The organism is Streptomyces olivochromogenes (assembly GCF_001514115.1).
In the GTDB taxonomy this organism is placed as follows: domain Bacteria; phylum Actinomycetota; class Actinomycetes; order Streptomycetales; family Streptomycetaceae; genus Streptomyces; species Streptomyces olivochromogenes.
Genome location: NZ_KQ948480.1, coordinates 1 through 86,568 on the forward strand (window position 1 = coordinate 1; position 86,568 = coordinate 86,568).

Annotated in this window: 72 protein-coding genes and 13 pseudogenes; 43 read left to right on the forward strand and 42 right to left on the reverse strand. The window is 68.5% G+C overall.

Going from position 1 to position 86,568, the window contains the following annotated elements:
* Positions 1-207: 207 nt before the first annotated feature.
* On the forward strand, positions 208-1,380 hold the full coding sequence (locus tag AQJ27_RS45265) for a pectate lyase (protein ID WP_079065770.1): 1,173 nt from the start codon (positions 208-210) through the stop codon (positions 1,378-1,380).
* A 529-nt stretch (positions 1,381-1,909) separates the two neighbouring features.
* Here AQJ27_RS45265 and AQJ27_RS60345 read toward each other — a convergent pair.
* Positions 1,910-2,080: a sigma factor gene (locus AQJ27_RS60345; protein ID WP_279636231.1), complete on the reverse strand. Its 171-nt coding sequence runs from the start codon at positions 2,078-2,080 to the stop codon at positions 1,910-1,912.
* A gap of 240 nt (positions 2,081-2,320) precedes the next feature.
* On the opposite strand from AQJ27_RS60345, the gene AQJ27_RS53665 reads away from it, so the two are divergent.
* Positions 2,321-2,530 (forward strand): hypothetical protein, encoded by a 210-nt coding sequence (locus tag AQJ27_RS53665; protein WP_079065771.1) that lies wholly within the window; start codon positions 2,321-2,323, stop codon positions 2,528-2,530.
* A gap of 275 nt (positions 2,531-2,805) precedes the next feature.
* On the opposite strand, the gene AQJ27_RS45275 is transcribed toward AQJ27_RS53665, so the two are convergent.
* Positions 2,806-4,038, reverse strand: a complete 1,233-nt coding sequence (locus AQJ27_RS45275; protein WP_067383136.1) for an NADH:flavin oxidoreductase/NADH oxidase family protein — start codon at positions 4,036-4,038, stop codon at positions 2,806-2,808.
* An 89-nt stretch (positions 4,039-4,127) separates the two neighbouring features.
* Here AQJ27_RS45275 and AQJ27_RS45280 point away from each other — a divergent pair, with 89 nt between their 5' ends.
* Positions 4,128-4,751 carry a TetR/AcrR family transcriptional regulator gene (locus AQJ27_RS45280; protein WP_067383139.1) on the forward strand — a complete coding sequence of 208 codons (624 nt, stop codon included), beginning with the start codon at positions 4,128-4,130 and terminating at the stop codon, positions 4,749-4,751.
* Between the two features lie 673 nt (positions 4,752-5,424).
* Here the strand turns inward: AQJ27_RS45280 and AQJ27_RS45290 are convergent.
* Entirely contained in the window at positions 5,425-6,363 is a 939-nt protein-coding gene (locus tag AQJ27_RS45290; RefSeq protein ID WP_067383338.1) for a L,D-transpeptidase, read from the reverse strand.
* Positions 6,364-6,993: 630 nt separating this feature from the next.
* Here AQJ27_RS45290 and AQJ27_RS45295 point away from each other — a divergent pair.
* Entirely contained in the window at positions 6,994-7,794 is an 801-nt protein-coding gene (locus AQJ27_RS45295; RefSeq protein WP_079065772.1) for an aminoglycoside phosphotransferase family protein, read from the forward strand.
* Here AQJ27_RS45295 and AQJ27_RS60350 read toward each other — a convergent pair.
* From AQJ27_RS60350 to pdxR, 3 genes are all read right to left on the reverse strand, one after another.
* A complete protein-coding gene (locus AQJ27_RS60350) occupies positions 7,692-7,946 on the reverse strand; it encodes a DUF6207 family protein (protein ID WP_279636232.1) in 255 nt (84 codons plus the stop codon). The two genes, AQJ27_RS45295 and AQJ27_RS60350, sit on opposite strands and share 103 nt — an antisense overlap.
* Positions 7,947-8,035: 89 nt before the next feature.
* On the reverse strand, positions 8,036-9,103 hold the full coding sequence (locus tag AQJ27_RS45300; protein ID WP_079065773.1) for a terpene synthase family protein: 1,068 nt from the start codon (positions 9,101-9,103) through the stop codon (positions 8,036-8,038).
* Positions 9,104-9,568: 465 nt separating this feature from the next.
* Complete coding sequence (gene pdxR / locus AQJ27_RS45305) at positions 9,569-11,026, reverse strand: MocR-like pyridoxine biosynthesis transcription factor PdxR (RefSeq protein WP_235613911.1); 1,458 nt, start codon at positions 11,024-11,026, stop codon at positions 9,569-9,571.
* Between the two features lie 46 nt (positions 11,027-11,072).
* Between pdxR and AQJ27_RS45310 the strand changes: the two genes are divergently transcribed.
* Positions 11,073-12,014: an aldo/keto reductase gene (locus tag AQJ27_RS45310; protein ID WP_067383147.1), complete on the forward strand. Its 942-nt coding sequence runs from the start codon at positions 11,073-11,075 to the stop codon at positions 12,012-12,014.
* A 470-nt stretch (positions 12,015-12,484) separates the two neighbouring features.
* Positions 12,485-12,753, forward strand: a pseudogene (locus AQJ27_RS59550) (fructosamine kinase family protein); the annotation flags it as partial.
* Positions 12,754-13,062: 309 nt separating this feature from the next.
* Here AQJ27_RS59550 and AQJ27_RS45325 read toward each other — a convergent pair.
* Both AQJ27_RS45325 and AQJ27_RS45330 read right to left on the reverse strand, forming a co-directional pair.
* On the reverse strand, positions 13,063-15,234 hold the full coding sequence (locus AQJ27_RS45325) for a TerD family protein (RefSeq protein ID WP_067383156.1): 2,172 nt from the start codon (positions 15,232-15,234) through the stop codon (positions 13,063-13,065).
* A gap of 229 nt (positions 15,235-15,463) precedes the next feature.
* The gene (locus tag AQJ27_RS45330) at positions 15,464-16,324 is read right to left on the reverse strand and encodes a helix-turn-helix transcriptional regulator (RefSeq protein ID WP_067383159.1); all 861 of its coding nucleotides are present in this window, start codon (positions 16,322-16,324) and stop codon (positions 15,464-15,466) included.
* A 161-nt stretch (positions 16,325-16,485) separates the two neighbouring features.
* Here AQJ27_RS45330 and AQJ27_RS45335 point away from each other — a divergent pair, with 161 nt between their 5' ends.
* From AQJ27_RS45335 to AQJ27_RS45355, 4 genes are all read left to right on the forward strand, one after another.
* Complete coding sequence (locus AQJ27_RS45335; protein ID WP_201264487.1) at positions 16,486-17,355, forward strand: SDR family NAD(P)-dependent oxidoreductase; 870 nt, start codon at positions 16,486-16,488, stop codon at positions 17,353-17,355.
* Positions 17,352-17,744, forward strand: coding sequence for an aldo/keto reductase (locus AQJ27_RS45340; protein WP_067383162.1), 393 nt, complete (start codon positions 17,352-17,354; stop codon positions 17,742-17,744). Before AQJ27_RS45335 ends, AQJ27_RS45340 begins: the two co-directional genes overlap by 4 nt.
* Positions 17,745-17,864: 120 nt before the next feature.
* Entirely contained in the window at positions 17,865-17,987 is a 123-nt protein-coding gene (locus AQJ27_RS60355; RefSeq protein ID WP_268814637.1) for a hypothetical protein, read from the forward strand.
* Positions 17,988-18,563: 576 nt separating this feature from the next.
* On the forward strand, positions 18,564-19,247 hold the full coding sequence (locus AQJ27_RS45355) for an IS630 family transposase (RefSeq protein WP_096240492.1): 684 nt from the start codon (positions 18,564-18,566) through the stop codon (positions 19,245-19,247).
* Positions 19,248-19,256: 9 nt separating this feature from the next.
* Here the strand turns inward: AQJ27_RS45355 and AQJ27_RS45360 are convergent, their stop codons facing one another.
* Positions 19,257-20,147, reverse strand: a complete 891-nt coding sequence (locus AQJ27_RS45360; RefSeq protein WP_067383174.1) for a Rossmann-fold NAD(P)-binding domain-containing protein — start codon at positions 20,145-20,147, stop codon at positions 19,257-19,259.
* A 71-nt stretch (positions 20,148-20,218) separates the two neighbouring features.
* On the opposite strand from AQJ27_RS45360, the gene AQJ27_RS45365 reads away from it, so the two are divergent.
* Entirely contained in the window at positions 20,219-21,160 is a 942-nt protein-coding gene (locus AQJ27_RS45365) for a GlxA family transcriptional regulator (protein ID WP_067383178.1), read from the forward strand.
* A gap of 300 nt (positions 21,161-21,460) precedes the next feature.
* Positions 21,461-21,934, forward strand: a complete 474-nt coding sequence (locus tag AQJ27_RS45370; RefSeq protein ID WP_067383181.1) for a GNAT family N-acetyltransferase — start codon at positions 21,461-21,463, stop codon at positions 21,932-21,934.
* Here AQJ27_RS45370 and AQJ27_RS45375 read toward each other — a convergent pair.
* Both AQJ27_RS45375 and AQJ27_RS57635 read right to left on the reverse strand, forming a co-directional pair.
* Positions 21,840-22,888 (reverse strand): annotated as a pseudogene (locus AQJ27_RS45375) (helix-turn-helix domain-containing protein). The gene AQJ27_RS45370 and the pseudogene AQJ27_RS45375 overlap by 95 nt on opposite strands.
* A 36-nt stretch (positions 22,889-22,924) precedes the next feature.
* Positions 22,925-23,077 (reverse strand): annotated as a pseudogene (locus AQJ27_RS57635) (IS5/IS1182 family transposase); the annotation flags it as partial.
* A 352-nt stretch (positions 23,078-23,429) separates the two neighbouring features.
* Between AQJ27_RS57635 and AQJ27_RS45380 the strand changes: the two are divergent.
* Positions 23,430-24,311, forward strand: a complete 882-nt coding sequence (locus tag AQJ27_RS45380) for an alpha/beta fold hydrolase (protein WP_067383184.1) — start codon at positions 23,430-23,432, stop codon at positions 24,309-24,311.
* 85 nt (positions 24,312-24,396) lie between these two features.
* On the opposite strand, the gene AQJ27_RS56940 is transcribed toward AQJ27_RS45380, so the two are convergent.
* Positions 24,397-24,543: a hypothetical protein gene (locus tag AQJ27_RS56940; protein ID WP_159064581.1), complete on the reverse strand. Its 147-nt coding sequence runs from the start codon at positions 24,541-24,543 to the stop codon at positions 24,397-24,399.
* A 588-nt stretch (positions 24,544-25,131) separates the two neighbouring features.
* Here AQJ27_RS56940 and AQJ27_RS59555 point away from each other — a divergent pair.
* Positions 25,132-25,519, forward strand: a pseudogene (locus AQJ27_RS59555) (transposase family protein); the annotation flags it as partial.
* Positions 25,520-25,892: 373 nt separating this feature from the next.
* Here the strand turns inward: AQJ27_RS59555 and AQJ27_RS45385 are convergent.
* Complete coding sequence (locus AQJ27_RS45385; protein WP_159064582.1) at positions 25,893-26,174, reverse strand: SUKH-3 domain-containing protein; 282 nt, start codon at positions 26,172-26,174, stop codon at positions 25,893-25,895.
* A 158-nt stretch (positions 26,175-26,332) separates the two neighbouring features.
* Positions 26,333-28,573 carry an MMPL family transporter gene (locus tag AQJ27_RS45390; RefSeq protein ID WP_067383190.1) on the reverse strand — a complete coding sequence of 747 codons (2,241 nt, stop codon included), beginning with the start codon at positions 28,571-28,573 and terminating at the stop codon, positions 26,333-26,335.
* A 218-nt stretch (positions 28,574-28,791) separates the two neighbouring features.
* Between AQJ27_RS45390 and AQJ27_RS45395 the strand changes: the two genes are divergently transcribed.
* Complete coding sequence (locus tag AQJ27_RS45395) at positions 28,792-29,451, forward strand: TetR/AcrR family transcriptional regulator (protein WP_067383193.1); 660 nt, start codon at positions 28,792-28,794, stop codon at positions 29,449-29,451.
* A 378-nt stretch (positions 29,452-29,829) separates the two neighbouring features.
* On the opposite strand, the gene AQJ27_RS45400 is transcribed toward AQJ27_RS45395, so the two are convergent.
* The 5 genes from AQJ27_RS45400 to AQJ27_RS45420 form a co-directional block, all read right to left on the reverse strand.
* The gene (locus AQJ27_RS45400) at positions 29,830-30,642 is read right to left on the reverse strand and encodes an acyl carrier protein (RefSeq protein WP_067383196.1); all 813 of its coding nucleotides are present in this window, start codon (positions 30,640-30,642) and stop codon (positions 29,830-29,832) included.
* 681 nt (positions 30,643-31,323) lie between these two features.
* Positions 31,324-32,136, reverse strand: a complete 813-nt coding sequence (locus tag AQJ27_RS45405; RefSeq protein ID WP_067383199.1) for a phosphatase PAP2 family protein — start codon at positions 32,134-32,136, stop codon at positions 31,324-31,326.
* Complete coding sequence (locus AQJ27_RS45410; protein WP_067383202.1) at positions 32,137-33,090, reverse strand: YihY/virulence factor BrkB family protein; 954 nt, start codon at positions 33,088-33,090, stop codon at positions 32,137-32,139.
* On the reverse strand, positions 33,091-34,839 hold the full coding sequence (locus tag AQJ27_RS45415) for a bifunctional phosphatase PAP2/diacylglycerol kinase family protein (protein ID WP_067383205.1): 1,749 nt from the start codon (positions 34,837-34,839) through the stop codon (positions 33,091-33,093).
* Positions 34,840-36,323: 1,484 nt separating this feature from the next.
* A complete protein-coding gene (locus AQJ27_RS45420; RefSeq protein WP_067383348.1) occupies positions 36,324-36,788 on the reverse strand; it encodes an SRPBCC family protein in 465 nt (154 codons plus the stop codon).
* A gap of 46 nt (positions 36,789-36,834) precedes the next feature.
* On the opposite strand from AQJ27_RS45420, the gene AQJ27_RS45425 reads away from it, so the two are divergent.
* A complete protein-coding gene (locus AQJ27_RS45425; RefSeq protein WP_067383208.1) occupies positions 36,835-37,443 on the forward strand; it encodes a TetR/AcrR family transcriptional regulator in 609 nt (202 codons plus the stop codon).
* Between the two features lie 290 nt (positions 37,444-37,733).
* On the opposite strand, the gene AQJ27_RS45430 is transcribed toward AQJ27_RS45425, so the two are convergent.
* The 3 genes from AQJ27_RS45430 to AQJ27_RS45440 all read right to left on the reverse strand — a co-directional run bounded on the left by AQJ27_RS45430 (position 37,734) and on the right by AQJ27_RS45440 (position 40,474).
* Positions 37,734-38,186, reverse strand: a complete 453-nt coding sequence (locus AQJ27_RS45430; protein WP_067383211.1) for a nuclear transport factor 2 family protein — start codon at positions 38,184-38,186, stop codon at positions 37,734-37,736.
* A gap of 421 nt (positions 38,187-38,607) precedes the next feature.
* Entirely contained in the window at positions 38,608-39,240 is a 633-nt protein-coding gene (locus AQJ27_RS45435) for an HAD-IA family hydrolase (RefSeq protein ID WP_067383215.1), read from the reverse strand.
* A gap of 31 nt (positions 39,241-39,271) precedes the next feature.
* Entirely contained in the window at positions 39,272-40,474 is a 1,203-nt protein-coding gene (locus AQJ27_RS45440; protein ID WP_235613910.1) for an MFS transporter, read from the reverse strand.
* A gap of 89 nt (positions 40,475-40,563) precedes the next feature.
* Between AQJ27_RS45440 and AQJ27_RS45445 the strand changes: the two genes are divergently transcribed.
* A complete protein-coding gene (locus AQJ27_RS45445; RefSeq protein WP_067383221.1) occupies positions 40,564-41,325 on the forward strand; it encodes a DeoR/GlpR family DNA-binding transcription regulator in 762 nt (253 codons plus the stop codon).
* 301 nt (positions 41,326-41,626) lie between these two features.
* On the opposite strand, the gene AQJ27_RS45450 is transcribed toward AQJ27_RS45445, so the two are convergent.
* The 3 genes from AQJ27_RS45450 to AQJ27_RS45460 all read right to left on the reverse strand — a co-directional run bounded on the left by AQJ27_RS45450 (position 41,627) and on the right by AQJ27_RS45460 (position 44,902).
* Positions 41,627-42,286, reverse strand: coding sequence for an SDR family NAD(P)-dependent oxidoreductase (locus AQJ27_RS45450; protein ID WP_067383224.1), 660 nt, complete (start codon positions 42,284-42,286; stop codon positions 41,627-41,629).
* A gap of 52 nt (positions 42,287-42,338) precedes the next feature.
* A complete protein-coding gene (locus tag AQJ27_RS45455; protein WP_159064583.1) occupies positions 42,339-43,145 on the reverse strand; it encodes a hypothetical protein in 807 nt (268 codons plus the stop codon).
* 191 nt (positions 43,146-43,336) lie between these two features.
* Positions 43,337-44,902, reverse strand: coding sequence for an MFS transporter (locus AQJ27_RS45460; protein WP_235613909.1), 1,566 nt, complete (start codon positions 44,900-44,902; stop codon positions 43,337-43,339).
* Positions 44,903-44,908: 6 nt separating this feature from the next.
* Between AQJ27_RS45460 and AQJ27_RS45465 the strand changes: the two genes are divergently transcribed.
* Positions 44,909-45,829 carry a helix-turn-helix transcriptional regulator gene (locus tag AQJ27_RS45465; RefSeq protein WP_067383230.1) on the forward strand — a complete coding sequence of 307 codons (921 nt, stop codon included), beginning with the start codon at positions 44,909-44,911 and terminating at the stop codon, positions 45,827-45,829.
* A 2-nt stretch (positions 45,830-45,831) separates the two neighbouring features.
* Here AQJ27_RS45465 and AQJ27_RS59560 read toward each other — a convergent pair.
* A pseudogene (locus AQJ27_RS59560) lies at positions 45,832-46,508 on the reverse strand (transposase); the annotation flags it as partial.
* A 106-nt stretch (positions 46,509-46,614) separates the two neighbouring features.
* Between AQJ27_RS59560 and AQJ27_RS61045 the strand changes: the two are divergent.
* The 4 genes and pseudogenes from AQJ27_RS61045 to AQJ27_RS60365 all read left to right on the forward strand — a co-directional run.
* Positions 46,615-46,998, forward strand: a complete 384-nt coding sequence (locus AQJ27_RS61045; RefSeq protein WP_067383235.1) for an isochorismatase family protein — start codon at positions 46,615-46,617, stop codon at positions 46,996-46,998.
* 14 nt (positions 46,999-47,012) lie between these two features.
* A complete protein-coding gene (locus tag AQJ27_RS45475) occupies positions 47,013-48,626 on the forward strand; it encodes an MFS transporter (protein WP_067383238.1) in 1,614 nt (537 codons plus the stop codon).
* 316 nt (positions 48,627-48,942) lie between these two features.
* Positions 48,943-49,026, forward strand: a pseudogene (locus tag AQJ27_RS60360) (carboxylesterase family protein); the annotation flags it as partial.
* Positions 48,995-49,708 (forward strand): annotated as a pseudogene (locus tag AQJ27_RS60365) (carboxylesterase family protein); the annotation flags it as partial. The pseudogenes AQJ27_RS60360 and AQJ27_RS60365, both read left to right, overlap by 32 nt.
* A gap of 473 nt (positions 49,709-50,181) precedes the next feature.
* On the opposite strand, the gene AQJ27_RS45485 reads toward AQJ27_RS60365, so the two are convergent.
* Positions 50,182-51,165 carry an Lrp/AsnC family transcriptional regulator gene (locus tag AQJ27_RS45485; protein ID WP_067383245.1) on the reverse strand — a complete coding sequence of 328 codons (984 nt, stop codon included), beginning with the start codon at positions 51,163-51,165 and terminating at the stop codon, positions 50,182-50,184.
* Between the two features lie 548 nt (positions 51,166-51,713).
* On the opposite strand from AQJ27_RS45485, the gene AQJ27_RS45490 reads away from it, so the two are divergent.
* The 4 genes from AQJ27_RS45490 (at position 51,714) to AQJ27_RS45505 (ending at position 55,478) form a co-directional block, all read left to right on the forward strand.
* On the forward strand, positions 51,714-53,333 hold the full coding sequence (locus AQJ27_RS45490; protein ID WP_067383249.1) for an amidohydrolase: 1,620 nt from the start codon (positions 51,714-51,716) through the stop codon (positions 53,331-53,333).
* Between the two features lie 533 nt (positions 53,334-53,866).
* Entirely contained in the window at positions 53,867-54,118 is a 252-nt protein-coding gene (locus AQJ27_RS45495) for a YlcI/YnfO family protein (RefSeq protein ID WP_067383353.1), read from the forward strand.
* 2 nt (positions 54,119-54,120) lie between these two features.
* Complete coding sequence (locus tag AQJ27_RS45500) at positions 54,121-54,492, forward strand: toxin Doc (RefSeq protein WP_067383252.1); 372 nt, start codon at positions 54,121-54,123, stop codon at positions 54,490-54,492.
* A 341-nt stretch (positions 54,493-54,833) separates the two neighbouring features.
* The gene (locus AQJ27_RS45505) at positions 54,834-55,478 is read left to right on the forward strand and encodes a hypothetical protein (protein ID WP_159064584.1); all 645 of its coding nucleotides are present in this window, start codon (positions 54,834-54,836) and stop codon (positions 55,476-55,478) included.
* Positions 55,479-55,559: 81 nt separating this feature from the next.
* Here AQJ27_RS45505 and AQJ27_RS45510 read toward each other — a convergent pair whose 3' ends face one another.
* Positions 55,560-56,486 (reverse strand): hypothetical protein, encoded by a 927-nt coding sequence (locus AQJ27_RS45510; RefSeq protein WP_235613907.1) that lies wholly within the window; start codon positions 56,484-56,486, stop codon positions 55,560-55,562.
* 206 nt (positions 56,487-56,692) lie between these two features.
* On the opposite strand from AQJ27_RS45510, the gene AQJ27_RS45515 reads away from it, so the two are divergent.
* A complete protein-coding gene (locus tag AQJ27_RS45515; protein WP_067383359.1) occupies positions 56,693-57,649 on the forward strand; it encodes a GlxA family transcriptional regulator in 957 nt (318 codons plus the stop codon).
* Between the two features lie 111 nt (positions 57,650-57,760).
* On the forward strand, positions 57,761-58,759 hold the full coding sequence (gap, locus tag AQJ27_RS45520; RefSeq protein ID WP_067383259.1) for a type I glyceraldehyde-3-phosphate dehydrogenase: 999 nt from the start codon (positions 57,761-57,763) through the stop codon (positions 58,757-58,759).
* A 30-nt stretch (positions 58,760-58,789) separates the two neighbouring features.
* Here the strand turns inward: gap and AQJ27_RS53690 are convergent.
* Both AQJ27_RS53690 and AQJ27_RS45530 read right to left on the reverse strand, forming a co-directional pair.
* Positions 58,790-59,151: pseudogene (locus tag AQJ27_RS53690) on the reverse strand (acetyl-/propionyl-CoA carboxylase subunit alpha); the annotation flags it as partial.
* 227 nt (positions 59,152-59,378) lie between these two features.
* On the reverse strand, positions 59,379-60,584 hold the full coding sequence (locus tag AQJ27_RS45530) for an epoxide hydrolase family protein (RefSeq protein ID WP_341866159.1): 1,206 nt from the start codon (positions 60,582-60,584) through the stop codon (positions 59,379-59,381).
* A gap of 650 nt (positions 60,585-61,234) precedes the next feature.
* On the opposite strand from AQJ27_RS45530, the pseudogene AQJ27_RS45535 reads away from it, so the two are divergent.
* Positions 61,235-62,454: pseudogene (locus AQJ27_RS45535) on the forward strand (IS256 family transposase).
* Between the two features lie 637 nt (positions 62,455-63,091).
* Here AQJ27_RS45535 and AQJ27_RS45540 read toward each other — a convergent pair.
* Positions 63,092-64,303, reverse strand: coding sequence for a Cmx/CmrA family chloramphenicol efflux MFS transporter (locus AQJ27_RS45540; protein WP_067383268.1), 1,212 nt, complete (start codon positions 64,301-64,303; stop codon positions 63,092-63,094).
* 245 nt (positions 64,304-64,548) lie between these two features.
* On the opposite strand from AQJ27_RS45540, the gene AQJ27_RS45545 reads away from it, so the two are divergent.
* Positions 64,549-65,436 carry a helix-turn-helix transcriptional regulator gene (locus tag AQJ27_RS45545; protein ID WP_067383270.1) on the forward strand — a complete coding sequence of 296 codons (888 nt, stop codon included), beginning with the start codon at positions 64,549-64,551 and terminating at the stop codon, positions 65,434-65,436.
* Between the two features lie 175 nt (positions 65,437-65,611).
* Here the strand turns inward: AQJ27_RS45545 and AQJ27_RS45550 are convergent, their stop codons facing one another.
* The 6 genes from AQJ27_RS45550 to AQJ27_RS45575 all read right to left on the reverse strand — a co-directional run bounded on the left by AQJ27_RS45550 (position 65,612) and on the right by AQJ27_RS45575 (position 70,591).
* Entirely contained in the window at positions 65,612-66,598 is a 987-nt protein-coding gene (locus AQJ27_RS45550; RefSeq protein WP_067383274.1) for an SDR family NAD(P)-dependent oxidoreductase, read from the reverse strand.
* A 108-nt stretch (positions 66,599-66,706) separates the two neighbouring features.
* Positions 66,707-67,720 (reverse strand): NADP-dependent oxidoreductase, encoded by a 1,014-nt coding sequence (locus AQJ27_RS45555; protein ID WP_067383277.1) that lies wholly within the window; start codon positions 67,718-67,720, stop codon positions 66,707-66,709.
* A gap of 6 nt (positions 67,721-67,726) precedes the next feature.
* Positions 67,727-68,131, reverse strand: coding sequence for a nuclear transport factor 2 family protein (locus AQJ27_RS45560; protein ID WP_067383279.1), 405 nt, complete (start codon positions 68,129-68,131; stop codon positions 67,727-67,729).
* A 55-nt stretch (positions 68,132-68,186) separates the two neighbouring features.
* Positions 68,187-69,092: an LLM class F420-dependent oxidoreductase gene (locus AQJ27_RS45565; RefSeq protein ID WP_067383282.1), complete on the reverse strand. Its 906-nt coding sequence runs from the start codon at positions 69,090-69,092 to the stop codon at positions 68,187-68,189.
* 194 nt (positions 69,093-69,286) lie between these two features.
* Positions 69,287-69,508, reverse strand: a complete 222-nt coding sequence (locus tag AQJ27_RS56945; RefSeq protein WP_067383285.1) for a hypothetical protein — start codon at positions 69,506-69,508, stop codon at positions 69,287-69,289.
* Between the two features lie 195 nt (positions 69,509-69,703).
* Positions 69,704-70,591, reverse strand: a complete 888-nt coding sequence (locus AQJ27_RS45575) for a helix-turn-helix transcriptional regulator (RefSeq protein ID WP_067383289.1) — start codon at positions 70,589-70,591, stop codon at positions 69,704-69,706.
* 341 nt (positions 70,592-70,932) lie between these two features.
* On the opposite strand from AQJ27_RS45575, the gene AQJ27_RS45580 reads away from it, so the two are divergent.
* The 6 genes from AQJ27_RS45580 to AQJ27_RS45605 all read left to right on the forward strand — a co-directional run bounded on the left by AQJ27_RS45580 (position 70,933) and on the right by AQJ27_RS45605 (position 74,734).
* Entirely contained in the window at positions 70,933-71,841 is a 909-nt protein-coding gene (locus tag AQJ27_RS45580; RefSeq protein WP_067383292.1) for an MBL fold metallo-hydrolase, read from the forward strand.
* Between the two features lie 74 nt (positions 71,842-71,915).
* Entirely contained in the window at positions 71,916-72,524 is a 609-nt protein-coding gene (locus AQJ27_RS45585) for a TIGR03086 family metal-binding protein (RefSeq protein WP_067383294.1), read from the forward strand.
* Positions 72,503-73,117 (forward strand): hypothetical protein, encoded by a 615-nt coding sequence (locus tag AQJ27_RS59575; RefSeq protein WP_235613906.1) that lies wholly within the window; start codon positions 72,503-72,505, stop codon positions 73,115-73,117. Before AQJ27_RS45585 ends, AQJ27_RS59575 begins: the two co-directional genes overlap by 22 nt.
* Positions 73,118-73,201: 84 nt before the next feature.
* Complete coding sequence (locus tag AQJ27_RS45595; RefSeq protein ID WP_067383365.1) at positions 73,202-73,738, forward strand: hypothetical protein; 537 nt, start codon at positions 73,202-73,204, stop codon at positions 73,736-73,738.
* A gap of 247 nt (positions 73,739-73,985) precedes the next feature.
* On the forward strand, positions 73,986-74,495 hold the full coding sequence (locus AQJ27_RS45600) for a hypothetical protein (protein ID WP_067383296.1): 510 nt from the start codon (positions 73,986-73,988) through the stop codon (positions 74,493-74,495).
* Between the two features lie 50 nt (positions 74,496-74,545).
* A complete protein-coding gene (locus AQJ27_RS45605) occupies positions 74,546-74,734 on the forward strand; it encodes a hypothetical protein (RefSeq protein ID WP_067383298.1) in 189 nt (62 codons plus the stop codon).
* Here the strand turns inward: AQJ27_RS45605 and AQJ27_RS45610 are convergent.
* A pseudogene (locus tag AQJ27_RS45610) lies at positions 74,734-74,913 on the reverse strand (PHP domain-containing protein); the annotation flags it as partial. The gene AQJ27_RS45605 and the pseudogene AQJ27_RS45610 sit on opposite strands and share 1 nt — an antisense overlap.
* 190 nt (positions 74,914-75,103) lie before the next feature.
* Here AQJ27_RS45610 and murJ point away from each other — a divergent pair.
* The 4 genes and pseudogenes from murJ to AQJ27_RS53705 form a co-directional block, all read left to right on the forward strand.
* Positions 75,104-76,672 carry a murein biosynthesis integral membrane protein MurJ gene (gene murJ / locus AQJ27_RS45615; RefSeq protein WP_235613905.1) on the forward strand — a complete coding sequence of 523 codons (1,569 nt, stop codon included), beginning with the start codon at positions 75,104-75,106 and terminating at the stop codon, positions 76,670-76,672.
* Positions 76,673-77,244: 572 nt separating this feature from the next.
* Positions 77,245-77,538: pseudogene (locus AQJ27_RS61050) on the forward strand (MmyB family transcriptional regulator); the annotation flags it as partial.
* Positions 77,539-77,650: 112 nt separating this feature from the next.
* A pseudogene (locus AQJ27_RS53700) lies at positions 77,651-77,842 on the forward strand (hypothetical protein); the annotation flags it as partial.
* Between the two features lie 678 nt (positions 77,843-78,520).
* Positions 78,521-78,688 (forward strand): annotated as a pseudogene (locus AQJ27_RS53705) (IS5-like element IS4811 family transposase); the annotation flags it as partial.
* 396 nt (positions 78,689-79,084) lie between these two features.
* On the opposite strand, the gene AQJ27_RS45630 reads toward AQJ27_RS53705, so the two are convergent.
* The 3 genes from AQJ27_RS45630 to AQJ27_RS45640 are packed head-to-tail and all read right to left on the reverse strand — an operon-like array spanning position 79,085 to position 82,640.
* The gene (locus AQJ27_RS45630) at positions 79,085-81,430 is read right to left on the reverse strand and encodes an ABC transporter permease (protein WP_067383312.1); all 2,346 of its coding nucleotides are present in this window, start codon (positions 81,428-81,430) and stop codon (positions 79,085-79,087) included.
* Positions 81,427-82,119 carry an ABC transporter ATP-binding protein gene (locus AQJ27_RS45635; protein WP_067383315.1) on the reverse strand — a complete coding sequence of 231 codons (693 nt, stop codon included), beginning with the start codon at positions 82,117-82,119 and terminating at the stop codon, positions 81,427-81,429. The genes AQJ27_RS45630 and AQJ27_RS45635 overlap by 4 nt, the downstream gene beginning before the upstream one ends.
* Positions 82,116-82,640 (reverse strand): PadR family transcriptional regulator, encoded by a 525-nt coding sequence (locus tag AQJ27_RS45640; protein WP_067383318.1) that lies wholly within the window; start codon positions 82,638-82,640, stop codon positions 82,116-82,118. The genes AQJ27_RS45635 and AQJ27_RS45640 overlap by 4 nt, the downstream gene beginning before the upstream one ends.
* A 797-nt stretch (positions 82,641-83,437) precedes the next feature.
* Here AQJ27_RS45640 and AQJ27_RS45645 point away from each other — a divergent pair.
* From AQJ27_RS45645 to AQJ27_RS45655, 3 genes are all read left to right on the forward strand, one after another.
* Positions 83,438-83,770, forward strand: coding sequence for a DNA-processing protein DprA (locus AQJ27_RS45645; protein WP_067383321.1), 333 nt, complete (start codon positions 83,438-83,440; stop codon positions 83,768-83,770).
* A gap of 132 nt (positions 83,771-83,902) precedes the next feature.
* Positions 83,903-84,997 carry a hypothetical protein gene (locus AQJ27_RS45650; protein ID WP_159064585.1) on the forward strand — a complete coding sequence of 365 codons (1,095 nt, stop codon included), beginning with the start codon at positions 83,903-83,905 and terminating at the stop codon, positions 84,995-84,997.
* Positions 84,998-85,469: 472 nt separating this feature from the next.
* Positions 85,470-85,712, forward strand: a complete 243-nt coding sequence (locus AQJ27_RS45655) for a DUF5302 domain-containing protein (protein ID WP_067383327.1) — start codon at positions 85,470-85,472, stop codon at positions 85,710-85,712.
* A gap of 83 nt (positions 85,713-85,795) precedes the next feature.
* Here the strand turns inward: AQJ27_RS45655 and AQJ27_RS45660 are convergent, their stop codons facing one another.
* The gene (locus tag AQJ27_RS45660) at positions 85,796-85,990 is read right to left on the reverse strand and encodes a hypothetical protein (protein WP_067383331.1); all 195 of its coding nucleotides are present in this window, start codon (positions 85,988-85,990) and stop codon (positions 85,796-85,798) included.
* Positions 85,991-86,568: the final 578 nt, after the last annotated feature.

Below are 86,568 nucleotides of genomic sequence, written 5' to 3' on the forward strand. Positions count from 1 at the left end.
GATCTCTAGACCTGGGCCCCACCCGGACCGTGCGCGCCCGGCCAACCCATCCGGACGCACCGACGGTTGTTCGCAAGCATGAACAAGAATCACGTACCCATCTATTGACGCGTTCACAGCAAGCGCTTACGTTCCCCTTCGAGAACTTTGGAAAGCGCTTTCTCTTGCACGGCACCCCTGGTCACGGACGAACCTGGAGGCAGAACGATGCAAGTGAGACCCGTCATTGCGTGTGTAAGCCTGCTGGCCGGCGCGCTCGTCGCGCTGTCCGGCACCCCGGCCGAGGCCGCGAGCACCACCCAGTACGTGTCGCCGAGCGGTACCGACAGCGCGGCCGGCACTCAGTCCGACCCGACGACGCTCACCACGGCGATCAGCCGCATCGCGTCCGGCGGCACCATCTACCTGCGCGGCGGAACGTACGACTACTCCTCGACGATCACGATCCCGGCGGGCAACAACGGCACCTCGAGCGCGCGCACCACCCTGTCCGCCTACCCCGGCGAGACCCCCGTGCTGAACTTCTCGGCGCAGAGCGAGAGCTCGTCGAACCGCGGGCTCCAGCTGAACGCCAACTACTGGCGTCTGTACGGCATCACTGTCCAGCGCGCCGGCGACAACGGCATCTACGTCGGCGGCAGCAACAACGTCATCGAGCGGACGGTGACCGCGTACAACCGCGACACGGGACTGCAACTGGGCCGGATCTCCTCCAGCACCCCCAGCAGCCAGTGGCCGTCGAACAACCTGATCGTGAGCTCGGAGTCGCACGACAACGCCGACTCCGACGGCGAGGACGCCGACGGCTTCGCCGCGAAGCTCACTACCGGCACCGGGAACGTCTTCCGTTACGACGTCTCCCACAACAACATCGACGACGGCTGGGACCTGTACACGAAGACCGACACCGGCGCGATCGGCCCGGTGACGATCGAGTACTCCCTGTCCTACAAGAACGGGACTCTGAGCGACGGCACCGTGAACTCCAACGGCGACCGCAACGGCTACAAGCTCGGCGGCGACGACATCGCGGTCAACCACGTGGTCCAGCACGACATCGCCTACGGCAACGGTCATCACGGATTCACGTACAACAGCAACCCGGGCACGATGACGATCTCGAACAACGCGAGCGTCGACAATGCGCAACGCAATTTCTCGTTCGACGCGGGCACGTCGGTCTTCCGGACCAACACGTCGTGCCGCTTCAGCGTCAGCGGCTCCAACGACAAGACCGTCGGCGACGCGGACAGCTCGAACCAGTTCTGGACCGGCGCGAACGGCTCCCGCTGCTCCTCCTACAGCGGCACCCTGGGCTGGTCCTTCGCATCGGACGGACACCTCGCCGTGACCTTCGGCGGCAAGGTCGTGACGCCGTAACCACGACCGAGGCGGGGGCTGGGCGCTCGCGGTCCGCAGATACGCGAACGACGTGTCCAGCCCCCGCTTCAACACCCCTGCCGTTCCCGACTCAAACCCACCCTCGACACACACGTTGTGGCGTGCGGCCTCAGGCTTCGCCCATGGTCGCTCCCGGGACGTCGTACCGCGACTTGCCTTCGGTCCGGGCTCGCGCCCAGGTCGGCGGACTCCCATGCGCGGACGAATCTCGCCACGATCGCATCCTCGGAGAGTGAGTCGGAGGCGGGCGGCGGTTCTCGGCCGTCGGTCGTGGGACCTCCGGACCGAGCGGTGCGTCGATGACACCCTCAAGGAGGGCGTTGGGAATGGGCTCGAGCCAGACGACTTCACCGAGTCGGGTGGGCTCGGGCGGTTCCACATGGGGCACGTCCCACTCCTTGGCCTGGCGTCGGCCGGCAGAACATCGCGCGTTGAGGCACCGGTTGGTTGCGATCCGATACAGCCAGGTACCCAGTGAGGCGCGTCCCTCGAACTCTGCGAAGCCTTGTCAGGCGGCCAGCAGCGTGTCTTGCAGGACGTCCTCGGCGTCCTGGAACGATCCGAGCATCCGGTAACAGCGCACGTGCAGCTCCCGGCGGTACGGCTCGGTCAGCTCCCGGAACGCCTCGCCGTCCCCGGCCCGCGCCCTGGAGATCAAGTCGCCTACCGCGTCGCCCATTCTCGGATCACCCTCTTCCCGCATCCCGTCGCACTCCTGCGCCTCTTCAGCGAGGCCGGCGACACCTTCACGGGGCTCAGGGTCACTCGCCCGGTCCGGGAGGGGGCGACCGCACGTCTCGGGCCTCCGATCGAAGTCGGTCATGCCCGTTCACCCATTCGGAGTAATAGTGCGCGCGAGCCGTGCCGTGACCGGCAACTGTTGTAATCCGAATGGGGGAAGATCCCGAAGGGAGACGCCATGCGTATCCGCCGAACTCTCGGACTCGCGATCGCCACAGCAACCCTCGCCGGACTCAGCCTCACAGGCGCCGCTACCGCGCAGGTCAGCACACCTCACACCAGCGTCACCCCCGAACAGTGCCGGCAAGGCGGCGGAACGGTGAGCAGTAGACCGTACGCCGGCGAGTACTGCTCGGGCGGCACGTACAGCAACAGCCCCATAGCGTGACACGGGCGATCCGGCGGGCGCCCGCGGCCGCGTGCTGAGGGGCGCCCGTGTCCGAAACGAGGCTTGCGGACAGGAGCCCGACCGGCATGGACGACACCGACGCGAGGAGCAACCCGGCGGGGCTGTGCGGCCACAGCGCTGGCTGCCCCTGCGTCGATGTCGGTCGGCGAGCGCTTCCGTGCGGGCACTGCCCTTCACGGGGCACGCTGGTGGGACCGGAGGGCGGCGAGTCTGTTGTTCCCGACTTCGTCGGGACCGCTCCGCCAGCAGTCTGTTCAGGACGCCGACAGCCACGCGCGGTAGCGGCGCAGCGCCCGTCGCTGCTGACGCTGCTCGGTGATAAGGGCGTACGCGGGGCGGGTGTTGGGCTTGGGACGGCTTCCGCGGGCGATGCGGCGCAGCTGGTGACGGACCTGCGCCATGCTCGCGGCGGAAGCGAGGGCCTTGTCGGACCAGGTCACCGGCCGCAGCAGCCGGTCCGCCTCGCGGCCGTGGCGCCAGCGGTCGGGCAGGTCAGGGGTGACGGCGAGGGCGGTGCCCATCCCGACGAGCGCCACGCCAGTGGCGAGAACCCGTTCGGCGGTGTCGCGCCGGTTGATGCCGCCGGTGAGCATCAGCGGCAGCGGACTGGTCTTGACCAGGTCCTTCGCCAGGTCGAGGAAGTACGCCTCACGGGCCTGGGTGCGCGCATCGGCGGGGCGGCCGGACATCGCTGGGCTCTCGTAACTGCCGCCGGACAGTTCCACCAGATCGACGCCGAGCGGTTCGAGCATCGCGATCACCTGCCGAGCGTCGTCGGCGTCGAACCCGCCACGCTGGAAATCCGCGGAGTTGAGCTTCACCGCGACCGCGAAGGACGGCGAGACGGCAGCGCGCACGGCCCGGACGACGTCCAACAGCATCCGAGCCCGGTTTTCCAGGGACCCGCCCCACTGGTCGGTGCGTCGGTTGACCAGCGGGGACAGGAACTGTGAGAGCAGGTAACCATGCGCGGCATGGACCTCCACACCGTCGAACCCCGCCTTCTCGGCGCGGTGGGCCGTGACCGCGTACCGCGTCACAGTGGCCTCGATCTGCTCGGGGGTCATGGCGACAGGGCGACCGAAACGGCTGCTGTGCTTACCCAGGTCGACCCCCACCGCGGACGGGCCCCACACGACGCCGGGCATGTTTGCCTGGATCTGGCGGCCGGGGTGATTGATCTGCATCCACATCGCTCCGCCGCCGGACTTGCCGGCCTTGGCCCACTCGGTGAAGGGCTCCAGCGGCGCGGCATCGTCGAGCACGACGCCGGCGGGACCGGTCAGTGCCTCGGCGTGGACCATGACGTTGCCGGTGATCAGCAGTCCGGTGCCGCCGGTGGCCCAGCGCCGGTACAGCGACAGCAACTGTCCATCGGGCAGCTGGCCGTCGCCGGCCATGTTCTCCTCCATGGCCGCCTTCGCGACGCGGTTGCCCAATACCTGCCCGGAGCGCAGGGACAGCGGTGAGAAAAGCTCGCTGGCCATCCGGATTCTCCTCTGCATCGAATACAATGTGTGCACCGTTCACATTAGGCGGGCAATGTGTGCGGCGTAAACATGAGGGAGGGTGTTTCATGCCACAAGCGAATGACTCGTACCACCACGGCGATCTGCGCGCCGCCTGCCTGCGCGCCGCGCGGGAACTGCTGGAGGAGGACGGCAGCGCCGGACTGTCCCTGCGGGCGGTCGCACGGCGGGCGGGTGTGTCGGCGACGGCCCCGTACCGCCACTTCGCGGACCGCGACGCGCTCGTCTCCTCGGTTGCCGCCGAGGGCTACCGCGAACTCGCCGGATACCTGACCGCTGCGCATCCCGCGCCCGCGATGCCTGACGATCTCACCGCGGTCGCCGTTGCCTACGTCCGATTCGCGCTCGATCACCCGGCGATGTTCCGGGTGATGTTCGCGGAGCCCTGCGATCCGGGCAACGAAGAGCGGGTGGAGGCGACCACCGTCCTGTCGGAATACGTCCGCGGCATCGTCCGGGGCGCCTTTTCCGACGCCGATGTGGACGCGCTGTCGACCACGGTGTGGGCCCTGGTCCATGGCTTGGCCTTCCTGCATCTGGACGGCAAGCTCGACGCCTCCACCCCAGAGGTGGTCGCCGACCAGGTCCGCGCAGCCGTCCATGCGCTGTTCACCGCCTCCCCGGTGGTGTCGCAGGCGGCAACCGCACCGTCCGGGCGGGCCGGGGCGTAGCGGTCCCCGGGTGATAGCGAAAATGGCCTGTCGGGCGGGCCGGGCGGCCGGTCGCGGCGACAGGTGAGCAGATGGCGCCGGTCGTCGGTGACGTGGACATCGGGGTGCCGCAGAGCAGGGCGAGGATGCTGCCCGACCCGAGGTGGCGACGAGCGCGTCCCGGCTCCTGGGGCGGCGGTGCGCAACGATCCGGCAGAGCGACGTGGTCGTACTCGTTCCAGCGCGGGTCCTGGCCCAGCGGCTGCTTGAACCCGGTCGACTATGCGGCGATTGAATCCGGCCGCCTATGCGACGAGTTGCGCCGTTTCGCGTCGGCGCGCGAGGGTGCCCGACACGAGGTGCGGGTCGCGCGGGTCACGACGGGCCAACTCCCGGCCGACTCGTCGGCCCGGAGGCCGCGAAAGCTCGGATCGCGGGTCCGCGGACATTGTCCGGCGCCATGTCGATCACGGGGTGGCGAGTGCGCTCACCCGCCGGGAGCAGGCGTGGCCGCGCGAGGCGACGGCGCTCACACGGGAGTTCAGTGCCCTGTTCCCGCTGACCTCGGCCAGCGGCTGGACGCGTGGGGCGTGCCGGAGGGCCGGCCGTTTCCGGCCGGCCCGAGGGGCGAGTACGACGGTGGGCCTCGCGGTCAGCATCATCGACTGCTGACTGGCGCCGCCACCGCAGCGCGTCACAGCGTCGCGGTCGTCCCCTCCCCGGACGCGCTGCCCGCGAGCCACTGGTCCCAGCCCAGGTTGAAGTCGGCGTAGCCGTTGTCGGCCGGCGCCTTGGCGCGGGGCGAGCCGGTGATGGTGACGGGGTCGCCCTGCTTGACCTGGCCGTAGAACCACTTGGCGTCCGACATGGACAGGTGAACGCAGCCGTGCGAGCCGCGGGCGCTGCCGCTGCCCGGGTTGGGGTCGCCGGTCGAGTAGTGCACGTACGTGCCGGACTGGGTCAGGTGGACGTCCCAGGGCAGCGTCAGGTCATAGTAGTTGGGGCTGCCCTTTTCGCAGCTGATGCCGACGCTGCAGGAGGTCATGTGGACCTTCTCCTGCTTGTCGATGACCGCCATCGTGCCGTTCCACGTCGGATACTCGGCGCTGCCCGCATTGATCGACAGGGTGCGTACCGCCTTGCCGTTCCGGGTCACCTTCATGGTGTGGCCGGTCACCGAGACGTCCGCGCGCACGTCGTCGCCGATGTTGAAGGTGTGCGTGTAGTTGTGCACGCCGAAGCGCCCGTTGCCGTTGCTGACGCCGTTGATGTCAGCGTCGATCTTTACCTTCGTGCCGGAGGGCCAGTACGTCTTGGGTCGCCAGTCGGCGCGCTTGTCGCCCATCCAGTGCCAGGCGCCGGCCACCGGTTGGGAGGCGCTCACCTTCATGTGCTTCTCGACCGTGGCCCGTGCTTTCGCCGCCACCGGGTTCGTGAAGATCACCGAGATCGGCATGGCGACGCCGACCGTGGTGCCCGTCTGCGGGGTGATCGTCTCCAGCAGCATCGGCGGGCCCGCGGGCTTCGTCGGTGACGGAGAGGCGCTCGCACTCGGCTTTCCCGACGCCTTTGCGTCGTCCCCGCTCGCCTTGTCACTCTTGCCCCCGCCGCAGGCACTCGCGCCCACCAGCATCACACCCGTGACGAATGCGATCCCTATGCCGCCCTTGCGCCGTCCCACGATCTGCCCCGCTCTCTCGCTCCTCGGCCCTGACGGGCCCGACTCCCTTTCAGACAACGTTGGCGTGGGCCGCAGTTGCGTGCATCGCGTAAAGCATGTCTCAAGATTCGGTGCGCACCGGCGGTTCGGGGACGATGAGTGGTGCGACATCCCGCCTGCCGACTTCGCTCGATCACGGCCGTGCTGTCCGCGCAGGAACCCGTGCGTGCTCCAGTTGCGACGTGGACGGTGAAGTCGGCCCCGCGCCGCGGAGGCGACGTTGGGGACGGCGACGAGCTCAACGTCGAGGACGGCGCCCGGCAGGCCGGCGGCAGCGGCCGCGGCATTGAGGAACTGGCGGGACGGACAAGGTCGGTGCAATGCCGGCTCCCCACCTGTCGGGGCGCGGTACGCATCTCGCATCTCCAACTCTCCCCCTTCGGCTCGCCGACCCAGCCCGGCCGAAGAACAGAGCCGGCAAGCATCGGCTCCGGCAGCGTCCGAGTCACGCCCCCGGTTCGCGCCGGATACGCGCAGGCTACGGGTGACGTACGCAGACTGCCCGGAGACCGTCGAAGGGCACTCCACATCAGGAGCTGACGAATGGAAACGCCGGACCCAATTGACCGTTCCACCACGATTGACCCTTCCACCACGCCTCCGAAGGCTCAAGAAGCCGAGGAAGGCGTGGTGCTGACAGGCGGGCGCATTACCGCCGGCGTCGTCCGCGTCGGTGAGACGGTGCGCCGGCCTGCTGCTCCAGCCTCAGGCTTCGTCGCCGACCTCCTCGTTCTGCTGGAGCGTCGAGGCTTCGACGGAGCACCCCGCTACCTGAGACGGGAGGGCTCCACGGATGTCCTCAGCTACCTGTCCGGTGAGGTCCCGGCACGCTTCCGTACCTGGTCGGACCGGCAGGTCGCTGCCGCCGGATCACTTCTGCGCGCACTGCACGACGCGACCCGCAACAGCCTATTGGCAGCGAGCTCTCCTGTCGTCTGTCACCACGACTGCGGGCCGAACAACGTGGTCTTCCGCGATGGACTGCCGTACGCCTTCATCGACTTCGACACCGCGGCGCCTGGACTGCCCGTGGAAGACGTCGGCTACATGGCGTGGACGTGGTGCATCGCTTCCAAGGGCACCGCCCCGGCTGTGCCGGATCAGGCCGACCAGGTCCGGGTGCTGGTCGATGCGTACGGACTCGATGCCCACGAGCGAGGTGAGCTCGTCGACGCCATCCTGGAACGGCAGAGCCGTAATGCCCGTTTCTGGACCGAGTGGGTCCCTGGGCCCTGCGAGGTTCAGCCCGACGAGGACGTCATTGTGGCACGCATCGAGTGGAGCCGCCGAGAGCACGCATTCGTCAGTGTCCACCGTGCAACGTTCGAGCGGGCCCTGACCTGACCGGCACCAGTCACCCCGCACGACGACTGGGCGATCGCGGTGTGGACAGCGAACACCGTCGCATCGTCGATGGCAGCCACGTCGATGACGACCAGGGCGGGTTCGGAGACATACCGAGTTGGCCAGGGGCGAGCGAGGTGGCCTTGCACCACCGGTCCCCGTTGTGACGCCGTTGCCGTGCTCTGTGTCTGGAGATCCGTGCAGGCGATGCCGGCCGAGCCGGCCGACCGGCGTTCGGCAGTCAGCCGTGAGGCGTCTCGGGTCGGTCGGTGGCCGGGGCGAGGGGGTCCGGACCTGGTTCTCCCAGGATGTTCTCGAAGTAACCGGGGCCGGTGCTGGGGAGGGCCTTGAGTGCGGTGGTGTACCGCAGGGTCTCGGTCTCCCAGGCGTGGTAGCCGCCGATCCATGCGGTCATGACGTCGACGTAGGTCTCTACGGCGGTCCGCTGCGGGGCGGGGAGTGCTAGGTGGGTGCACATGGCCGGGATCTCGCCAGCGAGTTGCTGGAACCGGGTGCAGCGCCGGTGGATTTCCCGCTGGGCCGCGGTGACGGCCTCGTCGCGGGTGCGGTGCTGGGTGTGTTCGATGACGAGGACGAGATTGTCCATGTCTCCGCGTGCTTCCTCCTTTTCGAGGGAGTACACGTCGTTGCACATCAGCGTGATGTCGATGGCGATCTCCCGCATGATCCTCAGCTGCGGGCTGTGGAAGACCGCCGCCGGCAGGCTGAGACCCACCGCGCGTTCGGCCAGCGACAACGGCAGCGCCGTTCCGGCGACGCCTCTGCGTACATGGAGGTAGTGCTCCATGTCCACCGGCGTCCCCCGGCACCGGTTGACCGCTTCGTGGGCGTGGGCGGCGAAGTAGTACTCCCACTCGTGGGCGACCCGCGCCACCCACCCGGGAGCGGCACCGTCGGTGCTGCGGCGCCAGAGGTCGGCGAACGAGGCCGAGCACGGATCGCTGCCCGTGCCGGTGCCGGTGCCGGTGCCGTGGACTATGTCGATCAGGCCCTGGCACACCCGGGCGACTCGGTCGGGCGCGAGGCCCAGAGGGCCGTCGAGCTGATCGTCGAAGACGAAGAAGAACGCCATGGCATCGGTACACAGATCCAGCCCCTGCCCGGCGGCGTCGGGAAAGCCATAGGCGGCGAGCCGGGGCATGTCCCACGAGGTGTACCAGTCCACGGACCGCTCACCACCCACCAGCCCCTGCCGGCGGACCCAGTCAAGGTTGCGGCGGCGGGCGCCCTCCATGTCTGCGCTGACCCGAAGCGGGAAGGGCAGATCGAACTCGATGTCCTGTGGCATGACATCCCTCCACATGGCGGCCCGCCCTCTTCCGAACCGGTCATGGCCAGTCTGTCGGCAGAGCGGGCCGTCACCGCTGGTTACCTGTGAAATACCCGAGAGGAGGAACGGCCCCTTGGTGGTAGATCGCGCGGGCGTCCGTTGCCGATGCCGAGTTCGACGATCCGGTCCGGTTCCTGAGGACGGTTCTTCCGGCCGTGTTCCTGTTCGGCATAAATCTCTTGAAGGGCGGCGATCTTGGTGGTGGCGGTGCGCTGCAGGCACATGGCGTGCCACGCCCGCGTTCATTGGAATCAGGTTTGTCATGCGTTCTTGGCAGAGGCAGCGCACCGACAGAACGGCCGGCTCGGCCCGGTTCCCCCTGCGGAGGCGACCTTCAGCTGCGCAAAGACCTCTCTGAGGAGCGCTCGCACCGCCTCTTCTTACAGGTCCCGGGACAGCTCGATGCCGGCCATGAACCCCGCGTCAGCGATCGTCATGGCTCAGCTGTGTGGCACGAGTTGGAGGCGAGGCCGTCGGTGAACGCAACGCTTCGCGCAGGAGCGCGACGGCCGGGGGGATCTCCGTGTCGCTGATGTTGCCGTACCCGAGGACGAGCGCGGGTTCCGCCGACTGATGCGCGCGATAGTCGTCGAGGTCCGCCAGTCGTAGCCCGGCGGCGGCCGCCGCCCGGACCGCCCCGCGGGTGTCGGTGCCGTCCGGTAGGTGGAGCAGGATGTGCAGCCCGGCGGCGGTGCCGGCGACCCGACCCTCCGGCACTTGGGCGCCGAGCGTACGGACCAGCAGGTCGCGGCGGGAACGGAACCGCCGCCGAGCCGCGCGCAGGTGGGCGTCGTACCACCCGCGGTCGATGAAGGTGGCGAGCGCGAGCTGGTCCAGCACCGGTGGCGCGGGGGCGACGAGGTTCGCGGCCCGGAGTACCGGGGTCATCGCGACAGGCGCGACCAGCCAGCCCAGGCCGAGGGCCGGCGACAGCGTCTTGCTCACCGAGCCGAGGAGGAAGACCCGGCTCGGATCCATCCCCTGCATGACGGCGACCGGGTGGTGGTCGTAGCGGAACTCGGCGTCGTAGTCGTCCTCGATGACGAAACCGTCGACCTCGCGGGCCCAGCGCACCAGACGTGCCCGGCGTGCCGCGGACAGCACCGTGCCGGTGGGAAACTGGTGTGCCGCACCGACGACGACGGCCCGGGCCGGCGTACGCGCGAGGTCGTCGACCCGGAGTCCGTCGTCGTCCACGGGCACCGGGTGCACGCGTAGGCCGGCGCTCGTTGCGGCGTCCCGCAACCGTCCCCAACCCGGGTGTTCCACGGCCAGGTCGGCAATCCCTTCGGCGCGCAGCGCCCGGCACGTGCGTACCAGACCGTCGGTGACGCCCGCGCACACGGAGACGGACACGGCGTGGGCGTCCGCGCCGCGCGAGCGCCGCAGGTACTGCGCGACGGTGGTACGCAGCACCGCGTGCCCGGCGGGGTCGGGCAGGCCGAGGTCGTAGTGGACGGCCGAGCCCGTGACCGCTCGGACGGCGTCCGCCCAGCGGCGGCGGGGAAACGCCCGCAGGTCGGGCAAGCCGGGCGCGAGGTCGTATCGGATCGGTGGCCGTGCTGGTGCGCGCTGCGCGCGAGGCCGCAGTGGCGCGGTGTCCGGTGACCACGAGACACGCGTGGCGGAACCCGCCCGGGCGGAGAGGTAACCCTCCGCGATGAGCTGCCCGTACGCCTCCGTGACAACCCAACGTGAGCAGCCGAGTTCCTCGGCGAGCGCTCGGCTCGGTGGCACGGCGGCGCCCTCCGCCAGCCGGCCGTCCCGGATCGCGGTGCGCAGCGCGTGAGCCAGACGATCGTGCAGGCGCCGCCGCCCGCCATCAGCAGGACCGACATCCAGCAGCGTCGCCCACGCGAGATTGGTCTGGAAAACAGCCACGAGATTGGAGCGTACCGCCGATCCGAATCCGCCTAGCGTGAGGGACATGATGGAGAACTTGGTTCTTGGGGCCATGCTGTTCGGCACGGCTCAGGACGAACGCCGATCGTTCGAGCTCCTGGACCGTTTCGTGGATGTCGGGGGCGTCTGGATCGACACCGCCAACTGCTACGCGTTCTGGGACGACCCGACCGGCTTCGGCGGCCAGAGCGAGACGTTGCTCGGGCGTTGGCTGGCAAGCCGCCCGGGCGTCCGTGACCGCGTCCGGATCAGCACCAAGGTGGGTTGCGAGCCGACCGTGGCCGGGCGATTCCCGGAGACGGCCGAGGGCCTCTCGGCCGGGGCCGTCAAGAGCGGGATCGAGGGCAGTCTCCGACGGCTGGGAACGGACCACGTCGAGCTGTACTGGGCCCACAAGCCCGATCCGGCCACACCGCTGGAAGAGACGGTCGCCGCCTTCGACGAGCTCGTGTCCGCGGGTACGGTCGGCCGCTTCGGCTGCTCCAACTACCCGGTCTGGCAGATCGAGCGGGCACGGCAGATCGCGCGGGCCCACGGCAGTGTCGGCTTCACTGCGGTGCAGCAGCACCACACGTACCTGCAACCGCGCCCCGCGACCCGGCCCACTGTGGTGCACCGGTTCGGTGCGGTCAGCGACGAGGTGCTCCACTACCTGGAGCACCACCCGGATATGACTCTGTGGGCGTACACGCCGCTGCTGAGCGGTCGTTACACCCGCGCGGACAAGCCTTTGCCCGCAGAGTACGACCACCCCGGCACCGTCCGCCGCCTCGCGGTGCTCGACCAGATCGCCGCCGAGACCGGCACGAACCGCAACCGGGTGGTGTTGGCGTGGCTCACCGGAGGGAACCCGGCTGCCACGCCGATCGTCGGCGTCAGCACGGTCGAGCAGCTGGACGAGGCGGTCGCGGGGGTGTCACTGGAGCTGACCGCCGATCAGCGCGAACGCCTGGACTCCGCGGGGTGATCTGCGAAACGAGTTGATGCGAGGAACTGTTGTGACGGCTCTGGTAAGTGGTGAGCGTGCCCTGCGCGAGTCCCGGCTTTCGTGGACGTTTCCGCGTCCGGGGACGTTTTCGACGAACACGTTGCAGTGGGCGCACTCGATCCGCGACACGGGGGTGGCCAAGGCCCTGTGCCCGAATGACCACGCCTCGGCGATCCGGCACGGCGACATCGTGGACATCGCTGTGCCGGCCATGACCGAGCCGCGCCATGAGGCATGGCGTGTGTCTGTTCAGTGGTCCCGAGTCGGTGACGCGTCAGTGGTCCCGAGTCGGTGACGCGGCGGGAGCAGGTCGAGTGCGTCTGCGAAGCCATCGGCCGCAAGGCCGTCCTGGAGGAGACAACCGCCGAGGAGTACCGGGACGCACTCGGCCGCTGGGGCGACGCGGAGGTGGTCGACACCCTGGTCCGCATGGGGCTGCCCGACCTCGCGGGCCCGTCGAGCCGCCCGCCCGGCTGCACGGTGACCTCTGGCACGGCAAGGTCGTGTAGGGCGCCGACGACACGTCCGGCCGATCGACCCGGCCGCGCACAGCGGCCACCGCGAGACCGGCCTGGCGATGCTTGCCCTCTTCGGCCGCGCGTACCTGGATTGTGTCGGACTGCATCAGCTCTTCCGGCTGCTGGTGCACGCCGTGCACTTCGGCCGTGGTTACGCGGAACAGGTCCTGAAAACGGCTCGGGCGGCGTTCGCGTGGTGAGCGTGAACGCCGCCCGGAGCGACATTGAGGGCGAGGGAAGCGAAGGGACTCGCATTTAAGCCGCTTTCACGGCGGAGGAGAAGGAAGCCCTTTCATGGCCTTGCCGCAACCGATGCTATCAGTCGGTTCGGGGCCAAGTCGTGTGTGTTTTCCGGGGTGATGACCGTCGGCGCACACACGAAAACTGGGAGGCGCCGCGCGGGCGCCTCCCAGTCGAAGCCGGCGGCGAGGAAAGCGAAAGAACTTGTTTTCGTTAGAGGAATTGAGAAGGAAGCCCCTTCATGGCCTCGCCGTGGGCAACGCTAGCACTCAGCCCGGGATCAAGTCGCGCAGATTTTCGAGGGTGATGACTCGGGAGTCCGGGTGCAGCCCCTCGGGACGTTCGAGGCCGATGTACATCACGGGCTCGTCCGGGACCGGCCCGCCGTCCCACAGGTCCACGGCCGTGGTGTCGCCGGACATCAGGTCGATCAGGTACCGCACCGTCAGATGCTCGCGCTCCACGATGGCGCGTACCACCTTGGACACTGACACCTGGTTCTCCTCGACCCGGTTGGCCGACGAGATGCCCTTCAGATACAGGTGCAGCCACTTCGCGCGCCACCGACCGTCGTCCTCGCGCCGGAACACCAGCGGCAGCGCCACTCGACCCACCCCGCGAAGCTCCGACTTCATGCGCACCGTGCGCGGCTCGAACGGCCGGCCCTTCTGCTCACCGTCGCGCAGCATGAAACCGAAGAACGACTCCTCGACCTCCTCGAAGTTCTCGCCGGCGTAGATGTTGACCTGCGGAACGATGAATGTGCTGCGTACCCGGTCCAGGGACAGGTTGATGAATTCCGAGGCCCCGTCGGGCGCCTCGGTGACATCGCCCGAGTGCTCGCCCCCGACAGCCTTGAGGGAGGTGTAGGAGAGCCAGGAGTCGGTGCTGTAGTCGGCGTGGAGAAGCAGCGCCGAGAGGTCGTAGTCGGTCCGGTTCTCGGTCTCCTTCCAGTACACGAAGAAGCGCAGCTGTTCGCCGTCGACCGCCGAGACCGAACCTCGCGGCAGAACGCCGAGTCCGGCCGTGGTCGCCCTGCCGCTGAGCGGGAGCGCCACGTCGAGGACGTCGGGGTCGAGCAGCAGTCGGCCCGGCGCAGGGAGCCTGCGGCGCAGCTCGGCGTCGAGGGCGGCGATCAGACGATCGCGGTCGGCGGCCGGGATGGTCGGCCGGTAGTCGGGGGTCACCCAGGCGCGGCCCCGGCGGTTGACGAAGATGCGGGGTTCGCCGGCCTCCCGCTCCCGGTTGTGGAAGTGCTCGCGGACCGAGAGCACTACCCGGCCGGAAACCTCGGGGGCGACCCGTACCGCGGCGGCCACCACCGCGTCCTGCTCCTCCTGGTCGGCGGCGATACGCAGCAGGAGGTCCAAGGCGCGGAACAGCTTGCCGGGAGCGGACTTCAGCAGCTGCACCGCACCGAGGACGTCGAACTCGTCGAGCAGCTTCTCGACACGGCTGTCGAAGGACCGCGCCTCCTTCTCGCCCCGCGCTACGGCGAACACATCGTCGGCGTGCGGCCAGCGCGGGTACTCGTGCGGGTGGAGACGCTCACCGAGCCGCTTGAAGGGCTCGCGGTGCGCGTGCACATCGGCCAGCTTGGCGGGGTTCGCCGCGACCACGGCGTCGAGGCCCGCCAGCAGCGCACGGCGGGCCGGCCGCGAGAGCGCCCGAAACCGGGTCGGCTCCTGCAGCGTCACGTCGCCGCCCGACAGCGCGCAGGCCAGCCGTAGCACGTCGATGACGGTGTCCAGAAGGAGGTCCGCGCCGACAGCGAGCCGGGCCTCGTTGACGACCGCCCGGTTCTCCCGGACCGGGATCGACTCCGGCTGAGGGCCGAGCGCGCACCGCTCGGCGAGGGTCTTGAGGTCGCGCAGGTGGTCCTCGCCCAGTGGCGTCGTGCTACCCGCCAGGGCCAGGTACAGGTCTGTGAGTTCGTCGTCCAGGTCCCGCCCGAGGTGCAGCACGGTCACCCGGTCGCCCGCCGAGGCGATCAGCTCGTCCTGCGCCGCGAGCATCTCCTCGTAGGTGTGCTGGTAGCGGCCGTACGTGGGGAGGCTGAGCAGGTCCAGCACCCCGTGTGCCAGTTGCGTCAGCACGTTCTCGCGCGACTTGTCGTCGCCGAGCGCCTTCGTCACACACCGCATCCAGAACTCTTCGGTGTCCGGCACGTTCGCTGGGAAGTCGATGAAGTACGAGTTGTGCCGGGCATGGTCGCCCACCATCTCGCTCACGGTGCGCAGCGTCCGCTTGGCGGTGTGCACGACCGCGGCCTCGGACAGCACCGACAGCCGCTCCAGCAGTTCCGCCGAGAGCTTGAAGCCCACGGATGTCAGCGCCGCGTCGAACTGCCGTGCGGCGGTGGCTCCTTCCCCGGCGGAGCCCTTGGGGGTGGAAAGGCGGTGGGTGTGCCGGATGACCAGCGATTCGAGACTGTGCGCCATTGGGGGATGATCGCAGAGGTGTGCGAGTCGGCGCACAGGGGTTTTTGTACGCGCTCCGACCTCCGACGCCGTGATCACACCGGCGTCGAGGCCTGTGGCGCTGACGGTGTCACTCGTGTGCTCGCGACGGCCAAGGTGGCGGGCAAGAGCCCTCAAGTTCTTCAGGTGTGCGACACACTGGTTCGGTCGGATCCGTTCCGAGCGGGTTTCGCCGACGCCGCGGGTGGCGTCACTGGATGTCGGCGGCGAAATGATCGGTGCCCAGCACGGTGAGCAACGCGAGTTTCTCGTGGCTTTCCGTGCCCGGGGTGGCGGTGAAGATGAGCAGCGACTGGCCCTGGTCCGGCTCGAGCAGGAGTTGGCAGTAGAGGTCCAGCTGTCCGACCTGGGGGTGGACGAATCGCTTGGTTTCGCTCCACCGGAGGCCCACCTCGTGGCGCTCCCACAGCTGGGCGAACTCCTCGCTGGTGCGCAGCAGGACGTCCGCCAGGTCCGCCGCGGGAGAGCCGGGCCCGGTCCGGGTGACGGCCGCGCGCAGCAACGCGGCGTTGGTCCGGCTGTTGTCGTCGTGCTGCTCGGGGTGGTACCGCTCACGGGCGGCTGGATCCGTGAACCATCGGTACGTCGCGCTGCGGGCGTTGCCGGTGTACTGGGTCTGCTCGCCGAGCAGTGCCACCGCGGACGGCGTCTGCAGCAACGTCTCGCCCAGCGGGCCCATGACCTGCGCGGTGGTGCCGGCCAAGCCGTCCATGACCCGCATCAGCCCGGGGCTCACATGCTGAAGGCGCAGGTCACGGCGGGCGGTGCGGTAGCCGGCGAGCAGGAACAGGTGATCGCGTTCGTCCGGGGTCAGTCGCAGGCCGCGGGCGATGGCCGCGACCATCTGCTCCGACGGTTGCGGCCCGTCGCCGCGTTCCAGCCGGGCGAAGTAGTCGGCGGACATCGTGCACAGCTCCGCCACCTCCTCGCGGCGCAGCCCAGGAGCGCGTCGGCGCTGTCCGCGGCGCAACCCGACGTCCTCCGGTTGCAGCGCCGTACGGCGAGTGCGCAGGAAGGCACCCAGGGACGAGCGGTCGAACGTATGGTCCATGGTCCTCATGGTTGGCCATCCGGCGCGGCTTGGCCACGACCTGTCAGTCAGTGGTTGCACGTGTCCTTCCAGCGCCCGCGGTGCGGCGAGTTCACTGGCGATGCGATCACCGGTCGCCGAGAACCCACCACCGCGAACCACGAGCCACGGAGCCAAGTCCCATGAACAGCATGACCAGTTGGACAGCGAACGACCTCCCCGACCTGACCGGCCGTACGGTGGTGATCACCGGTGCCGGCCGTGGCCTCGGCCTGATCACGGCACGCGAATTCGCCCGTGCCGGTGCCCACGTCGTGCTGGGAGTACGTGACACCGACAAGGCTCGTCACGCCATCGCCGACCTGCCTGGCACCTTCGACATCCGCCCGCTCGACGTGTCGGACCTGACCTCGGTACGAGCCTTCGCCGACGCATGGTCCGGCGACATCGACATCCTGATCAACAACGCCGGCGTGATGGACATCCCCGCCGCCCGCACCACCGACGGCCTCGACCTCCAGACCACCACCAACTACACCGGCCCCTTCCTGCTGACCACCCTGCTGCTGGAGCACATCACCGACCGCGTTGTGCACGTCACCAGCGAACTGCACAAGCAGGGCAGGATCGACCTGCACGACCTCGACTGGCGGACGCGCAAGCACAACGGGATGCAGGCCTACCAGGCGTCGAAGCTCGCCGTCGTCCTGTTCTCGCTGGAGCTGCAGCGCCGACTGACCGCCGCCGGCAGCCCGGTGCGTTCGGTCCTCGCGAGCCCGGGCATCGCCCGCACCTCGCTGGCGGCCCACTCCCGGTCGAACGTCATCAACCGGTTCACGTTCCTCACCAACGCCCCGGAGCGCGGAGCGCTGTCGCTGCTCTACGCCGCCACCCAGGACGTCCCCGGCAACTCCTACGTCGGGCCGGACGGCATCGGTGGCTTCCGGGGCTCCCCGGCCGTCCGCCGGCAGGGCAAGGCCGGCCTCGACCCGGTCCTGGCCGGCCGACTGTGGGACGCGACCGCCGACCTCGTCGGGACGGTCGCCCGATGAGCCACCCGGAGGCGTACCCGAAGGCATACCTGGAGGCCGCCGACCACGCCGAGATCTACGTCCCGCACGGCCACCCGGAACAGACCGCCGACCTCGGCGAGATCCGGATGAACTACGCCGTGGCCGGCGATCCCGAACTCCCGGCCATGCTGCTCATCCCGACGCAGACGGAGTCCTGGTGGGGCCACGAGGCCGCCACGCGACTGCTGGCCGACCGCTACCACCGGGCAGCACACGCAGTGGCCCCTCTGGCGGCGGTGCAGACCGAGCGCTCGTTGTTCAGTCGCAACGTCGAAGGCGACGGCGTGCTCGACACGGTCCGTGAACTGGGAGTCAGCTTCGTCGCGTACGCGCCGCTCGGCCGCGGCTTCCCCACCGGGGCCGTGTGATCGGTGCACGACCTGCCGACCCACGACTTCCGTCGCACCTCGCCCCGCTTCGCCGACGCGAACCTGGAACAGAAACCGTCCCTCCTCGACCGGATCGTTGGGACGACAGACACTCTGGGCGTGACGATTGGTCGACTCGCCGTCGCCTGGGTGCTCGCCCAGGACGGTGTCACGGCTGTCCCCGGAACGAAGCGGCGCTCCTGGCTCGACCAGAACGTCTCCGCCGCCGTTGATTCGAGGTGAGTACACCGGCGGACGAGTCGGGCAGACCCGCGTCGCTCAGTGACGCCGGCCAGCCAGGTTGAGGCCGGGGAGAGCGAGGTGTGGCGGCAACCGCCAGTCCTCCGGGCGCATGCTTGATGCTCCCTGTGATGAGCGCCAACTTGAGGTGAGCTGTGGAGTGTTGAGGCAGCGGCATGTAACCGCGCGCATCGCGGCGGCCGTACAGGCATCAGCCGATCGTGCGCTCGACGTTCCAGCGGCGGTGCGGGACGACGAAGCCCTTCGTTCCTTTGACCGGGAGGCGATGCGCAGGGTGAGCTAGTGGCTTGTCACGCAGCCTTGGCCAGGTAATCGACCTCCTGGTCGTTGGGCAGCAGGCTGTCTCCAACATCTGATCTTGGAGGCGGACGGGGGACGTCGACCCGGTGTGTGCGTCCGGCCGGTCAGCATGGAGGAGGGCCAGAGGCTGCAACGGATCAGCCGGACCGCGAAAGACCCGGTGAAACTCCGCCGTGGTGCTGATGTCCGCCCAGGCCAGCACGCTCGCCGAACACCTCATCAAGCGGAAAGTGACCGAGGCCATCAGCCGGGGAGACCCTGCGCCGGATCCTGCGAGAGGGCAAGGTTTCCTGGAAGACCACCACCACGTGGAAGGCGTCCAACGACCCGGAGTTCATTGCCAAGTTGCACCGTGTCCTGATGCTGCACGACACCTGGCCCGTTGACGGACGGGTCATGTGCGTCGACGAGTTCGGACCGCTGAACCTCATGCCTCGCAAGGGCAAGGCGTGGGGGCCGGTCAAGCGTCCGCGCAGGCTGCAGGCCACCTACAACCGCTTTGGCGGCGTGATGCACATGCTCGCCCCTCTCGACCTGGCCACCGGCAAGCTTTACCACCGCATCCGGCCGGGCAAGCGGTGGCGCGAGTTCCTCGGTCTCCTCAAGGCCCTGCACGCCCGCTGGCCCAAGGAGAAGCCGTACGTGGTGCTGGACAACTTCTCCCCGCGCAAGCACACCAAGGTCCGTGCCTGGGCAGCCGACAGCGACATCCAACTGGTCTTCCTGCCGACCTATGGCTCCTGGTTGAACTGGATCGAGGCCGAGTTCGCGGCCTTGCGCTACTTCGCGCTCAACGGCACCGACCACCGCACCCATGAAGAGCGGAACGCCGCCATCGCCGCTTACGTCCGCCGGCGCAATGCCCGCGCCAACCCGAAGACGAACTTCGCACCCGCCTCACCCGTCCGTTCGTGGACCGAATACCTGGCCAAGGCCGCGTGACCAGCCGCTCTAGATGACTTCCCGGAGCACGTCGTTCGCCGGGGTGGCGCTCACGCCGAGTATCTTCTCGGTCTCGGAGTAGTCGATGACGAACGGGTGGCCGGGCTTGGTGAGTACTTCGTGCATTTCCGCCCAGAACGGCTCGGTGAACGCGAGCAGGGTCAGATCGCGTTCGGTCATCTCTTCCATTCGCGGTTCGGGTGCCCCCGCGAGTTCGGCGAGTCGCACGGCCAGTTCCCGAACCGACAGGGTCGAGGTGGGTGCGTGCCAGGCCCGGCCGTACGCCTGCTCGTTGCGACTTGCCGCGACCAGCGTGCGTGCGGTGTCGCCGATCGCCGAGTAACTGTGGGGCACGTCGAGTTCTTGCGGCACCAGGACCAGCTTCCCTTCCAGGACCTGCCGCTGCACCATGAGGCTGAACACCGAGAAGGCGCCGGCGCCGTAGAACTGGGCGGCCCTCACCTCGGTGACCTTCACCCCTGAGGCGGCGGCTTCCTCCCATACCCGCGCCCTGGTCCGCCCCTTGGGGCCGGTCGCGGCCAGGGGGAAGTCCGGCGTGATCGGCCCGCTTGCGGGCCCGTAGGCGTAGAGGTTGCCGAGCATGACGTACGCGGCGCCGGTCCGTTTCACTGCGCTCAGGAGCGACCCTGACAAGATCGGAAACTGCTCGGGCCAAAGGTGGTACGGCGGCGCGGCAGTGGTGAACAGCGTGTCGGCCCCCTCCGTCAGCTCGGTGAGCCGGTCGGTGTCGGTCGCGTCCGCTGTGACCTTGTCGATGAGTGGATGGTCGGGCCCGCCGCCGGTTCGGCTGATCATTCGCACCCGCTCGCCGTCCTCGGCCAGCAGCAGAGCGGTCTTCGACGCGGCGGCCCCGCGGCCCACGATCACATGAGATTTCATGCTGACAACGGTGCCGCTCCACGGCCTCGTAGGATACTGGCCGGAATGCCAACCCTCCGGAGGATCTGGCCATGCACCGCGTCGCCGCAGTCATCGTGCCGCCCGTGCTCAGCTTCGACGTCTCGATCCCGCTCATGGTGTTCAACAGCGTCCCGCACTATGACGTGCGCGTCTGTACGGCGCGGCCCGGCCCGGTGCCAACGGTCAGCGGCCCCGACATCGTGGTGCCGGACGGCCTGGACGCGGTCGAGGGCGCCGACACGGTCATCGCTGTCGGCAGCGGCGGCGAGCAGGCTCCCACGGAAGCCCTCGACGCCCTACGGAAAGCCGCGGCCACCGGCGCGCGGATCGCCTCCCTGTGTACGGGCGCTTTTGTACTGGCCCAAGCAGGCCTGCTCGACGGGTTACGCGCCACGACCCACTGGGGACTGGCCGGCGACCTCGCCACTCGCTTCCCGTCCATCGATGTGCAGCCCGACCTCCTCTTCGTCGAGGACGGCGGCATCTTCACCTCGGCGGGCGCAGCCGCCGCCATCGATCTGTGCCTGCATCTGGTCAGAATCGACTACGGCGCGGCGGTCGCCAACACGGCCGCGCGGCTCGCGGTCGTCCCTCCCGTACGGCCGGGCGGGCAGTCCCAGTTCATCGAGACACCGCTACCGCCGGAGCGCGGCACCTCTCTCGCGCCCACTCGCGTCTGGGCGCTCGAACACCTCGATCGCCCGCTCACCCTGGCCGACTTGGCCGGTCACGCCAAGATGAGCGTGCGCACCCTCAGCCGGCGCTTCCATGCGGAGACTGGGCTGAGCCCGCTCCAATGGTTGCTGCACCGGCGCATCGACCGGGCCAGAGAGCTGCTGGAGATGACCGAGCTGCCCATGGATCAGGTAGCCCAGAAGAGCGGTCTGGGCAGCGCGGACTCTCTCCGCAAGCACATGGTCGGCCGGGTGGGACTCACTCCCACGGCCTACCGCGCGAGCTTCAACCGAGCGCCCACTGATGCCTCCCGCTGAGGTTGGAAGCATGACCACGCTGCGGTAGGGCACCCCGTCCGCACTGCGAGGGCCACGATCTGTTGCACCGTGCGCCTTCTTGATCCGTCGACCAGAGCACTCCTACAGGGGGGCGACGTCCACGACCACCTCCGAGATCAGATCTTGAAGACCGTCTGCCGGCCGACGCGCAGCAGGTCGTCTACCCGGCCAAGGCCGCGTGACAAGCCACTCGTGCTCTGACCACATCGGTTCGCCGGGAGGACAGCGCTCTCGAAATCCGGATGCGTCAAGATCACTCATCTGCGATAGTCGCGCGTTGTGAACAGTGCTGAGCTTGTATTTCGGCGTGCGAATGACTCTGATGCGGCCGACATTGCCGAGGTGTGGCTGCGTTCATTCATCGCTGCGCTGCCGACCGTGCGCCGCGCGCACGGCGACGACGAGGTGCGGAGCTGGTTTTCCTACGTGGTCGTGCCGCAGTGCGAGACCTGGGTGGCCATCTCCGAAGGCTCCGTGATCGGGCTCCTGGTACTCGATGGAGAGGAACTCGAACAGCTCTACCTCGATCCGTCCTGGCGCGGCCGGGGTGTGGGCGACCGGTTCATGGACTTGGCCAAGCAGCAGCGGCCCGATGGACTGGGACTGTGGACGTTCCAGGTCAACGAACCAGCCCAACGGTTCTACGAGCGGCACGGCTTCATCGCGGTCGAGCACACCGACGGACTGCGCAACGAGGAACATGAGCCGGACGTCCGCTACACCTGGCAGCCTCACGAGCAGGACCCCCGCTGAGAAGATCGGTCACGCGGCCGTTGTTGGTGTTGCGCCGGCCCAGATAGGCGTGCAAGGCCCGGGTCGGGACAGTGAGGTTCGGACGGTTTGAGCTGGCGAGGGTGAACTGCCGCAGCGGCCCGAAGTGCGCCTAGACCGGGTTGGCCCAGGAGACGTCGGCCGGGTGAAACACAGCTCGCCCGGGTGCTTCTTCGCGCAGGCCCGGATCTTGGAGCCCTTGTGAGCGGAGAGGTTGTCCAGGATCACGTAGAGCGGAGCGCCGTCCGGGCGCGCTGCCCGGATCGACTTCAGCGCAGCCAGGGAGTTCACGGCGCCCTTGTGGCGGTGGTTGACACCCCACAGGGTGTCGTCGCCAACGGAGTGGCAGCTGTGGAAGTACGTCACCCCGTGGGTGCGGTGGTAGGTCGCCGGGACCCGGTCGGGGAATTGCTCCGGAATGTACTCGATCCGGTCGAGTTCGGCGTCGTGCTCGGGGTCGGTGGACTCCTTCCAGGACTTGGTCCGCTGGAAGGTGACCCCGCGCCGGGCAAGCAGGCAGCGCAGGGCCTCGCGGCCGATCCGGATCACCCGGTCGTGGACCTTGCGCAGGTAGGCGGCGAGTTTCCGTAACGACCAGCGGGTGAAGGGCTGGCCGAACTTGTCCGGGCCGGTGGTGGCCGTCGCCGCGACGAAGTCCTCGTCGTCAAGGCTCAGCAGGCGGGGACGGTCTCCCGCCCCTTGAGGGTCCAGGCAGGCCAGGCCGATCTCGTTGAACCGGTGGATCACATCGGGCACTGTGTCCTCGTCGGCCTGGACCAGTTGGGCGATTACTGGCACGCGGTTGCCGCCGGCCGAGGCCAGCAGCATCATCGCCCGCGGGTAGCGCACCGAGCTGGCGCTGCCCCGGCGCACGATCCGTTGCAGCCGCTGCCCCTCCAGATCGGTCAGCCTGCGCACTCGGACGGGCTCTGCCACCATGCCTCCACCTGCCGGACCGAATAAGCCCTTTGAGCGCTGCCGCTCCAGGGTGAAAACGCCCGCGGCGATTGACGACATTCGATTCCGGCTGCACCGGGACCCGCGGAAGATCCGCCACGGCTTCAGTCGTGCCACGCCGCACTCGACCGGCGCCCGTGCCGCGGACAACGCGCGGTTGACGGATCGACAGGGCCCTCTCTCCAGGCGGCCACAGGGTCACTTTGCACTCCGGGCGGGACGAAATCACGACCAGCTTCCTCTCTGCTGATAGCCCCTTCCTTCCACCACAGGTCAGCGGACTGCCCCGTAGGAACGGCGCCCGGCTCGCGGTGGAACTTAGTTGACCGGTCGGCTAGCTTCGATGGTGTGCGCGGATTGGCGACCGCTTCTGATCCAGTTCCTCAAGGAGATACACCGTGAGTGCGTACAGCCAGGGAGCCCTGCCAACCAGGCGGGGCATCCATGCCCAAACGCAGCTCTGTCCCCCGGGCCGTCCTCGCCGTCGGAGCCGTGTTCCCTTCAAACCCGGAGTCAAGCGATGAACGACAACAGGCATCAAGATGGCATCCACCCCTTCCCGGCCGGTATGCAGTCGCGCGAGATCGAAACCAACGGCGCCAAGATCCACGTACGCGTCGGCGGGCAGGGTCCAGCGGTCGTCATGCTCCACGGCTTCGGCACAACGGGCGACATGTGGGGTCATCTGGCGAGCGCACTCATCGAAGACCACATGGTTGTCGCGCCCGACCTGCGCGGGTTGGGCCTCTCGTCGAAGCCTGATGGCGGCTACGACAAGAAGAACCAGGCGGCGGACGTGTGGGGCGTCCTGGACGCCCTGGGTGTGCGTACGATCGAATTGGTGACGCACGACATCGGCATCATGGTCGGCTTCGCGGTTGCCGCCACCCACCCCGAGCGCGTGAGCCGATGGGTGGCGATCGACGCGCCGCTGCCCGGCATCGGACCCTGGGATCAGATCACACAGGATCCGACCATGTGGCACTTCGGCTTCGGTGGCCAGGACATGGAGCGCCTGGTCGCCGGCCGCGAGCGCATCTATCTCGACCGCTTCTGGAACGAACTTTCCGTGGACCCGAAGCGGTTTGATGAAGCGAAGCGCCAGCATTATGCGGCGCTCTATGCGCAACCCGGCGCGATGCGAGCGAGCTTTGCCCAGTTCCTGGCGTTCAGCCAGGATGCGGCCGACAACAGGATGTTCCTTGCACAGGGCAAGCTTCAGATGCCGGTCCTGGCCTTCGGTGGCGAAGCTACTTTCGGCCCTGGGATCGGCGAGGTTGTGCGGTGTGTCGCCGATAACGTCGAAGATGCGATCATCCCGGATTGCGGGCACTGGATCACGGAGGAGCAGCCGCAGGCGACGACAGACCTGGTCGTCGACTTCCTGCGCCGGGCGCGTTGAAAGGCGGTCCCTGCCTTTGAGACCGACGCCCGGTCAGGTGTGAGCTGTGGCGGCGTCGCCGTCTGGGGCGGGACGTGGTTGTGGCTCACCGCCGTCGCCTCTCCCCGGGAACCGGCACTGCCGACGTCACCATGACCACCACCGCCGGCACCAGCCCCGTCGACTCCGCCAAGGACTTCTTCACGTACGGCGCCCACTTCGCGTTGCCGACGACCGCGTCCGCAGGCAACACCTTCCGGAACCTGTTGGGTTGGGCGGCTGTGCGACGAAGGCCATTGACGGGAACGAGGAGACCAGGCGGGCCACCGACTCCGGCGTCACAGCGGCAACGCTGGACTTGACCTGGCCGGCCCCGGTGTCGTTCAGCCGGACACATTTGAGGAATGGACCATCGACGGGTAGCGGATCAGGTCGTACCGGATCCAACACTGGGACGGCTCGGCCTGGGTAACCCTCGTCAACGGCGTCCAGGTCTCGTAGGCCGAATCACCGGAGACCGCCAACAGCGAGGCACATGGGCTACGCGCCGGAAGGCACGTAGCCCAGGTATCCCTACGATGCCCGCGTACGCCACTCCTGCGGCGACAGCGGAGGGCCGCGTGCGATGGTGATGGAGCCGCTCGAGACGCCGGTGACGTCGTCCGTGCCGTTGAACACCGGGATTCGGGTGGCGCTCGCGGTATGCGCGACGCACGAGGCTCCCGTGCCGTTGGGAGAGGTGTTCGAAGTCTCAACCCACAGGCAGAGAAGCCGCGTTGGTTCCCTATTGTGTCGTACTCGACCTGCCTCACGCCCTGGTCGAGTGGGTCACCATGCTCATCGCCAAGGCGTGAAGGTGCAGTTGGTGACCGGTCCGGAAGGCTGGCTGCTGTGGATCTCGCTCGCGCTACCTGGCCGTGCGCACGACCTGACCGCGGCCCGTACCCCCGGATTCTCTGGGTCTGCGAACGCCAGGACGTCCCGGTCCTCGCCGGCCGTGCCTACATGGGAGCCGGCCCGTGGGTGACGACGCCCCTCAGACGCCCGCCAGGCCGTGACCTCACACCAACCCGGCAATTCGTCAACCGGGCGTTGTCCGCGGCACGGGACCGGTCGAGCGCGGCGACGCACGGCTGAAGGCGTGACGGATCTTTCGCAGGTCTCGGTGCAGCCCGAATCGAAGGTCTGCAATCGGCGCGGGCGTCCTCACCCTGGAGCGGCAGCACTGAAAGGGCTCAATGTGTCCCTCACATCCAACCGGCTCAGCGGACCTGAGCGCGAGCAACAACCTGGTGACACGATCCCGGTCACAGCCATGTCGGCCTTCGTCATCCCACCACGCGGCAGTCTCGCCCCCGTCGTCCTTGACCGCCAGATCCGCGATGCCCCCTGGTGGCGTCAGCACCTCGACGCTTCACAGCCGCGCGTGGCCGACCACGAACAAGTCCTTGTCGGGAACGCCTGGTTCAGGTGTGAGCACGACTACACGACCGCCAACCGCGCCGTATTCGCGAGAGCCCTACGCTGACTGCCCGCGGTTTCGTCACTAACGGGATCGAATACGCAGCGACACGCTTCACACAAGGAGAGCCAGATCCTGACTCAGCCAGCGAGGCGACGGGGCATGACTCCGAGGACCAGGTTCGCCATGGCCTCCGGCATCTGACCGAAACTGGCTACCCACGTCTCTACGAGGTAGACCTCGCCGAACTCGTCAATGCCGAGAAAGTGCCGCCCCTCGTCGAGCTCGCCGAGCGGAAAGATGTGACGCCTGATTTCCTCGCTCCACGCGATGAACCGGTCCTCCTCACCGACCAGCAGTTCGGGATCGAACTCGAACGGTGTCCGAACGACGCAACTTCCATTGATCACGGGCGCGGCCAAGCAACACACCATGTCCTCACTGAACCTCCCTGCAATGGGGTGTTCCGGAAAAGACCGGCACGCAGTGTGCGATGGCCCGGACTCACTGCTTGCGACGCTGACGAAACGTCGGGGGAGTGAGTCCGGGCCGTCGCACACTGCGGCGCGGTGCTGGGTGGTCAGGCTCCCGTCGCGTCCTTCACGTACGGCGACGTTGCTGTCGCGGGTTCTACGGCGGCCGTGAGTTCGGGGCCGCCTTCGCTGAGGCCGAACCGGTCGTGGAGCTTGCGAAGGAAGCCGGGTGCGTACCAGGCCGAGCGGCCGAGCAGGCGCATGGCGGCGGGGACGAGTACGCCGCGTACGGCGAGGGCGTCGATGAGGACGGCCAGTCCGCTGCCCAGGCCGAACATCTGCATGAAGCTGATTTTGGCGGTGCCGAAGGCGAAGAAGCTCACCGCGAGGAGGAAGGCTGCCGCGCTGACGATGCGTCCGGTGTGGCCGAGGCCGTCGACCACTGCGGTCTCGTTGTCCTTGCCCAGATCATGGAGTTCCTTGATCCGGCTGGTGACGAACACCTCGTAGTCCATCGAAAGGCCGAAGGCGATGCAGAACATCAGCACCGTCATCGACATTTCCATCGGCTGCGCCGTGAAGCCGAGCAGGGAGGAGAGGTTGCCGTCCTGGAAGATCCAGGTCATGACGCCGAGGGTGGCCGCCAGGCTGATCACGTTGAGGACCAGTGCGCGCAGCGGCTGCACGACGCTGCCGGTGAACAGGAAGAGCAGGACGAAGGTGGTGAGGGCGACCAGGGCCACGGCGATCGGGAGCCGGCCGCCGATGGAGTCCTTGGAGTCGACCAGTACGGCGTCGGTTCCGCCCACCAGGGGGTGTGTCCCGGAGGGCGGGGTGAGTGCCCTCACCTCTTTGACCAGGTTCTGGGCCGCGTCCGACTTCGGTGTCAGGGCGCTCACCAAACTGATGCGCTGCGCGTCGGGCCGACCAAGGGTGATGTTGCCGGGCGCGGTCGCCGTGTTCTGTCCCTCGGCGTAGGTTCCCGTGCTGGTCTCGACGCGTACGACGCCCTTGAGCCCGGACAGTTCGACCGCGTACGACTCCAGCGGGGCCTTGTTCACGGGCTGGTCGATGACGATGTTGACGGCCGAGTCCTCGCTGCCGTCGAAGTTCGCCCGCAGTGCTGTGGAGACCTGGCGGCTGGCGGCGTCCTTGGGCAGGACGCGTTCGTCCGGTGTGCCGAAGGTGATGCCCAGCAGCGGGCTCGCCGCCGCCAGCAGCACGGCGAGTACGGGGAGCGCGGTGAGCGCGGGCCGCCGCATCACGGAGCGGGCCAGCCGTCCCCACATCGGTGCCCGGGCGCCGGAGTGCCCAGGCTTCGCCCACGGCAGCCGCCCGCTGTTGACCCGGTGCCCCAGGACGGCCAGCAGGGCCGGCATTACGAACAGGGTGCCGAGGGCGGCGATGGCGACGACACCGACTCCGGCGAAGCCGAACGAGCGCAGGAAGTACTGCGGGAACACCAGGAGTGCCGCGAGCGCCGCCGCCACGGTCGCGGCGGAGAACGCGACGGTGCGGCCGGCCGTGTGCACCGTGCGCTGTACGGCGTCGTCCACGCTCGCCCCTGCCGCGAGCTGCTCCCGGAAGCGGCTGGTCATCAGCAAGGCGTAGTCGATGCCCAGTCCGAGGCCCAGGGCGGTGGTGAGGTTGGTCGCGGTGTCGGCGACGTCGGTCACGCTGCCGAGGAGGGAGAGCTGGGCGAACGAGCCGATGACGGCGATGACGGCGATGGCCAACGGCAGCAGGGCCGCGACCACGCTGCCGAAGACGAACAGGAGCAGCACGAGGGTGAGCGGTATGGCGATGGTCTCGGCCAGGACCAGATCGTCGACCACCTGTTTCGACAGGTCGTTGCCCACGGCGGCGCCGCCTCCGGCCTGGACCGTGAGTGCGCCCTTGTGGGTTCCGGTGTAGGCGTCGAGGATCTTCCGGGCGTTTTCCCGCTGCTGTGTCTCGTCCCCTGTCACATGAGCGAGCACCATGGCTTCGTGGCCGTCCCGGGAGCGGAGATCGGGGCTGCCCGTGTCCCAGTACGAGACGACGTTGGTGAGCTCCTCCTCTTTCCTGAGGTCGGCCACCAGGGCCTGTCCGCTCTGCCTGGCGGCGGGGGTGTCGACCCGGCCGTCGGGGGCTTGGACGAGCAGGACCAGGTTCGTCTCTCCGCCGAACTTCTTGTCGATGACCTTCGCGGCCCGGGTGGACTGGGAGGCGGGGTCGTCGAAGCCGCCCCCGCGCAGCTTTTCGAATGCGCCGGCTCCCAACACGCCCATGAGGGCCACGGCTACGGCGGCGATGACGAGGACCAGCCGGGACCGGCGAATCGCAAGTTCGGCCAAGCGTTCAAACACGTGCGTTCTCCTTTGCGTTCTTACGGTGGAAGTGGCGTGAAACAGCCGGATGTACGGCGGAGCCGGCGCAGCGACCCGCCAGGTTTCTTGGCCCCTGATGCCTCGTCAGGGTTTGCGTTACCTGCTCTCGGGTTCGTTAGAAGTTGTAACTCACCTTCGAAGGGAGTGTCAATAACCATCGTGATAACCTCTAACTTGACGGTGAGGGAGGGCAGGTCATGGACGGAGCAGAGGCGACGACGCCACGCGAGCGCTACCGCGCCCAGGTGCGTGCGGAGATCAAGGAGCGTGCGTGGGAGCAGATCGCCACGGCGGGGGCGTCCGCGCTCTCCCTCAATGCGATCGCCAAGCGAATGGGTATGAGCGGCCCCGCGTTGTACCGGTACTTCGCCAGCCGTGACGAGCTGATCACCGAGCTGGTCAGGGACGCGTACCGCAGCCTCGCCGACACCATCCGTGCGGCCCGCACCGCTGGTGCCGACCCGACCGGCCTCGCGCACGCGCTGCGCGGTTGGGCCCTGGCGGACCCCCAGCGGTACTTCCTCGTCTACGGGACCCCCGTCCCCGGCTACCACGCGCCGGACGACATCACCGCGATCGCCTCCGAGATCATGGCGTCCCTGCTCGACGCGTGCGCCGAACTGTCCGCGGACGGCCCGGCGACCCCGTTTGATGCCCACCTCGCCGACCACCGGGACTGGGCGGGTGACCACCCCGCCCCGCCCGCCACGCTGCACCGGGCCCTGACCTTCTGGACCCGTCTGCACGGCGTCCTGTCCCTGGAACTCGCAGGCCACTTCACCGGGATGGGGTTCGACCCCGCGCGGTTCTACGACGCCGAACTGGCCGACCTGCTGAGCGTGCCCGCGAAGTCCTAAAGGCGCCTTGTTCTGCCACCCACTCAGCTCTCGCCGGTGGTGCGCGTCGGCAGCGGCTGCCGCGCAGGCCCGCCAGAAGAGCGGCGGGCTCGGTGAAAGGCGGGTGCGGCGGGCTCCGTCCATGCGCAGCAACGCGTCGCCCCGCGAGGGCATGCACGCGTACAACTCCGACCGGACGTGGGACACTCCCGAGAACGCATCGCTCAGGGTGCCCTGATGTGCCGGACTCATGCCCACGGCCTTCGCGCCGTTCCTATGCCTCTGTGACCGAGCACAGGATCAGACGAAGGCCGCCTCTGTGTCAGACAGTTCGCTTCTCGGTGATCAAGTTCGAGGGGTCAATCGACTGAACCCAAGAACTTCGCCTCCTCCGGAGGGTTACGTGCGGGGGAGCGAGGTGTTGGTGATCGGGAGCGGCTGGTCCGCGCCCGCCACATAGAGGTCCGTCGGAGCCGTGCGCAGCTTGAACGTGTCGTCGTCGCGCGAAACGCGCACGGACAGCACGAAGAAGCCGTGGTCCTCGGTGGTCGTCTTCACGTGGTACTCGCTCTCCCAGTAGGTCTGGAGGAAGACCTTGGCGCCCCCGGGCTCGACCCCCTTGGGGAGGGTGACCTTGCCCAGGACGGTGAGGATGTCGCCCGCCTTCACCTTCTTCTTGTTGACCCGGTAACTGACGGAGCTGGACTTGGCGTTGGCGGCCACGGTGGTGTCCGCGAAGTAGCCGTCCTGCGGGGTGTTGAGGTCGCCGTCCTCGTCGTAGAGAGCGGTGATCTGTACGCCGTGCTGGACGTTGAGCAGGCTGCTGCCGGTCACGTGGTCGATGTCGACGTCGGGGACGGTGAACTTCCCGCTTGCGTCGGTGACCGGCTTGCCCAGGTCACGCGGCTCGTAGTAGTTGGGGTCGATCGGGTCGCCCCACGGGTTCCAGGTGGTGAATTGGACGACCTCCTGGACGGTGACGGGGATGTTGGGCGCCGGGGTGCCGTCGGCCTTGGTGACGGTGCCGGTGACGTCGACGTGGCGGTGGTCGTAGTCGGTGCTGGTCGGGTTGGTGGTCACGGTCAGCACGTAGGCGTCGCCGGGGGAGGCGTCCGAGGGCTGCGCCGAGGCGGCGGACGCGGACAGAGCACCTGCGGCGAGCAGGAGCGCGGCGGTGGCGGCAAGCCGCGTCGGCAGGGACTTCCTTGGCACAGGTCGACTCCAACTTTGGTCGGGAGTAATGGAGTTGCGCCGGGCGGCACCGGTTCCGCCGCGGCGCAGGTGTGCGACGCAGCGGGTTCGACCGGCGGGGTGGGGCGGGAGTTGTGCTCCGTGCGGCCGCTGTTACGCGGCTGTGGCGGGAGGCGGATTTGTCCGGGTTGCGGGTTCACCTGGACGTCGGCCGCAGGACGCCCCGCATTGCCCTCGGCGGGTGGGGTATGGGGATGTGGGGGGGACTAGGCCGGTTCAGCCCAGATCGCTGTCCCCTGAACGGCCTGCGTGCCCTTCTGACGGTGGCCGTGCACGACCCGCCTGCCAGGTCTAGGACATCGCCGACGCGCTCGCCCTCAACGTCGGAGCGACGAGCCAGGCCATCGACCGCCTGGAGTGCCTGGGCCTGTGTGTACAGCGCCAGGGCCAGTGCGTACGCCGCGGCGATCCGACGGGCCGACGCTCCAGCGGGGTCGAAATCACCACCGAGGAACGCCAGTTGCTCGAAGAAGCGGCCCCGGTGTACGACCACACCCTCGACACCTCCCTCGGTACGTCGCTCACGGACCCGGAGTGTGCAGGCTCTCGCACGGACGAGGTGACCCGATGGCCCCCGGTCCCTTTCCCCTGTCGAACTCCCCTTTGAAGCAGCCCGGTTCAGGAATCTCTCGGACTCGGCCGTCAGTCGCGTACGGACCCGTCGCAATGTTCCCGGCCGGAGGAGCCCGGTTCAGGGTGGGCACCGGTGAGTTCGGGCTCCAGACCCTCTCTCAATCCGGCATGTCCGCGGCCCGCGTCGGTGCGCCAGGCCTCGAAGGCCCAGGTGGTGAGGGCGACGACGGCGAGGCCCAGAAGCCAGCCGCCCACGACATCGCTGAACCAGTGCACGCCGAGCGCGATCCGGGTGAAGCCGACGCCGAGCACGGACGCGACCGCGGCGTACCAGCACAGCGCCCGCAGCGCGCGCGGCACCAGGGGCAGCAGGACCAGCAGCAGGATCGCGAACGAAGTGGTCGCGGTCATCGCATGCCCCGAAGGGAAGGAAAATCCCGGTGCGTGCGCGACCGGGTCCTCCAGGGCCGGTCTGGCCCGCTCAACCACCGTTTTGACCAGCAGCCCGACGAGTCCGCCGGCCACGGCTGTCACGGCGGACCAGGCGGCGAGTCGCCAGGCCCGGCGGTACAACAGCCACACAGTCAGCAGCGCGACGACCGTCCGCAGGGTGAACGGGTCCCACACCCGGTCGGACAGGAAACGAAGGGTGTCCGTCCACGCCGGGTGTTCGAGGGCGGTCTCGTTCAACCGCCGTGCCGCGCCCACGTCGAGACGGCGCAGCGGCTGCCAGTGCCCCTCGACCAGGACGAGCAGTAGGCCGAAAGGGACGGCGGCGAAGGCGGCGACGGCGGCCGAACCGAGCAGGTGGATGCCGAATCTCCGATCGGCTGCCCGGCGGCGATGGTCACGTAGGCGCTGGGCCATGGCGCGGACCACCATTCAGACTCCCGGGTCGGCTGTGATCGGACCGGGCCGCAGCGCCCGCGAGGCCTCCAACTGCGCGGCGAAGGACAGCCCGAGAAAGAGGGCGATGGAGGTCAGGTAGGCCCAGAGCAGCAGCGACATGAACGCGCTGAGCGGGCCGTATACCGTGTCGAATGACCCGCTGATGCCCAGGTACAGGCTTAGCAACCAGGTCAGGGCCGTCCACAGCACGAGGTACACGGCGGCGCCGAAGGCCAGCCAGGTGTAGCCGGGCTGTCGGCGCCGGGGGGAACGGCGGAAGATCGCGCTGGCCGAGAGGAGGGCGAGCAGCAGGCCGAAGGGCCAGCGCAGGATCTCGCAGACGGTCCTGGCGTCGCCGTCGAGGTGATACACCGTCACCGCCGCGGCGGCCAGGTCGCCGCCGGCCACCATCACGATGAACCCGAGGCCGAGCGGGATCCCGGCGCTGAGGGACATCACGAGCCCGCGCAGGTACTTCTGGTGGAAGGGGCGGTCCCGTTCGTTCCCGTAGATCCGGTTGGCGCCACGTTCGATCTGGCACATCGCGGTGGTGACGTTGACCAGTGAGAAGACCAGGCCGAACCAGAGGGCGATCTGGTCACCGTCGCCCGCGCTGTGGCGGCTGCGGTCCAGTGCGTCGTCGACGACGTCGGCGCTGGGCCCCTGCGCGATCCGGTGGATGGTCAGTTCGGCGAGTCTGCCGATGTTCTCCGTGTGCAGCGCGGTGGAGAGTCCGACGAAGGCGATGGCCAGCGGGATCACCGCCAACACCGTCTGGAGGGCGAGCGCGCGGGAGTGGCTGAAGCCGTCGGCGTAGCGGAACCGGACGAAGGAGTCGCGCAGCAGGGGCCAGCGGCCGTAGCGGCGCAGCGACGTCAGTGCCTCGTCGGCCGAGAGTTCGTCGCCGGTCATGGCGCGGGTCTCGGGGACCTTGGTGGCGGTTCCCATTCACTTCTCCCGGGCGGGCAGCAGGACGGTCAGCGCGCCGGGCCTGACCTCGGCGGTGAGACGTCGGCCGTGGGACACCGGGTCCCCGTCGAGTTCACGCGACTGCGGTGCGGCGAAGGTGAGTTCGGCCCGCCGGAAGGTGAGGAACTCCACCGGTACCCCCTTCGTACCGGTGCCCTCCGGGACGAGCGTGTCCACGGTCATGAGCCGCGCGTTGCGCCCGCGGCCGCGCATCAGGACGCCCAAGGCACGCATCCAGCCACCGGGGCCTCGCGGGTCGAGGATCAGCAGATCGAGCAGTCCGTCGTCGGGCCGGGCCGCCGGGAGAAGCGTGAGACCGCCCTGTACGGTGCCGACGTTGGCGACGAGCACCATCCGGGCCGTACGGTGCAGGACGGGCGCGTCGTCGAGCCGGACCGTCAGCCGCATCCGGGGTGTGCCGAGTGAGCCGATGATGGCGAGGAGGTAGGCGGGCCAGCCGACGGCGGACTTGGCGCGGTCGTCGGTGTGTTCCAGCATCGCGGCGTCGAGCCCGGCCCCGGACATCGCGGCGAAGTGGGTGGGGGCGAGGCCGTCGCCCTCGACGCGGCCGAGGTCGAGGCGGTGCGGGGTGCCGGACAGTGCGGCGTCGAGCGCGGTGGCGGGGGTGAGCGACAGGCCGAGGTTGCGGGCCAGCAGATTGCCGGTGCCGCAGGGCACCACGACGAGCGGTACTCCGCTGTCGGCCAGGGCGTCCGCGGCCGCCCTGACGGTTCCGTCGCCGCCGCAGACCACGACCAGTGTCGCTCCGTCACGGACCGCGCCGGCCGCCTGGCCGGTGCCGGGGTCGTCGGCGGTGGTCTCGATGAACGTCGGTGCGCGGTGGCCGTGTTGTTCGAGGATCCGCCGCAGTTTCTCGCGGGTCGCTTCGCCGGTCACCGTGGGGTTGAAGATCACGGCGGTGCTGCCGGGCTCGGGCTCCTCGGCCCCGGCGGTCGCGTCGGTGTGCCCGGTCCGCGGTGAGGGGACGGAGGCCACGGACCGGTCGGTGAACAGAGCACCGCCGACGATCAGCAGGGACAGGACGCCGTTGGCCATTCCGCCGAGCACGTCCGTGGGGTGGTGCATGCCCCGGTAGAGGCGGGCGATGCCGACGGCCAGCGGCATGAGAAACAGCAGCCCGGCCAGCGGCCACCGCCACGACCTGCGGACCCGGGACAGCACGAGCACCGCGAGTCCGGCATACAGCGCGGTGGCCGCGCCGGTGTGGCCGGAGGTGTAGCTGGACGTGGGCGGGGACGCGTCGAGGCGGTGCACGTCTGGGCGAGTGCGGTCCACCGACTCGGTGACGGCCAGGAACACCAGTGACTGGAGCGAGACGGCGACGGCGAGGAAGACCGCCTCGCGCCACATCGGCAGCCGGGGTATGAGCAGCAGGGCCACGCAGCTCAGCAGGGTGATGGCGATCACCGTGAGTGTGTTGCCCGCCTCTGAGCCGAGGTACGACAGGGTGGTGAGCGGGCCCGTACGGATCCGCTCGAATCCCTCGTTGACGTTGTCCTCGACCGTCAGTGGCCATACGTTCCGGGCGGGGCCCGTGATCAGGAGCCCGAAGCCCACCATCAGGGCGGCCTGGCAGATGGTCAGTACGCCGATGCGCGCTGCGGTCCTGCCGATACCGCGGGGCAGGACGGACGAGCGGCCCGGCCGGATCGCTTCGGGTCCTTCCCCAGTCGTTCCTGCGGCTCTCTCCGGCACGGCGGTCGGCATCGGGACTCCCACGGGTCGGCGCCTCGCGGCGGTCTTCGGCCGGGTGGCGTTCGCACCCGGTGCACCGCCGTGTGCCCCCGAAACGGAGGCGCAGACGCTCCGTGACGTGGGAATCTACGAATCCGCGCGCCGGACGCGCACAGAAGGTGCCGGTGGGGCGTCGGTCGACGGACCGGGACCCGACGCCGGTCCTCGTCGCCCACGGGCAGACGGGAGCCGCCGCGACCGTGGAAAGACGCCGGTCGTCGGCCGACCGGCAGGCAGTCACCGTCACTGGAGAACAACGTCGGTCGGCGGCCGGGCACCAGCCTTGTCCGGCGTACGACATCGGGCAGCGGCCGACAGGAACGCCGTCACCGTTACCGGCGAACAGCGTCGGTCAGCGGTCGGTGGAGGAACCCCGGCCGGCGTCTCCTCGCGCCGCCTCGTCCGCGCGTCTTGGCGTCTTGGCCAGTTTGCACGCCGGCGGCAACGCATCGCGTCACGTGGCGAACGATTCCCACATCGCCCGCTGCGACGGCGGCACTCGCAGTCCGAAGTCCCCCGGCGCCTAGGCTGGTTAAGCGGGTCGACCGGCGACTGCGCAGCCGCTTCGAACGGACGGTGGAATCCCTGGCGTACCACTGGCGACGCCGGGGTGGGCCGAGAGAGGCCAGCGCTCGTCGACACATCTCCGGCCTCCGGACTCGTGAGCCCGCATATTCGTGTGCCGCATGTGCCGATCCGTAGGAGCATCATCGGTCCCTTCTGCCAGCGTCCTGCCGACCGCCCTCGGCGTCGCCACCGCAATCCTGGCCGGCACCGTTCGAACCACCACCCGCCCGGCCCATCCCCATGGATGTCCGGGCGTCCAGAGCGCCCTGACCACCAGCGACTCCGGACAGGAAGTCCGTGACCTCCTCGTCGCCCGGGGGCGCTGGACGTCTGCAGTCATCCGCCGCGTCGGGAGGAAGCGGCTAGAGACCTGGCTCCGCAATCGCCGGGTTGTCCGGCCTGGCCGGGGCGCCGCGACGACCGCCCGGATATCGAGGCACGCTCCCGGGACCGTCACACCTTTCAAGCGATCACCAACCTGCCGGGTATGGGCCGCATCCGGGGTGCCGAGTTCACGGCCGCGGCCGGGGGAGACATGACGGCATTCGGCACTCCCGAAGTGCCTCGTCGGCTTCGGCTGCAGGGCGGCCGGCCCGCCCTCTGCTGTCCACCCGGCAGGAGTGCAAAGAGGCCGTGACCGAAGCGCCTTGCCGCGCCGCCTCGGACGAACAGCCCGCGGATTCCGTGCGACACCAACTGGCTCAGACACACCGACAGGTCACATAACGCCGTCGAGGACGGTCCCCGCCGGGAGGTGGTGGCCGGCGAGGGCGAGGTCTCCCCATGCGGCGGTGACATCGCACCCGAGCGGGCGCGCAGCCGGACCCCGTCGTCAGTTCACCAAGGGCCCCGGGTCCTGCGTCGGGCAGAAGAACCGACATGTGCCGACGTCAGGATCCGGCAGCGGACACATGGCGAGCCAACTCGGTGGCCAGGCGTTGCATGACCGTGCGGTTGGCGCGTCGTATCGTGGCCCGGACGACGGGTCCCAGCAGGCGGTCGGCGAGCGGGACGCGTGCCCAGGCGTACGTGAACGACACGTGACTCCCGCCAGTCCGCAGCGGTTCGATGGTGTAGGTGCCCTGGGCCTGGCGTCGGCCGGCCGCGCTGACGTTCTGTTCGACGATGCGCCGCGGCGGGTCGGCCTCGACGACCTCGATGGTGACGTCGGTCTTCACGCCGCCCAGCGCGGCTGTGACCGTGGCACACGATCCGATGCCCCGATCGGGGCCGCTGTAGCGCCATCCGGTCAGGTAGTGGTTGGTGAATCGCTCGTGGTGAGCCATGACATCGAGGAAGTCGTAGACCTGCTCGGGCGTCTGCGGTACGTCGATCGACACGGTGACAGACTTCATGTACCACACGGTACACAGGGCATGTACCAATTGGTACACTCGTGAAGTGGTGAATAAGAACGGCCTACATCCTGAGGGCGAGGCAACGCCCGGCACGGACGGGGACCGGCGAGCTCAATTGGTGAACCTGGCCGTCGACTACGTCGCGGCACACGGCATCGCGGACCTGAGCCTGCGCGGCCTGGGCGCCGCGATCGGCGTCAGTCACCGCATGCTGATCCACTATTTCGGCTCCAAGGAGCACCTGCTCGTCGAGATCGTCCGGACGTCGGAGCAGCGCCAGCGTGACCTGCTGTCCCGGCTCCGCCTGGACCCCGGTCTCTCACCCGCCGATGCTGCGCGGCTCCTCTGGCAGCAACTGACGGACCCTCGACTGGCTGGTCAGGAGCGGCTCTTCTTCGAAATCTACGGGCACGCGCTGCGGGGCCGTCCTGAGGCAGCCCCGCTCCTCGAAGGGCTCGTGAACGACTGGCTGGAGCCGCTCGTGGCCGCCGAGGTCGCCGCAGGGGCGGACCCTGCCGTGGCCCGGAACCGCGCCAGGCTGGGACTCGCCACCGTTCGCGGGCTGCTGCTCGACCTGCTTGCCACCGGTGACCGCGCCGGTGTCAACGCGGCGATGGAGGACTTCCTCCAGCTGTACTACGGCTCGAAGTGACGGAGTCGCCGATCAGGCCACGTGGCTGGGCCGGACGGCGATCACCGTTCGAACAACGGTCGCCGAGGCGGACGTACGCCTCGACCTGCATCGCAGTCTTTCTCTCCAGACACCTCCGAAGCGTCTGGAGAACCATCGAGTTTCATCTCGTACCTCCAGTCCGCGCCGGTGGGCAGTTCGAGTATGGACTGGGTGACGGAGACGGGTCGGTCCACCCGTCCGGCCTGCGGCGATGTCGGCGGTGGTGTGCGTCGCGGTTCTCTGGCCTGCTGGGGTGCCGGGTGGGCTGGTCACGCATCCTCAGCCGGGCGGGGCGGTGAGGCGGCCAGCGGCGAGGCGTCTTCGTATCGGACCTCGTAGACGCGCTCGGTGAACTTCCAGCCGTCGCCGGTGCGCTGGTAACGGTCATGGTAGATGGCGTAGTTCAGCCCTCCGCGGCCGTCGCGGCCACGCCCGACCTCTGACATATAGGCGCGGCCCGACGCGGTGTCGCCGTCGAGCCGGATCACGCCCGGGTGCGTGTTCTGCACGAGAAAGTCCACAACGTCCGGCACCCGCCTGCCCCAGGCGCGGATCGGCTCCTGCCCTTCGAGTTCAACGGGGATGTTGGGCATACGCCATACGCCGTCCGGTGTGAACAGCAGAGCGATACGGTCGTAGTCGCGCATCATCACCGCGTCGGTGAACTCAGCGCGCAGCGCCTCGATCTCGACACGATCCGCGATGGCCTGAAAGTCACTCATCGATTTCCTCCTGATCGCCTTGGACTCGGTGCACGAACGACACCGGTCCGCCCTGCGACGGAAGCCTCCACGTCGGCGCTGCGGCCGGTCCCGCCAAGCGTCCCTGGGTCTCCTGCTCGCTGGATGGTGTGTTCGTCTCAGCAGTACGACGACAGGGCCCTCCGGAATGTGACACGCCCCCGTTCGGGGCGCACCGCAATCAGGATCCGTCGGCACGAACGACAACGGATGAGAATCCGCAAGGTGTAGAATCTCGCCGCTCGTTGCCTAGGCAGCCTTCGCTGAACTGCGGTTCTTCCGCTGTCTCAAGACGGCGACACAGCCGCTCGGTCTCACGAACGCGGCACTTCCCTTTGCTCTTGGTCGGCCGGAGCCGGCGTACCGGGACAGTTGGTCCAGGAGTCAGGTGGTGAGGGATGTGTCAGCTCCACGTGAGTCCTCGAGTCGGCAACCAGGCGTCGATGACGGCTGCCAGCTCGTCGCGATCGGTGAAGACGTGTCCGTTCATACCCATGGCCTGCGCGGCGCGTACGTTCTCCTCGCGGTCGTCGACGAAGAGGAAGTCGGCCGGGGCGGCCCGCATCGCGACGACGCAGTGATGGAAGGCTGCCGGGGCCGGCTTCGCCGCTTTGATCTTCCCGGAGAAGGCAACGTGGTCCAGATGGTGCAGCCAGGGCTGCGCGGCAAGGAAGGCGTCCGCGTGGTCCGAGGGGATGTTGGACAGCAAGGCGACCTCGGCGACGTCGCGGAGGGACTGGGCGTAGGCGACCATCGGTTCGTCGATGCGTGACCAGCTGTCGATGTCGGTGAGGCGCAGTTCCTCGATGGTGTCGGCGTCGACGGACAGGGACAGCCGTCGCAGTACGGCGGTCCAGTATTCGGGCGCGGACTGCTGACCGGCGTCGTAGGGCGGGCGGCAGGCCCAGTAGGCCGTGGTGAAGGCGTCGGTGGGTGTGTGACAGCGGGCGGCCATCTTTCCGAGGGCGCCTGGGCGTTGGTGGCGAGCGACGACCCCGAAGAGGTCGAACAGCACGATGCTGCGGTCGGTGGACATCGTCGTGGTTCCTCCGGATCTCGAGGGGCGTTCAGCTGCTACTTGCTGCCATCTCGCGCGTGCGGTCGGAGCCGGTGCGCAGGATCCCGGCGGCCACGGCGGTGATCGCACACAGCAGGATCAGCAGTGCGAAGGCGTGGTTCAGGGCGACGAGGTGGGTCAGCCAGCCGATGGCGGCGGGGCCGGCGAGCATGCCGACGTAGCCGAGCCCGGCGACGCGGGAGACATTGGCCCCTGCAGCGGAGGGGTCGGCGTGCCCGGCCGCGCTGAACAACTGCGGGACACAGCCGGACAGTCCCAGACCGAACAGCGCCCACCCTGCGAACGCGGCCCATATCCACGGGGAGACGGTCACGATCGTGATGCCGACGGCAGCCGTCGCCGCGCCGTGACGCAGGATCGCCATGGATCCGAACCTGGCGACGAGGCGGTCGGCGAGCAGTCGGCCGATGGTCATGGTCGCCGCGAAGGTGCCGTACGCGAAGGCGGCGGTGCTCGCGGGTGCGCCGAGGACGTCCTTGAGGTGCAGCGCGCTCCAGTCGTTGGCGGCTCCCTCGCACAGCATGACCATGAGAGCCAGGGCGGCGAGGATCCAGATGCGCTTGCTGGTGCCGCGGTGCTCGGCGGCCGGCGCCTGCTCGGTCTCCTCCGCGGAGCCGGTGTCGGCAGTGGTGGGTGCGGTCGGCAGGAGGGCGCGTGCCGATACGAGGGCGATCGCGATACCCAGGGCTCCCATGGCGGCCATGCCTGCGGCCGGGCTGAGGCCGGCGCTCGCCGTAGCCGCTCCGACGAGCGCGGCGAGGACGCCGCCGACCGAGAACGTGGCGTGGAAGGCCGACATGACGGGGCGGCCGTACGCCTTCTCCACGTGCACGGCGTGGGCGTTCATGCTCACGTCCAGGCAGCCGTTGCAGAATCCGAAGGCCAGCAGGGCGCCTGCCAGCGTCCACGGCTCCCGGGGAAGTCCGGGCAGCACCAGGGCCGCGCTGCACAGCACGCCGGTGGCGGGGACGACGATGCGCGCCCCGAGAGAGTCAGTCAGACGCCCGGCCACCTGCATACCGATGAAGGCCCCCAGCCCCAGCAGCACCAGCAGTCCACCGAGCGTCGCGTGAGTGATGCCCACGCGCTCCTCGATGGCGGGGATGTTCACCACCCAGGTGCCCATCAGAGTGCCGCACAGGCTGAAGTAGACAAAGGTCGCCACTCGGGCGGCTCGAAGCGAATCATTCATGACAGCCACCGTAACGAACATATTGTGCGGTTGAATACTGTTGCTTCGCACACATTGAATGTTTGTTTCGTGTGGTGTTCAATCGCGGTATGAGTAACGCAGACCGGCACGGGATGATCGCGCAGGCCGTCAGAGAGACGGGAAGGATCACGGTCCAGGAACTCGCCGAACTGACCGGCGCCTCCGAGATGACCATCCGGCGCGACCTCGACGCGCTGTCCGCGCAAGGCGTCCTCGAACGCGTCCGCGGCGGTGCGCGCACCCTGCTGCTCAGGGGCGAGGAGCCGCCCTTCGCGCTGCGTGCTCACGAGGCCGTCGACGCCAAGCGCCGCATCGCCGCCGAGGTGGCCTCGCTCATCGCCGACGGCGAGACCGTCCTCCTCGACAGCGGCACCACCTGCCTGGAGATCGCCCACCTGCTGCGCCGGCGACCGGTCACTGTGATGCCCCTGTCATTGCAGGCCATCCACGTACTCAGCGAGGGCCCGGGCCCGGCCACACTGATGGTGCCCGGCGGGCAGCCTCGGGCAGCCGAGGGAGCCCTCACCGGCCCCCTCACCCTTGCGTCCCTGGCGGCACTGCGCTTCGACACTGCCGTCATGGGCTGCTGCGGTCTCAGCGCAGCCCAGGGCCTGACCGCGTACGACCTCGACGACGCGGCCGTGAAGAAGGCCGGCATCGCCTCCACACGCCGCATCATCGTTGCCGCCGACGGCAGCAAGCTCGGCCACACCGCGTACGCCTACGTCGGTCCCTCGACGCTCCTGCACACCCTCGTCACCGACACCGCGGCACCCGTCGACGAGGTCATCGCGCTCGAAGGCACTGGGATCGTCGTCAAGGCCGTCTGACAAGAAGCGCAGGAACTCCCGACCATCGCAGGCCCGCAGGCGCCTCTTCGCATTTCGTCGTCCACAGGCCGACTACCGCGTGGCGAATCCAGGCTCAGTGGGTGGCCCGGGGCGTCCCGATTCCTGTCGTCACGGCCCAAGTTGGCCACTCTCGCGAGTCCTAGGCTGCAATGGGGGTGACAGACAGGCGCAACGGGAACAGGCCGCACGGGCCGGCCACGCTTCCTCACGTGTCCAACCACTGCGGCCGTTCTCACGTCATGGCCCAGTTGTCCCCAATGTCGTAACCGGCTTCACGTAATCAGGTGTAGAGGAGTTCGGCCTGCCACTCGTCCTGCGGCTGCTGATGCAGGTTCAGGTAGGCTGCGGCCAGTTTGTCGGGAGAAAACCGCGGGTTGTCACCACCGATGGAACCACCGACCGTCACGGTGGTCACGTGCACGTCGGAGCCTTGCTGCTGCTTGTGGAGAGACTGGACGTATGCCCGCAGCGACGCCTTGCTCACCGACAGAGACGTGTACTCGGGCGAGGGGTCCAGAGCCAAACCGCCACCGGTGAACAGCAGGCTCCCTCGGCCGTCACGCAGGAGCGGGAGGACCGTCCGGGCCGCGACCACGGCTCCAGTGACATTGACCGCGAGGGTGTGTGCAAACTCCCGTGCATCCAGCTCGGTGGGCGTATCAGGGCTCATCAGGGCCGCGTTGTACACGAGCACTTCCGGTGACCCGAACTCGTCTGCGGCGCGCTTGAGCGCGGCCTCCAAGCCTTCGGGATCGGCGGCATCCACCGAGTAGGCGCGCGCTGTGCGGCCCTCAGCGTTCAGCTCAGACGCGTACTTGTCCAGGCGCGCCGCGTCACGTCCGAACAACGCCACAGGGTGGCCGTCCCTGGCGAAGGCCTCCGCAAGGGCCAGGCCGAGGCCGGGGCCGACTCCGATGATTAGCGCGGATCCCTTAGTCATGATCTCTACTCCTTCTACTGAGTGTTGATATGGGGCGCGACAGTGCGCCGACCTATGTCGCCACCAGGGCGGGCGAGCCTGGCGGAGCCTGGTCCGACGTAGCAACCAACAGCCCGGGGGATGAGCTTGTTCCGCTTTTGACGGACAGCGTCGGTGTCACGTTCAGGCCGGAAGGGCGGTCCCGAAGCCGACGGCGGTGACCGAGGCTCCTGTGAAGTCTGCGGAACACTCGTCGGCCGACGTGCCGCTCGCCGCGGGAAACGCGACCTGACGGCACGTCCGCCCGCCCCGGTGGGCCCGCAGCCGGGGTGAACAGGCCGCCCGGCAGGCGGGCCGGCCAGCCGCGGACCTTCAGCGCATACGCGCGGTGGCGGACCTTCTCCACCTCGTTCAACCGCTGCGCGTCCCGGCCCGGACAGGTCGTCAGCTCCCGTGCCGAGACGGGCTCGGTCCGGGCGAGGACCGCCGCGAAGGGCTGCTGGTGCTGCCCCGCGAGCACCTCTGGGCGCCCTCCTGCCCGCCGCACCGGAGGCCGCGGGTCGTGGCCCGCGGGCAGACCCGTCGGCACTACCGGCCCATCCGAGGCGTCGGCCGCCGCGTCCGGGCCCGGTTCGGCCGCCCGGGAACCCGCCGAAGCGGGCGGCGTCGCAAGCGCCTTCGCTTCCCGCGCCCCGGCCACGGCCTCGTCCTCCTCGGGCAGCGCCCACAACACCTCCTCCTGGCCGATCCAGGCGTAGTCCAAGCGCTCCCGGCAGACCGCCGCATGCTCCTGCGCCTCGCGCAGCCGCTCCATCCAGGCATCCAGATCTTCCCGGGCCCACGGCTCGCGATGTTCCAGCAACGCGATCACCGGCGGCATGAACCGCACCTCCACGACCGGCTTCACTGCCGAACGGCTGCTCCGCAGACCCCGCCCACACGCCACGGCACCGAGAAAGCCCCAGCTCATCGTGGTACAGATTGGTTCACCACCACGTTCTGAAGACATTCAGATCCCAGTCCTCACTGGTCGTCCGACCGACGGCCGGCACCGAATCCCGCGACCACCTGTTATTCGGCCTCCGGCGAGCGGGAGGCCGATGGCGGCATGGCACGGCTGGCGAGCGCGAGGACAGCCATGATGGCGATTTGAGCGGCACCAGCGGCGGCGAAGGCTTGAGAGACGCCGTGGTTCTCAAGGCCGAGGTAGAGCGTGCCGATCGTGGCGACGCCGAGTGCAAGGCCGCTTTGCTGGATGGTGACGAGTACCCCTCCACCGACACCGGCGTGATGGAGCGGAACGTCGGACAGCACGAGGCGGAACAGCGATCCGAACACGAGAGCTTGGCCGAACCCGACAACGGCCAGAGCAGGGGCCAGGGAGAGCAGGCTGACGTGTGGCCACTTGTCGGTCACGACGACGACCAGGCCGATCAGTCCGATCCCGTTCACCGTTGCCCCGAGAGCGACCGTCATGCGGCCACCGAACCGTCTGACGACCTTGGGCGTGAGGAGCGAGCCGATGAAGAAGGCGATGGCCATGGGGACGATGGCGAGGCCACTTTGCAGCGGGCCGGCGTGCAGTCCGTGTTGCACCGTGAGCGCGAACACGAACATGAGTGCGCCGTAGCCGAGCATGAACAGGAGCTGTAGGAGCAGTCCTCGATGCATCGACCGGGTTTTCAGGAGGGATGGCGGCAGCAACGGGACTCCACCGCTGCGCTCGAAGCGACGCTCGAAGACGATGGTGATGAACGCGAGGATGGGTGCGCATGCGAGGAGGATCCAGGTCCATGCCGGCCACCCGACGGTTTGGCCTTCGGCGAGGGGCACGAGCAGAGCGACGAGCGTGGCGGCGAAGAGCAGAGTTCCACGGGTGTCGATGGTCGCGGGGTGCTTGGAGCGTGTCGGGGGCACGAATCGTGGGACGGCGATGAGCGTGGCGAGACCGATGGGGACGTTGACCCAGAAGATCGGTCGCCATGTGGTGCCGGCGATGTTGATGGTGACCAGGAGCCCGCCGGCGAGTTGGCCGACCGCGATGGCCAGCCCGGCGGCTGCACCGTAGAGGCTCTGAGCGCGGTGCAGTTCGGACCCTTGGAGTGTGGCATGGAAGGTGGCAAGGACCTGGGGGACGATGAGTGCCGCGCAGGCGCCTTGCAAGAGACGGGCGCCGAGTAGGAACCACACGTCCGGCGCCGTCCCGCAGGCCAGTGAGGCGGTCGTGAAGCCGGCGAGGCCGATCGCGAAGACGCGGCGTCGGCCGACTATGTCGCCGAGACGGCCACCGACGACGAGCAGCGCCGCGTAGACAGTGCCGTACCCGGCCACGATCAGCTCGAGGGCTCCGGAGGATGCGTGGAGCGACTGGTCGATCGTGGGGAGGGCGACGTTGACGATGAAGTAGTCGGCCTGCGGCATGAACACGCCGATGAGCAGAACCATGATCCCGACAGGACCCAGGTTGCGGGCGCCGTGGTCGCTGGTCAGGCGGCTCTTCAGGCGGTGGTTCTTGGTGGCCTGGGGGTCGATGCGGCGGTGGACGACGGTGCGCATGGCGTCGACGATAGGTAGGAGGGAACCTAGTAGCCAGCAACCATTTATACTGGTAGTACCCCTACCAGCCTGGAAGGACAAGCAAGGATGGCGACAGCGATATCGTCTGCCGGCCCCGAGGATCCTGGCAGCTTGCGGCGCGCAGAACTGGCCGAGTTCCTTCGGAGCCGACGAGAGCGCCTCACGCCCCAGCAAGCCGGAGTGATCTACACCGGCCGTCGCCGCACGCCGGGCCTGCGCCGGGAAGAAGTCGCGCAACTGGGCGGGATGAGTACGACCTGGTACACGTGGCTCGAGCAGGGGCGCGACATCAAGGTTTCCGATCAGGTACTCGATTCGCTGTCACGGACATTGCAACTCGACCATGACGAGCGAAGTCACCTGTTCGCTCTGGCCGGCGCCCCGGATCCCACCACGACAACAGAGTGCGACGCCGTCACGCCGCAGATGCGAGCAGTGCTGGCCAAGCTGGATCCGTACCCCGCCTGTGTGCAAGGCGGCAAATACGACCTGCTCGCGTACAACACTGCGCTCCGCTTGCTGCTCACCGACCTGGACGATGTACCCAGAGACCAGCGCAACTGCGTGTGGTTGACATTCACCCACCCGGCTTGGCGGGAGAGCATCGTCAACTGGGAAGCCACCGCCGCGCGCATGGTCGCCAACCTACGAGTCGCCATGGCCGACCACGTCGGTGACCCCCTGTGGCGGAACCTCGTGTCCCGGCTTCGGGCAGTGTCCCCGGAGTTCGCCGAACTATGGGACCGTCACACGGTTGCGCAGGTCGAGGACTCCGGAGTTCGGACGATTCGCAACGCCATCGTCGGTGAGCTCCACTTCGAGGTGTCCAACACCTGGCTGGCACCACGGTCGGGCCACCGCCTACAGGTCTTTACCCCGGCCGATTCTGAGACCGAACGACGTCTCGCCACCTTGGTCAGCCGGCCCCCACTTTCGGCCCGCGCCGTGAGCTTGCCGTCTAACCTCGGCGTGAGAAGAGTCGAGTGAGTGACTCTGTGGGTCGGCAGTCTGTTCGGTTCGGCCGGCCTTTCCCAAGCCGCCGGAGGTCGGTGGTCGGTGGGCGGGCGAGCCGGAGCTGGGCATAGGCGGCGATTACCAACCACGTCCACGGGTCGGCCGCTTCCGAGTCGCGGAGCCGGGTCCTGGTCCAGCTGAGTGTCTGGCTGGACAGGCGAAACGTGTGCTCGATGTCGAAGCGTCGGAGGAAGGACTGCCAGCAGCGGTCGACATGCGCTTCGGGCGCGCCGGTGCCCGACCACCACAGCCATACCGGCTTGTTGACCCGGCCGCTGGGCGACTTCTCCACGACCAGTCGGATGACGGTGCCCTCGATGGTGGGCAGCGGGCCGTCGTGGTCAGGCCATGCGGCCCGACGGGTCAGGCGCGGGTGTAGCCGGTCCGACGCCTGAGCGGTTGCCCTTCCCATGGAGTCGCGTGTCCGAGGCCGTCACCGTCTGCTCGGTGCCCCAGGTTGCCGGGTGGCCGAAGACGAACTCGCCACCGTGCTGGGCGGCCGGCCACCCTTGAGGTCGTGGACCCGCTGCGGTGTCGGCCGCCGCATCACGCGGTCCGAACGGGGGCGCCAGACTATCTCGACAGGCAGCCCCGTCGGCGAGTGGGCGATGCGCGGAGCGTCGTATCCCGCGTCCAGCGGGACCAGGTCCTCCACGCAACAGGAGCAGCAGGGCCGAGAAGAGCCCCCCGATCGCACCCCAGCGCCAGTCGAAGGACGAGACGACGCCGGACACGATCCAGGGGATGAAGCCGCGCAGATGACCCTTTGTTCGTTCGAGACCTCTTCTGGCCCCTTGACCCCGGAGATCACGCGCACTTTGCCGGACACCGAGATCATTGACCGTTTGCACATCAACGCATGGCGGAACGGGACCCTTCGGGCTGCCGTCGAGGCCATCGGCCGACGCCCCCTGCTCATGGCCGGCCTGTGGACCGAGGTCCGCCTTACCTTCCCCGCGCTGTCGGCGACCCAAGCCGGGTACGAGGTGTTCGCCGTCGTCGACGCCTCCGCCGGGTCGAGCACCGCGGCCCACGAGGCCGCGATCGTACGACGCTGTCATGGACATCGTCCGCGACCCCATGGGCGCTTGGGGACAGGGCGCCAATCGTGTGAGTGCGGGATTCAGCAACAAGGAGCGTGAGTGAGAGGTGTTGGATGGGAGTCGTGAGCGCGAACCGGCAACGCACCCGTGTCAGCGAGGGGCCCCTGGGCGACCCGACCTACCGCATGCTCTGGGCCGCCCAGTTGGGCTCGGCCGTCGGCGGCTGGATGCAGTCGGTGGGGGCACAGTGGATGCTGGTGCACCGTCCGGGCGCGGCCACCTGGGTGTCGCTCGTGCAGGCGGCGAGCCTGCTGCCGGTGATGTTCGTGTCGCTCCCCGCGGGCGTGCTCGCCGATGTCATGGACCGGCGACGGCTGCTCATCGGTGTCCAGAGCGCGATGACGGTGCTCGCGGCGCTGCTGACCGTGCTGACCGCCACCGGACGGACTACCCCCGCCGTGCTCATCGCGTTCACCTTCCTGCTCGGCTGCGGGCAGGCCGTCGGCAACCCCGCCTGGCAGGCGATCCAGCCCGAACTGGTGCCCAGGGAGCAGATCCCGGCAGCCGCCGCCCTGGGGAGCCTCAGCGTCAACGTGGCTCGCGCGGTGGGCCCGGCCCTCGCCGGCCTGCTGCTCACGGTCACCTCCACCTGGGTGCTGTTCGGCATCAACGCGGTCTCGTTCACCGCCGTGATTCTTGCGCTGCTGCGCTGGCGTCGGACCGAGGAGAGAAACACGGCGCCCGAGGCGGTCCTCGCCGCCCTGCACGCCGGCGGCCGCTACGTGCGCCACGCCCCGGGCGTACGCCGGATCCTGTGGCGGGCCGCTCTGTTCGTCGTGCCCGCCAGCGCCCTGTGGGCCCTGCTGCCCGTGATCGCCAGTGAGCACCTGCACCAGGGCTCCGGCGGTTACGGTCTGCTGCTGGCGGCACTCGGGGCAGGCGCGGTCGGCGGAGCGCTGGGAATGGGGCGGTTGCGCAAGGCGCTGACGGCTAATCAACTCCTGCTGTTCTCAGGCCTGCTCTACGGCGCTGGCGCCCTGATCACCGCACTCTCCGCGAGCCTGCCCGTCGTCGCCGCGGTGTCGGTCGTGACCGGGGCGGGCTGGCTGGTCACCCTGTCGACACTCAACACCTCCATGCAACTGACCCTTCCCGCCTGGGTCCGGGCCCGCGCCCTCGCGGCCTACCTGATCGTCTTCCTTGGCGGCCAGGGCCTCGGCTCGCTGCTCTGGGGCCTGGTCGCGCGCCCGCTGGGCACCCAGGGAACGCTGGTGCTGGCCGCCTCTCTGCTGGTGGTGGGTACGGCGAGCCTCCCGCTGTTCCCGCTGCTGCCCGGCACCGGCACGCTCGACCGGACCGTCTCGGCCCACTGGCCGGAGCCGGCCCTGGTCTTCGACGCGGTCGGCGACACGGGACCCGTCCTGGTGGAAATCGCCTACGAGGTGACCCCGGAGGATCTGCCCGAGTTCCTGGAGGCGGCCCAGCGGCTGTCCCGCTCCCGCCTCCGCACCGGTGCGACCCGATGGCGTCTCTACCAGGACGCGTCGGACCCGGCGAAGCTGTACGAGGTCTTCGAAGTGCCCACCTGGGACGAGCATCTCAGGCAGCATCACGAGCGCACCACCGGCTTCGACCAGCAGCTCCTGGACCGGGTGCGGGCCCTGTCGCGCACCGAGCCCCGGTCGCGCCATCTGCTTCCGGCCCGCTCGGCGGCGGCTCGCGGCTGACTCCGGCCGGGACGCCGGGGTCGACAGCGATCTCCTGTCAGAGCTCCCGTCACCGGTACTGCCAGGAGAGACCACACCATGGACCCACACCATCCCAGCGCACTGTCCCACTTCCGGCAGTCTCAAAGATCATTTGGCATTGATCGGTCAATCGACTTCTCCATTCTGGCTCATTTGCGCCATTCGAAATACAACGAGAAGAACGCCGACGAAAACAGCCGACGCAGCAGGAGAGGCGAAGACGACGACGGACTTCACAGGCCATGTCGTGGCCACGGACCGGGGCAAGGTCCGAGACTCGGCGACGGAATCGGTGGTGGCCTTTCAAGGCATTCCCTACGCCGCCTCGCCGGTGGACATGTTCCGCTTTGCGGCGCCGCACAAGCACCCGGGGTGGACGGGAATACGCGAAGCGGTGGACGCGGGACCGGCCGGACCGCAGGGCCCGTCACGGCTGGAACGCGTCATGGGGCCTCGTACGCCCGACTGGAACGAAGATCCACGGAGGCGGTTTCACCAGTGGCTCGGGCGGATGGGACTGGTACGACGGTGCCCGCCTCGCGGAAGCGGGCGACGTGGTGGTGGCGACCGCCAACTACCGGGTAGGGCCGCTGGGTTACCTCTATCTCCCGCAGATCGGCGCCGACAATCTCGGCGCCCAGGATCAGGCCGCCGTCCTGCGCTGGGTGCGCGACAACATCGTTTCCTTCGGAGGAGACCCTCGGGCCATGGCGGCCGGTGGGCAGTCGGCCCTGTCACTGGCGTTCGATCCGGCTACCGGGGGGCTTGTCAGGAGGGTGCTCCTGCAGAGCGGCCCTTGGGGCCTCCCGCCGCAGAATCCCGAGCAGGCCGCCGAGGAACACCAGCGCCTGCTGGACGTCCCCAGTACCGCAGATCCCGGGCAGGCCCTCTGCGCTCTCCCCGTCGGGCGACTCCTGTCCGCCTACGGCGAGTTGGCAGCTCGTCTCGCGCGCCCGGGCAACGCCGCCCCTCCAATGTACCCGGTTCTCGGCGGCGTCGGCATACCCCAAGCCTGGCAACAGGCGATGGCGAACGGGGCCTTGGAGGGCAAGGACCTTCTGATCGGCACCACCCGGGACGAGATGACCACCTTCTTCGCTTTCGAGCCACGCATCCAGTCGCTCACGCGAGAAAGCGCACTGCAACTCCTCGCCGGCCAGTTCGGCCCCAGCGCACAGGACGTCTTCCAGCGCCACGCGAACGCACTTCCGCACGTTCGACAACTACCCAGACAGCCCGATGTTGGGGACCCCCTCGGACACCGAGCGGGCACGGGGGCGGTCCTTCGCCACGGCTGTCGCCGCATTCGTCGCCACCGGCTCCGCGAGCGACTGGCTTCCGTACGCGCCTGCGGCCACCGCAAGAATCCGACACTTCGGCTGAAGGTAACCCTCGCCGACCGGTTCACGGACTGGAACGAGTGGCTGCGCCCGCTTCCCCTCACCCTGGGAGTGCTGTTGCTCCTAGTCTTCATCGTGATGCCAGACGCCGGGTCCGTAGCCCCTGGCCGATCCGCGTGGAGTGGAAAGCGGCATCACAACGACAGTGCAGTGGGACGCACCAGGCCTGTGCGTTTGACGCCAGTGAGAATGGGCGTCACCTCAATGTCGGAGATATGTGGCAAGGCCCCCACCGTGGCGGTCAGGAACGCATAGAGCGCGCTCAGATCGGCGGCGGCCACCGCGACCAACAGACTGCTGGCGCCCGTTGTGGCGGCGGTGAAGCGCACCTGCGGATGCCGGCTGAGGATCTGCCCGGTCTCCTGCAACGCCCCTGGTATCGCCTTGATCCACAGCAGTGCCTCGGCATGCACCCCCAGCAGAGCGAGATCGACTTCGGTGGCCAGCCGGACGGCATGCGCCTCCACCAGGGCGTCCATACGGCGACGCACGGTCCGCGCAGTCTTGCCGGTGCGGGCGGCAAGCTCCTCGTAAGTCATCCGGGAGTCCTCGATCAGCGCATCGACAAGTACGTCATCTCCCGGCAGCGGAGAGAGGGGCTCGGGGGAGGCATCGAAGCCGGGCCACAGCTGCGCGGACTCCTCCTGAGTCAGCAGTCCAGCGCTCCAGGCAAACCCCGCGGGGAACACTCTCAGCAGTTCGTACGACGTCCAGGACTGCACGGCCGCGGTCGCAGGCAGGTCGCGCAGCACAAGCTCGTTGCGGGCATCGCGTCCGTTCAGGAAGAGCACGACGCAGATCTCGTCCCCGCCGCCCAGAATGTCGACCCAGACGGTGTCGCGGCGCCGAGCGAGGGTGGCGGCGATGGCGGTGATCCGATGGGGGCGGCAGCGGATGCGCAACACCATGGGGATGAGGTGGGGATAGAGGGCGGGGTTGCGCACCGCCGTCGCCCGGAGGGTCTGGTCGTGGAACAGCGGTGCGGCGCGGCGCACGACCGTGCGCTCCGAAACACCCAGCACGTCGGCGACATGCCGCCAGGAGGCGCGGGGAGATGCCAGCAGCACGGCCGTGATCCGCCGATCCACAGCATCAAGATCCTGGCGTACTTTCGGCACCCCAACCCCTCAGTGATCTTCTTCCTCTGGAGACGAGCGTATCCGGGGACCGCGATCATCGGCGCCGCGCTACCTGCGCCAGCCCCGACGGATCGTGGCTCGACTCGGTGCATCGGACCTCGCGTCATCGCCCTGGAAAACACCCACCGCGGAACGCCGTCCTCGGTGTGCGCGGTGTCGATGCCGAGGGGATGGCCGTGCGGCGTGCGACGGCGCCGTGCGGCGTACGACGGTGCGCTCGGACAGGCCCAGGCGGCGTGACCACCTAGCGCCAGGAGGCGCGCGGCGAGGTGTGAAGAGCAGCTGGCAGCCGCGATCCCCGACGGTTCGTCTCGTCGAGTGATTGGCGCATGATCAGTCTGATGAGCCGCAGTCGTGGCGTAGTTTCTGCGTTCACGGCTCGAAAATGTATGTGAATCGGCTGAGAGTCCGTAGAACGGTCTTGTCGGCGGACGTGGTGGACGATCTTCGGCCGGGCGCGGACCCGGCCCCCCCTGCGGCCCCTGACGCGCCCTCAATGACGACTTTCAGATGGTGGGGAGAAGACCATGACTGATCACGGAGCCGATCTGGTGATCCGGGCCGACGCGGTGCACACACTGGTGCCCGGCCAGGCTCCGCAGCGGGCGCTGGCCGTGCGGGGCGACCGCATCGCGGCCTTGTCCTCCGACCGGAACGGACTCGACCACTGGGTGACCGCCCGCACCACGGTCCACGACCTGCCCGGTGCCACGGTGCTGCCGGCGTTCGACGACACCCACACCCACCTGATCTACGCCGCGCTCGGCGCGTACGACGTTCCCGTGCACAAGGCGCGCACGATCCCCGAGTTCCTGGACCTGATCCGGCAGCGGGCCGAGCTGACCCCCGAGGGGGAGTGGATCCGCACCACCACGAACTGGCAGGAACTCAACCTGGCCGAGCGCCGCATGCCCACCGCGGCCGAACTCGACCGGGCCACCGACCGGCACCCGGTCCTGGTCAAGCGCGGCGGCCACAACGACGTCGTCAACACCTACGCGCTGCGGCTGGCTGGCATCACCGAGGACACCCCCGCACCGCCCGGCGGTGTGATCGGCCGCGACGCGGACGGCAGGCTCGACGGTCGGCTGATCGACAACGCCCTGGGCCTGGTGGAGCGCCTGGTTCCGGCGCCGGACCGGTCCCAGCGGATCGACGGGTTGCGCCTGGCCACCAGCCAGTACGCCGCCACCGGCATCGGCAGCGTGCGCGACTGCGCGGTCACCCTCGAGGACTACAAGGTGCTCCTCGCCGCCCGCGAGTCGGGGGCGCTGAGCACCCGGGTGCGGGCCCTGATCTCCGCGCTCGGCCTGACCAGCGCGGCCCAGGTGGAGGACCTGCTCGACGCCATGGAGGACTGGCGCTACGGCTCCGACCCGTGGCTTCGGGTATGGGGAGTGAAGTTCGGGCTCGACGGCGGGCTGGAGGCCGGGGCCACCGAAGAGCCGTACGCCTGCGACCACTCCTTCTCCGGCACGCTGACCTGGGAGCCCGACGCCCTGGTCGAGGCGGTCGAGGCCGTGGTCCGCCGCGGCTGGCGCGTCGGCACGCACGCCTACGGCGATCGCGCGGTCCGCATCCTCCTGGACGTCTATGAACGCGTCCTGGCACGTAACCCAGGCCTGGCCGCCGGCACCCTGGTGATGGAGCACGGCGGCCTGGCCGGCCCCGAACAGCGCGCCCGGGCCGTCGACCTGGGTATCCCCGTGACCATCCAGCAGCCGCTGCTCCACGACACCGCTGAGGTGGAGGAGGGCTTCTGGGGCCCGGAACGCGTCGCCCGGCTTTTCCCGGCCCGCGGCTGGATCGACCTCGGCGCCCAGGTCAGCGCCGGATCCGACTTCCCCGTCGGCCAGTTCGGCGCCATGCGCTCCGTCTGGGGCATGACCACCCGGCAGACCGTCATCGGCGTCAAGGGCCCCGAGCACGCCATCACCTACCAGGAAGCCCTCGCCCTGCACACCACCAACGCCGCCCGCCTGTGCGGCGAGGAGAGCCTGCGCGGCACTCTCACCCCGGGCCGCTTCGCCGACCTCACCGTCTGGGACCAGGACCCCGCCCACTGCCCCAGCGGCGCCCTGCGCGATCTCAACCCCACCCACACCATCGTCGGCGGCCTCCTCGTCACACCCGCCGATGCCCGCTAGGAGACCGCGCCGCAGAGTGAAGAAACGCGCGACTCGCCCGGCACGCAGCAACCACAGCGACCGGGCGAGTCGCGCGGACAGGTGCGCACATGGAGCACGAACCTCGCCTGACTCAACCCGTGGCCGTACGACTGGTGGGACGCGCCGTGCCTGGAAAGCGGCCACCCATACCGTCGAGGCGGACAACGGCGATCGGTACTCGGTGTGGACGGCCACGCGATGACCGCCCGCCTCCAGATCGCCGCCGGGCAAGTTCTGCCCGGCATCCCGGCCTGACCTGCCCACTGGACCCGGCTCGCCGTCCGCCCCTTGGTCCCCGGGCGCTGGGTCCGTCGCTCCCCGCTCTCCCAGGTGGACCGCGCCGCGCACGGAGCTGGGTCCAACTGGGTCCGAGGACCTGTGACACCGATCAGTTGTGTCATCGGTGTCATCTGTGGCATCGGCGCCACGGCCCGAGGTGGGAAGGTGCCTCGTCCGGGTTCGGATTCGTCGTACCCATCCCCGCGCTGTACGCCTTGCTGTACGGTCGGAACATGTCGAAGTCAGTGACGATCCGGGTCCCCGAAGAACTCCACGCGCAGTTGCAGGAGCGGGCGGAAGCCGAGGGCACCACGGTCACCGCGCTCATCACCGAGGCCGCGCACAACGCGGTCCGCGATCCCCGCCTGGACAGCGCCGCCGACGTCTTCCGCGCGTTCGTCGCCGACAACGCGGCCGCGTTCGACGCGGCGTTTCCCGACGACGCTCCCGCCCGGCTGGACGCCTCTGGACGGGCTGCTGCCTGACCATGGAGCTCCACATCGACATCCGCTGGCTGCTGGAACGTCAGTCGGAAGTGCTGCCCAAGCACCCCTCGGTCCACGACTTCTCCAACCTCGTGGCCGCCGTCGCGCGCCACCGGGTCAACACCCCCCAGGTCGGCGTCGCCGTCGACAACGCCTGGCGAGCGGCGGCCCTGATGCACGCGATCATCCGACTGCGCCCCCTCCCGGCCCGCAATGCCTTGTACGGTGCCGCGATCGTCACGGCGTACATGGGCGCCGCGGGCGAGGCTGTCGACCCGCCGTACGGTGCGCTGATTGACCTCGCCCGCGACATCGACGCCGGCCGCGCCGACGGGTACGACGCGGCCGACCGCATCCGCTCCTGGCGCATCTGAGCTCACCCCATATGAGGCGCCTGGTGCAGCGCGGTGTCCTGCAGGGTGCGGTTTTGGGCGTCGGAGAGTGATGACACTCGGGGCTGTCGGCCAGTCGGCCAGTCGGCCAGTCGGCCAGTCGGCCAGTCGGTCAGTCGACGCAAGGGCGCTGCATGGGAGCCGCATGAGCAAAGGGCGGTCATCCTCTCGGGGGTGACCGCCCTTTGTGTTGTTCGGGTGTCCTTTCGAGTGATCACGCCGTTTCCCTGGCGGGGCCGATCGGTGCCGGCCTTCGGGTGTGCCACGTTGAGGTTGAGCCCAGCCCAGCCCAGCCGGACCGACGGGAGCAGAGGACCGACGCCATGACGTCTGCGATCACCCGAAGCCTTGCCGTGACAGCGATGATCGCCGCGCTGGCCGCGACAACGGGGTGCAAGGACGAGGACGGGCAGCCGACACCTCAGCCGACGGGGACCACCGCGACCGGGTCGGTACAGAGCACTGCGTCCGACGGCGACCCCGAGCTGGGCAGAGTCGACGTCGGCGACGGCTCGGACGAAGGACGTACAGTGCCGGCGATGCATGTCCCGACCGCGAACGTGGGCGAGCCGGCCGGCGGCAGGGTGGACTTCGTCAACACCGGCCATGTGCCGACGACGTTGCAGCAGTTCGACGCCGCCACCGATAGCGGTGAGACCTCGATCACCGCGAACGGCTGCGAGAACGTCGAGCTGCAGCCCGGCGAGAATTGCCAGGTCGCGCTCTCGCACACCGCTGAGGAGCCGGGACGGTTCAGCGTGACTCTGACGGCCGTGACCTCCCAAGGAGGGACGCTCACCGTGACTCTCTCCGGGGAGGCGGTGGGAGCGTCCAAGACGACGACGGCCACGACCGAGGAGCCGACCAGCGAGCCCCCATCGCCCACTGCCACCGGCACGGAGTCGACGCCGACTCCCGACGTCACGGACACACCGACACCGACACCGACCGGGAGCGGAGTCTCCTGACGCGTCGGGCGCTTCGCCGGGGCAGGCCGGTGACGCACGGCCTGGTCGACACCCCGAGCCCTTGGCTCAGCTCCACAGCCTCTAGCTCAGCTCCACCCGCACGGTGTCGTCGTCGGGGAGGACCACGACCTTGGTGCTGTTGTAGTCCGCGGTCTTGGAGACCAGGTAGTAGCGGCTCGGCGACTTCGCGATCAGCCGGAAGCCGCTGTACTGGTAGCGGTACGGACCGGCTCTGTCGCCCAGGTCCTTGTATCTGATGTCCCGCGCGTGGTGCTGGAGGATCACACGTGAGTGGACCACTACGTGCTGACTCTTCCGGTAGTGGTCCTGAGCGGCCGCGACGGCGTTGCTCACGCCCGCCATCGACGCGTAGCGGGCCATGGTGAAGAAGAGTGTCATCGTCAGTAGCCCGAGGAGCAGGGCTCCCCCCGACTGCCATAGCCGGTCCCCGGTGCGGCCGGGCCGGTCGTGTGTCCCTCCGTCGTGGGTGAGGCGCAGTTGTACGGCGAAGAAGGCCAAGGTTGCGCCCAGTGCCACCAGCATCGCAGGCACGAACTGGGCGGCCCAGCCGCCCGGAAGCGTAGGGAGAATCTTCTCCCAGAAGAAGACCGGGAAGCCCAGCAGCAACAGGGCAAGGCCCGAGCCCAGCAGCCAGAGGATCACCTTGCTGCGACGGGCCGCATGCCGTGGCCCGCTGAGCGACTGTCCCACCCAGCCGAGCACCAGTAACACGATGAGCCCACACACGAGCAGGAACCACAGCGGCAGGAAGATGGCGTCAGGGCTCTTGGCCAGCATGGCTTGCACGGAGAACTGCAGATCTTCGGGGATCACCCCGAGTGCGGTGTAGTACGCGCGCTGGTAGACGTTGCCAAAGTAGTACAGCAGCCCGATGGCCACAGTCCCGGGCGCCGCGATGTATGCAGCCTTGTCCAGAAACGCGGACTTCGGCGGCCGTGGGGGAGGCTCGGTTGCAGACCTGGGCGGCGGCTCCTCGGGCGCGGGCATGGCACCAGTCTGTTCGTCGGTTGCCCCGCCCGCACGTGAGGCGAGTCCGGTCGAATGACCATGCGCGTAAGCCGTGCCGTTGCAGGCAGCGCGTTCGTTCGGCATGGCCTATCGGGTATGACGGACCCTGTCTTCACAGGCAGGGGAGCGAAGCTGCCTATGCCCTGATCGTGATCGGGGCCCGCACCCCTGCGTACCCTGTCTCCGTGTCAGCCTCTCGCCTGCGTCGCGTCGCCGTTCTTGTGCTGGAGGGTGCGAAGCCGCTCGATGTCGGAATCCCCGCGCAGGTGTTCACCACGCGCGCGAGCATGCCGTACGAGGTGCGGCTGTGCGGCGCGGCACCTGGTCTCGTGACCGGTGGCGACGGCCTCTCGTACCACGTCGCCCATGGCCTTGACGCACTTGCATGGGCCGACATCGTGTTCATCCCCGGCTATCGGTTCCCGGACCGTGACGATCCGCCTCAAGCCGTCGTCGACGCGCTGATCGCTGCCCACGACCGGGGCGCGCGGCTCGCCGCCATCTCGACGGGCGCCTTCGCGCTTGCCGCGACGGGCCTGCTCGACGGCAGGCGTGCCACGACGCACTGGCACTACTCACGGGCGCTGGTGGCGAAGCATCCGCTCGTCGAGGTCGACGAGAACGTTCTGTTCGTCGACGAGGGCAGCGTGCTGACGTCGGCCGGCGCCGCCTCGGGCATCGACCTGTGCCTGCACATTCTGCGCGGAGACCTCGGGGTGGCCGCGTCGAACCACGCGGCCCGGCGATTGGTCGCGGCCCCCTACCGAAGTGGCGGTCAGGCGCAGTATGTGCCGCGCAGCGTGCCGGAGCCACTCGGTGAGCGGTTCGCCCAAACTCGCGAGTGGGCGCTGCACCGGCTCGACGAGCCCCTCACCCTCGAGGTGCTGGCGCAGCAGGCAGCGGTCTCGCCGCGCACGTTCTCGCGGCGCTTCGTGGCGGAGACCGGGTACACGCCGATGCAGTGGGTCATGCGAGCCCGCATCGACATGGCCCGCGAGCTGCTCGAGCGTTCGCAGCGCAGCGTCGAGCGGATCGCCGCAGATGTCGGTCTCGGCACCGGTGCGAATCTGCGGCTGCACTTCCATCGCATCCTCGGCACCACGCCGAGCGAGTACCGGCGCACCTTCGCCCAGGGCGAGTAGTCCCGTCACCGGCGCACCTGGCGCGATCCTTTTGAACCATGGCGATCCCGCCACTGTCACCGGTGGGGTGCCGCGAGCGAGCCTTGGTGGCGAACCGAAGGGACAGCACTTATGACTCGCATCGCCATCAACGGATTCGGCCGCATCGGACGCAACGTGCTGCGCGCACTGCTCGAACGCGACAGCACCCTCGAGGTCGCCGCCGTCAACGACCTCACGGAGCCCGCCGCCCTCGCGCGACTGCTCGCCTACGACACTACGGCCGGCCGGCTCGGTCGCCCGGTGACCGTCGACGGGGACGCCCTCGTCGTCGACGGCCGTCGCATCAAGGTGCTCGCCGAGCGTGAACCGGCGCAGCTGCCGTGGGCCGAACTCGGTGTCGACATCGTCCTCGAAGCGACCGGCCGTTTCACGTCGGCCGAGGCTGCCCGCGCCCACCTCGCTGCGGGCGCGAAGAAGGTGCTGGTCAGTGCGCCGTCGGACGGCGCTGATGTCACGCTGGCGTTCGGGGTCAACAGCGACACGTACGACCCGACCCTGCACACGATCGTCTCGAACGCCTCGTGCACGACCAACGCGCTCGCACCGCTGGCCGCGGTACTCGACGAGCTCGCCGGCATTGAGCACGGCTTCATGACGACGGTGCACGCCTACACGCAGGAGCAGAACCTGCTGGATGGTCCGCACCGCGACGCCCGTCGCGCCCGAGCTGCCGCCGTCAACATCGTGCCGACCACGACGGGCGCCGCCAAGGCGATCGGCCTCGTGCTGCCGAACCTGGCAGGCAAGCTGTCGGGCGACTCGATCCGTGTGCCGGTTCCGGTGGGCTCGATTGTCGAGCTCAACACGACCGTCACTCGTGACGTGACGCGCGACGACGTGCTGGCCGCGTACCGCACCGCGGCGGATGGGCCGCTCGCCGGCATCCTCGAGTACTCGGACTTCCCGCTCGTGTCCTCCGACATCACGGGCAATCCGGCCTCGTCGATCTTCGACTCGGCCCTCACCAGGGTTGATGGCCGGCACGTGAAGGTGGTCGCCTGGTACGACAACGAGTGGGGCTTCTCGAACCGCGTGATCGACACACTCGAGCTCCTCGCCACCCGCTGACCCGAGGGTGTCGGGCCACTGAGGGACTGGGCCCTCCTCGACCGCGACCTTGACGATCGTGCCCTGCATGGGCGAGGCGAGGGTGTCCCCGGAGGCGACCGGGCCGGACTTCTTGGCCGCGCGGCGCTTCGGCTTGGCGCCGGCCGCGAGGCCGGTGCGGGCCAGGGACATGCCCAGCGAGGACGGCAGCGAGACCTCGAGGCGCTTGCCGCCGACCTCGACGACAACCGTCTCGCGGCCCGGCTCCTCGTCGGTGTCCGTGTCCGCGGGGGCCGTGAACGCGGGGATCTCGTGACGAACTCGGTCTCGATCCAGCGGGTGTGGACCGTGAACGGGTCGGCGGAACCGGTCAGTTCGGGGGCGAAGTCCGGGTCCTGGACCACCGCGCGATGGCAGCCCGCCGCACGCAAGCCCACTACGGCTTGATGCAGCCACTGCGCCTCGAGGAGGCGCTCGGGCCCCTTTGCCGTGGGTGCGCGGCCGGGTCCGGCGTCTCGGCGGGGCCGCGCGGTCGAGGGGGTTCCGCGTCGGGCGCCGACAGCGAGGCCGATCGGCTGACCGTCTTCGAGCCGCTCAGCGATCGTCGACCGCTCGTCGAAAGGCGACTTCTGCCGAAGGTCTACTTTCCTGCTCTTCGCTGGGAGTTGCGCAGTGACGAGAATGCGGCCCGGAGTTCGTCTGTGAAGATGCCCGGGACCTCCCAGGCCGCGAAGTGGCCGCCGCTACGGGCCTTGTGGTAGTAGAAGAGGTCGTGGTAGGCGCGTGACGCCCAGCTGCGCGGGGCCTGGTAGATCTCGCCGGGGAACACCGTGATGGCGGCCGGGATGGACACGGACACGGCGTTGAAGTTGTTGGCGTTGTTCTCCCAGTAAAGACGCGACGAGGAGACCGCGGTGTTCGTCACCCAGTACAGGGTGATGTCGTTGAGCATCTCGTCCTTGGTGAGTACGCGCTCGGGGTGGCCGCCGCTGTAGGTCCAGGCCGCGAACTTGTCGTACATCCAGGCGGCCAGTCCGGCGGGCGAGTCCGTCAGTCCGTATCCCTCGGTCTGTGGACGGGTGACCATCATGGCCGAGTAACCGGATCCAGTCTTGTAGAAGGCGGCCAGCTGGTTGTAGGCGGCCTTCTCGTCGGGGCTGAGACCGGCGGGTACGGGGTCACCGCAGGCGAGCTTCTTCGCGATGTCGGGCGGCACGGTGGCCGGGAAGTTGACGTGGATTCCGAGCAGCCCGGGGGGTTTCTGTACGGCCATCTTGTCCGAAATCACAGCACCCCAGTCCCCGCCCTGGGAAACGTAGTGCTTGTACCCCAGACGCTCCATCAGCACGGCCCAGGCGCGAGCGATGCGGTCAGGGTTCCACCCGGTGGCCGTCGGCCGTTCCGAGAAGCCATAGCCCGGCATCGACGGTATGACGAGGTGAAAGGCGTCCTCGGCGCGGCTCCCGTGGGCCGTGGGGTTGCTGAGTGGCCCGATGACCTTCAAGAACTCCAGAATGGAGCCGGGCCAGCCATGGGTCAAGATGATCGGCAAGGCATCCGCGTGGCGGGAGCGGACGTGGATGAACTGTATGTCGAGTCCGTCGATCTCTGTTATGTACATCGGCAGAGAGTTGAGTGTCTCCTCGATGTTCCGCCAGTTGTACTTCGTTCCCCAGTAGTGGGTGAGTTCCTTCATCGTGGCCAGCTGGACACCCTGGGACTGATCGCGGACGGTTTCCCGATCGGGCCATCGTGTCGCCTTGATGCGTCGACGTAGATCAGTCAGATCCTGCTCCGGAATATGCACGCGGAACGGGCGGATGCTTTGCCTCTCACTTGCCGACATCGGATTTCCGGATTCCCCCCAGGCTCGCAGACCGAAATCACCCGTCGCCGCCACGGTCGCAACGGCCGCCGATGTGGAGATGAACTTTCGACGGGAATACGAACGGAGAAAATCGGGCATGACGGATCTCCCTGAATTCATGCGTCCGAAGTCGCGGAGTGTGCAGAAGGAGCGCTTCCTCGGTGAGACTTCCACTCGCCGGCGCGGACATGAATCGTGCGCACACCGAGGCTGCACCGCAGGTGTACCGAATCGGGCGTGGAGTCGCATGGCACCCAGGCGCTCATGCCACGCGACAGGCCTATTACTGTCCGTAACGCTAACCTTTCGCCCTGTGAGCATGCAACTCGAACGAGTGACGCCGACGAGGCACCCGCGTACCTGGGATATTGGATGCCACGTAGGGGCATGGCTCCGTCGGTCACGGCAGGCTCGGCACCGAGGCAGTCGAACGGGTGCACGCAGGTGGCTGCCCCGCTGGAGGCGGGTTTCAGGGGTTATTGCAGCACGCAGGGGTTATTGCAGCACAAATGATTCACTCGCTATGTCCAGGAGTTCAAGGGCTGTCCCGCTACTCTGCCCTGGCAGCACGCGGGGTTGAGTCCTGCTTGCATTGGCCGATACCGGATGCGGCTTCCTGACCTGACAGTGTGCCCCTGCACGCCCTCGCGGAAGACAACCTGGCCGCGGCGAGTCCGGATCTGCTGCGCGCGATGGTGAAGACGTGCGCCGACGCGCTCATGTCCGCGGAGGCAGATGCCCTCTGCAACGCCGAATACGGGCAGGTCAGCGACGAACGCGTCAACCACCGCAACGGCTACCGCCCGCGCGAGTGGGACACCCGCGCCGACACCGTCGAACTGGCCATCCCCAAGCCGCGCCAGGGCAGTTGCTTCCCGCACTGGCTGCTCGAACGCCGACGCCGGGCCGAACAGGCCCTCATCCCGGTGCTCGCCACCGCCTACCTGCTCGGCGTGAGCACGCGCCGGGTCGACAAGCCCGCCGCCTCTCCCGGCGTGACGCAGCTGTCGAAGTCCCAGGTCAGCGCGATGGCCCGGCACATGGACGAGCAGGTCACAGCCTTCCGCAACCGGCCCCTGGACCAAGGTCCTTACGCGTTCGTCCGGGTCGATGCGCTGACCCAGAAGATCCGCGAGGGCGGCCGGATCATCAACGTCCACGCCCTGATCGCGGTCGGCGTGAACACCGACGGGCACCGCGAGATCCTCGGCATCGACGTCGCCACCGCGAAGGACGGCGCCAGCCGGCTCGCCTTCCTGCGCTCCCTGATCGCCCGTGGCCCGAGCGGTGTCCAGCTGGTCATCTCCGACGCCCACGCCGGCCTCGTCGACGCCGTCGGCGCATTGCTGCCCGGCGCCTCCTGGCAGCAATGCCGCACCCACTACGCCCGCAACCTGCTCAGCCAGGTTCCAAAATCCGCCCAGCCCCGGGCGGCCGCACTGCTGCGACCATCTTCGAACAGCCCGACACCGACGCCGTCCAGGCCCAGATGCGACACGTCCTGGACACCCTGGAAGCCAAATTCCCCAAAGCCGCAGCCCACTTGGACGCCGCCCAGCACTACCTGCCGGCGTTCACCGCCTTCCCTCGCGAGACCTGGCGGCAGATCTGGTCGAACAATCCGCAGGAACGGCTGAACAAGGAGATCCGACCTCGCACCGACGCGGTCGGCATCTTCCCCGACCGCACCGCCGTCATCCGGCTGGTCGGCGCGGTGCTGGCCGAGCAGAACGACGAGTGGACCAAGGGCCGCCGCTACATGGGACTCGACCTGCTAGCCAAGGCCCGCCTCCACCCGATCGAGTCACAAACCGACGAGACCGCCCTGCCCACCGAACTCACCGCGTAGCCTGAAAATGAGATCACCCAGTAGCCGTCGATACACCTCTCCTGCGGACGTGGCCCTCGGCTGACGTCCGTTGAACGGCATGTCGGACGATGCGGCCGCTCTCGGGGGTCTTGTGTAGTTGTTCTTCGTGGACCGGCGCCGGGTATGGAAGGTGGGTTCGGTCGCAGGTTTCCTCTGTCTCGTGAGACATCTAAAGGTCTGGAGAACCCGGGTTCACCAGACGCCTCAAACTGTCTCGCCACCGCGTCGGGAACAGAGCTTCGATGCCGGGCTCCTCAAGACAGAGAGATCCGACGCAGGCACTTCGTGACATACAGCCCACAGCCCACCTCCAGCAGCCGAGGGAGTTCACATCCCGTCAGGGCTTGTTCACCCAGCCGCGGCCGTAGCCGCCCAGGGACGCCGCGGCCAGCCCGCTTGCCCCTCCCGAAAGGGAGACATGGGCGTCAACTCACATACCGCCCCTCACGAGTTGGCAATCCGTTCAACCGGCCGGACCCGGAACGGCTCGGTAACCTTCTCCGCCGCTCAGGGACTCGTACCGGATCTCGTCGAGTGTGCGTCGCCGGCCTCGACTGGATGTGGCGATCTCCGCAACCGATGCCCGCGCCGGGACGATTGGTTTCGGTTGCAGTTGTCAGGTGGCAGCGGGAGCGTGCTCCAGCTCGGAGACGGTTGTGGGCTCCTCGGTTCCCGCTTCGTGGCGTCGGGTGAGGTGGCGGTCCAGCAGAACGCTGCCCATGTGGGCGACCCCGAAGGCCGCGCCGATCCAGGCCGTACCCGCCAGCCCCAGTCCCGTGTTGATCACGAGGCCGGATGCCACGGGGGCGACGGCGATGCCGACGTTGAAGGCGGCGATGTTCACGGCGCCGCCGAGCGTCCTGGTCTCTCCGAGAATGGAGAAGACTCTGGCGTTGACTGCGGGCGTGACTCCGAAGTTGGCGGCGCCCAGGAGCACCACCAGCGCGACCGTGACCCAGGCGACATGTGCGGTCACTGCGAGTGCTGTCGCGGCGACGATGAAAGCGGCCATGCCCACCAGCAGGAGTGTGAAGGGGGCGCGGTCGGCCACGCGTCCTCCGATGGTCAGGCCGATGAACGCGCCGACGCCGTAGAGTCCGAGCACGAGGGGTACCAGGCCCGTGCTGAGGCCGGTGACGTCCTCCAACAGGGCTCCGAGATAGGAGAAGATCGCGAATTGGGCGGCCACGGTCAGTGCGGTGGTGGCGTAGGCGACCCAGAGCCGTGGCTGCATCAGCGAGCGCAGTTCCGTGGCCAGACGCGGCTGTGCCCTTGTCGTGTCCCGGCCGCCGGGCAGGGCGATGAGCAGTGCGATCGTGGACACAGCGGTCATCGCGGCTACGGCCCAGAAGGCGGCCTCCCAGCCGGCGTGCTGTGCGAGCAGGGTGCCGCCCGGGACACCGATGATCGTGGCCACGCTCAGTCCCGAGACGACCACTCCCATGGCCCGGCCCTGCTTGTCGGCGTCCACCAGCGAGATGGCCGCGACCGAGGCCATGGCCCAGAATCCGGCATACGCCATGGCCGACAGCACCCGCATGACCAGCAGGAATCCGAAGTGCGGGACGAGGGCGGCGCCGACGTGAGCGGCGATGAAGACGAGCTGGAAGCCGACCAGCGCGGCACGGCGCGGCATCTTCAGGGTGACCAGGCTCATCAGCGGTGCTCCGACGAGCATGCCGATGGCGAAGGCGGACACCAGCATTCCGGCGGAGGTGAGGGGGATGTCGAGGTCCTGGGCGATGGAGGGCATCACGCCGGAGAGCATGAATTCCGAGGTGCCCTGGGCGAAGATGCCCAGCCCAAGGACGTAGATCACAAAGGGCATGATTCATCTGCTTCGTGTGAGGAACGAGGGGTAACCGGGTGCTGCGCTCGGCCGTGCGCGGCCCTTTCTCAGAAAGGGCCCGTTGCCGGCGAGGGCCACCTGTGGAGGCGGCGTTGCCTCCCGGTTCGCGTCCAGCATCCCGCCCGGGACACGCGTGCGGACGCCTCGCGCGCGCCCTGCTGAACCTAGGTCTGGCTGGTCCACTCACCGGCCCGTCATGCCGCTGTAGTGGTATCACTGGATGCATGGATCAAAGCGACGAGCTCGGTGACTTCCTGCGCTCGCGGCGGGCCCGTCTGCGTCCCGAGGACGCGGGGGCGGCTTTCAGCGGCGGTGCGCGCCGGGTCCCGGGACTGCGCCGTGAAGAGGTCGCGCACCTGGCCGGGGTGAGCACGGACTACTACGCCCGTCTCGAACAGGGCCGCCACCCCCACGTCTCGGAGACGGTGCTGGAGGCGGTCGCCCGCGCCCTGCGCCTGGACGACACCGAACGCGGCTACCTCTTCGAACTCGCCCGACCCAAGTCCCCCAGCCCGGAACGGCGCCGTCCGGCCCCGCTACCGCGCGTGCGTCCGGCGATCCACCAGATGCTGGACGTCCTCAACGATGTCTCGCCGGCCCTGGTCCTCAACCACCGCAGCGACGTCCTGGCAGTCAACCATCTTGCCAAGGCGCTGATCACGGACTTCGACGCACTGCCGCACCGCGACCGCAACTTCGCCCGATTCGTACTGCTCCAGCCCGCCGCCCGTGACCTCTATCAGGACTGGGACCGGGTCGCGGAGGCGTTCGTCGCCAGTCTTCGTCTGGCTGCCGGACGCCATCCCGACGACCGCCTGCTGAACGAATTCGTCGAGGAACTGTCCACCAAGGTTCCCGAGTTCGACACCTGGTGGGCCGGCCACCGCGTGGACCAGTGCGCCCACGGCACCCGGCGCCTGGTTCACCCCGTGGTCGGCGAACTCACCCTCTCCTACGAGATTCTGGCCCTGCCCGCCGACCCTGACCTGAGTATCTGCCTCTACACCGCGGAACCCGGTTCGGCCTCTGCGGAGACGCTCAGCATGCTCGCCAGCTGGAGTGCCCCGACGGGCCTACGAGGGCGCAGCTCCTCCGAGGCACCCTCAAGTTGACTCCCCAAGGTCGTCCGTAATTTCCGCTTCCCTGTGACCTGCGGCAGCCGTCCTGCCGCTGCCGCGATGTGCTTTGCCCTCGTCTGCGCGGTCCCGGACGATGGCCGGCTCCTCTGCGGACTCCCAGGACTGCGCACGGAGTTAGGTGTTCTCTACATCGCGGCGAGGATTCTGCTCATGCGCCTGTTGCGGCGAGTGACAGTTCCCACAGGCGCTTGGCGGCGTCCGGGTCGAGCGCGTACGGGGCTACGCCGCCGGGGGCGGATCCCACGGCCTCGGCGGACAGCTTCTCCGCTTCGTTGTTGTCCTCGAAGTAGCGGCCACCGATGCCCTCCAGCTGGGGGGAGGCCGCGACGAGCACGCTGGTCGCGGCGCCTTGGGCGATGGTCTTGAACCGGAACGGTGCGCCCTGGATCGAGCCGAATTCTCCGGCAGCCTCGGCGGCGCGCAGCTGTGCGGCCTGGTCCGGATCCATGTAGCGCGACAGGTTCGTCGACATGATCACGCCGGGGTGGACGGCGTTGGCGGTGATCCCGTCGCTGGCCCAGCGGTTGCTCGCTTCGACCGCGAAGAGAACGTTGGCGGTCTTGGACTGCCCGTAGGCGAGCCACGGGTCGTAGGCGCGGTTGTCGAAATTGATGTCGTCGAACTCCACGGGCGAGGCGTGGTGGCCGCGGGAGCTCAGCGACACGATCCGCGCGTTGCCGGCGGCCGCGAGCGCGTCGTGCAGGCCGAGCGCGAGCGCGAAGTGGCCGAGATGGTTGGACGCGAACTGCAGCTCCCAGCCGTCCGGTGTGCGCTCGAGCGTGGGCAGCGCCATCACGCCGGCGTTGTTGACGAGGATGTGCAGGGGCCCGGCCCAGGCGTTCGTGAAGGCGGCGATCGACGCCTGGTCGGCGAGGTCGAGCCGGCCGACATGGACGGCGTCGTTTCCGGTGGCTTTGCGGATGTCGGTCGCGGTGCGCTCGCCGGCGTCCGTGTTGCGGACCGCGAGGGTGACCGAGGCACCGGCGTCCGCGAGGGCGCGGGCGGTCTCGGCGCCGAGACCCGAGGCGGCGCCGGTGACGACCGCGTGCTTGCCGGAAAGGTCGATGCCCTCGATGACCTCGGCGGCCGTCGACTCTTCTCCGAAGGGGGTGTGGATGCGCTGGGTGGTTGTCATGACCTCAAGTCCTAGTTACTGGTCGGTTGTTCTGCCCTCACCTGAACAGGTGCGGGAGGCGGTCCCGGCACACCTGGTGCAGGTGCGCCGGAAGACAGAGGGGTGGGCTCACGCCTGGTGCTCGAGTTCGAGGACGAGCTTGCCGGTGTTCTCGCCGGTGAACAGGCGCCTGAGCGTGGCCGGGAACGTCTCGATGTCGCCGTGCGCCGTGTCCTCGACGCTCGTCAGCTGACCGTCGGCGAGCCAGTGCGACATCTGCGCCATGGCCTCGGGATACCGGTCGGCGAAGGCGGGAGCGGCGACGCCTGCCATGGAGGCGCTCCGGTACAGCAGGGTCAGGTAGTTGCTCGGTCCCACAACCGCATCGGCTTTGTCGTACTGGGAGATCGCGCCGCTGATGACGACTCGCGCGCCGCGGGCGAGGCGGGTGAGTGCCTGGTTGAGGATGTCTCCGCCGACGTTGTCGAAGAACACGTCGACGTATCGGGGGGTGCGGTCGCGCAGCTGGTCGGGAAAGTCGTCCCGCTTGTAGTCGGTGGCGGCACTGAACCCGAGCCGGTCGACGAGCATGCGCGTCTTCTCGGGGCCGCCCGCGATCCCGATCACGTGCGCGCCCTTGATCCTCGCGATCTGACCGGCGGCGCTTCCCACGGCCCCGGCTGCTCCCGATACGAGCACCACGTCGCCCGCGGCGAGCCGGCCGACGTCGAGGAGCCCGAAGTAGGCGGTCATGCCGGTCATGCCCAGGACGCCGAGATACGCCGCGAGCGACCGGCCCTCCTCGGGGTGGACCTGGTAGACCCCGGTTCCGTCCGACAGCGCGAACTCCTGGACGCCGAACGTGCCGTGGACGAAGTCGCCCTCCGCGAAGCCGGGGTGGCGGGAGTCCATGACCTGTCCGATCGTGATCGCCCGCATGACCGCTCCGACGTCCACCGGAGTGACGTGCTCTGCTTTCATCCAGCCGCGCATGGCAGGGTCGATCGACAAGTGTGTGATCTTGACCAGGAACTCGCCGTCGCCGGGCGCGGGAATAGGTGTCCGGACGAGCTCGAAGTCGGAGTCTTCGAAGGGGCCGGCCGGGCGGGCTTTGAGGCGGAACTGGCGATTGGTGCCGGTCATCTCGGCTCACCTCGCCCGGCCGTGCGGGAAGTGGTCGGCGAACATCGGGAGGCCGCTTGCGGACTCGGCGCGGGTCGCCTCGTCCTCCCAGACGTCCCAGTGTTCGGCCAGTCTGCCGTTCTCGACACGCACCACGTCGGCCACGACGGAGGCGGTCTCGCCGGTGCCTGAGAACCGGCCGTAGAACATCACGTAGTCGCCCTCGGCGACCGCGAGTTGGTTGTCGTAGCGCAGGGCGGCGGGCAGGGCGCGAACGAGGTTGAACAGACCCTCCCGCCCCGGCGGGATGTGCCGGCTGTGCTGAAGGTAGTCCTCGGACCAGAACTCCTCCGCGGCCGCGTAGTCGCGCTTGCCGAAGAGTGTGTCGAAGGCCGTCAGAACGAGTTCTTTGTTCTGCTCAGGTGTGGACATGCCGTGCTCCAGAGGATGATTGTCATGTGTGCCTCGGGCGTCGTCACCTGTGCGGCTACGCACTCTTCGCGCTGACGTCGGCGAGGCGGCGCCACTGGGTGAGCGGCGGCGTCTCGCCTTCCTCGGCGGTGATGAGCTGCAGGGCCAGGTGGTCGGCGCCGGCGGTGTGGAACTCGGTCAGGCGGTCGCTGATCGCGTCGTCGGTTCCCCAGGTCACCAGGGAGGCGACCAAACGGTCGCTGCCGCCGCCGGTGAAGTCGTCAGCGGTGAAGCCGAGGCGTTCGAAGTTCGTGGTGTAGTTGGGCAGCCGGAGGTACAGCTCGAGGAAGTCGCGTGCGACGGCACGTGCCCGGACGGGGTCGTTTTCCAGGACCACGGTGACCACGGGAGCCAGGAGCGGTCCGTCGCCCAGGACCTCCCGGGCCTGCTTGATGTATTCGGGGGTGACCATCGCGGGGTGGGCGCCGACGGCCCGGTCGCGGGCGAGACGCAGCATCTTCGGTCCGAGCGCCGCCAGGATCCGGCGGTCGGCCGGGACGGGGGTGGCTGCGTTGTCGAGGGCGTCGAGGTAGCCGACCATCGTCGAGTAGGGCCGCTGGTAGTTCTGGGCCAGCTGGGCGTGGCTTGCGCCCAGGCCCAGGAGGAACCGGCCGGGGTGGGTTTCCTCCAGCTCGGCTCGCTGCCGGGCCACCGTGGCGGCGTCCTCGTGCCAGATGTTGAGGATGCCGGTGGCCAGGGCGATGCGTTCGGTGGACCCGGCGAGCGCGGCGGCGTGGTGCACGCTGCTGTTGCCCCCGAGCCAGATGACGCCGAAGCCGAGTTCTTCCAGCTCGGCTGCCGCGCGTCGCCGTTGCTCTTGAAGTGCCGGGTCTTCGGAGCGCAGTTCGTGGCTGAAGATTCCGAAGCGGCCCAGGGACTGCTGCGCTGACTGTCGCGGTGCGGTGCGAGGTGCGGAGTGCATCGTTTATTCCCTAACAGGATGAATGCGTTATTCGTGCTGCCGATCTGTGTGGGTGGACCTCCCCTGGCCCGGAGGGGTGTCATGCCGTTCACCGGGCCGGTCGAGCCGCCGCTGCCGCGGCTCGGCCGAGGACCTGGAATTCGGCCTCGCCTCTGGCGACCTGAATTCCTGGTCATCAGTCGGCTGTGTTTCTCTCATCCGGGCAGGTGGGGGAGTGGGTCTGGCCGGCCGAGAGACAAGGGGCGGAACAGTCGCTGATGCTGGGACCCGGACCAGGCGCTGGTGAAGGCGGCGATCAACGCCCTGCCGGAGAGATCGAGCGGGCCGACATGGACGGCGTCGTTCCCGGCCGCCTTGCGGATGCCGGTCGCGGAGTGCTCGCCGACGTCCGTGCTGCGGACCGCGAAGATGACCAAGGCGTCGGCGCTCGCGAGGGCACGGGCGGTTTCAGTGCGAGACCCGACGCGGCGCCGGTGACGACCGCCTGCTTGTCTGAGAGGTCGACGCCCTCGATGACCTCGGCGGCCGTCGACCCTTCTCCGAAGGGAGTCTGGATGAGCGTGGACGTCATGGCCTCGAGTCCTGGTCACTGATCGGCCGCCTGTTCCTCATCAGCCGTACGGTGCCTGGGAGGGGGCGGCCTCGTGTGTGTTCGTCGGTGTGGTCCAGCTGGCGAGCAGGCGGAGTGTTTCCGCGGAGGCGGAGCCGGGTTCGGTGGTGTAGAGCACGATGCTCTGGTCAGGATCGGCGGGTAGAGCCAGCGTTTCGTAGGAGAGGGTGAGTTCGCCGACCACGGGGTGAACGAGGCGTTGGGTGCCGTGGGCGCACTGGTCCACGCGGTGGCCGGCCCACCAGGTGGAGAACTCGGGAACCTTGATGGACAGCTCCCCGACGAGTTCGTTCAGCAGGCGGTCGTCGGGATGGCGTCCGGAGGCCAGGCGCAGACTGGCGACGAAGGTCTCCGCGACCCGGTCCCAGTCCTGGTACAGGTCACGGGCGGCGGGGTGGAGCAGTACGAATCGGGCGAGGTTGCGGTCTCGGTGCGGCAGTGCGTCGAAGTCCGTGATCAGCTGTCTGGCCAGGTGGTTGGCGCCCAGGACGTCACTGCGGTGGTTGATGACGACGGCCGGTGAGACGTCGTTCAGGACGTCCAGCATCTGGTGGATCGGCTGCCGCACGCGTGGTGCGCGGGCGGGACTGCTCCGGTGGCGTCCGGGTGTCCTGGGTCGGGCGAGTTCGAAGAGGTAGCCGCGTTCGGTGTCGTCCAGGCGCAGGGCGCGGGCGACCGCCTCCAGCACCGTCTCCGAGACGTGAGGGTGCCGGCCCTGTTCGAGGCGGGCGTAGTAGTCCGTACTCACCCCGGCCAGATGTGCGACTTCCTCGCGGCGCAGTCCGGGCACCCGGCGCGCGCCGCCGCTGAAAGCCGCCCCCGCGTCCTCGGGACGCAGACGGGCCCGCCGCGAGCGCAGGAAGTCCCCCAGTTCGCCGTTGTCGTTCATGCGGCCAGTGTGCTCCCCGTAGCGGCGTGACGGGCCGGTGAAGGTGGACCAGTCAGACCTAGGTTCAGATGGGCGCCCTTGGAGCGTTCACGCACACGCAAAGCAGGCCATGCTGGATGAAAAGCGACGACCTTCTCCCGTGAGGATGCCAGAGGAAGCCAGAAGGCCTCCCTGCACCGGGCAGGAGAAAGGAGCGGCTGTCCTGCACCGGCCCGCTGTCGCCTCGAAGACCGCGTTGCCGCAGGCCAGGCCCGAGCCAGTCCTCACACGGCCCCTTGGAACCCCATCACAGGACACCCCTCCGCCCCAGCCCTGGGGCGGGCCACCCGAAGGAGATCACCATGACCGAGTTCGCGCCTGTACCCGACTTCGCCCTGGGCCCGGACATCCCGGAGTCCGGGTATGTCGTGCAGGACCTGGGCGGTGGTGCCCACTTCGTCACCCAGGGGATGATCAACACGATGTTCGTGGAGACGAAGAACGGTGTCGTCCTCGTGGACGCCTCACCGTTCCTGGGGGACAAACTGCTGGAGGCGATCGAGTCGGTCACCCCCAAGCCGGTCACCCACCTGATCTACAGCCACGCGCACGCCGACCACATCGGGGCGGCTCACCTGCTGAAGCGGGACGGCCTGAAGATCATCTCCCATGAGATCACCGGCGAGTTCATCAAGGAGGTCAAGAACGACGACCGGCGTCCCCTGCCCACCGAGACCTTCAGCGGCCGGCGCAAGGAGATGGACATCGACGGGGTGCGGTTCGTCCTCGACTACACGGGAGACTGGCATCAGGCCGGCAACCTGTTCATCCACCTGCCGGAGCTGAAGCTCATGGGAGCCATGGACAGCTTCACTCCGAAGAGCGCGCCGTTCTTCCGCCTGTACTTCTCCGCGCATGTGCCCGCGTACTTCGACGCCATGGACCAGTTGCTGGAGTACGACTACGAGACCATCGTCACGGGCCATATGGCGCTGCCCGGTACGCCCGAGGACGTGGCGACGAACCGGGAGTACATCCGGGACCTGCGCGCCGCTGCTTCCGAAGCGCTGCGCACGGTCGACATGAAGGAAGCCTCGGCCGCCGCCAAGGTGCCGGCCGACAACAAGCAGGCGGAAATCAAGGTCTGGATGGATGCGGTCACCGCCCGCGCGGCCGAACTCATGCCGTCCTGGGAAAAGCGCCTGGGAGGAACCGACATCTTCCTCTCCGACAACCTCAACGCCACCGCGTGGAGCGCCTTCATCGACTAGGACGACGCCTACGAATGAGGGGCGAACCGCGGTGATTGCGTTCGGCGCAGTCGACTTCGAAGGAGGGTTGCCGCATGCTGCCGGCGACGAAGGTGGAGCAGTTGGCGCAGAGCATCGATCTGGTCGTGGACGCTGTGCGCGGTGCACCGGTCGATCAGTATCACAACCCGACGCCGTGTTCGGCGTGGACGGTGAAAGACCTCGTCAATCACATCGCGATGATGCTGCTGATGACGAGAGACGCGGGCACCCGCACGGCATCGGATCCGGGCCTGCTGACCGCGAGCCCGGTGCCACTCCTCGCCGGGCGGCCGGAGTCCGAGTGGGCGTTGCTCCTGGCCGGCGCGGCGGAACCGGCGGCCAGGGCCTGGTTCGAGCCGGCAGCGTGGGAGGGTGAGGCGGGCCTCGGCGGACCGCCCATGCCCGCGACCGCGCTCGGCGGGATCCTCATCGCCGAATTCACCGTCCACGCCTGGGACACGGCGGTGGCCACCGGACAACCGCTCGCCGTACCCGCGGCCTTGGCCGAAGCCACGTTCGCGACATACTCGCGTGAGGCACCCCGCATGCGCGGTCTCGGCCTTCTGGGTGACGAAGTACCCCAAGACGCAGACGCACCCGCGCTCGACCGCGCACTGGCCCTCACTGGCAGGAACCCCCGATGGACACCAGCGGCGCATTAGGGTGTGCCCGACGGTCCACCGGGGCCTTCATCGCCGGCGAACCTTCCTGCCTCGCGTACGGCTGGTGCATCGATCACGCGTTCCTGCGCACACTGCGCGTGCTGACCGCTCAACTTGGCGTCGAAGCAACCATCCGCGAAGAGGACGTCAACGTCATCGCCATCCTCAGCGGCCACCACAACGGACGGCGTGTGGTCTGCTTCCTGCGTCAACGTGGCCTCTTGAAGCCCCGGCCGGTGACCAATGCGGAACTGGTCCGTGCCCGGAAGCTTGTCGACTCTCTGTCTGGACCGTTCGCCGACGCGGTTCACATCTGGATCGACGTTCTCCTCGGCCAAGGCAGCCGATCCAACCCCGCTCTCGCCTCCGGGACGATCTACGTCTACGTCTGGAACGTGGCCCCGATCCTGACCGTCTTCGAGCGGGTCGGAATCAGCGCCAGCAGGCTGCGTCAGGACCCCATCTACGACGAAGCCCGGCACTCTGCCGACCCTGTCCATCTGATACGCATGTTCGGGCTGGCGACGTCGACGGCCATGAAGTACGTCATGGCGGCGCACCCCGACATGCAGGCCGATCCGATTCAACCCTGAGGAATGTGCGTCACCAGTTGGTACGGGCGAACGTGCCGATCCGAGTGCCGCCATGGTCTGACCGGCCGATACCCTGCGCCAGTGATGACCGCCGATGATCGCCACTTTCCAGATGCACTTGCCGCCGCGCTCGCTGTCCCCTTCAGCTACGACGCCGGTGACGGGGTTGATTTCGAGCCCTTCCCCCGCTTCCTGTCTGCTCACGAGACCACTGACTGGATTCACGCATGGACCGGAAACACGGAACTGACCGGTGACGATTTTCGGGTGTTCGGGCAGAACGGCTCCGGAGGATACGCAGCGTTCTGGCTTGTCCGCCGTAATGAGGATCTTGCCGAGCAGCCCATCGTCTTCCTCGGCTCCGAGGGTGAGACGGCCGTCGTCGCTCGAGACTTGGCCGACTTCCTGTGGCTGCTTGCGGGCGGCTACGGCCCCTTCGAAGCGATCCCCGCTTTCACTGACACATACGAGTCCGACTGGCGTCCGCGACCCATCCCGGAGCGTGCCGCCATCGCCGAACGCTTTGCCTCCCAAGGCCGACGCCCGCCTGCCGACGTGATCAAACTGGCCGCCCAGGAGTTCCCTGACTTCGAGAACACGATTGACCAGCTGTGTCGCTGAGTAACCGACCTGTAGCACAGTAAGAGCCAAGGGTATGCACGCACAGCCGTGCCCTGAGTTGCCGCCAACTTGAAGTCCCAGGTCAAAGGGTTGGTGTGATCGGCTCTCTGGGTACTCGTGCTAGTCGTGGGCGGGAGTCCGCGGAGAAGATCGTCTGTCAGCACGGTTGGGTCGAAGAGAAACGCGATGCAGCAGCGTCGGCGGATGTGCGAGCCTTCTTTTCCCAGACGCCGACCGAGAAACTCTGATGACCCGCGATGACGCCCTCAAGCAGCTCAGCCACATCGCGCGCGAGCGGGCATTCGGTAGGCACGTCGGGTCCGACCGGCTCATCCAGGCAGGGCTTGACGCACTCATTGCCGAGGTCGAGAGTCCTTCTCTCGCCATGTTGGCCGGCCTCCTCCGGAGCGAGGAACCCGAAGCGCCAGCGCTCTTCGACCAGGTACTGGAGGAGCTGGGACTGCTCTTCCATCCGCCCGCCGACCCTCGGGCCGCAAAGTGTGCGATGGCCCACTGGATCGCCGGTCAGATAGCCGTCGGAACCCTGGATCCCGCCACCGGCACCCACCTCATCTGGGCAGACATCGCCGTCGACCTCGGCTACCCCGAAGAGCTGCAGTCCCTCGTCTCATGCGCTCTCAACCTGGACGAATGGGAGGAGAACTGGGGAGTCTCCGTCGAGGAGCTCAACAGGGAAGCAATCGAGGCGGCGAAGCAGTTCCTGCGCAAGAGGCCGGCAGCAGAAGCGGGGAGTTGACCGTCCGGTTCTTGCCCGCTGCGGTTCGGTCGCCTCCTACGATTCTGTGCATGCTGGATCCCGAACTGCTGGAACGGATCACCGCGCGCCGTGCGGAACTGGACGAACTCGAAGAACAGTTGGCCAAGCATCTGGCAGAGGTGCGGGCCGAGGGGGACGAACTCGCTGTCGCCGAACGTGTCCTTGAGCGGGTTAGCGAGCAGCTCGCCGACGAACGCGCCCAGGCTGTGCCGACCTAGGCGAAGTGGACCGTGCCCGCGACGGTGTCCCGGTCGGTCAGGGCGAGCGTCGTCATCCCGCGCTCAACGGCGCGCTGCACGAGCGTGTGGGGGAGCGAAGCGCCGTAGCGGGCCGAGTAGCCGGAGGCGACGTGCAGATGAGTCCCCGGCCGCTGTGACTCGCAGCGATAGTTGGCCACTCGCAGCGTTAGTTGGCCACAAAGGCGCCCTGAACCCCGAGGCCCCTCCAGCCAGGCGAGGTCCGGATCGTAGATTGTGCCCATGATCGAGGAGACGTCGCACGAGCGGTTAGAGCGGTCCACACGACGGAGGCACGCTGCCCCAAAGAAGGCGAAAGGCGAGGGCGGACTACTGCGTTCGTCTGCGCTGATGGCGGTGGGAACGGTGGTCTCGCGTGCCACCGGACTGATACGGCAGGTGCTGCAGGCCGCCGCGCTGGGCACCGGGCTGTTGGCCACCACCTACAACCAGGCCAACACGGTGCCGACCAGTTTGTACTTCCTGCTGATCGGCGGCGCATTGAACTCTGTCCTGGTCCCCCAACTCGTACGGGCCCGCGCGGAAGACCTCGACGGCGGCGCCGCCTTTGAACAACGCCTGGTCACCCTGGTGCTGTGCGTCCTCGGCGCGGGGACCGCGCTGGCCACGTGGGCAGCCCCTGAGATCATCAGCGTCTACCAGCGCGACACACCCGCCACGCACGACGCGTTCGAGCTGACCGTGACCTTCGCCCGCTTCCTGCTTCCGCAGATCTTTCTCTACGGCGTGTTCAGCATCTTCGGCCAAGTCCTCAATGCCCGGAACCGGTTCGGCGCGATGATGTGGACCCCGGTCCTCAACAACCTCGTCCTGATCTCCATGTTCGGCCTCTACCTCGGCCTGATGACCGCCCCCGAACAGGTCTCGGACGTGACCGGCGCCCAGGTCAGACTGCTCGGGATCGGGACCACACTCGCTCTCGCCCTCCAGGCACTCGCCTTGATCCCCTACGCCCGCGCGGCCGGCTTCCGGTTCCGGCCGCGCTTCGACTGGCGCGGCACCGGACTGCGCAAGAGCGTGAACGCGGCCCGCTGGACCCTGCTGTTCGTGCTGGCCAACCTCGTGGCCAGCACAGTGGTCACCCGCCTGGCCTCCTCCGCCGACGCCGCTCTGCCTCGCGACGGCGTCGGCTACACCGCCTACAGCTACGCCCAGCAGATCTGGATGCTGCCCCAGTCGATCGTCACGGTCTCCCTCGTGACAGCCCTGCTCCCGCGCATGAGCCGGGCTGTGACGGAGCAGCGCGTCGACGACCTGCGCGCCGACCTGTCCCGCGCGCTGCGGATCAGCGGCGTCATCATCGTCCCTGCCGCCTTCTTCTTCCTCGCCTTCGGACCTCAGATCGCCCAGTTGCTGTTCGCCCACGGCGCCGCCGACACGGCAGCCACCGTCCCGCTGGGCCACATGCTGCAAGCCTTCGGCCTGGGACTGATCCCGTTCTCCGGCCAGTACCTCCTGCTGCGCGGCTTCTACGCCTTCGAAGACACCCGCACGCCGTTCCGGATGGCGGTGTGGATCAGCGGCATCAACATCGCTCTCGCCACAGCCTGCCACCTCCTGTTGCCCCCGCGCTGGGCGGTCACGGGGATGGCCGCCGCCTACGCCCTGTCCTACGCGATCGGCCTGCTGCTCACCGCCTTGCGCCTGCGGCGGCGCACGGAGGGGCTCCTCGACGGCCGGCGGATCTGTCGCACCTACACAAAACTGACCACAGCCGCCACCGTCGCCGGGGCTGCCGGGTGGCTCATCGCCCGCTCCTGCAGCCAGAGCATGACGTCGGTTTCTTTGGCGCCCGCCCTCTCGCTCGCTGCAGGCGGCATCGCGATGGTCCTGCTGTTCCTGCTCCTTGCGCGACTCCTGCGGATCGTGGAGCTGAGGAGCCTGCCGGGGCTGGGGTGATCCTGGCAGCCACAAAGGCGACGTCGAGGCCCCAGTGGCCCAACTATCTCTGAGGAAAATGACCAACTGTCTTTGAGTACAGCCCGGTCACCAGCGGTCTTGCCACCGCCTCTGGCCAGTAGCTGGTTGGCCGATCGGACCGGGAGTATGGCGGGTCGGCCGACGCGGTGTCGCGAAGGGCGCGTCTAGCGTCGTTCGGACCGGCCACCGTGATCCAGGGGGATGTTCGATGGAGCAACGAGGGACGACCGGAGCGCACGCCGACGCCGACGCCGAGGCCGTGGCCGGAGGGACCACGGAGTTCGAGCCGGACGTTGTTGACCTCCTCTTGGAGACACTGCGGCGAGCGGTCAGGAGCGAATTGCCGGACGCGGGGACGGACACCCTGCTGGGCGCGCTCGTGATGGGGGGACACGGAGGCAGGTGCGGCGATCGCCCCGGGGAGACGCTTCTCCGCCGAGGGGTCCCGGCACCTACACAGCCTCGCTACCGCCGCACGCACGCCCAGCCGCCTGCCTCGCTCGTACAAGCCGGAGGAAGTCCCGGACACCACACAGCGGTTGCTGCACACCATGACCTCGCCCGCTCTGGCCGTCGGCCGTTTCCTGGACGTGCTTGCCTGGAACCCGCTAGGCGGTGCCCTGCTGGGCGAGTTCACCCGACAGCCGCTGAGGGAGCGGAACCTGCTGGCTCTGTTCCTTCACCCTGAGGCCGACCGGACCTGCCCGAACCGGGCGGCCACCGTAGCCGAACTGATCGGGATGCTGCGTACGCAGGTCGCCGCTGATCCCGGCCACCCGCGCGCGGTCGAGCTGGTGGGTGAACTCGCCGTCCGCGGCGACGAGTTCGCAGCCGGGCAACTCCGGCCCCGCTCTCATGGTGTGCACCACCGTCGAAGGCAGTCCCGACGCCGAACGGCTCCAACGGCTCGCCGACCTGTTGGACACCCCTTGACCCACCACGGAATCCAATCCTGCGATCGCGGTACTGGCCGCCCTCGGCTGTGTCATCGTGCTGTTCCCCGGGGGCTGGGACGCCTCACCGCTCGGAGTCGAGACGACCGGGCCGATCATGAGTCTCATCCTGATCTTCCTCCTGGGCGTCGTGTTCGGCCTCGCCATGGAGTACGAGGTCTTTCTGATCTCCCGTCTCCGGGAGGCATACGTCCATTCACCCGTACTCGGATGAGTCCGCCGACTCGGCCAAGTCTCCGAGCCAGCGGCACCGTAGGCACGGAGACATCTGCCTGATCCACAGCCGCCCGTGCCGTCGGCACCGAAGCTGCCGGACCATCCGGTCCCGAAAGGGAGAATCGGACAGCAACTCACGTACCGCCCTCATAGAGCCGGACAACTCTCTGGAACACCTGACCTGCTGCTTCTCTGATTTGAGGCCCTCTGAGCTGGTACGCCGCAAGCTGGTCCGGACACACATCAATTGCTCTCGGACGCGGTATGAAGCAGCGACCGGGGAGGGCTTTCGGGGGCCTCCGCCATGCCGGTGGGCGAGCGAGAGCGTGTGCCCCACCCGGCGACCGGTAGGTGTGAGGGCTTACGGCTCGGCCCTGGTTGCGGCGTTGATCCATCACCGGTGGTGACGGTGACGAAGTCCGACTCCTGAATGGTCAAAGGGTGGCAGGGGCGGAGCGCGTGCCCTCTGGGCCCGCACCGGCCACCGTGACCGACCGTTGGCCAGCGGTGGAGCAGCAGGACCTCGGTCATTGGTCCGCCGGTGACACCTGGCTCAAGCACGAGAGCTGGGGGTGTAGCTGGGGCTCCCAGGGGTTGCACCGCCGCGACGCGGCCAAGGAAGTCCTGTTCCGGCTGATGCACCCCGAGAGCACCATCGGACGCCGTCGGGTTCGTCATCCTTCCTCACCGCTGGGTCGTCGAGGGGTCCCTGGCCTGGATCATGCACGTCCGCCGACACACACGCGACTACGAACGGCTCGTCCAGCACTCCGAATCGCTGGTCACCCGGGCCGCCATCACACTCATGACCAGGCGAATCACCCGCCGAAGCTCCCGCAGGAGCGAACAGTCGGCATCCCGCGAAGCCGACCGGGACTGATCATTCTCAAGGTCAGGGCCATCACCCTGGCTTTGACGCGGCCTGAATCGCCGCCTGAGCCGGCAAGGCTGCTCGGCGCTATCGGCTCTATCCGCGCTGTCGGCGATGCTCGATGCCTGCTCTGGGTGACGCAGCGAGCCGTTCGGCCGCAGAGCTCTGCCTGGTCGGTGTCGGCAGGCTCCCGGCCGACGCCGTCTGATGGCGTGCTCGCCTCGACTGCGGATTCTGCTGTGCGCCGAGGTTGCCCTGACGGTGACTGTGCTGATGCCGACCGGGCTTGCCTGCGTGGAGGGGTGGGCTCCTCCTGGCAGGAGGAGCCCACTTCGGGGGATGTGCCAGGGGTTATTCCGTGCGCAGGCCTTCCGGGCGCATCATCCGCAGCAGCGGCGGCAGGCTGAGCAGCGTGACCACGCCGACCACGGCCGCGCCCACGCCGGTCATGGTCAGGACGCTCGCCCAGTCCATGGCCACCGGTGTACGGGTCATCTTCAGCAGCGCCGAGCCGAGGGTGATACCCACCGTTGTGGCCAGTACGAGGCCGAGTCCGACCGGGAGGGCCGTCTGCCACAGTACCGACAGGGTCAGCGTGCGGCGCCGGGTGCCGAAGGCGACCAGTGCGGAGAGCAGCTTCCTGCGCTCGCGCAGCTGCTCCAGCTGGGAGACCAGCAGACTCGCGCCGATGAGTGCCAGCACGAAGGCGGAGCCGACGAACAGGCCGGTGCGGATGGAGGTGTACTTGACGTCCTCCTGGGTCGCCGACCAACTGTAGGTTTGTGCCAGGGGGTCGATGCGGGCGACGACGTTGCGTATGTACTCCCGTGAGTCCGGCACCGACGGGTCCAGACGCAGGTAGACACCGTCCGAGAACACCGCGGGCGCGGCCTTGGCGGGCAGGGCGGCGGGGGTGACCAGCAAACTGGTGTAGTCCTGCAGTGAGTCCTTGCGCGCGTTCACCTCCCGAATGTTTGCCGGAACGGTCCAGGGCACCTCGAGGCGGCGTTCGGCGCCGTCGTACGACGGGTCGATGTAGAGCTGCCGACCGGGCTTCACCAGGGCGATCTCGGATGCGTTGCTGGGGTCCGAGTAGCCGCTCCGCGTTCGCGTGACAAACACGTCACCGTCCTTGCAGGAGGGCAATGTGGCGAGTTCGCGCAGGGCGGCGCAGTTACCCACGGTCAGGCCGTTGCTGTTCTCCGGGTTGCGACGTGCGTCCCCGTACTGGGAGCGGGCCAGGGCCACCGCGGCCCGGACCCCCTTGGTGCCGGTGAATTCGCGCTCGATGCCGGGCAGCGGCTTGGGGCCGCTGAAGTCGACCTGCATCTGGACCCGGCTGGGGTCCTTGCCGGTGTTCTTGGTGTATTGGCTCTGCGTTCCCGTGAAGAGCATCTGCAGCGCGATGGCCCCGGCCACCGCCACGGCGATGCCGTTGACCATGCGGGCGGCAGTGCCGCTACTCAACTGCAGTCGTCGCACGGCCAGCTGCCAGGACAGCGGGCCCTTGCCGAGCCGGACGACGACCGCCTCCACGACCCAGGGCAGCAGGGCGGTGATGCCGATCAGCAACATCAGGACGCCGCCGATGACGAGGTACTGGTTGAAGTTTCCGTTCTTGTGGCCTTGGCCGATCATCGGGTAGAGCATCGCGAGGCCGGCCAGAGTCGGCAGCAGCCGCCACCACAGCCGGCGGCGGCTCTGCTTGGCAGCACGCACGACACCGAGGGGTTCGACGACCACGCCGCGCATCGCGAGCAGCGTGACCAGCACAGAGGCGACCGGCACCGCCACCGCGACCAGCGCGGCAAGCGCGGGAGTGGGGTCGAGGTAGCTGGGCCAGACGCTCACGCCCAGCAACTCGCCGGTGCCCAGCTTCTGGCGGCCGAGCAAGAAGAAGCCGGTGCCCACGGCCAGGCCGAGCAGGGCTCCGGCCAGCGCCTCGCCCGCTGCGATCCGCCGGGTCATCCCCCGGTCGGAGCCGACCAGGCGCAGCGCGGCCAGGCGGCGGTCGCGGCGTTCGCCGCCGAAGCGGACGGCAGCGGCGATGAACACGGCGACCGGCGTCAGCAGCACCACGAACACGACCAAGACCATGAGCAGCAGCACCGGGTCGCTCTTCTCGGGCGTCGCGTCCGGTTTGCCGAACTTGGCCAGCCGCGTCACCAGGGAGGAGTCCGTGAGCTTCAACCCCGAGGCGCCCGCGTAGTAAGCCAGTTCGTGCGAGCCGATCAGCCCGCTCTCGCCGATCGTGCCGGTGATCTTGTACGGCAGGCGCTCCCGCAGCAGTTTCGCGTCGTCCGAGTCCAGCAGGTCCTTGAGCGCGGGGGAGACCACCATCTCGCCCTTACCCGGGAAGCGGTCGACCCCCGGGGGCAGCGGCGCCCGCCTGCCCTCGGGTTCGACGAACCGGCCCTGGATGTCGTCGTCGTGCCAGGTGGTGTCGGCATCGGCGATCAGGAGAGTGTTGTCGGCCTTGGGCGGGACCGTCTGGGAGTACGTGTTGGCGTAGCGGGCGTCCTCCACCTTGCTGCGGGAGGTGAACACGTTGGGCATCGCGGTGCACAACAGGAGCAGGGCCACGCCGAGGCCGACGCCGACCGCTGTCAGCGTCATTCGGACCCAGCCCTCGCGGCCGCCGGTGACGGCGAACCGGGCTCCCATGGTCAGGTCTCTGGACCACTGGCGCGGACTCATATGGCGCGCTCCATGTCCCGGGACTTGCCGTCGCGTACGACGATCTCGCGGTCGGAGTAGGCGGCCACCCGTGTCTCGTGGGTGACGAGGACGACGGCGGCGTTGGTGGAGCGGGCCGCGTCGGTGAGCAGTTTCATCACGCGCTCGCCGTTGTAGGAGTCGAGCGCGCCGGTCGGTTCGTCGGCGAACAGCACCCGGGGGCTGGTGACCAGCGCGCGGGCCACGGCGACGCGCTGGCCCTGGCCGCCGGAGACCTCGCCGGGCCGCTTGCCCTTCAGGTCGTCGACCTCCAGGCGTTCCATCCAGCCGAGCGCCGCCCGCTCGGCTTCCTTGCGGGAGGTGCCGTTCAGCCTGAGCGGCAGGGCGACGTTCTCCACGCAGGTCAGTTCCGGAACGAGCTGCCCGAACTGGAACACGAAGCCGAACTCGGAGCGGCGTAAAGCGCTGCGCTGGGCGTCGCTCATCGTCGTCACCTCGCGCCCGTTGTAGGTGATCGACCCGGAGTCGGGCGGCAGGATGGCCGCGAGGCAGTGCAGCAGCGTCGATTTGCCGGAGCCTGAGGGGCCCATGACGGCGACGACCTCGCCGGGGTGGATGGAGAACTCGGCGCCGTCGAGGGCATGGGTGTGCCCATAGGTCTTGCGCAGGTCCTGCGCGGTGAGCAGGGAACCAGGGGGAGAAGTCGTCATCGGGCTACGGCCTCACGGAGTTTGTCGAGTCGGGCGGCGGTCAGCTCAAGCCAGCGCAGATCCGCTTCCAGGTGGAAGAGGGCGTGGTCGCAGATCAGCTGGTCCGCCAGATCGCCCTTGCGCTTGCGGTCGGTCAGGATGCGCATGCTGCGCAGGTGCTCGGAGCGTTGGGTGTCCAGGATGTCGGCGGCGTCCCGGTGGGTGAGCAGCGCGAGGACGACTTTGGTGTAGAGGGCTGACTGGAGGTACTCCTCCGGCTTCTGCGGGGTCGCGAGCCACTGCTCTACGTCGGTGATGCCGGCGTCGGTGATCGCGTAGCGCTTGCGCTCCGGGCCGCCGCCGGCCTCGATGCCGTCGACCTCGACGAGGCCGTTCTTCAGCAGCCGGGACATCGTCGAGTAGACCTGGCCGTAGTGCAGCGGCCGGTCGTGACCGAACTTCTCGTCAAAGGCCCGCTTCAGGTCGTAACCGTGTCGCGGGCCGGACTCCAGGATCCCCAAAAGGGTGTGACCGATGGACATGACCCGCACTCTACACGCGATGTATACGCGGCGTGTATACGCCGAGTGTGTAGTTCACGGCGAGGGTGTACGACAGTGCAGGTGAGGGAGCCGGGAATTCCGATCGTCACGGTTCGGAAACAGGCAGTCAGCTGCCTCGACTGTTCATGACCCGCTTCGAACAGCTGTAGGTCGACCGGCGAGGCGCCCGGCCGGCCGGGCGGAGAGGGGCGGTCCGAGCCTTGGCACCGTCACGGCTGTCTCCTCGGAGACCATGTCAAACCCGCCGACCAGGCCGCCCGCGACTCGGTGAGGTCGTCCGGGCTGTCGAAGGTGGGGTTGGGGCCCGGCCACGCTGTTCAGATGCGCTCGTGCGGGGAGACGTGGGATCTGGGTTCGTAGACGGTACCGTCGCGGAGCAGCGCGAACAGTATGTTGTTCACGTTGGTTCATGTCTCCCCCGGGCCCAGGGGCGGAGGAGCCGTCGGCAGGCTGTCCGCCGGACTCGTAGATCCGTCGCTCGCGGAGGTGCTCCTCAAGTAGGCGAGCACGTCGGCTGGTTCGGCGGCCCGGAGGACACGCCGTTCCTGGACGCCTCGAGCTGCTGCACAGCCGGACCAGCAGGGCGAGTTCCACACTGCCGGTGCTGCTGTGCGCGGTGTGGGTCGCCAGGGCCAGAGTGATGAGCCGCTCCGTGGGGGACAACCCGCGCGACGCGGCCAGTGGGGACGGGATGCAGGGCCCAGTGAGCCGCGCGGGCTCGGCCGCTGCGGCCGGACGTCTGGGCCTGCATGGCCGCATCGAGCAGGTGGGCCTCCATGGTCTTTCCCGCGGAGACCGCTGACGTCCGTGCCCGGATCATCTGCACCGGCGGTGCGGTCGCCACCGAGTACCTGTCTGAAGAACACTTCCGCAAAGCCCAGTTCGTCCAACGCAACCGCCTCCAGGCCGCGCTCGCGGACATCGTCGTCGCAGCCGAGGGCAAGCGTGCCGGCGAAACAGCTCACACCGTCCGCTTCGTCGGCGCCTACCGTCGTCCTGTCATCGGTTTCACCTGGCTAGGCGCCGGTGACCTGACTGCCCCTCATCGGGGAAGAGCCCACCGGTCAGCTGACCGACATCTTCTCCGCAGCCGGACGCCGCTCCTTTGACACGCTGTGCCGCAGCATCGCCCATGCCGTGCCACCTCCATCCACGCATGTGAGCAAGACCGACCGTCATCGGCCCCGCCCGGCAGACGAGGATGCGCAGGTGCCAGCCCGGGCGACGAGAACGCGCCAGGCATGGACCCTGCCGATGGGCCGGCGACCGGCTGCCAGTATGGGAACGACGATGAACGTCACTGGTTCAGCAAGAGAAGGGCCTTTCGGATGTCGCGCTCGATCGTCAGGCGTGCCGCGGAGTTGATGGATGCCATCCAGACCGGGCCGATTCGCACGCAATGGCACTGGTTGGGCTACAACTTCAATCCGAAGACGCCTGGGTTCGTGACGGTGGGAGGGCCGACGGTGATGGCGCTGGCGGCCGGTGATGCGGTGATGCCGGGCTTCGCTGCGGAGCAGCTCAAGCGACTGGAGTCGTTCGGCGGGGCCGAGAGGGACCTGGGCCACTATCAGCAGATTCTGGCTTGGTACTGCGAAGTGCTGGTCGTGGCGCACCTGGCCGCCTACGGCTGGCCGGCTCCGGTGGAGTTCGAGATGGAGCCGGTCGCCGGCGGGGCGAAGGCCAATCCCGAGGTCGTGGTCAGGCTCGATGGTGTCGGCGCGCTCGGTGTCGAGGTCAAGGCCGCTGACCTGCGTGCACACCGCGAGCAGCGGGCGTCGAACGGTTGGCAGCTGAACGCCCGCACCAAGGTGTCTGCAAAGTCTCTCGGCGAGGCCGTGACGCTCCCTCGCGACAACCCGGTCAAGGACTTCCTCATCAGTGCGGACAAGAAGTTCGCCGGCTTCAGGGCGACGGATCCAGATTTTCGGTCGCTTCTTGTCATCGTGTGGGACGACTTCGGCAACGAGCCTCTGACGGCGTTGACCTCTCCGGCTTCGGGACTGTTCACCCCCAACTCGTTCTATCGCGCTGATGGTGGCGCGGTTGAGTTTGCGAACGTGGACGCGGTCTTGTTGGTCAGGCATCAGCACCAGGTCGTGGAGGGTCTGGCGGGCCGGCCATTGGCCGATGACCGAGCACATCTTCTGGACTACGGCCGTCCCGGCAGCTTCCCTCCGCACGCGCTGGTGACGAACCCGGCGGGGCGCGTCTTGCCGGCCGAGTTCGCGGCGGCGTTGCATGCTGTCCCGGTGGAGGCGTTGCACGCTGCAGCGGAATACAACCCCGGCGAGATCGTGATGTGGGTCGACACCGCCGAGGGCACAGCAAGTTGACCCAGTGGCGCTCTGTGCACTGAACCGGTGCGCCACGTCGGGGATGCATCCAGCCGCGGTGCGTCATCATCACGCGACAGCGAATGGACCGCGAGCAGGCTCCGGGCCGGGCGGCACGCCGCACAGGGGCAGTGTTCGTGGAGCGCTGCTGGGTGCCGAGCGTGCGTATCCGCCCCTTGCCGGGGCGGACCGCCGCAATCGTGCGGGGCTCCGCTGCAACAGAGCAGTGCCAACCCCGCTTGCCGCTGACGCAAACGCAACGCGCGACGAGTCATGAGCTTGAACAGAGCGACTTGGCAGGGAAGACCATCGCGTGCCGGGTGGTACCGCCACCACCTTCACCACGAGGTCGCCCCCGACGGGCGTGTAGGCCTCACGAACCTTCGCGGACGCGCCCGGACTGGGGGCCTGACCGCGGACACCATGGTCCATGACAAGCTGTGCTTCCCACTACCCGAACCCGGAGGTCACCATGACTGCAGAGCCCTCGCCGCAAGAAGGTTCGGAGCCGGCCGACATCGAGGAGCCCGCGCCGGCATCCGACGATGACGGGCAGGATGACTTGAAACGCAAGTTCCGGGAGGCCCTGGCGCGCAAGCGGGGCATGCAGGCGGACGCGGCCGCCCTCGCTGCGAACACCGACGCGTCGAAGATCCGCGGGGCGCACGGCCCGGCTGCGAGTCAGCGGTCGTTTCGGCGCAAGAGCGGCGGCTGAGTCCAAACGGCCGCCGGAGGGGACTCGCGGGACACGGACCGGCCGCCGTGCCGGCCCGCCCAGCTCCACCCTGGGTCGCCCGCTCACGACCCATCGGGTGAGGCCTTGCCGCGCAGGTGTGGCAAAGGCCGTAGCCAGGAATCGCTACGGCACCGGCAGTGCGGCCCGCATTGAAGCTCCTGATCGGCCGTCATCTGCTCGGTGGCGGCCATCCGGTACTGCGTCAGCACGGCCAGCGTCAGCCGGTCTCCGCTGCCCGCGTCCACGCCGATCATCACGGTCCGCCCGCTTCCCGTCCGGTGCGGCGCTGTCCTGCCCGGCGCCGCGCGTAGCGGCCACAGCAGCAGTCGGCCCCGACCAGACCACCGACCACGAAGGCCCGACCACGGTCACGAAGCGACAACGCCTCCGTGGACCAGGCCCAAATCCCCTCCGACAACCCAGCCGACAACTGCCCGCGCCCTCTGCCGCACCTTCCTGTGAACCCGCAGGTCACCATGTCGGTCAGGCCGTGGTCGTGAGACCGACATCCCCTCTACGCCCCCGGACCACGTCCCACAGCAGGAAGAACAAGGAAGTGGGTGGGTGGACAGGTCCCGGGCGGCGGGCGAGGGGATCGGGCGCCCACCGGTGCTCCTCGCGCGCCGGCCGGGGCCGTCGCGCTGCGCCGCAGTCAGAGCGGCGGCGTCGCGTGCGTGGGGGACGTCGGTGGGGGAGAGGTCGGGGCGGGCGCGGTGCCAGCGTGTGGGGTGGCGCCATCGGCCGGAGGCGTCGCGGGCGATGTCGACGTCGCCTTCCACCACTAGATGATCAATTCCAAGGGATGCCTGCGGAGGGTGTGGGGTGGGCGGCGGCC

Coding starts and splice junctions, on each gene's coding strand:
- AQJ27_RS45445 (WP_067383221.1), top strand. CDS start 40,564: ATGAGTAACGCAGACCGGCACGGGATGATCGCGCAGGCCGTCAGAGAG.
- AQJ27_RS45585 (WP_067383294.1), top strand. CDS start 71,916: ATGCTGCCGGCGACGAAGGTGGAGCAGTTGGCGCAGAGCATCGATCTG.
- AQJ27_RS45655 (WP_067383327.1), top strand. CDS start 85,470: ATGACTGCAGAGCCCTCGCCGCAAGAAGGTTCGGAGCCGGCCGACATC.
- AQJ27_RS45300 (WP_079065773.1), bottom strand. CDS start 9,103: ATGCCACAGGACATCGAGTTCGATCTGCCCTTCCCGCTTCGGGTCAGC.
- AQJ27_RS45650 (WP_159064585.1), top strand. CDS start 83,903: ATGGACCCTGCCGATGGGCCGGCGACCGGCTGCCAGTATGGGAACGAC.
- AQJ27_RS45430 (WP_067383211.1), bottom strand. CDS start 38,186: ATGAGTGACTTTCAGGCCATCGCGGATCGTGTCGAGATCGAGGCGCTG.
- AQJ27_RS45435 (WP_067383215.1), bottom strand. CDS start 39,240: ATGTCCACCGACCGCAGCATCGTGCTGTTCGACCTCTTCGGGGTCGTC.
- AQJ27_RS45420 (WP_067383348.1), bottom strand. CDS start 36,788: ATGAAGTCTGTCACCGTGTCGATCGACGTACCGCAGACGCCCGAGCAG.
- AQJ27_RS45395 (WP_067383193.1), top strand. CDS start 28,792: ATGGACGGAGCAGAGGCGACGACGCCACGCGAGCGCTACCGCGCCCAG.
- murJ (WP_235613905.1), top strand. CDS start 75,104: ATGGCGGTGGGAACGGTGGTCTCGCGTGCCACCGGACTGATACGGCAG.
- AQJ27_RS45635 (WP_067383315.1), bottom strand. CDS start 82,119: ATGACGACTTCTCCCCCTGGTTCCCTGCTCACCGCGCAGGACCTGCGC.
- AQJ27_RS45575 (WP_067383289.1), bottom strand. CDS start 70,591: ATGAACGACAACGGCGAACTGGGGGACTTCCTGCGCTCGCGGCGGGCC.
- AQJ27_RS45475 (WP_067383238.1), top strand. CDS start 47,013: ATGGGAGTCGTGAGCGCGAACCGGCAACGCACCCGTGTCAGCGAGGGG.
- AQJ27_RS45450 (WP_067383224.1), bottom strand. CDS start 42,286: ATGACTAAGGGATCCGCGCTAATCATCGGAGTCGGCCCCGGCCTCGGC.
- AQJ27_RS59575 (WP_235613906.1), top strand. CDS start 72,503: ATGGACACCAGCGGCGCATTAGGGTGTGCCCGACGGTCCACCGGGGCC.
- AQJ27_RS45310 (WP_067383147.1), top strand. CDS start 11,073: ATGATGGAGAACTTGGTTCTTGGGGCCATGCTGTTCGGCACGGCTCAG.
- AQJ27_RS45280 (WP_067383139.1), top strand. CDS start 4,128: ATGCCACAAGCGAATGACTCGTACCACCACGGCGATCTGCGCGCCGCC.
- AQJ27_RS45265 (WP_079065770.1), top strand. CDS start 208: ATGCAAGTGAGACCCGTCATTGCGTGTGTAAGCCTGCTGGCCGGCGCG.
- AQJ27_RS45295 (WP_079065772.1), top strand. CDS start 6,994: ATGGAAACGCCGGACCCAATTGACCGTTCCACCACGATTGACCCTTCC.
- AQJ27_RS45605 (WP_067383298.1), top strand. CDS start 74,546: ATGCTGGATCCCGAACTGCTGGAACGGATCACCGCGCGCCGTGCGGAA.
- AQJ27_RS60345 (WP_279636231.1), bottom strand. CDS start 2,080: ATGGGCGACGCGGTAGGCGACTTGATCTCCAGGGCGCGGGCCGGGGAC.
- AQJ27_RS45540 (WP_067383268.1), bottom strand. CDS start 64,303: ATGCCCTTTGTGATCTACGTCCTTGGGCTGGGCATCTTCGCCCAGGGC.
- AQJ27_RS45405 (WP_067383199.1), bottom strand. CDS start 32,136: ATGGTGGTCCGCGCCATGGCCCAGCGCCTACGTGACCATCGCCGCCGG.
- AQJ27_RS45505 (WP_159064584.1), top strand. CDS start 54,834: ATGACGTCTGCGATCACCCGAAGCCTTGCCGTGACAGCGATGATCGCC.
- AQJ27_RS45380 (WP_067383184.1), top strand. CDS start 23,430: ATGAACGACAACAGGCATCAAGATGGCATCCACCCCTTCCCGGCCGGT.
- AQJ27_RS45275 (WP_067383136.1), bottom strand. CDS start 4,038: ATGGCCAGCGAGCTTTTCTCACCGCTGTCCCTGCGCTCCGGGCAGGTA.
- AQJ27_RS45415 (WP_067383205.1), bottom strand. CDS start 34,839: ATGCCGACCGCCGTGCCGGAGAGAGCCGCAGGAACGACTGGGGAAGGA.
- AQJ27_RS45340 (WP_067383162.1), top strand. CDS start 17,352: ATGAGCCACCCGGAGGCGTACCCGAAGGCATACCTGGAGGCCGCCGAC.
- AQJ27_RS45580 (WP_067383292.1), top strand. CDS start 70,933: ATGACCGAGTTCGCGCCTGTACCCGACTTCGCCCTGGGCCCGGACATC.
- AQJ27_RS45555 (WP_067383277.1), bottom strand. CDS start 67,720: ATGACCGGCACCAATCGCCAGTTCCGCCTCAAAGCCCGCCCGGCCGGC.
- AQJ27_RS45565 (WP_067383282.1), bottom strand. CDS start 69,092: ATGCACTCCGCACCTCGCACCGCACCGCGACAGTCAGCGCAGCAGTCC.
- AQJ27_RS45545 (WP_067383270.1), top strand. CDS start 64,549: ATGGATCAAAGCGACGAGCTCGGTGACTTCCTGCGCTCGCGGCGGGCC.
- AQJ27_RS45465 (WP_067383230.1), top strand. CDS start 44,909: ATGGCGACAGCGATATCGTCTGCCGGCCCCGAGGATCCTGGCAGCTTG.
- AQJ27_RS45440 (WP_235613910.1), bottom strand. CDS start 40,474: ATGAATGATTCGCTTCGAGCCGCCCGAGTGGCGACCTTTGTCTACTTC.
- AQJ27_RS45560 (WP_067383279.1), bottom strand. CDS start 68,131: ATGTCCACACCTGAGCAGAACAAAGAACTCGTTCTGACGGCCTTCGAC.
- AQJ27_RS45325 (WP_067383156.1), bottom strand. CDS start 15,234: ATGGCGCACAGTCTCGAATCGCTGGTCATCCGGCACACCCACCGCCTT.
- AQJ27_RS45490 (WP_067383249.1), top strand. CDS start 51,714: ATGACTGATCACGGAGCCGATCTGGTGATCCGGGCCGACGCGGTGCAC.
- AQJ27_RS45360 (WP_067383174.1), bottom strand. CDS start 20,147: ATGAAATCTCATGTGATCGTGGGCCGCGGGGCCGCCGCGTCGAAGACC.
- AQJ27_RS45600 (WP_067383296.1), top strand. CDS start 73,986: ATGACCCGCGATGACGCCCTCAAGCAGCTCAGCCACATCGCGCGCGAG.
- AQJ27_RS45365 (WP_067383178.1), top strand. CDS start 20,219: ATGCACCGCGTCGCCGCAGTCATCGTGCCGCCCGTGCTCAGCTTCGAC.
- AQJ27_RS45335 (WP_201264487.1), top strand. CDS start 16,486: ATGAACAGCATGACCAGTTGGACAGCGAACGACCTCCCCGACCTGACC.
- AQJ27_RS45330 (WP_067383159.1), bottom strand. CDS start 16,324: ATGGACCATACGTTCGACCGCTCGTCCCTGGGTGCCTTCCTGCGCACT.
- AQJ27_RS45500 (WP_067383252.1), top strand. CDS start 54,121: ATGGAGCTCCACATCGACATCCGCTGGCTGCTGGAACGTCAGTCGGAA.
- AQJ27_RS61045 (WP_067383235.1), top strand. CDS start 46,615: ATGACCCTTTGTTCGTTCGAGACCTCTTCTGGCCCCTTGACCCCGGAG.
- AQJ27_RS45630 (WP_067383312.1), bottom strand. CDS start 81,430: ATGAGTCCGCGCCAGTGGTCCAGAGACCTGACCATGGGAGCCCGGTTC.
- AQJ27_RS45530 (WP_341866159.1), bottom strand. CDS start 60,584: ATGTCGGCAAGTGAGAGGCAAAGCATCCGCCCGTTCCGCGTGCATATT.
- AQJ27_RS45455 (WP_159064583.1), bottom strand. CDS start 43,145: ATGCCGCCGGTGATCGCGTTGCTGGAACATCGCGAGCCGTGGGCCCGG.
- AQJ27_RS45410 (WP_067383202.1), bottom strand. CDS start 33,090: ATGGGAACCGCCACCAAGGTCCCCGAGACCCGCGCCATGACCGGCGAC.
- AQJ27_RS45550 (WP_067383274.1), bottom strand. CDS start 66,598: ATGACAACCACCCAGCGCATCCACACCCCCTTCGGAGAAGAGTCGACG.
- AQJ27_RS45595 (WP_067383365.1), top strand. CDS start 73,202: ATGACCGCCGATGATCGCCACTTTCCAGATGCACTTGCCGCCGCGCTC.
- AQJ27_RS53665 (WP_079065771.1), top strand. CDS start 2,321: ATGCGTATCCGCCGAACTCTCGGACTCGCGATCGCCACAGCAACCCTC.
- gap (WP_067383259.1), top strand. CDS start 57,761: ATGACTCGCATCGCCATCAACGGATTCGGCCGCATCGGACGCAACGTG.
- AQJ27_RS45290 (WP_067383338.1), bottom strand. CDS start 6,363: ATGCTGGTGGGCGCGAGTGCCTGCGGCGGGGGCAAGAGTGACAAGGCG.
- AQJ27_RS45495 (WP_067383353.1), top strand. CDS start 53,867: ATGTCGAAGTCAGTGACGATCCGGGTCCCCGAAGAACTCCACGCGCAG.
- AQJ27_RS45510 (WP_235613907.1), bottom strand. CDS start 56,486: ATGCCCGCGCCCGAGGAGCCGCCGCCCAGGTCTGCAACCGAGCCTCCC.
- AQJ27_RS45640 (WP_067383318.1), bottom strand. CDS start 82,640: ATGTCCATCGGTCACACCCTTTTGGGGATCCTGGAGTCCGGCCCGCGA.
- AQJ27_RS45645 (WP_067383321.1), top strand. CDS start 83,438: ATGGTCTTTCCCGCGGAGACCGCTGACGTCCGTGCCCGGATCATCTGC.